Origin of the sequence: Ralstonia sp. AU12-08, assembly GCF_000442475.1 — a bacterium.
In the GTDB taxonomy this organism is placed as follows: Bacteria; Pseudomonadota; Gammaproteobacteria; order Burkholderiales; family Burkholderiaceae; genus Ralstonia; species Ralstonia insidiosa.
The window spans coordinates 1-94433 of record NZ_ASZV01000051.1 but is presented as its reverse complement, the minus strand read 5'-3'; the positions used below and the strand labels follow the sequence as shown (position 1 = coordinate 94433).

Genomic DNA, 94433 nt, shown 5'->3' with positions numbered 1-94433 from the left:
AGATGCCAGCGTCGAATGATGCTCAGTATGGCCACGTCGATCACTCCAATCTCCCGCTCGTTGCCGAGCGGGACAGTGTTCTATACGTGGGTCAACATTCGATGCAAAAACCTACCTCGGGTGGGTCAGGATTCGGTGCAAATCAACAGCCCCGGGATTTGAGGAGGCTCCAACTCTTGAGAGAATGGAGCCATGAACAAGACGAACACGTTCTCACCCGAGGTGCGCGAGCACGCCGTGCGCATGGTGCAGGAGCACAAAGGGTTCTCTCATGAGCAGCCTTCTGGATTGGATCGAAAAGCACCCCGCGTTGGCGGCGTGGGTACAGGCGGTCGCCATTATTGTCGCGATTGCGGGAACATGGCTGGCAGGCTGGCTCCTTCAGCGCACGGAAAGGCGCATGGAGAGGCGCACGTTGGCGAAAGCGGTGAGCGAAATTGCCATAGCAGCGGAGGAGCTGGTACGACGCGTTATCGGCGAGCTGCCTGATAGGCAAGCGGTCAGCGCAATCGCCACAGGAGAAAAGCCATTCGACATTCGCGCGATTGATGAGCTTGAAGCTGCGATCGCCGCAATTCAGTTGCACAACCTCAGTACCCCTGAACTGGTGCGTGATGTCATCGCATTACTCGCAAACATTCGTCAGCTTAGAGAACAACTGGCCAATGCAATCACGACGCATCATCGTATGGACGCCGCGCATTTCGGCGAGTTTTTAGAGACACTGACGAAGGTCCACGCGGCGGTCACCAGAATCAGTGTAAGCATCGCGAAGCACGTGAGCCAAATCTAACGATCGGGGCTCGCTTTGCTACAACCCCGACAGGGAGGATCGTCATGCTCGGATTTGACCCACGTGCTGGCAAGGTTGTCTGGACAGTTTTCTTATTCGCGCTCGCCGCACTGATCGTCTACAAGATCGCCTCCGTGCTGTTGGTCACGGTATTCGCTGTGTTCTTCAGCTACTTACTGTACCCGCTAGTGGAGCGACTGGAGCGACGCATGCCGCGTAAGGTTCCGCGTAGCGTATCGATCGGTATCGTCTTCTTGCTGGTCGTTGTCGTCGCGATCGTCGCTGGCTCGGTGTTTGGTGTAACGGTTCAGGACGAAGCGGGCAGGCTCGCCGATCAACTCCCAAAGTTGCTTGATACCGCCACCATGGCGGATCGTCTTTCGCTGCCGAGCTTCCTGGAGCCGTTGCGTGCGCGCATCCTGGAATTCATACGTGAGCAACTCTCGACCAGTTCAGACCAAGCCATGCCGCTGGTTCGCAACGTTGGATTGGGTGTCATGCACGCGGCAAGCAATCTCGTCTATCTCGTGCTCATCCCAATCATGAGCTTTCTGATGATCAACGAAGCGCCGTCGATTCATGCCGCACTGCTCTCGTGGATACGGTCTTCCGAGAAGCGCATGTGGGCGAATATCATTGAGGATCTGGACACGCTCCTGTCTCGCTATGTCCGGGCACTCTTGCTGTTGTCGCTGGCCACACTGATTGTCTACAGCATCGCGTTTTACTTGCTGGGCGTGCCCTATGCGCTGCTGCTGGCAACTACGGCTGCAGTGCTGGAGTTCATTCCGTTCGCCGGGCCATTGGCTGCGGCGGCGGCTGCGGTTACGGTCGCCGGCTTTAGCGGGTATCCGCACTTGTTCTGGCTGATCGGATTCATCGTCGCGTACCGCCTGTTCCAAGACTACGTGCTGAACCCCTATCTGGTGAGCGAAGGGGTGAAGGTCAGTCCACTGCTCGTCATTGTGGGGCTGCTTGCAGGGGAACAGCTCGGTGGGGTTGCGGGTATTTTTTTGTCCGTACCGGTGATCGCCGCGCTTAAAATTGTGCTGTCACGAGCGTGGGCCGTTCAAAGCCTAGGCAACGATGCGCGCTGACCCACGGCAGCCATCGAGATGCGAATTCACAGCGAGTGGAAAGGAGACTGCCATGGTGGCGCAACCGAACCCGAAGCTGAATCATCTGCTGTCCGTGCTTCCTCCCGATGAATGGTCGAGAATTGCGCCAGAGCTTGTCTTGGTTGATATGCCACTCGGGCACGTTGTCTACGAATCGGGTGATCGGCCTGAGTACGTCTACTTTCCCATCACGGCCATCGTGTCCCTGCTGTATGTCATGGAGAACGGTTCGTCGGGCGAGATCGCGATTGTTGGAAACGAGGGGTTGATCGGCATTGCCATTTTCATGGGCGGCGAAACCACGCCCAGCCGCGCCGTGGTCCAAAGCGCGGGAGCCGCGTACCGCCTGCGCTCCCGCTTTCTCAAACAGGAGTTCAGTCGCGCCGGTGCCATGCAGCGTCTGTTGTTGCGCTACACCCAGGCACTCATTACGCAAATGGCGCAAACGGCCGTCTGCAATCGTCACCACTCGATCGACCAGCAGTTGTGTCGTTGGCTGCTGCTCAGCCTGGACCGCCTGCCGTCCAACCAGCTTCGCATGACGCAGGAACTCATCGCCAATATGTTGGGGGTACGTCGATCCGGTGTCACCGAGGCGGCGTTGAAACTGCAAACCGCCGGGTTGATCCGCTATAGCCACGGCAATATCGAAGTGCTGGACCGGCCAGGCCTCGAAGGCCGCGTCTGTGAATGCTACGCCGTGGTCAAGCGGGAGTTTGACCGTCTGCTCCCAGATCTTCAGGCGCTCTGATCACCGGTCCGTCTGCCCTTCAGGTGTGATCGGCTTATCGGTGGCGACCGCGCTGCTCGCTCAGGGCTTGCGCTGCTTCTTGAGCGCTTCCTTTGCGTCGCCGTATGCGGCTCGCGCTTTTCCTGCAATCTGCTCGATCTTTCCTTTCGCTGCAGTCGCGTCTTTTCCGGTGGCCTTGCCGACGGCTTCTGTCACCTTTCCCTTCGCATCCTCAACGCGGCCCTTCACTTGATCCTTGTTCATGGCAATGCTCCTTGCAAATTCGGCACCCACGTTGGTCGCCGGGTACGTCGTGTCCCAACCGTGCACCGCGTAGCGCTCCAAACTCCCACGTGACCGGCGTAGATAAAGCCCCCGTCCAACGAATTATCATTCTCGCTCTAGCGTCGCAGTGCCGTCTGTACGGAAGCGCACGATGGCGACGTGCTGGTGCGATCACCAGCTTCGTTGCACCGCCTTGTCTGCAACGCTGGAGCGAAACCGCTGACATGTAACGCACTACGTCCCTTACAAATTCTGCTCGCGTCGTGCTTCTCGGTACGCTGTCGTACCGTCACCGCCTCCACCGTGACATACGCTGAACATACCTTGAAACATGTTGGAGGTAGCGATGCGAAAAGAACGTTTGGCAGCAATGACGACGATGGCTGTCGCTACGGCAATCGGTCTCATGACTCCAGGCTGCACCACTGCCGGAACGACGGAAGCCGCCGCACACCAACCCGACAAGCGACACACAATCGATACGGCCGTCGACTCGACGCTTGTGCGTCTGTATACCGCTGCCAATGGATCACGGGAACTGGTTGGCAAAGCCAGAGGCGTACTGGTATTCCCATCGGTCATTGCCGCCGGTTTCGGCATCGGTGGCCAGCATGGTGAAGGATCACTGCGCGCCGGCGGTGGCACAACGGGGTACTACAGCACGACAACAGCTTCGATTGGATGGCAGGTCGGTGCGCAATCGAAAGCCATCATCTTTCTCTTCATGACCGAGGATTCGCTTGACCGATTTCGCAATAGCGAAGGTTGGTCTGTGGGTGGTGACGCGTCGGTTGCCCTGCTTAAGGTCGGTGCAAACGGCAACATTGATAGCGCGACCGCGACCGCGCCAATCCAGGCATTTGTGCTCACAAACAGTGGGTTGATGGCAGGCGTGACGCTCGAGGGAACGAAGATCACGAAACTCAAATCGCTGTAGCGCAAAAGTGAGGCTGCGGGCCGTCTATGCGGCTTGTGTCATCGCCACGTTGTCAGTAGGACATCATGCGCGCGGTTATGGTTATCTATACGGTCATGGGCATGTGGATCGCCGCGTTGGCCGGTTGTTTGTGGGTTCCTGATGGCGGCTACCACGACGCTCGGCAGGGTGGCTATGAACATGACCAACGTGGCGGATACGAGGGTAACCACCGCGGCGGCTACGAAGGTAACCGCGAGGAGTCAAGAGATCATGAGCATCGCTAGGGGAGCCATAACTCGACGCCCCGGCTGGCTACCGGGCGATCATCGCTTTTCGACGACACAACGTACGCAATCTGGTCCGCCAGCGCGTACGCTACCGGACCGTTTTCAAGCCCATTCCCATCTATCCTTCAAGGAGATGAGGCGCGCTCAGCCCCCGCGCACAGCTATGAAGAAGAGGCGGGCGTCAACCTCATGATGAAATGACCGTGGAGTGCTTTTCGCCCAGCGTTGGGCACACGGGTGGGCGGATCTACTCAACGAGGAGGACATCATGTCTCTCGGAATCCTGCTGCTAATCGTCTTGACAGTTTTGCTGGTTGGGGCGTTCCCAAGGTGGTCCTACAGCAATGGTTGGGGCTACGCACCAAGCGGTGCGCTCGGCTTGGGTCTGCTCATCGTTCTCGTGCTATTGCTCATGGGGCGACTCTAAAGCGCATGCTTCGGTACGCCCCAAGGGGCCCGAAGCATAGGCGGCACAGCGCAAGAATGAGGAGAACGTGATGCTCGATCAAACCATTCACCAATTCCCGGAGGTGGAGCGCGATGCATTTCGTGAGGTCTGCTTGCGCAACGGTCTGGCGCCCGATGGCTTCGACGTGTCCTCCGTCGAGCATTTTTCGAGCGCCGCGCCTGCCGAGGCGCTAGACCGCAGCGTCACCGTACGCATGGGCAAGACTGTTCGCGAGTACGACGGGGCATCGGGACCTGAATGGACCATCGATTTTGAGGACGATATCCGGTCACGTGTCTTCGGATAGATAGGGGCTCAGGTATATCGAATCCCAGGCCCCAAAGAGCGTGATCCTTGGGCCATCGGTTGCAGCTTCACCCTCTTGTGAGGCCCTATATGAATCCCATCACCGCATTCCTCGTTGTTCTTCTCCTGTTCCTCGGTGCAGCCACGGGCATGTTCGTCTCTGTTCTGCTGGCACCTCTGTTTGCCATCGCCGCAATCCTGCTCGCAGCGACGCTCAAGATGGCCAACGCCTGGCAGAAGTTCGTCATCTTGCGCGCGGGCAAGCTGCAAAGCGTCAAGGGGCCTGGGCTATTCATGATCCTGCCGATTGTCGATAGCGTGACGGCGGTCATTGACGAACGCATCCAGACCACCGGATTCAATGCGGAGCAGGCATTGACCAAAGACACCGTGCCCGTCAACGTTGACGCGATCATCTTCTGGCACGTCCACGACGCGCAGAAGGCCGCATTGGCCATTACCGACTATCGCCAGGCGATCGACCGCGTCGCGCAGACGTCGTTGCGTGAAATGATCGGTGCCTCGATGCTGTCGGCACTGCTGTCCGATCGCAAAGCGGCAGATGAGCAGTTGCGCGCTGAGATCGGCGAGAAGACCGCAGCATGGGGCGTAACCGTATCGTCGGTGGAGGTGCGCGACGTGGCCATCCCTGTCGCTCTCCAGGACGCGATGTCCAGGCAAGCGCAGGCGGAGCGTGAGAAGCAAGCCCGCGTCATCCTGGGCTCGGCAGAAGCGGCCATTGCGGCCAAGTTTGTCGAAGCTGCCGGCATGTACGAAGGGCATCCACAAGCGCTGCAGTTGCGCGCCATGAACATCATCTACGAGACCACAAAGGAGCGTGGCGCTACGATCTTGATGCCAACGTCGATGGTGGACAGCATGAATCCCGTTGCGGTTGCATTCGGGGTCTCCAGCAGCACAGAGCCCGCGGGCGCTGTCCTGCCGCTCAAGACGGCGGTAGCTGCAGCGTAGCGATACGAACACGGCATTCCCGCAGATGTGGGAATGCCGTGTTTCGTTTCCATGGTCGCGCTTAGGCTATTTGCCAACCTGGTTGCCCACCACCCCGCCAACAACGGCACCGCCCACTGTCCCCACGGCACTCCCACCTGTCAGCACTGCGCCAGCTACACCGCCGACACCGGCACCGATTGCCGTATCCGCGCCTCGCCGAGACATCCCGGCACACCCAGCCGCAAGCGTCGCAATCAACAACATCGCGCCGCACAGTCCTGCTATTCGATCGTTACGCATTTTGTGCACCTCCGTCTCGATCGCACCCCAAGCATCTTGTTGCAGAGAGCGCTGAAGCGAGACTTGAATTTTCTGTACAGACCATGAACGGCGTACAGCCCATCAGGTCACCGTTGCGGCCATCGCCATCGGTATGTGTCGCGCGGATGCCTCAAGGACCAAGATCCTCGTGCACTGCAAGGGTGTCGGTACGGCGCCAGACGCATTGATACGCGGCTTGATGTCTTCGCGCATGTTGGCGGTGGTGTAGCGGGTTCAACTCGGGAATAGCGAACCAAGTTCTGTACGGTACCGAGCCGACAGCAACTCACTGTCACGTCATGCTGCAGCCACACATAACAGTGAACCGGCACATCCCGGCATACCGAGGTAACCGCAACGAGGATCTCTATGATCAGTTCGCTTGACCTGCCAAACGGAACGCTTGAAGTACGCACGGCGCGGCGTAATGACCGGCGATGGTTTTCCGAATATCGCTTCACGCCCAACAATGGACGTGCCACCGGCTGGGCGGAGGCCGCCATCCCGGAAGGATTCGTTTCCTCTGGCATCGCGTTCAGCGCTAGGGTACTACTGGGGCAACAGTGCGCTGAGCTCGCGCGCTAAAGCAGGCAGAGCCATCGAGGGAGGCACGGCACCAATCCGTTGCAAGCAGTCAGCGTCGACACGCGCACCATGTGTTTGCGTGTCGATGCCTACAACAGGAACATCGCCATGGCGGCAGCGCCCATGATCGCCGTGGCAGTCCAGCCCAGGACGATCATGGGCCGGCTTGCGGTGTAAGTCCCCATGACAGAGGGTTTCGAGACCAGTAGGATGATGACCACCATCAGAGGTACCGCCACCACGCCATTGATGACGGCGCTCCAAAAAAGCGCTTTCATCGGGCTGATCGGGGAGTACTGAATTGCAAGCCCTGCAAGTACGCTGACCGCAATGATGCTGTAGAACCCGCGTGCATCGCTCACCTTGCGTTCCAGCCCCTCTTTCCAACCCATGGTTTCGGAAAGCGCATAGGCTCCCGAGCCGGCCAGCACGGGTACGCCGATCAGGCCGACGCCCAGAATGCCGATGGTGAACAGCAGGTACGCAAAGTCTCCTGCAAGCGGCCGCAACGCACTGGCGGCCTGTGCCGCTGTAGTGATGTCGGTGACGCCGGACACGTGAAGGGTCACGCCTGTGGCCAGGATGATGAAATACGCGGTCACGTTCGAATAAAGCATGCCGCTCCACGTGTCCCACCGGATGCGCCGGAGTTCTGTGCCAGCCTTGGCGCCATCGCGTTTCAGCGATGGGTGCGCGTGCATGTCCTCAACCTCTTCGGAAGCCTGCCAAAAGAAGAGATAGGGGCTGATGGTTGTACCGAAGACCGCGACGACCATGGATGCGGCGCTTGCGTTGAGCCTGAAGCTGGGCCACACCGTATGCAGCGCGACTTGGCCCCACGGCACATGCACGGCAAACAGGACGGCCGCGTAGGCCAGCAAGGAAGCCGTCAGCCACTTCAGAAAAAAGACGTAACGATGGTAAGGAACGAATATCTGCAGCGCCAGCGTGCCAAACACAACGAATGCCGTCATGAGGTGCCGGTCGACACCGGAAATAAGCTCCGCAACCTCGCCCATCGCAGCGACGTCAGCAGCGATATTCAGGGTGTTCGCAACAAGCAAGAGCAGCACCACGCCGCGTAGCACGATCGGCGGGAAGACATCCTTGATGTTGGCGGCGAGCCCTTTCCCGGTGACGCGACCCATGTTTGCGCACATGGATTGAATCGCGGCCATCAAGGGGAATGCGAGCGGCATCGTCCAGAGCATGTCCAGCCCGAACTGTGCGCCAGCCTGCGAATAGGTCGCAATCCCGCTCGGATCGTCATCGGCCACTCCAGTGATGAGGCCAGGGCCAACGTGGGACAAGGGATGATTTCTCAAGCGCGCCCGCAAGGCGCGATACAGATTGACTCGGGGGCGTCCGCTGGCATCCATTTTTTTTGCGTCCTCTCGCCCGGGCTTGGCTGGAGATGATCATAGCGCCTTACCACGAACCAAAAGCATAGTTGGGTGCGCAAATCTGCCCTGCAAATCGGTGCGCATTGATTTACGTATATGCCGTCGCATACGAAGGCAACGCGTCCAACGCGCCTGAAACCAGACTTCGCTGCGATATCGGAATAAATCAGTGCATCGCTGCAACGCCCAGCTTTGTTGAAGAGCGGTAGGCGACGCGTGTCGGAGGCACCATAGGAAATATTGGCGTCCTACCGACAGTAGGCCTCGATCGAGGGGAGGAGACTGTACACGGTGGAAGAAAGCAGTTCAGACCGCCTGAAGGTCTGACAGGAGGCAGGAGCCTACTGGGCGCGCCGAACTGCAATATCCACTCTAGTTCGCAGCATCAGATCTGCACGGGCGTTGCAATAACGGCCATCGTTCCCGGTTTGATGCACTACGCTTGCAGAGGCGGCTGCAAAGAATGGAGGAGCAGTATGACCCGCATAACTGAGTACCGTGGCTTCGAAATTCATCTGCAGTTGGTCGGGGCTCAAAAGGACATGTTCGATCTGTGGTTCAGTATTGACGGCCCCATGAAGCCGCCTGGTGTCGCAGCGATAGGCAAGCGCATCAAAGTCCACGGTGGCCCTTTCTCTCGACGCTGGGCTCACCTGATTGGCGAATTGGCAGGCCGCGCCGCAGTAGACGTGATTCTCGGCCCTGAAAAAGAGCCTCCTGCGACGGACGAAAGATAAGTCGTAATTTCAGCACCTCACCATGTGCTGATTCCCTGGGCGGTGTCGATTGGCATGCTGGTTTTCAGATCCGCGTTTGACAGGGCCTGAACTTCCACGACCGGCCGCGACAGTTTGACGTTACCAAACACCAGGGCAATGGGCACGTCTGCCGCATCGCGACCGGTGCCGATTCGTAGAAGCCCCATGGGCACCGCCGCTTGCGAGGGGTCTACCAGATACCATTGGTTTCCTAGAAAGACCTCCACGAAGGCGTGGAAGTCTGGCGACCCCAGCAATGGATCGGCACCATAGTCGAGACTAGTTGCGAAGCGCGCCGGTATGCTCAGAGCACGGCACAATGCAATCATTAAGTGTGCATAGTCGCGGCAAACGCCCCTTCGCTCCACGAGTGTGCCGACCGCAGACGTTCGCTCGCTCGTCGATTGCGGTACAAATCGTACGTAGCCACAGACCCAGTCCCGAATCCTGATAACTAGCGGATAGCCGCGTTGGCAGCCGCCGAATTCCTGCTGCGCAAACTCCATGAGCCGGTCCGATTCGCAATAGCGACTAGGGGTCAAGAATGGGACGACGTACAGCGGCAAATCCGCAATAGGGACTTCGTGCAGAAATTCGGCGGGCGTCAATAGGTGTTCTATGTCCACCGTCGCCTCATAGGTCAACGTGAAGTCGCCCCGAGGCGCCCGTACACGCAAACGGCGATTGAGTAAGGTCGGTTCGGTATGAGGCACGACCGACATCGCCGGCGCCAGATGCAGTGACTCGGCGACGATCGTCTGGCGAGACGTCCTCGCGGCGTGAACATTAAAAATGAAATCCGCAGTGGGATCACGTATCTCATAGGCCAGGCGGACTGAGTAGCGCATGCGAACCATACGACCCTCCTGTAGCCCCCCCGGAGCCACATGGTTGTTGGCAAACCAAGTTACGGGTGAAAGCAGCGTCGGGGAGCCCGACCGTTGCCCAAAAACTGATGGGCGATCACGCGAAGGCCACGGACTGACCGGGAACGAAGCCGTCGATGATGTCTTCGGCGCCCTCCATGGCGGCACGCTTGGCCGTACCGATGCTCTCCCATGGTTCACCGCTCAGGCGAAAAATACGGGAGTGCCCCGCATCCGGAGATGAGCCTTCGAGGCAGATCATCACAGAGGCGCTGTATGACCGGTCTGGACGGCGCTCATGCCATTCCCGAGGCGGGTCAAACAGGTAGATCAGGGGATAGACATCGTACCCCTTGTAACGGCAAGTCGGATAGGCATCCATGGCGATCTCCGTTGAAAGGAGGCCCCGTGCGGTCATCGGTATGTTTCGCACGAATGCCCCAAGAACCAAATTCCTCGTTCGCGGGGACGGTGTCGGTACGGTGGCAGACGCAGTGATCGGGTGGTCTGGTGCTCCAATGCATGCGCGCATGCCGGTGGCGGCGCAACAGCTTCGATCTAAGGCGCCAACAACATACCGACTTCTGTACGGTACCGAGCCGACAGGTTCTCACTGGCAGACTACGCTGGGATCACAAACAACAATGAACCGGCACGTTCCGTGCGTACTGGGGTAATCACAACGAGGATCGCCATGGCGGCAGCGCCCATGATCGACGTGGCAGCCCAGCCCCGGACAATCATGGGCCGGCTTGCGGTTTAGGCTCCCATCTTAGCGAGGCAAGAATATGGGTTCTTATGACAGACTTGACGCGGCAATGGATGCATTCGACAAGCGCAAGGCCGAAGAGAGGGAAGAAGCTACCGACAAACAGATCGCAATGGAAAGATTTCGAACCGATTTCGCAGCGTTCCGAATGAAGACAACGCATCCCGTCTTTGAAGACATCGGCGCCCACCTGCAGAAACGCGGCCATGGCTTCAAAGTCGAAATGACGGCCCTGAGCACGACGCTCCTTGTTTTCCCCGCCGGCAGGGAGGCGCAGGAATATGACTCAGGGCACGCCAACCAATATCCGAAAATCACCTTGATAGGCGACGCGCTCGACCAAAAAATTCACGTGCACATGGTGGTTTCCAACCGTGGCGGAACATCGTCAACCTCCGAGGTCGTTTTTGATCTGAGCGAGCTGACGGCGGATTCTTTGCGCGATCTGATCGTGGAATGCCTCGCGAAATCCTTTGCGTGTTGATTTGCACGGAATCCTGGCCGGTGGCGGCCATGGTCAACCTCCCCCTCACGACGGTACATTTGCGGTGCATTGGTCAGCTTCAGAGGACTTCGCTCCCTTACGCTAAGTTACTGAATATAAAGTACTTTGGTTTTTTGGCGTTTACGGTCATTTTCCCTTGATTATCAATAACTTATTGATTTACAAGGAAATTTGTAATCATCAGGTGGCGGGTTCGAGTCCTGCAGCCGGCACCAAATGCAAAAGCGGCTTCCGAAAGGAAGCCGCTTTTTCTTTGCGCCTACAAAACGTCGAGTTTTCTACAAATTCTTCGGAGGGAGCATGGCGAGTCGATCGCGCAAGGCTGTAGAGCCGTATGCCCCTGCCGCGTGCGTAGATCGTGCTCAGTCATGTCGCGGCTTTGATGCCCCTGCAGTGGCCTGGGCATGACCCAGGTTGCCCGTTTCGGTTGTCCAACGCGGCTATCGCTCTCACCATCGCCCCATAAACTGACAGAACCCGGTGCCTCCAACTTGCATGGCGAATCCAGGAGGGGTAGAGGTCGAGAGTCAACTGTGTTTCGGATGGTCTCTCCGGTTTCTCATAATCAAGGTAGAGCCTTGCGTTTGTCGAAGCTCAGGGCGATTGAGTGGCGACAGGCGTTTTTGCCCGTAGCCGGCCGCTCAAGCGCAGCCCGTCGCGGACGTTGAGGCCGATCAGCGTGAGATTCGTTGCGCCGGCCAGCAGCTCGATCGTCTGGACCAGGTAGAAGGTGGGGTCGAAGGCTCCCGCCGAAGCCCAGCGGTTCAACGCGATGGCGCAGGGCACGAGCACCAGCAGACCCACAGCCGCGATGATCGGCATGCGCTTCTTTTTGGCGTCGACAAGCCGTCCGCGTCGCGACTTTGCAAGGAACATTCCGCTCGCTCCTGTCGCTGCAAGCGCAGGAATCAGGATCCACAATCCTGGCGTGACGATCAGAGACTTCAACTGGGCCACCACCGTGCGGGTGGCAAACAACTCACACAGCAGGGTCGAGAGGAAGAAGGTCGCAATGCATAGCGGCGCGATCGTGCTGCCGATGCGATGAATGAGTTTGGGCATGGTTGTCTTTTCGACTTTGCAGGCTCAAGCCGTGCAGAGGTTGGGGACCGACACCTTCGAGAAGAGGTGCGGCTGCGCAATGGCGCTGGAGGGGTATGCAGCCAGTGCGTTGGCGAACTCGGGATGGGTGAACGCAGCACGGAAATGGTCGACCGACTCCCAGACTGCATAGTTCATGAACATAGCGCTTGCGCCGACAGCCCTGTGCAGTTGGGTCGAGATGTACCCGGGCTGGAGTTTCATCCAGTTGGCGTCGTGCTCCCAGGCAACTATCAGGGCAGGGATATCTGCTTCGGCCACAGTGAAGAGATTCACCAGGACGACTGGGGTTGATGCGCAGTGGAGCTGTTGCTCAATAGGAGCGACGGGATCAAGGGGGCGCAACGAAAGCATGGCAAGGTCCTTCGGTGGTTGCACGACACCGAATTGACATCATGCATCCTTAATGTAGCAATTTGGCATTATGGTGTCAAGATGGTATGATTACGTCATGATCCTGGAAAAGCACACACTTGCCGGTGAGGCATTGACGAATCTTGTTCTGGAGCTGTTCAGGCTGAACAACCGCATGCTGACGGCCGGCGATCGCTTGGTGGCCGACATTGGCCTGACCAGCGCCAGGTGGCAGGTGTTGGGAACGATCGCGGCGGCTGAGCGTCCTCAGCCTGTGGCCTGGTTGGCCCGCGACATGGGAGCCAACCGCCAGAATATCCAACGCATCGTCAATGACTTGGTAAGAGACGGGTTGCTCGAATTCCAACCCAATCCCCACCATCGGCGCGCTCAACTTGTCGTCTTGACGAGCGCAGGGCGTGAGGCGTTTGCCAACGCCATGCGCGTTGAAGTGCCGTGGGCCAATGCGCTCGCGGACGGGCTCGAACCGTCGGATCTTCAGACCACGCATCAAGTGCTAACCGCCCTACGCAGGCGGCTTGAGGGTGCCACCGAGTCTGAGTCGCTGGAATAGCATTGTTCCCGGTGCGAGGCATCCAGGGGGCGCGGGGACGCGTTCTTTGCATCGAATAGCCTGTCGAGTCGAGTGATGGCAGAGGTAGCCAATGCTTGTGGTGATGCGCTGCACGGCCTCGCGGATTTCGAGTGTGCTGTGGACTAGCAAGAGTGCCGCTTGATCGCGGATGCCTCGGCCCCGCCAGCACCGTATAGCTCGCCCACTGTGGCCGTGAGGTGGGCGAGTTGCAGCGGTTTCGACGCCGGGAAAGCAGCGCACTCGGTCGCACGGCTGCCAACTCGCATGGACTCGTTAAGGCCGACATTGCTCCAGCGAGTTTCCCGCGCGAAGGGCGTTTGGGTTTGCGGTCGTAGTCGCCATTTCGTTAAGCGCTAGAGCATTGGCAACGCCGGCAGCTCCAGGTGCGAAGACGCTTGCGGCTTCTGCCATGACGCTCCGGCGGCCATGCCGGTTGATTCCCCCTCACCGATCTCCCTGTTCGCGCTCAAACCAAGGCAAGTGGTCTGCGAGCCTGTTCGTATTCCCGGTTTGTGGGGGTATCCAAATGAATGGGCAGACCGATGGCCACTCCAGGGTAAACGGCTGACGCCCGAGCAGGGGCGTATTCGTGAGCCGCTCGGGCTGCCACGCGCGTCAACATGCCAAGCCAAGCCAAGCAAAGCTCGGAAGGCACGTGTTGGCATCCCACCAGTTGGGTCAATTCCGCTCGCGCGTCAACAACCTCCAATTTCCACCAGAAAAAGTTCCGGTTCCGGCTCGCCGCAGCGAATAGGGGATACGGACCTGCTGTGGCGTGGCGATCAGCCATCCAGCAGGCGCCGGTCAACTTGGAGAAACCCATGAGCAATCGCGCCCCTTCTCGCCCCGAGATGCGTCCAGACCAAACCAGATAAGCCAAATCGGTCCGCCGGCGTGTCTGTCGTGCCTTCCCGCCGGGTGGAAATGCTTCCCCTCCAGAGGAGGGTGCTCGCAACTGTTTGGTTGCCGTATCAATCACCTATCTCCGTGCGCACCACGGAACCCATTTACGATGAAAAAAAACACGAATAAGTTGCGCTTCACGTGTCTGGCTTTCTGCACGGCCCTTTCCGCATGCGGCGGGGGCAACGACGGTTCCAACAACCTCAATCCGAGTACGCCCCAAACCGCGCAGGGGGTGTTTGTGGATGCGCCCGTTGCGGGGCTCCACTACGTTTCGGGCAGCGTGAGCGGCACAACGGACGCCGCCGGCCACTTTAACTACGTGCCCGGCCAAAGCGTGACCTTCTCTGTGGGCGGCGTCAGCATCGGCTCGGCCACCGGGCAAGCCGTGGTGACTCCTCTGGCACTCGTGCCCAACGCCGCCGGTGTGACGGACGACACCGTGACCAACATCGGGGCGTTCCTGCAATCGCTCGACTCAGGCGGCAACCCGGTCAGCCGTATCCAGATCTCCGCGGCGTCTGTTGCTGCACTGTCCAGCACGCAGTTGAACTTCGCGCAGACGCCTGCCGCGTTTGCTGCGGACCCGGCCGTCATCGCCGCCATTCAGGCGGCTTCACCCCAGAAGGCGCTGGTGTCGCCTGCCGCTGCGCAGGCGCATATGCAAAGCCAAAACATGTGCCTGTTTGCCGGTCAGTGGCAGTTCAACCATGCCGACCGCTCCGACGACACCTTTGTGGCGACCATCAATGAGGTGGACGGCAGCTTCAGCTCCACCGTCACGCACGCTGACGGCACCCAGGCTCACCTGGACGGTTCGGTGCTCTACGTTCCGGCCATGCAGAAATGGGTGTTCACGGCATCGTCCGCGCAGCAAGTCCTGAATTCGACGATCGGCAATATTGACTTCCTCACGGGATCGTTCTCTGGGCCGGACTGGAGCGCTGCGGTGGGGACGTACACCAAAGACGATCCCACGTCGGTCTTCGGGGCCCCCTGGACGGCCACGCGACTGAGCCCCGCGCCGGCATGCGACCCCACCGCCAGCACGCCGGTCGTTCCGCAAGGCGCGGTGGGTTACGCGGACTATCACTACAACGCCCTGGGCATGGCTCCGAGCATTGCCACCATCGTGGATCGTGGCGTGGGCGCGGCCGGAACACTGAACCTCGGCTCGCAGGCCATCACGGTGACACCGCAACCGGATGGCGGCTTCCTGTGGGGGAGCCCCGTTCAGTACGGCATGAACTTTTCCAGCCTGGCCAGCGATCCGAACCTGCCCGCAGCCTCGATGGTCTGCATGGCGGCGAATGTGGGCGACGGTACCGACGGGCTCAAGTCGACCGATGTGCTGGTGGCGCAGACCGCATCCAAGGTGACGTCGGCGACCGATCTGGCGGGCATCACGTTCTCGCAGTACTGGGAAGACTGCCGCCGCGATGGCCTGCCTGCTGCAACGCCCGCTTCGGTGCATTCGAGCATTGCGGTGGACACTTCGGGCAACGCCACCCTCACCATTGAGGGCCAAACGCCGGTGACACTGACGGCAGGCAAGCTTACGGCGCTGCTGTCCGGAGTGCCGGCGTCTGCAGTGGGCTTGCCGGGCAACGCTTGGTTCCAGGCGGTTCGCTTCGTGTCGGCGGGCCGCACGCGGTTTGCGATCGTCGAGCACGGCGCCAACCCCGGCAACACAAACCGCGGTTATGTTGGCGTCTGGGTGCAATAAGCCAGTGCACGCCAAGGCGGTACAACGCCGCCTTGGCGTGGTTTGCAGAAGCATCTGTACCGGGTGTGTACCGATGGCCGGTGCCAGGACCGACGGTTTAAGAAGGACGTTTGATGTACGAAGACAACGGGCAGATGTATCAATGGCAGGCACTCGTGGCCGCGCCGCAGGTTGATCAGGAAGACTTGCGCTTTAACCCGGATGCGGAAGAAGTCCACAGCGACACGCCGGGGCTCACGCTGCTCGCACCACAATCCGATGGCGAGGTGACGCGCTGGATCCGCCAGGGTCCAGACGGAAGTCGCGAGGTGGTCGATGACGTTCACGCGCGTTTCTCGGTGCCGGTTTTTCGCAATCAACGCACCATCCGTGTGTTTATGTCGTCGACGTTTCGCGACATGCAGGTCGAGCGCAACTACTTGGTGACGGTCGTGTTTCCGCGCTTGAAGCGGCTGGCGCAGTCCCGCGGGGTGCTGCTGCAGGAGATCGATCTGCGTTGGGGCATTACGGCGGAGGAGGCATATCGCGGCGAAACCGTAGCGATTTGCCTGGATGAGATCGACCGGTGCCGCGCCTGCCCGCCGTTCTTCATCGGCCTGCTCGGAGAACGCTACGGCTGGATTCCCGACACAGCGGCACTCGATGCGCTCGACCACGCCATGGGCAGCCGTGCCAACGGCGACGCGAGCCTGGAAATGCGTGGCCGCGCCCGTCGGGATGCCTACAGCGTCACGGAAATGGAGATCCGCTACGGCGTGCTTGATACGCCAGAGATGACGGGCCATGCTTTCTTCTACAACCGTGCGCCCGAGCTGACACGCATGTTCGCGCAGCACACGGGCGAACTCGACGCAGCACCGATTTACTACGAGGCCGATGCTGCAGGCGCCGCTCGCCAGGAGGCACTCAAGCATGCGCTGCGTGAGCGGGGCCTCGTACGCATGGATGGCTATCGCTCCGTGCAGGAACTGGGGGATGACATCGAGCACGCCATCACTGCGGCGATCATGCGTGTTGCGCGAAGCGTTGCAGCAGTTCAGCAGCAAACGGCAGCACCATTGCCGCTCGGCTGGCAGGCCAACCAGACGCTGAACGACGTCATGGATGCCGAGCGCGTCATCTTTGAGCAACGTGACCCGCAGGCCGATGCCGTGACGCGCGCTTGGGCCGACAAGGACCACCCGGGCAACATCCGGCTGATGTTGGTCGGCCCGCCCGGCATCGGCAAGGCCCACGAAGCCATGGGCCTCGCGACGCTTACGCGGTTCTGGGAACTTGGCGCGCCGGTGATCGCTCTGCACTGCCGCACGGGTATCGTCACCAACGTGGACGGCGCGTTCGGTTTCATTCGCAGTGCGATGGCAGCGTTCAGCGCGATTCCGGCATCGCAGCCGTCCGGGCGCACCGGCCTGCGCGAAGTGCTCCAGGCGATCGAACGCCCCGTCATCCTGCAGATCACCGATATTGACCTGCTGGGCGGTGCCACTGACTTGGTGGATCTGCTGGGACTGGTGCAAAACCCCCGCCTTGCGATCATCCTGACGACAACGGACGCCGCCCTTGGTCAACGCGCGACGGGGGCGTTCAATGTCCGCCCCGTGGAGGATCTGAGGCCCGAAGAGCGCGAGACCTTTGCGCGTGAATACCTGGCCCGGTATCGCAAATCGCTCGACACGCAGGCCATGCACAAGCTCGTCAGCATGCCGCTCGCGGGGTCGCCGTTCTTTCTGACGCTGGTGCTCGACGAGCTTCGCCACAGCGCTCTGTTCGAGACGTTGGATGCCACGCTGGACGTCTATGCCGGCATGTCGACCATCGAGCAGGCATTCCTGCATTCGCTGCAAGCGTGGCTGGGATATGTTGGCGCCGGGCACCGGGACAGCGACCGGTGGCGCGGCATGCTGGAGGTCTTGTGCCTGGCACGTCAGGGCGTGCCGGACGATTTTTTCACGGCGAGCGCGGGGTTGGGGCTGAGCACGCTGCAATGGATGACGTGGCAGGGCCTGGCGGAACCTGCTCTGGTCGACGTTGGCGGCAGTTGGCGGCTGCGTAACCCGCACCTGCGCGACATCGTTTTCAAGCATTGCTTTGGTGACGACCCGGATGCGCCTGCGCAGGCGGACACGCGCCGTCGTTTGGCCGCTTACATCGGTGCGGTGCCCGAGCCCTGGGATGTCACCGGGCTGATCGAACGCACGCAGCAAATGATCTGGCTCGCCACACATGCGGGTGGCCCGGACGACGTGCAAGGCCTGTATGAAACGTTAAGCGTCCGGAACAACATCGGCGCGCTGTATGTCTCCAACAGCGGACTCCTGTTCGAGGGCTGGCGCGTGCTGGTCAGTAAGGGCTTCTCGCTGACGCCACTGATTGACATGACCGTCGAGAGTACGGATTCAACGTGGCCTTATCTGCTCGGACGTTTGCTGACGCAATTTGAATGCTGGGCCGACCTGGAGCGACTTGCACGAGGCGTGATTGCCGGACAGCGTATTTCCCACGCTGGGGATTTTGACTACCAACTTGCTGCCGCCCTGGTCAACCAGGGTCGCGTACCGGAAGCACTCGACGTGATCGCTCCTCGCATCCGCGCGTGGGCGGACGCGCCGCAGGCCGCCTTGCCACCAACAAGCCTTGGCATCCTGATGGGCTTGATCGTCGATGGCGAGATCGACGGCACCCCGTGGAGCGCAACGCTCGACGCGGCGCTGCAGGCGTTGATCGAGATGACACCGTCAACCGACCCGGAACTGCAACTGGTGCTCATCAGTTGCGCCATGCCACTACTGCTGGGAACGCCTCACTTCACGCTCACGGAAGCACTGGCGCGTCGCGCGATGCTGATGAGCTACGACTTCCCGGGGGGCGAGGGTGGCCGCGTGCGGCTGTTGATGGGCTTCCCGCTCATCAACGCCCTGCGTTCGCAATCGCGGTTCGAAGAGGCAGTCACTGCCGGCTTTGCCATGCTCGCAACACAGACGTCGTCTTTCCCACAAGAGGCTGTGCTGCGTGCGCGCTGTGCCCGGGCGACCGGGCAGTCGCTGCTTGGTCTCGCACGTTGGGATGAGGCGGCTGAACTACTCGAATATGCACTGGCCCACGAACCGGTGGACAACACCGATTTCATTCCGTTGCTCCTCAACACGGCGTTTCTGGCAATCTGCGTGATCGAATTGAAGCAGTGGCCGCGTGTGCGCCCATTGCTGGAGGCGTTCGTTGCCTACGGCGCAAGCCTGCCTGACATGCGCGACGAACTGAAGGGGTGGCTCCTGCAGCATTTGCGTAATGCGGACCAGTTGGACGAAGCGCGGTGGCTGGAATCCGCGTGCCGTCCTTCGGCTTGAATAGGTGGCGCTCAGCGCACTGTGTTTTCTTTGCTTTTGCTCTTCAACTCATGACTGCACTGTCGACCCTGCCCGATCGCATCTTCGCGTGGATCTTTCTAACCTTCCGCAACAGGATGGGTGGCAAAGCGCATGCCGGCCCAAGCGTCACGCCCTTGTACGTGCCGTCGCTGCTCCAACCGGACACAGATTACGAAGCGGAATCGACGCGTTATGGCAATCGCTACCGCGCGGCGTTCCTGATCAATTTCTCGCTGGGTTTTGTTGCCGTGGTGCTGGCCTTGATCCCTTTGAGCGGGTTGATCCCCGAGCACGAGCTGCACGCCTATGCGGGGCTGCTGACGCTATCCGAACTGGTGTGCATTTCGATCATCCTGCTGATCCACTGGTACGGGCGCGAGTCCGAGCGCGATGCGTCCTTCGCCAGCCGCTTGCTCAAGCGAATCGGCCTGCGCAGGATCAACCAAGGGTGGCGCGGCCAGTGGGCAACCATGCGGCTTGCTGCCGAACAAGTCCGATATGCGGATCTCATGTTGGGCTTTCCTGGTGGCAAGCTGACTGTCAACGCCCCTCTGGGTGAAGCCGGGCAGGAAAACCTCAAGATTGCCAAGCACCTGGCTGAACTTTCTGCCAAGTGCCCGGATGCACCGAAAGACGCGAGCTACAACACACGCTACCGCCGGTATTTCGCAGAACTGATTGCCAGCCAGCGCGCCTATCACAAGGGCAATGCACAGCGCTACCACCACATCCACCATCGCCTGCACCGTATTGCGGACACCTGCTTCTATCTGACGCTGCTCGCTTGCTTGGGGCATTTCGTCTGGCATCACCCATTTCTGTCGGTGCTGGCGGCGGGCTTGCCGGCGCTTGCAGCGGCGTGTCACGGTATCCTGGCCTCGGGCGAATTCGCCAAGCTCGCGGAGCAGTCCGAAGAGATGAGCGAATCGCTCAAGGCGTTGGAGCGGCAAGTTGATTCGCGTGCGCCAGATGCCGGTGATGGACTGCGACAGCAGGTCACCACGTTCTACGATCTCGTCATTCGCGAGGCGCTCGGCTGGCACATCACCCTGAGTGACAAGGACGTACAGGTGGCCTAGCATGCAATGGCTGTCCACGTACGCTTTCGTATGAAACAACACGCATGACTATGCCTTCGCTGATCAACGTGGATTTGCGCAACGACCCTGCGGCGGCATTGTTTCGCACCCGCCAGGTTGTGCTTACCGTGCGCTTTGCCAAAAGCGACGGCGTTGTCCAGACGCTGGAGGGGCCCGTGCGCTACCAGGCTGGCGACGCGCTGATGACGGGCCCCAAGGGGGAACACTGGCCGATTGCCCGTGCGCGCTTCGATGCCACCTACGTATCCACCATTGAGGGGCACACCGCTGGCACCGATGGTCCTTTTGCCAAGCGCGTGCGTGAAGTCCTGGCACGGCGCTGGGATGCTGCTTTCCAGGTCACCATCGCGAGCGGGCAAAGGCTGTCAGGCCGCCCCGGTGACTGGCTGGTCCAATACTGCCCGGGTGATCAGGCTGTCGTGGCGGCAGATGTGTTCGATGTTTTGTACGAACCGGTTCTGAACCGCTGATTCGCTCAAAAAATTTCCGGTTTTTGCTTTCCTCACCGAATAAGGGGACACCACCTGCCACGCCGTGCACACGTGCATCGTTTGCCGGCCTGGGTAACGTCAGCCTGACCTAGAGGAAGCCATGAACCATCACGTCCAGCACCTGCTTGATTACCTGCGCACAGAAGGCTATCCGGCCGAACTCGATGAAGACGGCGATATCCGCTTCAAAAGTGAAGGGATGAACTACGCGCTGTGCTTTGACAACGATGACCCGGACTTTGCCAAGCTGATCCTGCCCAGCGTCTGGAGCATCGACTCCGAGCTGGAGATGCAACAGGCGCTGGTGGCGCTCGACGAGGTCAATCGCCGCATGAAGCTCGTCAAAGCGCATACACAGGCTGGTTCGGTGTGGTTCACCATCGAGCTGTTGTTTGACGACCAGATTGCGTGGGAGCGCCGCTTGTCTCGCGCCGTACGGACCATCATGCGTTCAGTCGCGATGTTCGCAGACACCATGCAGTGCCCACGCGCCTCCGGTGAGGCCCGTATTACCTTGAACTGAACAAGAGCCCATGTACCTCCGTGCAGAACCGGATGCGCATGCATGGCCTGAGCCTTCATCGGCGAGTTGAGTTTGGATGGACACCACGCGAGAAACCTAGGGAATGATTCGCGACGACCTCGAAAACCAGCAGTTGGCGTATCTGCTGCGCAAATTTGCCGAACCCGGCGCCAATGGCCGGGCGGTGGAACAGGCGCAGCGGGAGTTCTATCACCGGGTCTTCAAGACCATCGATCTGTGCGCCCTGCAAACGGCAAAGTTCAACCAGGAAATCGCTGTCGTGGCGGTGCAGGAGACGTGGCTACAGATCTTGAACACCGCGCACAAGTACGACCCGGAGCGCGGCTCGGTCAAGACCTGGGTGCAAGGCATTACCCGGTATTGCACGCTCACCGAACTGCGCAAGCACTACAAGGAAGTCCGCGTGAGCAATGCGCTGCGCAACGGCGGCGCCACCGTTGATACCAGCGATGCCTCGGCCGATGAAGACAGCCCTGGCGACATACTCGGCAGCCTGTTGTGCCCAGTGCTCTGGCATGACGAGGTGCTCGACGCTGTATATCAGCAGCAGGTCGTTGCAGCCGCCCGGGCATGCCTGGAAACGCTGCCGGCCGGCAACGACCCGAACTACCGGTTGGCGATGGAGCTGGCGCTTGATGAAGACCTGACCTACGAGGGCATGACGACAGTGCTGCAGGCTCATATGCCCGACGGTAAGCTGCTCAACGGTGAGCGGGTGCGCAAATGGGTGAGCAAGGCAGCTGAGCGTATGCGTGGATGCCTGGGCCGCAAACTGGGCATGCGCAAGGAGACCCCCCAATGAACAGCGAAGACCTGGCGCGCTTTGAGGCGCAATCGTTTCTGTTCGCTTGCGGCAAGCTTGACGCCGCAGAGCAGGCCTGGATGATCAGCATGATCGCCGCACACCCAGAGTTGGCCGAAGCCGCTCATGCCGATCGTGTGCTCGTCGAGCACACGCGTGCAGCTATCGATGAACGTGCGGCCGCACATACGCAACCGCTGGTGCCGTTTGAGGCACTGCCCAAGGCGGGGGCAGCGAAACAGGGGCCGCGCCCGTCCATGCAGTCATGGCGGCAACGCTTGATGGCGTGGTGGCAACGACCGGCGGCCGGCGCCTGGGCGTTTGCGTCGATTGCGGCGCTGGCTTTGCTGGCCGGTGTGCAAACCTTGCGCCTCGAGCAGTTGGACGCCGGCGCCAATGCGCCGGTCTTCCGGGGCTCGGAAGGAAGCTCGGCCACGACCGGCCCACTCATCCAAGCGGTGTTTGCCGATGGTGTAACGCTGGGTGAGCTGCGCAAGACGCTGACGGCGCTCAAACTTGAAATCGTGCGTGGCCCCGATGACCAAGGCATGGTTTGGATCACCGTGCGCGAGGGTGATACGCAACAGGCGCTCGATAGACTCAGGGCAACGAGCATCGTGCTCGACGCGCGCATCATCAGGCCGCGACCATGAGTGGACCGCACGCACGTCTGGGCAACGGCATACGGCTTGCGGTCATGACCATCGCGGTGTGGCTGCTGTGTTCCGGCGCCGCACCAGCGGCGGCCGGCACACCTGTGCCGGCCGTATCTGCATCCACGCGGGCTGAATCGATCGACTATCGCACCGCACCCAAATTTGCGGTGGTGATCGGCAACACGCGCTATTCCGGTCGGTACGCACTGCACAACGCCGAGAACGACGCGCGGCTGATTGCAGCAAGCCTGAAGCAGGCCGGCTACGCTACCGAACTGATTGTCGATGCCGACCGAAACGCGCTGTACCAGGCACTCGGCCGTTTGGCGGAGCAGATGAGTGCCGGTGGCGCTGCCGCGTTTTACTACGCCGGTCATGGCATGCAGATCCGCGGGCGCAACTATCTGATACCGGTTGGTGCACCACTGGATCGCCCCGATGCGCTGTCGCAAACAGCCATGCCGGTCGATTACCTGATCACGCGGCTCAAAGACAGCGGCGCGCATCTTTCGCTGGTGATGCTGGATGCCTGCCGCAACGACCCGGACGAGGGGGGCTTCAGTGGTGCCTATCGCGGTGCCGGTGCGCCGGCCGGCTTTGTCGCGCAGAAGCCCGCCAACGGCATGCTGGTGGCCTACGCCACGCAACCTGGCGAACGTGCACTGGACGGGCGCGGCACCAATGGGCCGTTCGCGCAGGCACTGTCGAACTGGCTCCCGCGCCCCGGCATGCCGATCGAAGATGTCATGAAGCACGTCATGACCGACGTGCGTGCCAGCACGCGCGACGAGCAGCGGCCATGGATCGCCACCTCGCTGGTGGGCGACTTCGCGCTCGTGCCGGCCCCGAAGGCCCAGGCCCGCTTGATGCTGGCGCGGCCCGGGCGCAATGTGGATGGCACACCTGCGCGTGGCGCGGCGTCAGTATCCAGCGATGCAACGGCTATCAGTACTGCCGACGGCAAGCCACTGCTGCAATGGTTCCAGACTGCGGGACAGGATGAGCAGATGATGATCGCGCAACAGATCGAGCGCGAGGCCAAGGGCGTCAACCGCGACGACCTGCCCCGGCTGGAGCGCCAGGCACGCGGCGGCAATGTGGTAGCGGCCTCGGTATTGGGCACGGCCTACCGCCGTGGCTTTGGCGCTGGCACGCAGGTCACCCGGAGCAACACGGTCGCAATGCGCTGGTTCCTCCTTGCTGCTGCACAGGACATGCCCTATGCGCTCAATGAACTGGGCGAAATGTTCTACCTCGGGCACGGCACCACGCGCGACGTGGCAAAAGCGCGCCGCTATTACGAAGCCGCCGCCGCGCAGGGTTACATGCCAGCGCGACTCAACCTCTTCCAGGTGCAGGCGGAGACCGGGCAAGTCACGGCCGAATCGCTGATGGACATGTTCAGCAGCGCCACCCGCAAGGGCCAATAGCCGCCTCTCAGCCATGTTTTATCCGGCCCGTAACCCCGGGGTCGGTGCCTGCTTGCGCCGAAGGTTTTCATATGCGCTTGCATGCTCGGTTGCCCAAAAAAATTCTTCCGGCTTCGCTTCGTCGCTGCGAATAGAGGGTATCCACAGCACGCCGTCTGTGGAAACACCACTCCACGGCGACCTTCAACAGGAAGAACACACCATGCAGCAACGCGGAAGGATCTTGCGCGACACGCGCACCGGGCCTGGCCTGATCATCGTGAACGGCCGTCAGTATCCATTCACGCTTGAGGGCGTCTGGCGATCAAATGAGGCGCCTGCCGTAAACATGACGGTCGATGCGCTGTTTGACGACACCGGTGAACTCACTGCGCTCGTTGCAGTGCCCGATACCCAACTTGCGCGAGAGAAAGCCGACGATGCTGTGGCAGTGCTCAAAGCGCGTGGCGGCCAGCTGGCGGCACGGGTGGGCACGGGCACATTGGTGGGGACCGGTCTGCTGGCGATGGCCTGGTTCGCACTGAACACCGTATCGGTGCAACTGACGCCGGGCATGAAGATGGGCATGAGCCTGTGGAAACTGCTGGGCGTGCTCAATGCTTCCGGCGATGCCATGGCAGCGCTCAGCGGCAACGGTGGCAGCTCCGGCATGTACGGCGTGCTGGCCATCGTGGCATTGGCGGGCCCCGTTGCTTCGTACTTCGTGCGCGACGCACGCGCGCAGCTTGCCAACTGTCTGCCATTGCTGTTTCTGCTCGGCATTGCCCTGGCCTTCTACTTGAGCATCAGCAACAGCTTGTCGCAAGCGCAGGGTGCGGCCATGGCGTTTGGCGGCAGCGGCGCAGCCGACGTCGTCGGCGCCATGACGCGCCAGGTCATGCGTGCGATCTCGATTGGCGCGGGCGGCTATCTCAGTTGCTTGGTCAGCCTGTATTTCGCGACCACCGGCGTGTTGAAATTTTTCGCCAAGCGCACCTGACCCCGGTCTGGTGCTTGAGTCATCCCTGCTACCGATTGCGAGAAATCACCATGCTGACCATCCGTTCTACACGCCACGCTGCCCGCGCCTGTGTACTGTTGTTTGTACTCTCTGGCACCGTAACCATGACCGCCTGTGGCGACAAGGCAACCAATTCAACCAAGCCCCAGACTGCCGCACCGACCCCACCCAATCTGGCGCAAGCCACCGCGCCGCAGGCCGTGCATGATGCGCAAATTGCCGCTGCACTCGAAGCGCTGCCGAAGGCCGACAAGGCCACACCCGACAGCGCTTACATTCCCCTCGATAGCGGCAATCAGCTCATGTACGCATACCTTGCGCTCACAGGCATGCCACCCGACTATGCACAAGTCGCCAGCAGTATCTCCAAGGACTATGCCCGCGCGACCGACGAATTTCGCAAGCACGACCTGCTTGTGGCACTCACGCCCAAGATCGATGCCGACATCGCTGCCGCCAAGTCGCGCCGCTATTTCAAGATGACGATCCCGAACTCCATCGGGAAGTACAGCTTTGAACAGAAGGGCTTCCCGCTGGATAACTCGCTGTGGGAGGCCGGTGCCTATCGCTACTTCTTCGATAACGGTGAGTACAAGCTCGGCTTCAGCAACGGCGATGCCTTTCGTTATCTGGGCGTTGACAGCGAAGCCGCTGCGCGGTCGATCGAGGCCCAGCGCGCCCGCTACGATGCAGTCAAGCTGACGGTGTACGGCTATTACCAGAAAGCCGATACCGCACAGAAGATCGTCACCGCGCAGATCGTCAAGGTCACTCTGGTTGACAAGCAGGGCAGTGTGCTGGCCGAGCAGTAATGCCCCGTGCCAACGAATATCGAGATTCGGCTGCTAACCGCTTCCCTGTACGCGGGCTGATGCTTTGTGGAGCACGGCCCGAAGTGAACGAAGTTCAGGCGCGGCGCGATACGCCATCGTTGGCCGCGATATTTGGGAGTGACGACTTTATCGGCTGGTATGGCGTACTCGAATAGCCGTTTGAACATGCTGCGCGTAGACGGTGCGGGTATGCGCGCAGTTGACGGTGTCCACAGGGATTGAGGCAAACTACAGACATCAAATTTCCTCACAAGCCCGGCCGATACAGCCCCGTTTATTTTTTTGGGTTCATTCCAATGCAGCCAATCAAGCAGGATAGGTTCGACCGTTTGCGATGGTGGTATCGGCGCAATGCCTGGCTGTTGTTTGCCGGGGGAATGCTGATCGGCGTGCTGATGGCCGTATGGGGCTTCAACGTCGGCAAGGGCTTCTATTTTGGAGCGGACACCAGGCTTCAGTGGGCGGATGCGGCGTATTACATCCTGCAAATGATCTCGCTCAATGGGTTTGGCCCGCTCAACCCGGAGATTCCTTGGCAGCTCAATGTCGCGCGCTTTTGGCTGCCGACGGTGTTTTTCTTCACCGCATTGAGCGGGGTATTGCGCGTTGTCGGTCGTAACGGTGTCGGCTTGTCCAGGTACTTTCTGGATCGGCACATCATTGTCTGCGGCCATGGAGCCCAAGCGATCGAACTGGTGAGGCAGTACCGCAGCCGAGCCACTCCGGCCGAGGTGTTGCTGGTCAGCAGTGTCAACGAGTTCAGTGGAGCGGCCGATCTGCGCAGCTTGGGCGCCATGCTGCATATGGACGACATTGGCACGGTGAGCAGCTGGCGCACGATGCGTGCCGAACGCGCCAAGGCGATCTACTTTCTGGAGGAGGGGGAGCACCGCAACCTCAATGGCTTTGAGGCGTTGTGCCGCAGTGAGGCTGGTCGCAGCCGTTCTGACGGCAAGCGCATCTGCAAGTGTTTCATCCACGTGGGCGATTCCGCACTGCGCCGCTGGGTGGTGGAAAGCCTCGAAAACATGCAGCAGGCGCGCATTCCTCACCGCCTGCAATGGTTTGTATTCAGCGCCTGGGAACAGTGTGCACGTGATCTGTTCCTGCTCCACGGCCCCCATCTCACCCAATCCGCATTGGGGCCGCATGCGCCGCCTTCCATGTTGATTCTGGGCGCCAGCCCGTTGGCGGAGCAGCTCTTGATGCAAGCTGCGAAGCTTGGGCATTACCCAGGAGCAGGCAAGTTGCAGGTGACCTTGGTGGCGCCGGATGCCGCAGCCTTTGAGCAGTCACTCAAGGCGCGCTTCCCCGCACTGGACGGCCGCATTCCCGAGCGCTGGGACCCTGAAGAGCGCGCGTTGATTCCCTTGCTGGATTTGACATGCGTGAGCGCTGCGGCCGAAGCTCCGCCGCTCGATTTATTGGGGGTGGGGCAAAGAGAAGGTGCCCCCTTTCAGGTTTGCTTTGTCTGCGTGGACGATGCACATACGGCGGTCCGCGCGGTGGATATGCTGCGCGCGCAGTACCGCGACGCGGGCGGGCGACAGCCTGGGTTGCGAACTGTGGTGTGCCTGCCGCAGGGCAGTGGCGTGCTGGAGCGCTTGGCGCATGCACCGTCGAACGCGCTGTCTGCCGGACTGACGTTGTTTGATCCGCTGGCATACAGCTGCCGTATGGAAACCCATGAGTCTGTGCTGGTGGAGCAGTCCGAGCGGGATGCTCAGGACATTTACCGTTTTTTCGTCAATGGCCAGGCCTTCGATTGGTGGGGGTTGTCAGAGTTGGAGCGGGATTCCAATCGTCAGGCGGCCGATCACCTGAAGGTAAAGCGCCATTTCCTGGCGCATGGCGATGAAGCGCAGATGCAAGCCGAGCATACCCGCTGGTGTGCGGAGCGACTCCTGGCAGGCTGGCGGTTTGGGCCGGTCAAGGATCTAAAGAAGCGCATCAGCCCTAACCTCAGGCCGTATGAGGCGTTGCCGAGCGTGGAGCAAGAGAAGAACCGCCCGATCATCCAATACGCCAGAAGGCCCGTGCCAGCGCGCGTGCCCTAGCGCCCATAACGCTTGGACACGTAACGCTGCGGGGCTTGCCTTTGCGGCCAGTCCTTTCCAGGCGAGCAACGGCCTGGCCGTTGCCATCTTGAGCTTCCTCGTGCGCCACCCAGCGCAAAAGGCGACACACCATGTCAGACGCCAACCCATTTCACAAACAGAAAATTTTCCTGTCTTACGCTCACAAAGTGGACGACAACCCGGACCACACGGCGGATCTGGTGGAGGCCATTCAACAGCGCCTGGAAGCAGCTGGACACGAGGCCTGGATTGATAGGCAGCAACTGCATCCCGGCAAGGACTGGCGGGAGGGCATTACGCGTGGCATTGATGAGTCGGACCGGGTGCTCTCATTCTTGAGCCCGCGTTCGGTTCGCGATCCGGGCGTCTGCCTTGACGAGATCGGTATTGCGATGAGCCACAAGCATGGCGCCATCGCAACGCTGCTGGCAGACAAACGGGTAGAAAACAAGATACCGGCCAGCGTTGCGCATATCCAGTATCTGGACGTGAGCGACTGGTCCTCCCAGCGTGAGAGGGGGCCGGTAGCCTGGGGTGCCTGGCTTGACACGACGGTAAAGAAGATTCTTGCCATCATCGCCGCAAATGAGGGGTTTGCCGGCGAGATTCAGGCATTGCAGCAGATACTCAGTCCGATGCCGGAGAGTGCCAAGCTCGGCAAGCTCATTGAAGATGGCCTGGTCGGGCGTCAGTGGGTGAAGGCGGCAATCGCCCAGTGGCGCACGGGCAAACTCGAACAGCGCATGTTCTGGCTGGTGGGTGAGCCGGGCATGGGCAAAAGCGCTTTGGCGGCCGAACTGGTGCACAAGGCCAAGCTAGAGGTCGTGGCCTATCACTTCTGTGACTACCAGGTGCCGGAATCCCGCACGGCGCACACCTTTGTCTGCAACCTGGCATTTTTGCTGGCCACGCGGTTGCCGGACTACCGGCGCTTGCTGCGCGGCAATCTCTCGTCTCTGCCCCGACCCGTGCCTGAGATGGCGGCCACTGAGTTGATGGAGCGGCTTCTCATCCATCCTCTGCGCAACAGGATCGACGGCGGCGTGAGCAGCGACCGGCTGGTGGTGCTCATCGATGCGCTGGATGAGGCCGAGCCTGAGCTGGTGAACCTGCTGGCCAGGTATCTCGATGCCATGCCGCGCTGGCTGGGCCTGGTGGTCACCAGCCGCCCGGATGTGAAGATGGCGCTGGCCCGCTACCCAGCATTTGAGATGACGATGCGAGATCCGCGCAACGAGGCGGATCTGCAAGCGTATCTGAACGACTGGCAGCAAAGCGACCCCGACGCACCACTGGATGCGCAGACAAGGTCGACGTTGATCGCGGCGTCACAGGGCAACATGCTATATCTGGCACTGGCACGGGAGGGCTACGCAAACGGCTTGTTCTCACTGTGCAATCCGGCTCAGTTGCCCCAGGGGCTGGGGGCCGTGTATCTGGAATGGATGCGAAGGCAGTTTGGCGCCGACCCCCACGGTGATCCTGCGTGGTCAGCGCATTGCTACCCCTTGCTTGCGCTGCTGTGTGCCACCCCGGAGCCTCTGCCCCTGAGCCTGGCGGGCACCCTGCTGCAATGGAAGGGACAGGACCGTGTACTGGCCGTGCGCCCGCTGGGCAGCTTGGTGAAACAGGAGGGCGATGCATGGCGTTTGTGCCACCGCAGTCTTGGGGAGTGGCTGAGCGATGCGGATCAGTTCCATGAGTGCTGGGTGAACCTCTCGGAGGCTCGTCTGGCGTTGGTGCAAGGTCTGCTACCGATGATTCCCGATGCGCTCAAAGCAGACACCCCACAGTATCTCCACCGGGCGTTTCCCATCTTGCTGCAGGGTCTGGAGCCGGACCAATCCGCGTCTTTGCTGGGGGCGTCGGCGCAGATAACTTTGGGGCTGCTGGAGCAACTCAGCGATTTCTGGGAGCGTTATCCGCACACCCAGGCTTGGCGTCTGCAGGTCCAGCTGCTGTCGTGGGTCATCGAGCAGCGCGATCGCCTGGACGGACATGGCGGCCTGGAACGCAGCATCAGCCGCTACAAGCTTGGTAACGTGTTGTTCAGCCAGGGCGCCTATGCGCAGTCAGTTGAACAGCTACGGCAGGCCTATTCGCTTTGCGTGGAAGCGCTGGGTACCCACCACGCCCAAACATTGGCTGCGCAACGCAGCTTGGCTCGCGCCCTGTACGGGCAGGGGCGCTATGCCGATGCTGCTGCGTTGCAGGAGCAGGAGCTCAGGCTGAGGGCGTCGGAGCCGGTCGTCGACGCACTTGAAGTGCTCTCTACCAAATCCAATTTGGCGCGCAGTCTCTATGCGTCGGGTCGCTATGCACAGGCCAAAGCGCTACATCAGCAGGTGTTTGACGAGCAATGCCGGGCGCTCGGACCGCAGGATCCTCGAACGGTTTCCAGCATGAGCGCATTGGCCAGTGCGCTGTTTGCGCTGGGCGATAACGAAGAAGCCGAGACCCTCAATACGCAGGTGCTGGACTTCTTCACCCGTTTCTGTGGCGCCGAACATCCCAGGACATTGACCAGTGCCAGCTATCTCGCGAGCACGCTTTTCACCCAAGGCCAATTCGAAAGGGCCGAGGCGTTGCAAGAGACGGTGCTTGCGAGCCGACAACGCATTCTGGGCGAGGCGCACCCCGACACGCTATTGGCCACAGGCCAACTGGCGCTGACCCGCCGCGCGCTGGGACATCTGCTGCCGGCACAACAGATGCAGCAAGACCTCGTGCAAGTCATGAGCGAGGTGCTGGGTGCGAACCACCCGTCGACGCTTTTTCAGCAATGCTTTCTGGCCGATACCTGCTTCGATCTCGGCGAAGACGAACTCGCAATGGAGATTCAGAAGCGGGTTGTGGCCCAGCGTATGCAGGTGTTGGGGGCCGTGCATCCGGACACCCTGGTGGCAGAGGCGGGTTTGGCCCTGACTTTGGCTAGGACAGGTTTGCTTGAGCCTGCCCAGTCCATGCTGGCTCGCGTGGCGGACACGATGCGCCAGAGTTTGGGCGGCGCTCACCCTGATACGGTGTTCAGCTTGAGGCTCCTACTAAAAGTTCTCACCCTTCGCGAAGATGAGGCTGGAGGCCGTGCCATCCTCCAGCAACTGGACGCGCTGGAGCCGGCGCAGAAGGTAAAAAGGCCAGTCCACTTCACCAATACCTGGCTGATGGCGGGATGGCTAGGATAGCTACCGCCGGCGACATCCTCGAAAAGATCGCTGGGTTATGCACTACATATTTCTCCGGAAGCAAAACCGGCCAAGCTGGCCGACAAGATTTGCAACTTGAGGGGCATCTGGGTATCGCCGCCGGCTGACTGGTCTGCTGATCGCAGGAGAGCGCACTTCGACTGGGCTGCCCAGCTGGTGGCTGGCCAAATGCAAAAGCGGCTTCCAAAAGGAAGCCGCTTTTTCTTTGTCCGTTCGCAACACGTGACGGCGCAGGGGAAACCTCAGCCCCGCCGCACCCAAATCACCTTGCCGTTCTGGATACCGAGATTACGGCGTTCTTCCCGATAGTCCATCGTGCCCGGCAACGCCTTGCCGTCGCGTTCACTGACGCGCCACAGGCAGCCGTTCAGCAGTGTCGTTGCATCTTGCTCGGATTTGCCGATGAGTGTGTCGTCCGGAACCGAGGCGGCCTGGCATGCGCCTGCCGGTTGCGTGTGTTCAGCCATGGGCGCCTCGCCTGCGTTCTTGGTTTGCTCTGTGCCGGCCGTGGAGCATCCGGCCATGCTTGCTATGGCGGCAACTGCCATGAGCATTGTTGCTAAGCGCGTCATACAACCTCTCGTTTGATGTCGAATGGGATCTGCGACCGAGTGCGATGCGTGGGTGGCGCAGTGCGCTCGGGTTCGTGGCGGTAGTGTATCCACAGGGTCAGTTAAGCAGGCGCGGCAGCGGGATGCGAATGCTCGCGGCGCGTGGTCGGTGCGTCGCAAATAGGCGCGTGATTTGTGTGGTTACGCATGTACTTGGGGGGAGTATTTTCTATTGTGACTCAGTTGCCCGCAAATGGCGCAGGCAAGCCAATTCCGCACCAGTCATGGGTTTGCGGGGGATGCCCATGTTGTCGGCGTGCAAAGCGCCTTCCACCCCCTCCAAAAAACGCTTGCCGAGCCCAAGAACACTTTGTTACTCTGCGCCCCGTCATCACTACGGAGATGTTCTCCATGGACAGTTGTTCTAGTCGATCTTCGATCGCACTCTGAACGGCTAGACAGTCTCGGCGCATCGCTTTCGCTTTGCGCCCATCCACTGCCTAGCCGTATGCACGGCGGGTAGTGGCACTTGTGCGGGTTCTCCGTACAAGCCCATTCCCACAATTCGATTGTTTTACCGACACGGCCATGTGGCTGCGTGCGCGCTCGCGTTCGTAGTCTCCTGGGAGGACCGTGGTCGGCTCATGCCTACGTTCGTCATAGAAACGAACGGGGGAGGTCTCATGCTGTTTCTCTCGATGCTGCAATACGTTTGGGTCGCGGTGCGTCCGCTCGTTCTGGTGCGTGCTGCTGCCGCATTCCGCCCGTTTGGTCCCTTCCGTCGTCCGGCCTTGCTGGCCGCGATGGCTTCGTTCTCTGTTTTCACCCACGCGGCTCAAGCCCAAGAAGCCCAGGCTTCCGCACCGGCTGCGGATGCACTGCCGATCGCTGGCGGTGAACTCGATGACCGCTTCGGTTTCCACGGTCAATCGACCTGGGTTTGGCAAGCCAAGCCTGCGTTCAAGTCACCGTACAGCGGTGATAACAGCCTGACCGGCGGCCGCGCCATCAGCTACTCGTTCAGCACCACGCTGGACCTGGGCATGCGGTTGTGGAAGGGCGCCGAGTTCCACTTCAACCCGGAAGTCATCATGGGCAAGGCGTTCTCGGATCTGCATGGTCTGGGTGGCCCGACCAACGGCGAGCTGGCGAAGGTGACGGGCACCGACCCGACGCTGTACCGCGCCCGCGCTTTCCTGCGCCAGACCTGGGGCCTGGGCGGCGATACAGAAAAGATCGACGCCGACTTCAACCAGTTTGCAGACGTGGTCGACAAGCGCCGCGTGGTGCTGACCGTGGGCAACATGCCGGTGTTGGATGTGTTTGACGGCGTGGAGTACTCGCACGATCCGCGCACGCAATTCTTGAACTGGTCGTTCATGGCGAGCCCATCGTTCGACTACCCCGCCGATGCGCGCGGCTACAACTGGGGCATCGCGCTGGAGTACATCGACAGCGAACTCGGCTGGGCCGCGCGCGCTGGCCGCTTCCTGCAGCCGATCGAGTCGAACGGGTTGGCACTGGATTCCGCCTTCATGCAGCACTACGGTGACATGGTGGAACTGGAAAAGAGCTACACGCTGTTCGGCCAGGACGGCAAGGTACGGTTGATGGGCTGGCGCAACAAGACGCGCATGGGCCGCTTTGATGACGCCATCGCACTCGGCCAGGCCACGGGCAGCGCGCCGGATCTGAGCCAGGTGCGTAAGGAGCACGCCAAGGTGGGCGTGGGCCTGTCGTTCGAGCAGAAGGCTGGCGAGAACCTGGGTCTGTTTGCGCGGGTGAACTGGTCGGATGACAAGACCGAGACGTACGCCTTTACTGAAGTGGGCCGCAATGTGTCGTTCGGCGGTCTGCTCAAGGGCACGTCGTGGGGTCGCCCCAATGATGTGGTGGGTGCGGCATTTTCGCTGAACATGTTGGGCCCGGATCACAAGGCCTACCTGGCGGCCGGCGGTAGCGGCGCGTTCCTGGGCGATGGCGCGTTGAACTATGGCCACGAACGCGTACTCGAATTGTTTTACAGCTTTCAACCGGTGAAGGGCCTCATGCTCAGCCCCGATTTTCAATTGATCCAGAACCCTGGCTACAACCGGGACCGCGGCCCTGCCAAGTTTTACGGCATGCGCGTCCACGCCGAGTTCTAAGACCTACGGAGGACCCATATGGACAGTCCGAGTCGACCTTACCCGACATTTCTTTCCTACTAGGCGAGTCCGCCGCACGGTTGTTCCCTGCTGCTGACTTGCCGCCCCGGCAAGGCAGCGGTGTCTGCATCGCTCCTTGATTGTTTGAATCTGCCGCCTTGGGTACGACAACCCGAGCGCGGCGATTGCCGCATGCCGTGCACGCGTCGTGCCCATGCGGCCAGGAGTTGTTATGCGCAAATTCAACATTCCCGCCCGTCGTTTCTCGGCCATCGCTCTGCCGTTCAGCTCGCCGTTCGTGCAGGCCCGTGCTGGTGCGCCCGAGCGCGCCAACGCCGTGTCGACCACGTCCAACCGCCGCGCTGACGACGGGGGCCAATCGCTCTCCAACCACGGCTACGCCGCCGCCGCCATCCGGCTGTCGCGCACCTATTGGTAACCGGCGGGTAATCCAACGACGGGTACATCCCTCACCCAATAACAAATCGGAGGTCGATATGACCCAAATTGCTTCTGGCATCGACGCACCACCACGTCATGCCGCGCTTGATGAGGCCCATGTGGGCGACATTCGTGGCGCGCTCGGCACCATTGCGCACCACGATACTGGCGCGCGTGACGGCTGGCGTGCACGCTTGCGCACGCTACTGGCCATCCTCGGCCCCGGCCTGATCGTGATGGTCGGCGACAACGATGCCGGCGCCTTCGGCACGTACACGCAAGCCGGGCAGAACTACGGCACCACGCTGTTGTGGACGCTGATGCTGCTCATCCCCGTGCTGTATGTGAACCAGGAGATGGTGCTGCGCCTGGGCGCCGTCACGCGGGTTGGTCACGCGCGGCTGATCTTTGCGCGCTTCGGCAAGTTCTGGGGCAGCTTCTCTGTCATCGACCTATTCCTCGTCAATGCGTTGACGCTGGTGACGGAGTTCATCGGTATCAGCCTTGCGCTGGAATATCTCGGCATTCCGCGCCACTGGGGTGTGTGCGCTGCAGCGGCGCTGGTGATGTTGGCCGCGTCCACGGGTGACTTCCGACGGTTCGAGCGCTTTGCACTTGCGCTGGTGGCGGGCAGTCTCACGCTCATTCCGATCTTTCTGGTGGTGCATCCGCCGATGGGGCAGGTGGCACGCGATTTCTTCGTGCCTGCTCTACCGGCCGGTGCACCGCTGGCGGAAGTGATGCTGCTGATCATCGCCATTGTCGGGACGACCGTGGCGCCGTGGCAGTTGTTCTTCCAGCAAAGCTACGTGATCGACAAGCGCATCACTGCGCGCTTCATCCGCTATGAGCGTGCAGACCTGTGGCTGGGCATCGTGCTCGTGATTGCCGGCGCGGTGGCGATGATCGCCTTCAGCGCGCAGGCCTTCCACGGTACGCCTGAGTTCGGCAACTACACCGATGCGCTGGGTACGGCGAAGGGGCTGGAGGCCTACTCGGGTCGCTGGGCGGGCATTCTGTTTGCCATTGCGCTGCTCGACGCCAGCATCATCGGCGCGTGCGCGGTGTCGCTGTCGACCGCCTATGCGATTGGCGATGTGTTTGCCGTGCGGCATTCGCTGCATCGCAAGCCGACCGAGGCCAAGGGCTTCTACGCCGTCTACTTCGGCTTGACGCTGCTGGCCGCAGGCCTGGTGCTGACGCCGGGTGTGCCGCTGGGCCTGCTGACCAATGCCGTGCAATCGCTGGCGGGCGTGCTGCTGCCGAGCGCCACGGTGTTCCTGCTGCTGTTGTGCAACGACAAGGCCGTGCTCGGCCCGTGGACGAACGGCCGCGCGATGAACATCTTCACCGGCGGCGTGGTGGCAGTGCTGGTGATGCTGTCGGTCATCCTCACGGCTGCGGTGCTGTTCCCGGGCATCGGCGAGTTCGAGATCGGCGCGATCCTGATCGGCGGTTCGGTCATCGCCGTGGTGATGTCGCTGGTGCTGTGGCGCATCGAGCAACGCAACCATCGGACGCATCATCCGCAACGTGTGAGCGTGCTGGACCGCAATCACTGGACCATGCCACCGCTGGAGCAGCTCACGCCGGCACGCTGGACGCCGCTCAAGCGGACATGGATGTTCGTGCTGCGCGGCTACCTAGTCGTGGCCGCAGGGTTGGTGCTGGTGCGCATTGCCGGATTGGTCGTGCAGTAAAGAGAACGGGCCACGATGTGGCCCGTTTTTCTTTGGCGATGTCGCAGCGTGTTACCAGGCGTATTTGGCTGTTGCCAGCACAGTCCGCCCGTTGTTGTAGATGCAGCGCGTGGCGTCGTAGCAGCCGGAGATGACTTCGCGGTTGCCCAGGTTCGTGCCGTTGAGCGCAAAGCGCCAGTGGCCGACGGTGTAGAAGATGGACGCATCAAACAGCGTGTAGCCCGGCACCTTGAGCGAGTTATCCGGCGCACCGGCCGTCGGGCTGGTGTAACGCACACCGGCACCGATGCCCACACCTTGCAGCACACCCGAGCGGATGCGGTAGTCCGTCCACAGCGATGCCATCTGACGCGGAATCGGAATCGCGATCGGCCACTTGTTGAGTGTGACGTCGTTGGCCTTGGTGTTGCGCACGTCCTGATACGTGTAGCTGGCAATCACGTTCCAGCCCGGCAGCAGCTGCGTCGTGCCTTCCAGCTCGATGCCCTGCGAGCGGATCTCGCCCGACTGCGCGTTGTGCATGCCGGTCGGGTCGTTCAGGTCCGGCGTGAGCACATTGGTCTGGTGGATCTGGAACACCGCCGCCGTGATCGACGTCTTGCTGCTCGGCGCAAACTTGATGCCGGCCTCGATCTGCTTGCCCTTGGTCGGCTTGAACGGCTGATTGTTGCGGTCGGTGCCGATGGTCGGGTTGAACGACGTCGAATAGCTCACGTACGGCGACAGCCCGTACGGCCCGAGGTACACCACGCCCACGCGGCCCGTGAAGGCGGAATCGCGCTGGCTGCTGTTGGTGCCGGCGAGCAGGTCGTCGGTGCGCAGGTCGCTCCAGTCGTGGCGGCCGCCGAGCGTAAAGACCCAGCGTTCGCCCAGCTTGATCTGGTCCTGCAGGTACACACCCAGCTGCGTCTGCTTCTGATGGATGTCCTGCGGCGATGCGCCTGAGCCATTGAAGATCGACCAGTCGAACGGGGCATACACCGGGTTGTACAGATCCAGCGACGAGGTGAGGGCGTAGTTCTCAGGGTCCTTGGTGGTCTGGCGCTGATAGTCCACGCCCGCCAGGAAGGTGTGCCGCGCGATGCCGGTGGCGAACTTCGCCTGCACCTGCGTATCGACGTCGAATCGCCCGTAGCTCGGCTTGGCGATGCCGGCGTAGCGCCACATCATGCGCTGCGTCGGGTCGCTCGGGTCCAGGCCCACGCCGTAGGTCATGCGGTCGTCCAGCTTCAGGTGCATGTAGCGCGTGTTTTGCCGCACCGTCCACGTGTCGTTGAGCTCGTGCTCGAACTGGTAGCCCAGCGAGTACTGCGTCTTCTCGTACGCATCAAAGTCCGGCGAGCCCGTGAACAGCGTGGCGGGAATCTTGCCGTTCGGGTTCGGCAGGATGGTGCCGCTCGCGGGCAGGAAGTTGTCGGACGAGTTGGTCTTGTCGCGCAGGTAGGTTGCCAGCAGCGTGAGCGTGGTATCGGCCGATGGCTTCCACGTGAGCGAGGGCGCCACCATCAGGCGTTGGTCCTTGAACGGGCCGAAGGGCAGGTTGCCGTCGCGGGCAACGGCCGTCAGGCGATACGACAGCTTGCCGTCGGCGTCGAGCGCGCCGGCAAAGTCGCCGGCCACCTGCTTGCGCGCGTGGCTACCGTATTGCACTTCAATTTCGCGGATCGGCTCGGTGGTCGGCTGCTTGGTGACGATGTTCACCGTGCCGCCCGGGTCGCCCTGGCCATACAGCACGGACGACGGCCCGCGCAGCAATTCGACGCGCTCGATCTGCCACGGGTCCACACGCCAGCTCGCCAGGTTGATGGTGTTGGGCAACTGCAGCCCGTCGAGGTACGTGGCCGGCACGAAGCCGCGCACGGCGGTGTACCAATCCGAGCGCGTGCCCGCGCCGTACGACGAGACGGACGCCGAGTAGCGCAGCGCCTCGTTCACGCTCTGCGCACCCTGCGCCTCGAAGCGGTCGCGCGAGACCACGCTGATCGATTGCGGAATCTCCGAGAGTGGTACATCGGTTTTGGTGCCAGTGGCGCTGCGCTGGGCGATGTAGCCACGCACAGGCCCAGTCGCCGATTCCTGTTGCGCACTGGCGGTCGCCACCGTGGCCGGCAGCGTGACTTGCGCGCTACCGCCCGTCGGTTCGATGGTGAACGTGTTGCCGCCTTGCTTGCGTGCCACCAGCCCGGATTGGGCGAGCAGCCGGTCGAGTGCATCTTCCACGCGCATCTGCCCCTGAACGCGCGGCGCCGTCTTGCCCGCCGTCAGCGCGCTGGCAAAGATGAGCTGCGCACCCGCCTGCCGTGCCAGCGCATTGAGCGCAGCGTCGAGCGGCTCGGCAGGAATGTCGATGGTCATGTGGGCCTGTGCGAAGGCAGCGCTGGCCAGCAGCGTAGCCGCGGCCAGCGCGATCATGCGCGGCACGCGTCGTTGTGTGCGAATCACTGTGAAGCTCCCCGTGTTGAATCTGTGGATCTGCGGATCCGTTGGTCTAGGTCACAGGGGAGTAGACGAACCGCGCACCGGGCATCCCTACCTTGGCGTGCGATTTTTTTTTATCGCGTGATGCTGCGGGCGAGAATGCGCACGGTGTCGTTGGCCTCACGGCGGACGGCCACCGGCAGGATGGACGGCAGCAGATCGAGCAGCGCATCGGTGCGCGCGCTGTCGAACACGCCCGAGATCTGCAGGCGGCCCAGTGCCGGATCGGTCAGCACAGCGGGCGTTGCGCGATAGCGGTTGATGTCGGCCACAGCCTGGGCCAGCGGTGTGCGGTCGAACATCAGCTTGCCGTCTTTCCAGGCGATGGCAGCGCTGAGGTCGGGCGCGGCGCGCGCGGTAAGCGTGCCGTTGAACGACTCGGCTGCCTGGCGGGCCGTCAGCAGCACGGCATCGCCCGAAGCCTCTTCCACAACATGTACGCGGCCGCGTAGCACGGTCACCGTGACATACGGATCGGCGCGTCGCACGTTGAAGGCGGTGCCAACCACGCGCACGGTCGTTTCGCCTGCATGCACGACGAAAGGTCGCCACGCCGAATGCGTCACGTCGAACAGCGCCTCACCGTCGATGAGACGAACTTGCCGCGATCGCAGGTGCCATTCCACCTCAGCGACGGTGCGCGTGTTGAGGGTGAGATCGCTGCCGTCCGGCAGGGTGAGGTGCTGGTGTTCGCCTGCGGCCGTGACATAGCGCTGCGTATGCCAGGCCGGATCCGCCCACAGCACCGCACCGAGCAACGCAACGATCCCGGCCGCCACCATCGGTGCTCGCCGACGCGGCGCCTGTGCCGGCAATTCCGGCATGGCAAAGCGCGCCTGCAGCGTGCTGCGGTGGCGCGCCAGGCTGTCGTCCTCGCGGGAGAAGTCGTCGGGTGGGTGGGGCATCAAGAGCCTGTGCGTGTTCAACGCGGCGGTGCGGCTGCCGGGCGGTCCAGCGCCGTACGGCAGGCCATCATGCCTAGCCGGATGTGCTTTTCGACCGCCTTGCGTGAAATCCCCAATCTTATCGCCACCTCGGCCTGCGGCATCTCGTGGATCTTATGCAGCACAAACACCTGCTGGCAGCGCGGCGGCAACAGGGCAATGGCTTCCGATAGGCGATCCAGTTCACGGCCGGCGTCGACGTGGCGGTCGTGGCCTGGGGAGTCGTCGGCGGGTTCGGGCAGTTCGGTGGCCGACTCGACCCACGCGCCGCGGGCCGTTTCCACGCGATGCCGGTCGATCGCCAGGTTGACCGTCGCGCGCCGCAGATAGGCCACGGGGGCCGTGACCGGCTGGCGCGGCGGCTCCGAGAGCAGGCTCACGCACACGTCATGGACGACATCTCGCGCAAAACCGCGGTCCGCGCCAAAGCGCCGGCGCAGCAGATCGACCAGTTCGTCGTAATGACGGACCAGTGCGGCAAGCAAGGGCGGGGCGGAGGAATCGCAGGACACCGGGCGGTGATGCGGAGCAAGAAAGTGCTGAATTGTAAATGAGAAGTATTCTTATTTTCAATTCAACATTTGGGCGCAGATTTGGGGGCTGCGTCGGGTGCGCACCACTGTGGCTGATTGTCGCAGTGCAACAACAGGCACTTTCGATTTGCTTACCCGCAAAACCGCGTAAACCCTAGCCGGGCGGGGAGGGCGCCACTTGTCAATCGGCCCCGATTTCTATTTGCCTGAGCATCTATCGCAATCCGAAGCGCTGTCTGGCGGTAAGATCGCGCCCGCATTCCACTCCAAACCGCGCTCCCCAATGAGCGCTTGACGTAGTGCCTGCATCGAATCCTGCCGCCCCCGATCTGTCGTCCGCTGCCTTGTGCAGTGCGGCGGCGCTCAGCTTCGTCCATGCCCATCATGGCCGAAGTCCGCCTCTGTGGCGGGGTGCGCTGGGTTCAGCTTCTCCCTGACCGGCGCCTGATGTGATCGAAGCCCCGCTATTGCACCCAGTGTTTTCGGGGTGTCGGTAGCACGGTCTTTTCTCATTTCCCGCGTTTTTCTGCCTGTGGCCGCTGTCTGGGCTGCTTGGCTCCCGTGATGTTGGTAAGCATTGCCGGCGCAACTGTGCAAGACATGAAGAACACACTCGTTCCACATATGAAGCGGTTTTTGACCGCAACTCTGGCCGCAAGCCTCCCGCTCTTGCTGGCGGGCTGCAACCTGACGGTCCTGGACCCGAAGGGGATGATTGCGGCGGAAGAAAAGACGCTGATCCTGGTGGCGACCGGCCTGATGTTGCTGGTGGTCATTCCCGTGATCATCATGACGCTGGTATTTGCGTGGAAGTACCGCTCCACCAATACCAAGGCGCGTTATGAGCCGGACTGGTCGCACTCCAACGCCATTGAGGCGGTGGTGTGGCTGATCCCCTGCCTGATCATCGTTGTGCTGGGCTGGATCACCTACAAGTCCACGCACGCGCTCGATCCGTACAAGCCCATCGAATCGGATGTGAAGCCGATCACCGTCGAGGCCGTCTCGCTCGACTGGAAGTGGCTGTTCATCTACCCGGAACTGAAGATCGCGACGGTCAACCAGCTCGCGATCCCGGCCAACACCCCGATCAACTTCAAGATCACGTCCGACACGGTGATGAACGCGTTCTTCATCCCGCAACTGGGCAGCCAGGTGTACGCCATGGCGGGCATGCAGACCAAGCTGCACCTGATCGCCAACGAGACCGGCGTGTTTGACGGTATGTCGTCGAACTACAGCGGCTCGGGCTTCACGGGCATGAAGTTCAAGGCCACGGCCATGACCAGCGAAGAGTTCGACGCCTGGGTCAAGCAGGTCCGCAGCGCCCCGCAAGTGCTGACCAAGGAAGGCTACGCCGAGCTGGCCAAGCCGAGCGAGAAGGTGCCGCCGGCGGTGTACGCCAACGTGGACCCGGCGCTGTATCACAGCATCCTGCACAAATACATGGGCGACGGCGACAAGGTCCTGACGCTCGACGAGGCGCTCCAAGGCGCCAACTGCACGGTGGAAACGGCGGACGCGGCAACGCGCCCGCTGCCGGTGCAGTCCGCCCTGCCGGCGCCCAAGAGCGCGGCCAAGAATTCCTAGGAGTTGACGATGTTTGGCAAGTTGAGTCTGGAGGCCATTCCGCTGCACGAGCCCATCGTGGTCGTGACGGTCTCGGCCATTCTGCTGGGTGGTGCGGGCGTATTTGGCCTGATCACCTATCTGAAGAAGTGGTCGTACCTGTGGAATGAGTGGATCACCTCGGTCGATCACAAGAAGATCGGCGTGATGTACTGCATTCTGGCCATCGTGATGCTGCTGCGCGGCTTTGCCGACGCCATCATGATGCGCTCGCAACTGGCGGTTGCCTCGGGCGGCGGTGCCGGCTATCTGCCGCCTGAGCACTACGACCAGATCTTTACCGCGCACGGCGTGATCATGATCTTCTTCATGGCCATGCCGCTGATGACGGGCCTGATCAACCTGATCGTGCCGCTGCAGATTGGCGCGCGCGACGTGGCCTTCCCGTTCCTGAACACGCTGTCGTTCTGGCTGGCCGCTGCCGGCGTGGTGCTGATCAACGTGTCGCTGGGCGTGGGTGAATTCGCGCGTACCGGCTGGCTGGCGTACCCGCCGCTGTCGGAGCTGGCGTACAGCCCGGGCGTGGGGGTCGACTACTACATCTGGGCCTTGCAGATATCCGGGTTGGGCACGTTGCTGACCGGGGTGAACTTCGTCGCGACCATCTTCAAGATGCGCGCGCCGGGCATGACCCTGATGCGCATGCCGATCTTCACCTGGACGTCGCTGTGCTCGATGATCCTGGTCGTGGCTGCCTTCCCGGTGCTGACCGTGGCGCTGGCACTGCTGGGTGCTGACCGCTATCTGGACATGCACTTCTTCACGAACGAGCTGGGCGGCAACGCCATGCTGTACGTGAACCTGATCTGGATCTGGGGCCACCCCGAGGTGTACATCCTGATCCTGCCGGCCTTCGGCATGTTCTCGGAAATCGTCGCCACGTTCTCGCGCAAGAAGCTGTTCGGCTACACGTCAATGGTGTACGCAACGGCCGGTATTACCGTGCTGTCGTTCCTGGTGTGGCTGCACCACTTCTTCACCATGGGCTCGGGTGCGAACGTCAACGCGTTCTTCGGCATCGCCACGATGATCATCTCGATCCCGACCGGCGTGAAGATCTTCAACTGGCTGTTCACGATGTACCGCGGCCGCGTTGAGATCAACTCGATGATGCTGTGGACGATCGGCTTCATGATCACGTTCACCATCGGTGGCATGACCGGCGTGCTGCTGGCCGTGCCGGGCGCTGACTTCCTGCTGCACAACAGCCTGTTCCTGATCGCTCACTTCCACAACACCATCATCGGTGGCGTGGTGTTCGGTTACCTGGCCGGTATCACGTACTGGTTCCCGAAGGCCTTCGGCTTCAAGCTGGACGAGAAGTGGGGCAAGCGCGCCTTCTGGTGCTGGTTCGTGGGCTTCTACACCGCGTTCATGCCGCTGTACGTGCTGGGCTTCATGGGCATGACGCGTCGTCTGAACCACACCGACAATCCGGCATGGCAGCCGTGGCTGTACGTTGCCGTGGTTGGCGCTGCGATCATCGCCTGCGGTATCGCTTCGCAGCTGATCCAGATTTTCGTCTCCATCCGCAATCGTCATGCGCTGGCTGACCTGACGGGTGACCCGTGGGGCGGCCGTACGCTGGAATGGGCGACCTCGTCGCCGCCGGCGCACTACAACTTCCCGGTCCTGCCGGTGGTGCGCGACATCGACGCCTTTGCCGACATGAAGGCGCGCGGTGAAGTGCCGACGCAAGTGGCGGCCAGCTACGAGAAGATCCACATGCCGAAGAACACCGGCGCCGGCTTCTTCATCGGCATGTTCTCGATCGTGATGGGCTTCGCTTTGATCTGGCACATCTGGTGGATGGCCGTGCTGGGTCTGGTCGGCATGATCGGCAGCTTCATCCTCCGCAGTAACGACGATGACGTCGATTACTACGTGCCCGCTCACGAGGTCCACGAGACCGAGTCGGCCTACTTCCAACGTATCGGTTCGCAGGCTTAAACCATGGCTTCCAATGTTCTAGACGGTCACGCTGCGCACGGTCACGCGCACGGCCACGACCACGCGCATGACCATGCGCACCACCACGACGTCGCAGACACCAAGGTCTTCGGCTTCTGGGTGTACCTGATGAGCGACTTGATCATCTTCGCGTCGCTGTTCGCTACGTTCTGCGTGCTGCGCGGCGCGACGGCGGGCGGCCCGACGGGCAAGGAGCTCTTCGACCTGTCGTACGTGGCCATCGAAACCGGCATCCTGCTGGTGTCGTCCATCACGTACGGCATGGTGATGATCAGCGTGCAGAATGGCCGCAAGGATCACGTGATGCTGTGGTTGGGCATTACCTTGCTGCTGGGCGCCGCGTTCGTCGGGATGGAAATCAACGAGTTCCATCACCTGATTGCTGAAGGTGCCGGCCCCAACCGCAGCGCGTTCCTGTCGTCGTTCTTCCTGCTGGTCGGCACGCACGGCCTGCACGTGGCCAGCGGCATGCTGTGGATCATCGTCATGATGTGGCAGATCGGTGCCAAGGGCCTGACCCCGACCCAAACGACCCGCCTGTCGTGCCTGAGCCTGTTCTGGCACTTCTTGGACGTGGTGTGGATCGGCGTGTTTACCGTCGTGTATCTGCTGGGAGCGATGTAAATGGAACAGACCAATGTTTCGACGGGTATCGCCCACGGCGACGCCCACGGTCATGCAGCCGGCGGCGCCGGTCATGCCACCATCAAGGGCTACCTGATCGGCTTCGTGCTGGCGGTGATCCTGACGGCCATCCCGTTCAAGATGGTGATGGACGGCGGTTACTCGCACCAGACGGTGCTGGTGACGGTGATGGCGCTGGCGGTTGTGCAGATCGTTGTGCACCTGATCTACTTCCTGCACTTGGACGGTTCGTCCGCCCAGCGCTGGAACGTGATGGCTTTCCTGTTCACGCTGCTGATCCTGGCGATCGTCGTTGTCGGCTCGCTGTGGGTCATGCACAACATGAACGCCAACATGATGACGATGTAACGAGGGTTGCTTCTCGCTGCATCGGAAGGGCGCCCCTGGTGGGCGCCTTTTTTATTGTGCGAAGCGGATGACGTGTGCGGAGCAATCAGCCGCGGCAAAGGCCAGCAGTTGCGTGCCTTCTGCCTCCAATGCCTTCGTGTCGGGCTTGGCCAGCTTTGCAAAAGGCCGCAGCGTGAGCGTAGCCTGCTCGCGGGCCATGTCCAGCTTCCAGGTGCCGGCAACAAAACCGTCGATCAGCAGCGTCGGCGGCAGGATGCCGTTCTTCGTGTAGATCGCCTTGCGATGACCATCGTCGAGAATGCGCGCGCGGTCGGCATGTGCCAGCAGCGCGCAGTCCAGCTCGGGTAGAAAGCGTACCGGAGCCGGCGTGTCGGCATCGGGCCGTGGGGCGCGCGGCAGGTCAAACAGCTCGACGCCGTGCTCGTCGGTGAAGGTCTTCAGCCGGGGGCGTAACGCCTCGAACGCCGCCGACAACCGCGTGAGTCCTGACCATGCCTGCGCATCCGCCACCGAGGCGGGGCCGTAGCCGGCGAGGTAGCGCAACACCAAAGCCTCGGTCGTGGCAGCCGGTTCGACGGCTTCGCCGAGCCAGTCGGCGACGGTGGCCAGCGTGGCTTGCCCGGCGCCGCGCCATAGGCCGCGCGGCGGTACTTGCACGAGCGGCTCCAGAAACGGAATGGCGCGCGCGAGCGCGGTTGCATCGTGCTTCGGCCATAGCGGCTGCAGGTGTTCGCCAAGCTGGACGGCGGTGAGCGGACCACCGGCCAACGCCGCTCGGGCCGCCGCACGCAGCGCTGCGGGATCGATGTCGGCGATGCTCTTGCCGGCGTTGCTGAAGGCCAGGCGCAACATCTGCGCATCCAGCAGCGGGCGCAGCGCAAGACAGTCGTGTGCGCTGGTCAGGTGTAACGTGCCGCGCATCATCGCGCCGCGTATGACACGGCGGGTGGTCAACAGCTTGTCGAGCGCCTCGGTGCGAAACCCTTCCAGCCGCGACCACAGCCCGTAGTGCGGCGCCTGCGGAATCTGCGATTGCATCGCCACCAGACGCTCGATCGCCGCCAGCGGCGTCATGCGAGTGCGGCGCAGAAGCAGCTGGCGATCGAGCAGCGCGCGGTTGAGTGCGCGGCGGGTCAACAGCGGGGCGGGGAGCGATGAGCGAGGCATGGCGTTGTTCTGAGCCAGATTGTGCCGACTGCGCCGATTGTGCCGCAAACGCCGCGCGTTCGCGTCCGCTGCGGGTCGTGCCTTTGCTACACTCCGCGGGTTCCCAATTTCACGCGCTTTCCCCCGCTTTTACGCCATGTCACAGTACGTTTTCACCATGAACCGCGTGGGCAAGATCGTCCCGCCCAAGCGCCAGATTCTCAAGGACATCTCGCTGTCCTTCTTCCCCGGCGCCAAGATCGGTGTGCTGGGCCTGAACGGCTCGGGCAAGTCGACCGTGCTCAAGATCATGGCCGGCCTCGACAAGGACATCGAGGGCGAAGCCACGCCGATGCCCAACCTGAACATCGGCTACCTGCCGCAGGAGCCGCAACTCGATCCCACCAAGACCGTGCGTGAGGAAGTCGAGAGCGGCCTGGGTGAGGTGGTGGACGCACAGAAGCAACTTGAAGCCGTCTACGTCGCCTACGCCGAGCCCGATGCCGACTTCGACAAGCTGGCCGAAGAACAGGCGCGCCTGGAAGCCATCATCGCCGCCGGCTCCGGGGACAACGTCGAGCTGCAACTCGAAATCGCCGCCGACGCGCTGCGTCTGCCGCCGTGGGACGCCAAGATCGAGCACCTCTCGGGCGGTGAAAAGCGCCGCGTGGCGCTGTGCAAGCTGCTGCTCTCGCGCCCCGACATGCTGCTGCTCGACGAGCCGACCAACCACCTGGATGCGGAATCGGTGGATTGGCTGGAGCAGTTCCTCACGCGCTTCCCGGGCACCGTGGTGGCCGTCACCCACGACCGCTACTTCCTCGACAACGCCGCCGAGTGGATTCTCGAACTCGACCGCGGCCACGGCATCCCCTGGAAGGGCAATTACAGCTCGTGGCTCGATCAGAAAGAGACGCGCCTGAAGCAGGAAGAGTCGAGCGAATCGGCGCGCCAGAAGGCACTGAAGAAGGAACTGGAGTGGGTGCGCCAGAACCCGAAGGGCCGCCAGGCCAAATCGAAGGCGCGTCTGGCCCGTTTTGACGAGCTGAACAGCCAGGAATATCAAAAGCGCAACGAGACGCAGGAAATCTTCATCCCGGCCGGTGAGCGTCTGGGCAATGAAGTCATCGAATTCGAGAACGTCAGCAAGAGCTACGGCGACCGTCTGCTGATCGACAATCTCAGCTTCACGATTCCGCCGGGCGCGATCGTCGGCATCATCGGCCCGAACGGTGCGGGTAAGTCGACGCTGTTCCGCATGCTGACGGGCAAGGAACAGCCGGACTCGGGCACCATCAAGATCGGCCCGACGGTCAAGCTGGCCTACGTGGACCAGAGCCGCGATGCGCTGTCCGCCGACAAGACCGTGTTCGAAGAAATTTCCGGCGGCTCCGACATCCTGACGGTGGGCCGTTACGAGACGCCGTCGCGCGCCTACATTGGCCGCTTCAACTTCAAGGGCGGTGATCAGCAGAAGCATGTTGGCACGCTGTCGGGCGGTGAGCGCGGGCGTCTGCACCTGGCCAAGACGCTGATCTCGGGCGGCAACGTGCTGCTGCTGGACGAACCGTCAAACGACCTCGACGTGGAAACGCTGCGTGCGCTGGAAGACGCGCTGCTGGAGTTTGCCGGCAGCGTGATGGTGATCTCGCACGATCGCTGGTTCCTCGACCGGATCGCCACGCACATCATCGCCTTCGAAGGCGACTCGCACGTCGAGTTCTTCCCGGGCAACTACCAGGAATACGAGGCCGACAAGAAGAAGCGTCTGGGCGAAGAGGGTGCCAAGCCCAAGCGCATCCGCTACAAGCCGGTCGTGCGTTAAGCGGGACGCGGGTGGCTTTGTTCCCGCATGCCCGCACCCAGGCCTACGGCGAGCGATCCGCCTCGACCGTGGGCGGCGCGTCGAGATCGCTATCGAACTCGGCGCGCTTGTGCGAGCCGTCGCAGAACGGCTTGTTCAACGAGTGCCCACAGCGGCACAGCCATACCTGATCGCCCTCGATCGCCAACTCGCGCCCACCCTGGGTGACGATGCGAAAGCTTCCCTTGATGTGATACGGCCCGTTGTTGCGGGCCGTGATGACAACATCGTCGGCCATGGCGGCCTCCTTCGCAGACAAAGGCAGTGCGCTCAGAAGAGGATGCCCTGCATGCGGTAAGCGAAGTGCGCGGTCTTCGCGTCGCGCATCAGCGCCATGAACTGATCCATGTCCATGTGCACGACATTCTCGTGGTCGCCGGCTTCAAAGTAGACGTCGCGATGGGTCATCAGGCTGCTGTCGAGATACGTCGGCATGCCGTAAGCCATGCCCACTGGCGGCACGGCGCCGGCGTCGCAGTCCTTGAAGACTTCGCGCAGTTCGGACTCATCAGCCAGCGTCAGGTCATCGCGGCCCGATGCCTTCTGTAATTCCGATAGATGCAGGTGATAGGTGGATGGCAGCACAGCCGCCACGTAGCCGAGCTTGTCCTCAAGCAACAGCGTCTTGGCCAGACGGTCCCCCGGGACATGCGCGGACTGCGCGGTTTCGGTGCTGGTGTGAGTATGCGGATGGCGAATCACCTCGTACAGGCAGCCCTTGCTGCGCAGGCAGCCGTCGAGGGTGGTGGAGATCGACATGGCGTCCTCCCGTGTGCTGTGCGGCCAGCGGCGGGATTGCAGTGGTCGCTACGTCAGCATAGGTCGGTTTGCAGTTTGCGCAGGCGTTGGCAAGTACAAAAGCAACGGGCCGCTCGTGTGAGCGGCCCGTTTGCCAAGTTCCGTTGATCAGCGGGTCTTAGCGATCCCAGCCGCGGTGCCAGCCGTGGTCGTGACGCCATTCACGTTCGCGCCACTCGTGGCGGCGCCATTCGCGCTCACGCCAATCGTCGCGGTCACGCCAGTAGTCACCGCCGTAGACCACCGGAGCCGGTGCATAGTAGACCGGCGCCGGGCGATAGACCGGGGGCGGTGCATAGACCGGTGCCGGGGCCACATAGACCGGCGCAGGTACGCCGATCGCCACGCCGACATCCACATGCGCCAGCGCCGCCGTCGAGGCGCACAGCGCGGCGCCACCCAGAACGAATGCGAGCAGTGTGCGTTTCATGATGCTTCTCCTTGGCGAGTTGCGAGGCCGGGGGGCAGGGTTGCCGTCGACTTCGTGTATCAGGTTGTTGAGGTCATTCTATGAACCGCAAGCCGTATCAGGTGATACGCAATTCCTACGGATGTAACGGAAAGTAAAACGCCCCACCGGCAAAAGCCTTGTGGGGCGTGGGTTTCAGGCGGCGCCTGTTTGGGGTGCTCAGGCTTGCCAGGCGGCGCGGTGTTCCGGTGATGACCACACCGCCAAGTGCAGGGCCGACAGCGAGAACGGGTCCGACAGCAACACCAGCTTCTGTTTGCCCGTGAGCTTGTCAGGGCCGACCTCCAGCGCGTGACGCACGGTGGCTTCACGCACGGCGAGCAGACGGCGGTCGTGAGGGAACCGCGTGGTGCCGATCGCGCACATCAACGCATTGGTGACCGGGTCGACCACGGCCTGACGGAAATCGGGCGTGGGAGGCGCATTGCGCAGATGCTTGCGCGTGGCGCGCAGTTCGCGCGGTGGGCGCACTTCCTCGGGGATCATGAACAAGTGCAGACGACGCATGCGTCGGCCCAGACTCACGCGGCTCGAGAACACCGACAGCGGAATCGACACGATCAGCGCGCCCACCACCGGCGACAGCCACCACAGGAAGCTCGGGTTCAGCCAATACACGATCGCGGCCCAGACGATGCCGATCACGGTGTGCAAGCCGTGGCGGCGCACGGCGTCGCCCCAATGCGTCTGCGCGTCTTCACGCGGGGGCGATTTCCAGTGCACCTTCCAGCCGAGGAAAGCGGCCGTCACGAAGCGCGTGTGGAACAGCATGCGCACCGGCGCGGCCAGCACCGAAAACGCCGCCTCGATCGCCATCGACAGCGCTAGATGGAGGGCACCGCCGAAGCGCTTCGGCCCTTGCGCCCACAGCACCAGCACGCTCAGGATCTTCGGCAGGAACAGCACGGTGGCGGTGGCCGAGAACAGCGCGGCGGCCTTTTCCGGGTGCCATTCCGGCCAGATTGGGAAGAGCTGGCGCGGCTGCGTGAAGTACTCCGGCGCGATCAGCGTGTGCTTGGCCAGCAACGCCGTCGACAGGATCAGGAACAGGAACCACAGCGGCGCCGACAGATACGCCATCACACCCGTGATGAACACCGCGCGGTGCACACGGTGGAAGCCTGGCGCACCGAACAGGCGGAAGTTCATCAGGTTGCCGTGGCACCAGCGGCGGTCGCGGCCCAGCTCGTCGAGCAGGTTGGGCGGCATCTCTTCGTAGCTGCCATCCAGGTCATAGGCGATCCACACGGCCCAGCCGGCGCGACGCATCAGCGCGGCTTCGACAAAGTCGTGCGACATGATCTCGCCCGAGAGCGAGCCCTTGCCCGGAATCGGCGCCAGCGCACAGTGCTTGATGAACGGGTCGAGCCGGATGATGGCGTTGTGGCCCCAGTAGTGCGATTCCCCAAGCTGCCAGTAGTGCAGGCCCGCCGTGAACAGCGGCCCGTACACGCGCGTGGCGAACTGCTGGATGCGCGCGTACAGCGTGTCACGGCCGGCGGCGCGCGGCGCGGTCTGGATGATGCCGGCGGACGGTGCGCCTTCCATCAACTGCACCAGACGCGTCAGGCAATCGCCGCTCATCACGCTGTCGGCGTCGAGCACGATCATGTAACGGTACTTGCCGCCCCAGCGCCGGCAGAAATCGTCGATGTTGCCGCTCTTGCGCTTCACGCGATGACGGCGCCAGCGGTAGAAGATGCGGCCAAAGCCATCGAGCGCGCGGCACAAGTGGAGCCACGCATCGGCTTCTGCGGTGCGCAGGTCCGGATCGCCGGAGTCCGACAGCACGAAGAAGTCGAAGTGCTCCAGATGTCCGGTGCGCTCCAGGGATTCATACGTCGCGCGCAGCCCTGCGAACACGCGCTGCACATCTTCGTTGCAGATCGGCATGACGATGGCGGTGCGCGCATCGTCGGGAATCACGGCATCCGGCGCGGCGCGGCGCGAGATGACGAAGCGGTCGCCATGGAAGGCCAGCAGCAGGAAGCCAGTGATGGCCGTCCAGAAGCCTGCCGACACCCAGCAGAACAGCACCGCAAACAGCACGATGATGATGGCTTCGAGCCAGTCGGCGCCGTGGTACGGCAGCACCGTGCTCATCGCCCACGTGGCGGCGACGGTCTGCGCAATCATCAGCGTGAGCAGCGTCAGGCGGCGGCGTGCGCCGACAAAGCGCCAGATGCCTTTGGGATCGGGCGAGTCGGGCTTTTCGTAGGGCGTGGGCGCCTTGCCGCCGTGCTGCCAGCGGTGGATGGCATTGCGCATGCGCCAGATCGGCCCGAGCACCCACGGCCACGGCACCATCGAACGACGGGCAGGTGTGGGGCCGGTGTCCAGGTGGATGCGGCCTGCGCTGTCGTGCGCAAGCGGCGGCGCAGGCTCGGCTGCGGGTTCCGTGGATGCGGCATCAGCGCGCGTGGCGCCGTAGGCTGCATCCAGGCGCGACCCCACTGATGCGTAAGCCGGGGCTGTTGCTTCGAGCGAGGTCGTCTGCGCCGGGTCGAGCTTGGCCAGCGCGCGGTGCAGTTTGGCCAGCGCCGTCGCATCGTCGTCACCCGCCGCAATGGCTGCATTGCGTACGAGCGCAGCGCGTGCCTCGGCAGCCAGCGGAAGCGCTTCAAGATAGCGCTCGGCCACCGACTCGGGAGAGGGCATCGTGGTTGGGCTGGCGGAGGCGGCAGCGCCGCCATTCTGGGCCGTCGTCACGTTCAGCCCGGAGGTAGCAGGTAGCTCCACGTCTCAGAAATTCCGGTACCGCCGCTGCGCAGGTAACCACGCAGCTCGATGGGTTTGTCGTCGTCGACCCGCTTGAGGCGCACAGTCACGCGCCAGCCGCCGGTCGCGGTGTTGGGTTGGCCGAAGATCGATTCGATCTTGCCATTCGCGTCTGCCGAGAACACCGGCTCGACTGGTGCGTTGGGCGCCAGCTTGGCCAGCGCCGGGCCTTCAAAGTCGACCACGAAGGCGATCGTGTCATCGGGTTTGCGCTCATCCGGGCGCTTGGTGGTCCAGCCGTGCGAGCGGCGCGTCTGCGTGACCCACGACAGGGCCGGCTTCTTGTCGCCTTCCTTCTGCCACAGCAGACGGTATTCCAGGTTGAACGGCTGCTGCGGCTTGGGCGGGTTGTCCGGCACCCAGTAGGCGACCACGTTGTCATTGGTCTCATCCGGCGTCGGAATCTGCACCAGTTCCACGCGGCCGGCGCCCCACTTGCCCACGGGCTCGACCCAGGTGCTCGGACGCAGCTCGTAGCGATCGCCGATCTCTTCGTAGCTGGAGAACGCGCGGTCACGCTGCATCAGGCCGAAGCCGCCCGGGTTGGTGGTCGAGAATGAGCTGACCAGCAGGCGCTTTGGGTTGGTCAGCGGGCGCCAGATCCATTCGCCCGTGCCGGAGAGCACCGACAGGCCGTCGGAGTCATGCACCTCGGGGCGGAAGTCCAGATTGGCGGCCGGTTGGTTCTCGCCAAAGAAGAACATGCTGGTGAGCGGGGCGATGGCCAGCTTGCTGACGTTCTCGCGCATGTAGACCTGCGCCTTCACGTCGACCACCGTATCGGTGCCCGGCTTGATGACGAAGCGGTACGCACCCGTGGCGCGGCGCGAGTTCAGCAGCGCGTAGACCGTCAGCTCCTTGGCGTTGGCCGCCGGGCGTTCGATCCAGAAATCGGTGAAGCGGGGGAATTCCTCGCCCGAGTTGAGTGCGGTGTCGATGGCCAGGCCACGTGCAGAGAGGCCGTAGACCTGGTTTTTGCCGATCGCGCGGAAGTACGACGCGCCCAGGAAGACGATCACTTCGTCCTTGTACTTGGGCGTGTTCATTGCGTAGTGCACGCGGAAGCCGGCAAAGCCCAGGTGCTGCAATTGCTTGGCGTCGAGCTTGACGGGGCCGTAGTCGAACAGGCGCGGGTCGAAGCGGATCTCCCGCACGCCGGCCGGCGAGACCTCGTTGATCTTCACCGGCTGGTCGTAATACGAGCCCTCATGAAAGAAGCCGAGTTCGAACGGCAGCTTATCTTTGCGCCAATAGGCTTGATCCGACTTGAAGCGGATTTCGCGGTACTGGTCGTAGCGGAGTTCGCGCAACTGGCGCGGCAGCGTCTCGGCGGGCGCCTGGTACGGCTTGGCTGCCAGTTGCTTGGCGCGCACGGCCACGTCATTGAGGCCGAAGGCCAGTGCCGCATGTGCCGAAGCCAGTGCCAGCAGGCCCACAGCCAGCCGTGCATGGCCGGCAAGCGAGCGGGCCGGGCGGGATGGGCTGGAATGGAAGGGAACAGCGTCGGGAGTGTTCAAAATGAGATCGCGTACTGTGCGGCAGGTTGGAGGAAAGTGACGCTTGGGCCTGCCGATCATTCGTCTGTGCCCCCGGGATTTTACCCGCCGGACCTTTATGAGATCAAAACCGGCAACATTTTGATAACGTTTCCGCCGGTATTCCGCCCATAACCGCGTCAAGTTGCGTGTAAACCTCGTCTTTTCGTTGGGCCAGCCTTTCGGGCGGGGGAACGCGACCCCGCTCGTTGGGTCAGATCCGCGTTCGCCATTGTGCATCCTGCGCGCGTGGCACACTCTCGGCTCTTTCCTTCATGGAGTTCGCATGACTTGCTGGACGCACGGCGCGGTAGCGCTCGTTTTCTCGACCTCGCTGCTGGCGCCGGTGGCGTTTGCTGCACCTGCAGCCAAGGCGGCTCCGAAGGCGGAGGCACAGGCCAAGGCGGTGCGCGACCCGGGCGATGTGGCCGTGCTGCTTGATGCCTTCCCGCTCGGCAAGCCGCTGCGCAAGCTGCCTTCGTGTGAGGACGTGCGTAGTGCAGGCGGCAAGGACGTCTCCGAATACTGTTCCGACACGCTGGAATCGCATGGCCGCACGCGTTCGCTGGGCGTGCCGTCGGGCAAGCGGCCTGAGTTGATGGATGGCCCGCAGGCGGTGCTGCTGATTGACCAGGATGGCAACATCGCCGGCATGTTCGTGCCCACGCGCGGCGTGGATACCGAGCGGCGCGTGTTCCAGGCGCTGTCCGATCGCTACGGCAAGCCTGCGCAGGAAGGCAAGGCGCCGCTCAAGCTGAAGTCGGGCAAGACGGTCGATTCGCTGCGCGCGCGCTGGGCAGGGCATCAGACTGTCGTGACGATGTATGCGATTCCCGAAGAGCCGCAGAACGGCACGGTGGAATTCCTCTGGTCACCGCGCGCGGGTGCGGTGATGGACCAGATGCGTGCGGACGTGGACCCGGATGCCGCCAAGCCGGCTTCCGGCGTGGCGGCTTCTGCGCCTGCCGCGGCAGCTAAGCCCGCCGCAGGGAAGCCGACGCCACAGAAGTGACCTCGCGGTGATGACGAACACACGTTCGTAGTCTCCGGTTACAACCCTTACACCCGCATGACCCCGGCGTCGCGTGGCGGCGCTTATAACGTCCGCATGGCCTCATTGGAGGGGCCAAAGGACGCTAATCATGAAAATCGTGGCTCTGGCCTCGCTTCTTGCACTGTCGGCCGCGACGCTTGGGGGGTGTGCGGTGTATCCGGCACCGGTGGCAGTTGCGCCTGCACCGGTCTATGCGGCGCCGGCCTATCCGGCCTACTACGGCGGGTACGGCTATTGGGGACCGTCGGTGTACTTCAACTATCACCACCGCTGATCGGCGGCGCGCAGGTGAGCTAGCCCGCTGAATGCAGCCCGGGCCAGCCCGGCGCCAGCGTCTGCGGCAGGCCCAGCAAATCGAGCACGCGCCCGACCGTGTGGTCGACCAGGTCGTCGATGGTCTTGGGGCGCTGGTAGAAGCCCGGCACGGGCGGGAAGACGATGCCGCCCATCTCGGTGACGGCCGTCATGTTGCGCAGGTGCGCTAGGTTCAGCGGCGTTTCGCGCACCATCAGGATCAGGCGGCGGCGCTCCTTGAGCGTGACATCTGCCGCGCGGGCGATGAGGTTGTCCGACAGGCCGTGCGCGACAGCCGCCAGCGTCCGCATCGAACACGGCGCCACCACCATTGCCTCGGCAGAAAACGAACCGCTCGCGATGGTCGCGCCGATGTCGCGCACGTTGTGCACCACGTGCGCAAGTGCTTCCACTTCTTCGCGCGCCATGTGCAGCTCGTGCTGCACGTTCATCAGCCCTGCGGGCGACATCAGCAGGTGCGATTCCACCCCCGCCGATTCACGCATGCCCTGCAGGACCTGCAGTAGTCGCACGCCATAAATTGCCCCCGACGCGCCCGTGATCGCCACGATGATGCGGCACGTACGTGGCGTTTCGGTCGAGGCGGTTGCCGGCAAGGTCACGCTGAAATGAGGACGCGGATGGCGATCGGCGATCAGGCCGCCAGCAGCGGCTGAAGTTCACCGCTCTGGTACATCTCCATCATGATGTCCGAACCGCCGATGAATTCGCCCTTGACGTAGAGCTGCGGAATGGTCGGCCAGTTGGCGTAGTCCTTGATGCCCTGGCGGATTTCGTCGTCTTCCAGCACGTTGACGGTGTGCGGCTTGTCCACGCCGCAGGCCTTCAGGATCTGGATGGCGCGGCCCGAGAAGCCGCACATCGGAAATTGCGCCGTGCCCTTCATGAAGAGGACGACGGGGTGACCTTTGACGATCTGGTCGATTTTTTCGTGCGTGGTGCTCATGGGGAGACTCGATTCGATTTGGGGTGCGATTGGGGAGCAGCAGGACGCCGCGTCCGCATTGGAAAACTTTTCTATTTTAGCGAGATTCGGTCTGCGCCGTTTTAAGCCGCTGGGCGGCGCCCGCCGCTGCAGCGGTCGTGACCGGCCAAGTCCTGCGCGGTGAAGACGTCGGCAAAGCCCGCCTCCGTCAGCAATGTGCGCACGGCCTCGCCCTGATCGTAGCCGTGTTCGAGCAGCAGCCAGCCGTCGGCCGCCAAGCGCGCCGGGGCACCGGTGACGATGGCGCGCAGGTGGCGCAGGCCGTCGTCGTGATCGGTGAGGGCGCTGGCGGGTTCGAAGCGCAGATCGCCCTGGCCGAGGTGTTCATTGGTCGCGGCGATGTACGGCGGGTTGCTGACGATCAGATCGAACACGTGTGGCGCGTCGGCTTCAGCCAGCGCGCCGTACCAGTCGCCCAGCGCGGCATGCAGGTTCGTGGCGCCGAGCGCTTGCGCGTTGCCCATCGCCACGGCCAGTGCATCGGCGGATGCATCGGTGGCCCATACGCGTGCATCGCGCCGCGCGAGGGCAATGGTGATGGCGATGATGCCGCTACCGGTGCCCATGTCCAGCACATCGGGGGCGTCGCGTTCTTCAATGCGATCGAGTGCCTGTTCGACCAGCAGTTCCGTATCGGGACGCGGGATCAGCACGGCCGGCGTCACCTTGAACGTGCGGCCGAAGAATTCGCGCTCGCCCAGCAGATAGGCCATCGGCTCACCGGCCAGGCGGCGTGTGGCGAGGTCGCTGATCTGTTGGCGCACGGCTTCGTCGATGCCATAGGTGTCTTGCGTGATGAGCTGCACGCGCGATAGTCCCGTCGCGTGCGAGACCAGCATGCGTGCTTCCAGCGCAGGCAGGCCGGCGCGCGTGAGGGCGGCGAGCGCATCGGCCACGCGGGCCAGGGTTTCGGGCGGAATCACGGAGACGGGCGACACGATGAGAGGCTGCGGCAAAGATCGGGCGCACAAAATAACACGGGCCCGAGAATCCGGGCCCGTCAGACAAGCACAGCAAAGCGTGCGGCTTACTGCTTGGTGGCGTCCTTGACCTTGTCGGCGCCTTCCTTGGCGGCGTCCGCAGCCTTGTTGGCCGCGTCCTTGGCAGCATCCTTGGCTTGGTTCATGGCGCCCTTGGCCTGATCCATCGCGCCGGAGGCCGCATCCTTGGCTTGTGCGACGGCACCCGAGGCAGCATCCACGGCGGCTTGTGCGCCGGAAGCAGCTTGGCCGGCGGCATTGCTTGCGCTGTCGACGGCGCTCTTGGCGGCATCGGCCGATTGTTGGATCGCATTCTTGGCGGCGTCAGCCGGGGCTTCGTCCTTCTTGCCGCAGGCGGCCAGGCCGAGGGCGAGGGTGGTGGCAACGGTGATGGCCAGCAGTTGGGTACGCATGGAGATTCTCCTAATCGTCGTGGTGGTTGCCGCGCCTGTCAGGGGAAGATGACCGCCGGGTGCGACCGGCGGCGCACTCGGCGCGATCGAAGTCGATTATAGGAACGGGCGGTCGACACGCCACCGCGCAAAGCTGTATCAAACGCAAGCGAATGTTACGAGGCGGCCGCTTTTTAACAATCGGGCGCCTTAGATATCCTCGCCCAGGGCAGCAAGCTGCTCGGCTTGGTGCTCGGCGGCCAGTGCGCCTACCAGTTCATCCAAGTCGCCGTCCATGATCGCGTCGATCTTGTACAGCGTCAGGTTGATGCGGTGGTCGGTCACACGGCCCTGCGGGAAGTTGTACGTGCGGATGCGGTCGGAGCGGTCACCCGAGCCGATCAGGCTCTTGCGTGCGCTGGCCTCCTTGGCCTGCGCCTCGCGCTCCTGGCGGTCTTTCAGGCGGGCGGCCAGGACTTGCATGGCGCGGTCCTTGTTGCGGTGCTGGCTGCGGTCGTCCTGGCACTCCACCACCAAGCCCGTCGGCAAGTGGGTGATGCGCACGGCAGAGTCCGTCTTGTTGATGTGCTGACCGCCCGCGCCGGATGCGCGGAACGTGTCGATGCGCAGGTCCGCCGGGTTGATCTGGATGTCAGCCAGCGCATCGGCCTCGGGCATCACGGCCACGGTGCAGGCGGAGGTATGGATGCGCCCCTGCGCCTCGGTGGCGGGCACGCGCTGCACGCGGTGGCCGCCCGATTCGAACTTCAGCCGCGAATACGCGCCTTCGCCTACCAGCCGCGCGATCACTTCCTTGTAGCCGCCCAGGTCCGACGGCGATTCGCTGACAATCTCCACCTGCCAGCGCTGGCGCTCGGCAAAGCGCGTGTACATGCGCAGCAGGTCGCCCGCGAAGAGCGCGGATTCATCGCCGCCCGTGCCCGCGCGGATTTCCACGAAGATGTTGCGGTGGTCGTTCGGGTCTTTGGGCAGCAGCAGGCGCTGCAGTTCGCCTTCGAGTGCCTCAAGCCGTTCGCGCGCGGCACGGAGTTCGTCTTCGGCAAACGCCTTCATGTCCGGATCGGCCAGCAGCTCCTGCGCGGTGGCGATGTCGTCCTCAGCCTGCTTCCACGCCGCGAACTGTGCGACCACGGGTTCCAGCTCGGCGTGTTCACGCGTGAGCTTGCGGTATTGGTCGAGGTTGGCGGTGGCGTCTTCGCGTGCGAGCAGCGCGTTGATTTCGATGATGCGCTCGGCCAGTTGGTCGAGCTTGGACAGCATGCTGGGCTTCATTCGGGCAGTCGCTGGTGGAAACGCTAAGGCGAGGGCGGCGCAGGATACCGCGCCGGAACATGCGCCTCGGATGGGCGCGTGCGGACGAGGCGCCGCTAGCGCTCGGAGTGGCTGGACTGGCGGAACAGTGCCGGCAGCAGGTCGATGAGCTGTTCGCGGCCCTCGCCCTGCGCGTGGTTGAGCGCATGCGTTGGGCCGTGGAGGAATTTCTTGGTGAGCGCCTGCGACAGCGCTTCGAGCACGAGCGCCGGATCATCGCCGCGCGCGAGCATGCGCTGCGCGCGTTCCAGCTCGCCCTGACGCAGCGTTTCGGCCTGCGCGTGCAAGTCGCGGATGACAGGCACTACGCTGCGCGCATCGAGCCAGTGCATGAAATTCTGCACACGCGTCTCGATGATGGCCTCGGCCTGCGCGACGGCGGCCTGCCGCAGTGCGTTGCCCTCGCGCACGATGGCGCCGAGGTCGTCCACGGTGTAGAGGAAGATGTCCGACAGGCGCGCGACTTCGGGTTCGATGTCGCGCGGCACGGCCAGGTCGACCATGAACATCGGGCGGTGGCGGCGCTGCTTGATGGCGCGCTCCACCGCACCCAGGCCGATGATGGGCAGCGTGCTGGCCGTGCATGAGACGACGATGTCGAACTCGGCCAGCTTGGTCGGCAGTTCGGCCAGCCGCACGGCGCGGGCGTTCAGGCCCTGATTCGACAGCGCTTCGGCCAGCTTCTCGCCGCGCTCCAGCGTCCGGTTGGCGATCACCAGCTCGCGCGGTTTTTGCGCGGCGAAGTGGGTGGCGCACAGCTCGATCATCTCGCCGGCGCCGATGAACAGCACGCGCTGCTCGGCAATCGATTCGAAGATGCGCTGCGCCAGGCGCACGGCGGCAGCGGCCATCGACACGGAATGCGCGCCGATCTCCGTCGTGCCGCGCACTTCCTTGGCCACCGCGAAGGTGCGCTGGAATAGCTGATTCAGGTACGTGCCCAGCGCGCCAGCCTCAGTCGCGGTGCGCACGGCATCTTTCATCTGACCGAGGATCTGCGTCTCGCCCAACACCATCGAGTCGAGCCCGCTGGCCACGCGAAATGCGTGGCGCACAGCCAACGATTGGCCCAGCGAATACACGTGGGGCGCGAGTTCGCTGGCGTCGACGTTGTGGTGCTGCGCCAGCCAACGAATGGCGTGCTCATGCGCGGTCTCTTCAGGCAGGTTGCCGTCGGTCGCGAAGTAGAGCTCGGTGCGGTTGCAGGTGGAGAGGATGGCGGCTTCGGCCGTGCTCTTGAGGTGCGGCAGGTGCTGACGCAGCGTGCCCAGCGCGGGCTTGAGCTGTTCGAGCGGAAACGCCACCTTCTCGCGCAGGGAAAGCGGCGCAGTGTGGTGGTTGATTCCGAGCGTCAGCAACTGCATGTGGGGCGGCCGGTTAAGAAGGAACGGCACGATTTTTGAGCACTCATGATTATAACGCCGGCCCCGACGCTCGACAGGACACAGGGCAATCTGACCAATGATCGGTGTTGAAATGTTGGTTATGCATCACCTGATGGCGGGTACGCTGGGGTTGCCTTCTGTGTGGTTTTCCGCCCGGCCTTGCGCTAAGGTACGCGTCCAATTGAATCGCGACGCATCGCGAAATCGCGCACGGCAACACGGAGAACAGGCAAATGGGGTGGATCGCGCCGCTATGGATCGGGCTGGCAGTGGGCGCTGCGGCGCGTTGGCTGTATCCGGGCGGCAAACGCCTCGGCTGGCTGGCTGCGTTGTTGGCTGGCGTGATCGGCGCGTTGGTTGGCTACTACGGCGGCCAGTTCGCGCACCTGTATGCCGACGGGCAGATCATGGCGTGGACGGCGGCGGTGATCGGCGCGATGGTGGTGCCGGCCGCGTGGGGTTTGCTGCGGGGCGGCCGCTGATGCGGCGTGCATGGCGGGCCGGTCTGCTCGCCATCGGCGCGATGTTGCTGGGGCTGCCGGTGGCCGGACTGGCCTATACGGTGCGCAGTTGTACCGAGTATTGGTATCCGCCCGCCAAGCCTGGGCAATCCATCTCCGATCTGCGGCCAGAGCGCACCAACGCTTGCCGCAAGCATGCGATCGAGATGCGCAGCGACCGTTTTGGCGTGATCGATGGCCAGGGCTACTTCATTACCACCGATGTGAACACGTCACGTGCGTGCGCCGGCGGCGGGCCGGCGTTCAACCCGTCATGCCTGATTCCCGGGCCGCTCCAGCGCAACGCGGTGTCGGAGGCCCGCAACTACTACCGGCTGACACCGAACGGCACGAGCCTGCGCCCGCTCGGTCAGGGCTATGCGACCGATGGTCGCACGGTGTTCTCCTACACCTCGCCGATTGCCGGTGCGGATGCAGCCAGCTTCCAGGTCTTCACGCCGGAGGGCGCGGCTGCTGATGCCGCCTGGGCCCGGGACCACACGCGCATCTACCACGACGAGACGCCCGTGCCGGGCATGGTGCCGGGGCCGGTGACGGTGTTTGACGAGACCTTCGCCGTCAACGGTGGCCGGGTCTATGAGATCGATGCACTGGACGGCATCAAGCCGCGTCCCGACGTGCGCCCCAACCTGATCGTCCTGGCTTTTGCGCAGCCGCTGTACTCCAACGTGATCAGCGACGGCCAGCACATCTTTGTGAAGGGCAAGCCGCTGGACGGGGTGCGTGCGGCTTCGTTCCAGATGCTGCCGTCGACCTGCCCGGTGCCGGGGCTGCCCGAGCTGAAATGTCGCAATGAACTCGTGCGCAACACCACGGCATCGAACTTCCGCATCGCGCGCAGCGGCAATGACATCGTGTATTTCGGCGAGATCTACAAGGTCATGCACATCCGCAACGCGCCGGACTTCGCCTACTTCCAGCTCGCCGACAGTGACGAACTGCTGGGCATCGGCGGCCATCGCGTGTTCCAGCTCGAGAAAATGGGTTCGGCCGTGGGCGATGCCGTGGTCGACCTCCGCTACACGGGCCGCCTGAGCGGGCCCGTCGCCGGTTACCTCGTCGACGAGACCGGCTTTATCTCGCTGCATGATCTGGAGCGCGGCAGTGGCCCGCTGTGCGGTCAGGTGTCCGATCTCGCCACGCCTGAGCGCGATGGTGTGTCACGTTTCGGTCCGATGAAACGCCTGCCAGATGCCCAGGTGCCTGCTGGCTTCAAGATCGCATTCGAGAACACGCGCTACCGCTACCTATTTGCCAACCCGCGGCAGTCGACCGAGTTCGACACGGTGATCGACCTGCGCGATGGCCGCCGCATGCGGGCCAACTGGTGCGGAGAGGGCATTCAGCCACAGGTGGTGCGACGTTAGAGGGCCGAGCGTGGTTAACCGCCGTTAACATGGCTTTGCTATCGTGGCGCGCTTTGCACAAGGCGCGCCAACCATGCTCCGCTCCCGTTTCTCCAACAAGACGTTGCGCCGCGTCGGGCTCGTCATCCTGCTGGCTGCGCCGGCTTGGTACATGGGCAAGATCACCATGGCCAAGTTCGAGATCGGCGGCGCCAGCCCCAACCAGCGTACGCTGGGCGCCGTCGCCTTTGTCGAGCAGCGCGGCATGGAGCAGATGTGCACCGGCGTGACCGTCACGCCGCAGTCGACCTGGCTGCTCGGCAGCTATGAGGGCTCGCGCGATGTGGTGCCCGGCGATACCCACCCTGTCAGCATCGATGCACTGCTGCACGACAAGGCCACCACCGACGCCAACGGCGATGAGCCGATGGGCACGCGCGGCACGCGCGAGCGGACAACCTCCTTTCTCTCGCACCTGAACGCGCAGGGCCAGTTCGAACTGGTGGCCACCGTCAGCGGCACCACCTGCCTGCAGACCACTCCCGACGGGCGCACGCTCTATCTGCTCACGAGCCAGGACCGCCCGGCCTCTGCCAGCGGCGACGGCATCCAGCAGACCGCCGTGTTCCGCAGCGACGACCAGGGCAAGACCTGGACCTGGCAACGCGCGGGGTTCATGGACACCACCAATGTTTCTGCCTGGGCGCTCAAGCTGAGCGGGTTCGGCGCGCAGGAGCTGTGGAGCGTGGGTTCGGGTGATGGTCTGGCCTTCGATGCAGAGGCCCCGGCAGCGGCTGGCGCAGACAATCCCGCGCCGGACGCAGGCCGCGCTGTGGCGCTGTTCTACTCCAGCGACAGCGGCAAGACCGCGCAGCGCGTGCCGGTTCCCCAGTCGATGCTGGTCAGCGTGGATCACGTGCGCGGCAAGGCGCCGTCGGGCGTGGAGTGGGGCTCCGGCGCCGAGGCGGTCGAGGGTGAGGTGCATGCACAGGTCGTGCAGCTCGATGCCCAGCGTGCCGTGCTCTGGGTCTCGCAGCGCTTCCGCTATAGCCGGCCCGACAGCGCGTACTACGCCGGCGCCATGCTGGTGACCAGCCGCGCTGAACTGCGTCGTGTCGACGGCCACTGGCAGGTGGGTGCGCCTCAACGCCTGGAAGACACCTGGGTTGATACGGTCTACCGCAACCCCGCAGGCCGTGTGATCGGCCTGATCGACCATGCCGGCGACAAGCGCACGCAGGTGGCGCTGCTCGATACCGCCACCCTGGCCTGGAACGAGCAGGGCAGCCTGCCCACATCGTTCGATCCGCTATCGGCCAGCGTGTACACGCGCGGCTTCTGGGCGGGGCAGGAGACGCTGGTGGCCAATGTGAGCGGCACCCACCATGTGCCGAAGTGGATCTACCCCTGGTCTGCAGACGGCGCCCAGATCTCGGGCGATGCGGTGTTTTACTCGCGCGACTGGGGGCGCTCCTGGCATCGTCTGGCGATCCCGGGCTACCTGGGCGTGGCCGGCTTCGACGCGGCACGCGACGAGGTGTTCTGGTCCAAGGGCAACTGGTACGAGAGTTCGGACAAGCGCGTCTACGGCTACGGCCTGCGCTAGTCGCCGTCGCCCCGATCGCCGGACATGAAAACAGCCCCGCCGCAACGCGGGGCTGTTTTCGTTGCGCCTGCCGGATCAGACCTTGAAAAAGACGTGCAGCATGTCGCCGAAGCTGCCGTATCGGCCCGCATTGCCTGTAAAAAAGTGATGCTTAATCACCTCAATGTCGCCATGCCCGCTGGATGCCGTTTGACTTGCGCCAGCACGTGGCGGTAACGCAGACGCCGGCTCCCGCCCCATCTGCGGCACCTTCCCGGCGCGCCAACTATGGCCGACCCGCATGTTTGCGCGGCAGACGGAGGAGTATCATCAGCGCCCTGTTCACCACACCCGCCGGGAAGATTCAACATGTTGATCAAGCGCTTCGTCATGGCCGCCGCTGTTCTGACCACCCTCGCCATGGCACCGCACGGCGCATCGGCGGAGCCCACCTACATCGTTGGCGCAGGCGGCACCTACCGCCCGTTCGAGTTCGAAACCCCGCAGAAGGAATTGACCGGTTTCGACATCGACCTTATCAAGGCGATTGGCAAGGCTGGCGGCTTCAACGTCAAGCTGGTCAACTCACCGTTTGAGGGTATTTTTGCCGCGCTCAACCAGGGCGACCGCGACATCATCATTTCGGGCCTCACCATTACCGACCAGCGCAAGCAGATGGTCGATTTTTCCGCGCCGTACTTTCCGGCCAGCCAGGTGATCATCACCGCGCCGAACGCCAAGATCGCCGGTCTGGCAGACCTGAAGAAGCGCCAGGTTGGCGTGGTGGCATCGAGCGCCGGTGACACGGCCGTCTCCGAAGAACTGGGCCGCACCAGCTCGGCCATCAAGCGCTTCGACAACACGCCGCTGATGCTCGAAGAGCTGTACCGTGGCGGTGTCGATGCGGCGGTGGGCGATGTGGGCGTGATCAAGTTCTACATCAAGAGCCACCCGGAAAAGCCATTCAGCCTGGTTTCCGACGCGAAGTTCAAGCCGCAGTATTTCGGCATCGCGGTCAAGAAGGGCAACAAGGTGGTGCTCGACCAGATCAACACCGGCCTGAAGAAGGTCGTTGCCGACGGCACCTACGCCAAAATCTACAAGCACTGGTTTGACGACAACGTGCCGATGCTGCCGCAGCAATAAGCGCGATTGCGCACCACGCGTTTTTTCCCGGAGCCGGCATTGCCGGCTCGTTTCATTCTGTTGCTCCAATAAAAAAGGTGGTCTCCATGGGTGGGTTCCAGTGGAACATCATCGGCGAATATCTGCCGCTCTTCGTCGAGGGCACGCTGATGACGCTCAAGTGCACGGTGATCTGCGTGATCGCCGGCACGTTGCTCGGGCTGGTGCTCGGCGTTGGCCGGCTGGCCGAGGCGCGCCATGGCTTCTACAAGTATTTCCTGCGCTACGCGGTGCAATATCCGGTGCGCTTCTATGTCAGCTTCTTTCGCGGCACGCCGCTGTTCGTGCAGATCCTGCTGATCCACTTTGCGCTGATGCCGTTGCTCATCAACCCGGCAGATGGCTGGCTCATCAGCGGTGAGCTGGCGCGCGATGTGCGGCAGCAATACGGCGCGTTCACGTCGGCGGTGCTCGCCATCTCGCTCAACGCGGGCGCGTATGTGTCGGAAATCTTCCGCGCCGGCATCCAGTCGATCGATCGCGGCCAGGCCGAGGCGGCGCGCTCGCTGGGCATGACGTACATGGAGACGCTGCGCCGCGTGGTGCTGCCGCAGGCGTTTCGCCGCATGCTGCCGCCGCTGGGCAACAACGCCATCGCCATCGTCAAGGATTCGTCGCTGGCCTCGGCGATCGGCCTGGCGGAACTGGCCTATGCCGCACGCACCGTGTCGGGCGCGTATGCGCGCTACTGGGAGCCGTATCTGACGATCTCGCTCATCTACTGGGCAATCACGCTGGTCTTGTCGGCCGGGGTTCAACATCTGGAAGCGAGGTACGGCAAGAATGATCGTCGTTAACAACCTGCAGAAGCAGTACGGCAATACGCACGTGCTGCGCGGCATCACCTGCCGCATCGAAGAGCGCGAAGTGGTGTGCGTGATCGGCCCGTCGGGCTCGGGCAAGAGCACCTTCCTGCGCTGCCTGAACGGGCTGGAAACCGTCTCGGGCGGCGAGGTGCTGGTCAACGGTTTCCACGTGGAAGACCCGAAGACCGACCTGAACAAGATGCGCGCCAGCGTGGGCATGGTGTTCCAGCGCTTCAACCTGTTTGCGCACATGTCGGTGCTCGACAACCTCGTGCTCGCACCCATGCAGGTGCGCCGCATGAAGCGCGACGAGGCCGTCATCGTGGCCGAGCAACTGCTGCGCAAGGTCGGCCTGCTCGACAAGATCGATGCGCACCCGAGCCAGCTCTCGGGCGGCCAGCAGCAGCGCGTGGCCATCGCCCGCGCGCTGGCGATGTCGCCCACCGTGATGCTGTTCGACGAACCCACGTCTGCGCTGGACCCGGAACTCGTCGGCGAGGTGCTGGAGGTGATGAAGTCGCTGGCCGAGGAGGGCATGACGATGGTGGTCGTCACGCACGAAATGGCCTTCGCGCGGGAAGTATCGGACCGCGTGTTCTTCATCGACCAGGGCGTGATCATGGAAGAGGGGGCGCCGGAGCAGATTTTCACGGCGCCCAAGCACGAGCGCACGCGCGAATTCCTGCGCAAGGTGTTGTAGGAGCGACCTGATGGACGCGAACGCAAGCGCATCGCCCGCTGGCGCCGGTACCGCGGCGTCGCATCCCACGCAGACCTCGGCCTACGCCTGGAAAGCGTTGGCCGGTTCGACCATCGGTTATGCGATGGACGGTTTTGATCTGCTGATTCTGGGCTTCATGCTGCCCGCCATCAGCGCGGCGCTGGCCCTGACGCCGAGCCAGTCCGGCGCTCTGGTGACCTGGACGCTGATCGGCGCGGTGGCCGGCGGCATCGTGTTCGGCGCGTTGAGCGACGTCTACGGCCGCGTGCGCGTGCTCACCTGGACCATCGTGCTGTTTGCCGTGTTCACGGGCCTGTGTGCCTTTGCCCAAGGCTTCAGCGATCTGCTGGTCTATCGCACCATCGCCGGGATCGGCCTGGGCGGCGAATTCGGGATCGGCATGGCACTGGCGGCCGAAGCGTGGCCCGCGCACAAGCGGGCGCGGGTGTCTTCGTATGTGGCGCTGGGCTGGCAGTCGGGCGTGCTATTGGCGGCGTTGCTCACGCCGATGCTGCTGCCGGTTATCGGCTGGCGTGGCATGTTCGTGCTGGGGATGGCGCCTGCGCTGGTGGCCTGGCTGGTCCGCAAGACGCTGCATGAGCCGGTCGTCTTCGTCCGCCACGTGGATGCCGCGCGCCCGAAGCCCAATGCCTTCCGGCTGCTGGTGGTCGATGCCCGCACCACACGCACCAGCCTGGGCATCGTCATCCTCTGCGCCGTCCAGAACTTCGGCTACTACGGCATCATGATCTGGCTGCCCACCTACCTGGGCAAGACGCTGGGTTTCTCGCTCACCAAGTCTGCGGTGTGGACCTCCGTCACGATCCTCGGAATGATGGCCGGCATCGTGGTGTTCGGTCATCTGGCCGACCGCATCGGGCGCAAGCCGACGTTCCTGATCTTCCAGGCGGGTGCCGTGGCGATGGTGCTGACCTATGCGCAGCTGACCGATCCGGTGACGATGCTCTGGGCCGGCGCGCTCATGGGCATGTTCGTCAACGGCATGATCGGCGGCTACGGCGCGCTCATCTCCGAGGCGTATCCGACGGCGGCCCGAGCCACTGCGCAGAACGTGCTGTTCAACATTGGCCGTGCCATCGGTGGGTTTGGCCCGGTGGCGATCGGCAGCCTGGCGGCGGCGTATTCGTTTCAGGTGGCGATTGCGCTGCTGGCCGGCATCTATGTGCTGGACATGCTGGCGACGTTCTTCCTCATCCCTGAGCTGAAGGGTGCGGAGTTGGGCTGACAGCAAACCATGAGTGCGTGCGTTGCCCATGAAAAAAGCCCCGCATTGCGGGGCTTTTTCGTTGCGTTTGCCTGGTCAGACGTTGAACAGGAAGTGCAACACATCGCCATCCTTGACGATGTATTCCTTGCCTTCGGCGCGCATCTTGCCGGCTTCCTTGGCGCCTTGTTCACCCTTGAACTGGATGAAGTCGTCGTAGGAAATCGTCTGGGCGCGGATGAAGCCGCGTTCGAAGTCCGTGTGGATGGCGGCAGCGGCGCGCGGGGCGGTGTCGCCAATGTGGATCGTCCAGGCGCGCACTTCCTTCACACCAGCCGTGAAGTACGTCTGCAGGCCCAGCAGCTTGAACGCCGCGCGGATCACGCGGTTCAGGCCCGGCTCGTCCATGCCGATGTCGGCCAGGAATTCGGCCTTGTCAGCGTCGTCCAGGTCGGCGATTTCGGCTTCGATGGCGGCGCACACGGCCACCACCGGTGAATTCGTCTGCGCGGCGTAGTTGCGCACGGCATCCAGGTGCGGGTTGTTTTCGAAGCCGTCTTCGCGCACGTTGGCCACGTACATGGTCGGCTTGGCCGTGATCAGGCACAGCGGCTTAATCGTCGCCCATTCCTCATCGGTCAGGCTCAGGCCGCGCACCGGCTTGGCTTCGTCCAGCACCTTTTGCGCTTTTTCCAGCACGGCGACCAGCTTGGCTGCTTCCTTGTCGTTGCCCGATTTGGCGGCCTTGGTGTAGCGCTGCAGCGCCTTTTCCACCGTAGCCAGGTCAGCGAGGGCCAGTTCGGTGTTGATGACTTCGATGTCGGCGATCGGGTCAACCTTGCCGGCCACGTGGATCACGTTGTCATCTTCGAAGCAGCGCACCACGTGGGTGATGGCGTCGGTTTCGCGGATGTTGGCGAGGAACTGGTTGCCCAGGCCTTCCCCCTTGGATGCGCCCGCCACCAGGCCTGCAATGTCGACGAACTCGACCACCGCCGGCAGCACGCGCTCGGGCTTGACGATCTCGGCCAGCGCGGCCAAACGCGCGTCCGGCACTTCCACCACGCCCACGTTGGGTTCGATCGTGCAGAACGGGTAGTTCTCGGCGGCGATGCCGGCTTTGGTCAGGGCATTGAACAGGGTCGACTTGCCGACGTTCGGCAGACCGACGATGCCGCATTGGAGGCTCATGGTGAAAAAGGCTCTAAATCAAGGGGTTACGTGACGCGGGGGAAGGCGGCAGCACAGCGGAAACAGAGCTGGGCGCGTCGTTCACGGAAAGGCGTGATTGTAACCGCTCCGGATGGGGTCTAGCCCTGCGACGCCGCCTCGTTCCGCTTGCGCTGTGTACGGCTCGCCAGCACCAGGGCGATCCCGCCCAGGATGGCGGCGGAGGCCGTTGCCAGCCTTGGCGTGAGCGGCTCGGCCAGGAACAGCACCGCGCCGAATGCTGCAATGGGCGGCACCGACAGTTGCACCGCCGCCGCGCGGATCGCCGACAGCCCCTTCAGAGCGGCATACCAGATCACATAGCCGATGCCCGACGTGAGTGCGCCGGAGGCCAGCGCCAGCGCGATCCCAGCCGGGCTGGCATGCGCGCGGGCGACCAGCACGACACTCAAGGCGACGGCCATGGGTGCGGCCCGCAGAAAGTTGCCGGCGGTGGCGCCCAGCGGATTGTCGAGCCCGCGCCCACGCAGCGAATACACGCCCCAGGCCACACCGGCCACGGTCATCAGTGCGGCGCCCAGCGGCGTCGGTGCCGTCACACCGGGCGATACCAGATAGACGAGGCCGCCCAGCGCCAGCGCAAAACCCAGCCAGCCGAGCGGCTCGAACCGCTCGCCCGCAGTCAGGCCTGCGCCCAGCATGGTGAGCTGCACCGCGCCGAACAGGATCAGCGCGCCCGTGCCCGCGCTGAGGGTGAGATACGCGAACGAGAAGAGGGCGACGTAAGCGAACAGCATGGCCGCGGCGGTCCAATCCGTGCGGGCTTCTGGTGCCCGGCCGGCGTTGAACCGCGCGAGGATGGCCAGCGTGATCGCCCCCGACACCAGCCGGATGCAGGAGAAGCTCGCCGCATCAATGGCCGCATGCTGCAACGCCAGCCGGCACAGCAGCGAGTTGGCGGCAAACGCCACCATGGCGATGCTGGTGAGCACCACCGTGCGCAGGGCGAACTGGCCGTCGTTGGTGGTATCCATGGCATCCATGGTGGCCATCACGCGATGGGCGCTGCGCCCCAGAGGTGCGTTGCCGCAAGCACGGCGGCGCCCGCCAGCAGCGCCACGCCCAACGGCGCAGACAACCGCCGCCCCCACGCAACGTTCTTCTCGATGGCCATGGCGGCGGCCAGCACCAGCATCCAGCCGAGGCTGCCCGCGCCCACCACGAACATCAGCAGCATCAGCGCCCAGCAGCACCCCACGCAGAACAGCCCGTGGCGCAGGCCCAGCAGGAACGCCTGCCGTTGCGGCGCGGGGCCGTGCCAACGGCTGATGACGAAGCTCAGCGGCGAGCGGCACTGGTCGAGGCATCGAGTCTTCAGCGTGCTGAACTGGAAGGCACCGGCACCCGCCAGCGTGGCCGCGCCGATCAGCCAGCCATACCAGCCCAGCAGCGGTACCCGCGCCACCCCGGCGAGCAATACCGCATGCAGCCCATGCGCCAGCAGGCCGAACGCGCTCCAGGCAGCCAGATAGCCCACGCCCAGCAGCACCAGCAGGCCGAACGCGCTCCAGGCAGCCAGATAGCCCACGCCCAGCAGCACCAGCAGGCGCTGGCGATCCACCCGCCCCGCAACGACGCGGTCAAACGCCTGGAACAGCGGCAACGTGGTCGGCAGCATCATCGCCAGGATCATCAGCGTCCAGGCCAATGCGTAGAGCGCTGCCGGCACGACGAGCGAACCGGCCGGCACCACCCGGCACAGCCACGCCGCCGGGCCGGAGGCCGTCCAGTCGCCGTGATCCAGATAGCGGCCATACGGGCTGCGCGCCCACAGCCACAGCGTGAGCCACGCAAGCGTCACCAGGCCGGCCAGCACCGGCAGGAAGACGCGTTGGTGGCGCGATGCGGCAACGCGCATGGTCGCCACCGCTCAAGCGTCAAACAGGAACGTACTCTGCAGCGCGTTGTGGTTCTGGAGGTCGACGTTGATGCCGATGTCCGGGTTTTTCGAGCGGTAGACCGGCGCCTTGCCCACGAATACCGGCGCGCCGGGCACGGTCGAGAACACCGTGTCCGACAGTGTGGTCTGCCTGCCGGTCGGGCTCACGTACGGTTCGAGTTCGGCGTAGTAGTCGGCGCCGATCTTGAGCGTGCCCTTGGCGCCCATGATGTCGAACGTGATCGGTGCGCGCTCGACCGAGACGACCTTGCCGATCAGCTTGGCGAGTTCGGCAATCGGCCCGCCGGCCTGGCCGGTGTAGACCTTGAGCAGCGCCTTCTCCTGCGCATCCGAGGCGGAGTCGTTGAGGAAGATCGCCGCCGTCCAGTTGCCTTCCAGGATGTTGCCCGGGACATGAGCGACGGCGGCGACGGTGCAGCCGGACACGTCGACACCGTCGATCGCGCCCTTGTCCATGTGCCACGCGATGATGGTGTCGCAGGTGCCGAAATCGGGGTCTTCGCCGATCCAGCACGGGCATAGAACGCGGCAATTGCAGACTTCGAGCAGCCTGCCTTCCAGGTGATAGGACATGGTTTCCTCCATCCGACGTGGTTGACGAATGCGCGCACGGCCACGGCAATCGGTCGGGGCAGACGTTGTCAGGGCTTGGCCCGGATGGAGGGTCGGAAACGGGCAGGCAGGCAGCCGGCCGTATCGAAGACAAGCGGACGAAAGCGGCCCCGCAATCCGTCTGCGGCGCGCCACTGTCAAATTCTAGGAAGCCACATCGGGTACGCAAGACGATTCCCGGCGGGCCTGGGGCGTGGGCTGAAAACGCGTTACGGGGCCGTTACGCGTGACGTTCCAGAAACGTAACAACTTTGCGCAAAACCCCATCCAGGGTGGGGGACGGCAAGGGGGTAGGGAAGTCCCCAGCCGGCCCGTCAACCCAGGCTGGATAAGGCTTTTGGCCAATTTTCGCCCAGCAAAAACCGGTGCCACCCGGACCGGGCATGCCTATTGCAATGTCGTGCCCCAAACAACAAATCTGAATGGGGAGCACAGCATGTCCTGGACCGTTACCACCGCCGCCCGCCCGACCCACGTGGTCGCCAGCAACGACAGCCTGTTCGCCAGCTATGAGGCGATCGCCACCCTGTCCGCGGAGATGGTCGTGGCGGCCGAGATGGGCGATTGGGACGGCGTGAGCGCGCTGGAGCGCGAATGCGCGGTCTACATGGAACGCCTGGGCCACGCCCAGCGCCCGGCCTTGTCGCGCGAAGAGCTGCAACGCAAGCGCGACCTGATGATGCGCATTCTGGCCAACGACGCCCGCGTGCGTGCGCTGGTCTGCCCGCGCCAGGATGAACTGATGCGCCTGGTCAGCGGTGAACGCCGCTCGATCGGCGCACGTCAGGCGTACGCCACCGTCTCTTACTACTGAGAAGAAAGACGATCGGCAGCTAGCCGATCAGCGGGGCTGCAACTCCCCCCACGACACCAGCACACGCTGGATGCTGCGCGCGTAGGAATCGCGTTGCGCCGGTGTTTCGGAGTGGTACGCCCCGATCGCGCGCCACGTGTTTCCGTGGCGAACCATCTTTTGCTTGAGCAGCCAGGCCGCCACAAACACGTTGACGCAGGCATCGGTCAGCGCGTGGCGCGGCACCCCGTAGCGCGCCAACGTACTGAAATGAATCGAGTTGATCTGCGCCTGGCCGATGTCGACCGAGCCGTCGGCGTTGCGGTGCACGGCATTCGCATCGCCCTTCGATTCAAACCACACGATCGCGCGCAGCACCGTCGGGTTGACGCCCTGGTAGGCGCCGGCCTGCTCGAAGCAATCGCTCGCGGCATGTGCGGCAAAGCTGCACAGCGCCAGCAGCAGCGCCGCGCCAAGTTGTCCCCAGATCAAGCGAAGGGTGTGGGTGGCATGCATGGCGGCTCCGGCGTGCGATCGTTGGGTGGTTACTTCTGCAGGGCCGCTTCGAGCTGGTGCTCGATGCCGGCCAGATACGTGTGCGTCGCCTCCGACACCACCATGCGCGGCACCGGCTCGGCTGCCTTGCGCACCTGGACCAAGGTGGCCTTGCGCTTGCTGCCACGCGTGCGCGCAGCGGGCGCTGGCTCGATTTCGCTACCACCACCGCCTGGCGGCAGCATCGCCAGCGAGGGCAGGGGCGGATAGACCTTGTCAGCCGCCGCGGCCGCCGCCGTTGCCGGCATCAGAGAATCGGGCGGTGCGGCGAATGCAGATGCCGGCACGGCCAGCAGGCCGACGGTCAGTGGAAAGAGTAGATGGGTCATACGCATGACATTCCTCTTAATCCTGCGTGCGGATCGTTACGCCATACGGCTGGCTGGCGTTGACGGTCAGGTTTTCCAGGTGGACGTAACTGGCACGCTGCGCAGGCACACCATTCCACAGCGCCTGGTTCAGGTAGCGGAAATCCTGCGCCAGCGCAGCAACCTGGATCGTCGCCGGGCGCTTCTGCGCGGCAGCCAGCGCGCCGGCCTTGGTCAGCACGGCGGTCAGTTGCGGGTCATGCGCACCCAGTGCATCGGGCGGGATGGTGAAGCTCATGACCTCGCCTGCCGGTGCGGTGCGGGCGTTGGGCGTGGCCGTTGTGTGCGTCTGCGTCTGCAACTGTGCGCAGCCAACCAGCGCCAGTAATGCGGCACCGGCAATCAGCCTGGGCAACGGTGTCATATGGGAGAGAGTCCACATGGCGATCAGGAATCCATGGATCGGACCCGCACTCTATCGGCGGGTCGCGCACGTCAAAACGTCGAACTGCCCGGCTTTTATCGTCCATCCCGGGCGATGACTTGAGCGCTGTTTTTCAGGTGGAAATGGCGTCACATTGCGGATTGGCGGACATGCCAAGACGTGACCACTTTTGGGGTGCTGGGGGCACTTCGTGTGGCAGAAAAAATGCACCCCGCGTCGCAATCCTCATAAGTGATTCAGACGCACCTCGGCACGTGCTTAGGCGTAAACACCGACCGACCCCATTTCAGCGTTGCGTGCCTGCCGTGACACATTTGCGCGGCGGCAAAGTCGCGTCGGCCCCCGCCGCTATAATCGGCGCACCATGAATACACCCGCGTTTTCCTCTCCCAAGGCGGCTTCCAAGGAGGCACCGGCCTACCATCTGGCGGTGGTTGGCGGCGGTATCGTCGGGCGCGCGTGCGCGCTGCGGCTTGCGCAGATCGGCTTGCGTGTGGCGCTCGTTGCGCCGCCCGCGCCGTCGCCCGCTTCCACCGGCCCCGATGCCTGGGACGCCCGCGTCTACGCGTTCTCGTCCAGTTCGCAGGCGTTGCTGGAACAGTTGCGCATCTGGCCCGCGCTCGACATGACGCGCGTGCAGCCGGTGCACGACATGCGTATCTTCGGCGACGCCGCCGCCGCGCGTGGCGAGCACAGCCATTCCGATCTGCATTTCTCTGCCTATGCGGCCGGCGCGCCACAACTGGCGTGGATTGCCGAATCGTCGCTGGTCGAGCGCGCACTGGAAACCGCGCTGCGCTTCGCCCACACCGTGCAGACCTTCCCGCATGCCGCCACCGGCTTTGAAATGGAAGCCGACGCTGTGCGCCTCACGCTGGCCGATGGGCAGGTGATCCGCGCGGAATGCGTGATCGGTGCCGACGGCAAGCATTCGTGGGTGCGCGAGCAGGCCGGCATCCAGGCCGAAGCGAAGCCGTATCGCCAGCTGGGAGTGGTCGCCAACTTCCAGGCCGAGCACTGGCATCAGGACACCGCGTGGCAGTGGTTTCTCGGCACCTCCGCCGAGCAGGCTGCCGCAGCCGACGACGCCACCCCCGCACGCGGCGAGATCCTCGCGATGCTGCCGTTGCCTGATCGCCGCGTCTCGATGGTGTGGTCCGCCGATGAAGCGCACGCGCGTGAACTGCTCGCCCTGTCGCCCGACTCGCTCTGCCGCGCTGTGGAGGCCGCCGCAGGTGGCGCCATCGCCGCTCGCTTCGGGCGTTTGTCGAACATCACCCCCGCGCAGGGCTTTCCGCTGATCCTGCAGCACGCTAGCCGGGTGGTTGCGCCGCGCGTGGCGCTGGTGGGCGATGCGGCCCATGTGATCCATCCGCTGGCCGGGCAGGGCATGAACCTGGGTCTGCGCGATGTCGCAGAAATTGGCAAGGTGATGGCGGAACGTGAAACCATGCGCGATCATGGCGATCTGAGGTTGTTGCGCCGTTACGAGCGTGCCCGCCGCGAAGACCTGCTTTCGCTCACGGCCGCCACGGATGGTCTGCACAAGCTGTTCGCCCTGCCGGGCGCGCTGCCCCGCACGGTACGCAATGCGGGCTTGGCGCTGGTGGGGATGACGCCATTTATCAAACGCTTATTGATCAAGCACGCGCTGGGCTGAGGCAGTATCAGCGCGAGTTTGCGTTTTTCTCGGGGTTTCTGGAGCTTTTATGTCGTTTCGTATTCGGGTGGCGGCCATCGCCTCGGCGGTCACTGTGGCTGCCATTGGCGCGGGTTACCTGCTGACGACAGGGGCTGCGGGCGCCGCCGAGCCCGCACTGGACAAGGTCAAGGCCACCGTGCAGAAGGCCCTGGGCTCCAATGTGGAGATCAAGAGCGTTGCGAAGTCGCCGCTGGCCGGCCTGTACGAGATCAACCTCGGCAGCCAGGTCGTCTATACCGATGCCACCGGCCGCTACGTCCTGAATGGCGACCTGCTCGACACGCAGACCGCCACCAACCTCACGCAAGAGCGCCTGGCCGAGCTGAACCGCATCAAGTGGTCCGACCTGCCGCTGGACCGCGCCGTGAAGTGGGTCAAGGGCAACGGCGCACGCAAGATCGCCGTGTTCTCCGACCCGAACTGCCCGTACTGCCACAAGCTGGAGCAGATGCTCACGCAGGTCGACAACATCACCGTCTACACCTTCCTGTTCCCGATCCTGTCGGAAGACTCGAACACCAAGTCCAAGCAGATCTGGTGCTCGGCTGACCGGGCCAAGGCCTGGCGCGACTGGATGACCGCCAAGACCGCCCCGTCCGGCGCCGGCACCTGCGATACGCCGCTGGAAGCCAACCTGAAGCTCGGCCAGTCGCTCAACGTGACCGGCACGCCGGCCATCATCTTCCCGGACGGCTCGCGGGCCCCGGGCCTGATCGATGCGGCCACGCTGGAGCGCAAGTTCGCCGCGCTCAAGAAGTCGTAAGCCACCCCATGAAAGCGCCGGTTCTTCCGGCGCTTTTTCTTTGGGCACTCACATCACAACAATCACAACCCGATCGGAGACCTTCATGTCGTTTCGCGCGCTGATGCTGGAAAAGCAGGATGGCGGGCCGCTGGCCCATATCGTTGACCTGGAGGACGCGGCATTGTCTACGCCCGAAGCGCTGGCCAGCGACGTGACCGCGGGTGACGTGCTGATCCGCGTGGACTGGTCGACGATCAATTACAAGGACGGCCTGGCCATCACCGGTCGTGGCCCCGTCGTGCGCAAGTGGCCGATGGTGGCTGGCATTGACGGCGCGGGCGTGGTGCTCGATTCCTCGCACCCGGATTGGAAGGCGGGCGATGCCGTCATCCTCAACGGCTGGGGTGTCGGCGAGGCGCACTGGGGCTGCCTCGCGCAGCGCGCACGCCTGTCGGGTGACTGGCTGGTCGCACTGCCCGCGGGGCTCGATGCGCGGCAGGCCATGGCGATCGGCACGGCGGGTTACACGGCGATGCTGTCGGTGCTGGCGCTGGAGCGCGCCGGCGTGAAACCGGGCGACGGCGAGGTGCTGGTGACGGGCGCGTCGGGCGGGGTGGGCTCGATCGCCATCGCGCTGCTGGGCAAGCTGGGCTACCGCGTGGTGGCCTCCACCGGTAAGACGAGCGAGGCCGATTTCCTGCAGGCGCTGGGCGCGACGGATGTGATCGACCGCGCCGAGCTGTCCGCGCCCGGCAAGCCGCTGCAGAAGGAGCGCTGGGCTGCGGTGGTCGATTCGGTGGGGTCGCACACGCTGGTCAATGCCTGCGCGCAGGTGCGTTACGGTGGCGTGGTTACCGCCTGCGGGCTGGCGCAGGGGATGGATTTCCCGGCCACCGTCGCCCCATTCATCCTGCGCGGTGTGACGCTGTGCGGCATCGACAGCGTGATGGCGCCGCGTGCGCTGCGCCAGACGGCATGGCAGCGCCTGGCCACTGACCTGCTGCCCGATCGCCTGGCCGCCATCACGCGCGAGGTGACGCTCTCGGAGGCCATTGATGCGGCGCACGACATCATGGCCGGCAAGATGCGCGGGCGCGTGGTTGTGGACGTCAACCGTTAGGCTGACAGACTGGTTTCCGGACGATTTCGGCATCGGCAGCAAGGGACGGCAACGCTACAATGTCCGCCATGAAGCCGATCCGCTACACCATCGCCCCCGCCGCGCCCGAGGCGCATGTTTTCACCGTCACCGTCACGGTCGATTCGCCGGATCCACAGGGGCAGCGTTTCTCGCTGCCGGCGTGGATTCCGGGCAGCTACATGATCCGGGAGTTTGCGCGCAACATCGTGCGCATTGAGGCGTCGTCGGGCGATCGCCCTGTACGCCTGACCAAGGTCGACAAGGACACCTGGTGGGCCACGCCGTGCAGCGGGCCGCTGACGGTGTCGTACGACGTCTACGCGTGGGACCTGTCGGTGCGCGCCGCGCATCTGGACACCACGCACGGCTTCTTCAACGGCACGTCGGTGTTCCTGAGGGTGGAAGGTGCAGACGATCAGCGTTGCCAGGTCGACATCCAGCCGCCCGCCGGCGACGCCTACCGTAGCTGGCGCGTCGCCACCGCGCTGCGTGAAGCCACCGGCCGCATCCAGGGCAAGGCTGGCGCCAAGCGCTACGGGTTCGGCTGGTACGAAGCCGCCAACTACGACGAGCTGATCGACCACCCCGTCGAGATGGGCACGTTCGAGCTGGTCTCGTTCGAGGCCTGCGGCGCGCAGCATGACGCCGTCTTCACCGGCCGCGTGCCGAACCTCGATCTGGAACGCATCGCCCGCGACTTCAAGCGCATCTGCGAAGCGCAGATCCGCCTGTTCGAGCCGCAGACGGCCACCGCGCCATTCCTGGATAGCAACCGCCGCTACGTCTTCATGACGATGGTGACGACCGACGGCTACGGCGGCCTAGAGCACCGCGCCAGTACCGCGCTGATGTGCGCGCGCGGCGATCTGCCCGTGACCGGCCGCGACGAGACCACCGAGGGCTACCGCACCTTCCTCGGCCTCGTCAGCCACGAGTATTTCCACACCTGGAACGTCAAGCGCATCAAGCCGGCCACCTTCGTGCCGTACGCGCTCGACCGCGAGGTGCACACGCCGCTGCTGTGGCTGTTCGAAGGCTTCACCAGCTACTACGACGACCTGATGCTGGTGCGCTCGGGTTTGATCTCCGAAGCGCAGTATCTGGAGATGCTCGCCAAGACGTGGAATGGCGTGCTGCGCGGCAGCGGGCGCCTGAAGCAGAGCGTGGCCGAAAGCTCGTTCGACGCCTGGACCAAGTACTACCGCCAGGACGAGAACGCCCCCAACGCCATCGTCAGCTACTACACCAAGGGCTCGCTCGTGGCGCTGGCGCTGGACCTGACGATTCGCACGCAGACCGACGGCGCCACGTCACTCGACGATGTGATGCGTGCCCTGTGGGTCACCTACGGCCGCGACTTCTACGCCGCCGACCACACGCAGCGCGGCGTGACCGAAGCGGGGCTGATCGCTCTGATGGAAGAAGTCACTGGCCTGCGCCTGCGCACGCTGGTGCGCCAGCTGACCGAAGGCCGCGATGATCCGCCGCTGCCCGCGTTGTTCAAGGCGATGGGCGTGAGCGCGACGCGCAAGGCGACCGAGACGGCGCTCGCCCTGGGCGTCAAGTCGGGCGCCGAGAACGGCTTCGTCAAGTTGCAGCAGGTGTTCGACGGCAGCCCTGCGCAGCGTGCCGGCTTGTCCGCTGGTGACCTGATCGTTGCCGTGGACGGCCTGCGCGTGCCGGCCGGCCAGCTCGACAAGACCCTGGCGCGTCATCGCGCTGGCGATACGGTGTCCGTGCACGTGTTCCGCCGTGACGAGCTGATGGCGCTGGACGTGACGCTCGCCACCGACACCACACCGCAGTTCACGCTGGCGCTGGCGTCCGACCCGTCGCCGCTGCGCTCGGCATGGCTGGGCAAGCGCGCCGCCGGCCGCAAGGTTGTGCGTGATACGCGCGCCGTACGCGGCAAGTCGGCCGCCTGATCCGCGCAGCCGATGGACTACGCCCACGATCCACGCACCTTCCTCTACAGCCACTACGTATCGCGCGGCATCCGTACCGCCACCGGCGTGATCGGCCTGACGCTGCTCGCGCTGCTGGTGATGGACCTGCAGGGCGCGATGGTGGTGTCGATCGGCGCGCTGTGTACCAGCCTCATGGACTTGCCCAGCCCGCTGCGGCACAAGTTCAACGAGATGATGGCGTGCGTGCTGCTCACCACGGCCATCACCTTCATCGTGGCGGTGGCCACGCCGTATTCGATCTTGCCGGTGGTGATCGTGCTGGTCACCTTCCTGGCCGGCATGATGGTGGCGTACGGCAACAAGACGATGCCGCTGCAGTTTGCGGCGCTGTTCGTCATGACGCTCACCTTTACCGAGGAGTTCGCCTTTCGCGAGGCGGTGGAGCACACCGCGCAGTTCTTCCTTGGCGCCATGGGCTACATGGCCTTTGCGATGGCGGTGGCGTGGGGGCAGCGGCGCCGCATCAAGGAACAGGTGCTGGCCGAGTGCCTGTATGAGCTGGCCGTGTACGTCGAACGCAAGGCCGGCTTCTACGATGCCTCCAAGGATTTCGACGAGCAGTTCAACTTGCTCGTGCGCCAGCAGATTTCGGTGGCCGACAAGCAGCAGGTGGCGCGCGACTTCGTCTTCCGCGACAACCGCACGGCCAGCGACGGGCGCCTCGTGCAGATCCACATGCGGATGCTCGACATCTACGAGTACCTGCTGTCGTCCAACACCGATTACCCGTTGCTGCGCCAGTATCTGGCCGACGCCGAGATCCTGCGCCTGCTGCACGGGATCATCGAGCGCCTGCGCCAGGACATCGAAGGTGTTGCCTACGCCGTGGGCCGCGACCGGCCATCGCCCACGCCGATGTCGTACGAGCAGGAGATGGCTGCCATCGATGCCGCGTTCGACGACGTGCAGCACGGTCACCACGGCATCCCAATCGAGGCGATCGCCGCGCTGGAAGAGTCGATTGCCACCGTGCGCGGCGCGATCCGCCTGATGGCGCAGTTGCACGCCGCCACGGCCACGCCGGTGGAGTTGTCCAAGGTGCTGCTGCGCCCGGACATGACCCCGTTCCTGACGCGCCAGAAGTACGAGCTGCGGCTGGTGCAGGAAGAGCTGACGTGGCGCTCGCCGGTGCTGCGCTTTGCGCTGCGCATTTCGATGGCGGTGGCCGCCGGGTTGTGGATTGCCGACCACCTGCCGTATTCGTCGCACGGCTACTGGGTCTTGCTGACCATCGTCGTGATCCTCAAGCCGACCTTCAGCATGACGCGCCAGCGCAATTTCGACCGGGTGCTGGGCACACTCATCGGCTGTGTGATTGCAGCGGTGATTCTGCGGTTCACGCATTCGACGTGGATCCTGATGGGCGTGCTGTACCTGTCCACCGCCGCCAGCGCCGCGTTCGTCACCATCAAATACCGCTACACGGCCATTGCCGCGTGCGTGCAGGTGCTCATCCAGATCAACCTGCTGCTGCCCGGCAGCAAGGGCGCCATCGGTGAGCGGCTGGTCGACACGCTGATCGGCGCGGCCATCGCCACCGCCTTCAGCTACGTGCTGCCCGCCTGGGAATACCGCAACCTGCCCAAGCTGGTGGACGACGTGCTGCGTACCAACCGGCGCTTTATCGAAGCCGCGCGCGACCTGCTGCTCGGCACACTCAAAGACGATTTCGCCTATCGCGTGCAGCGCAAGCAGTACATGGAAGCGCTCACCGGGTTGATCTCCGCCTTTGCGCGGATGCTCGATGAACCCAAGAGCCGCCACCGTGCTGTGGATAACTTGAACCGCTTCATCGTGCAGAACTACCTGGTGGCCGCGCACGTGGCGGCGGTGCGCATTCTGGTCCGCCAGCGTACGCAGGAGTTGGACGAAGCCGAGACGCGGGCGCTGGTCGAGCAGACCGTCGAATCCGCGCTCGAAAGCCTCACGCGCGCCAAGGAGCGTTTCGATCAGGCGGTGCACGAAGGCGGCTGGGGCGTGCGCCCACGTGATACGCAGGAGTTGGGCGCGGCGGATTTTGCCGATCAGGCCGCGCGCGCGCGCATGGTCGAGGCGGCCACGGAGTCGGATTCGCTCTCCGCCATGCACCTGCTGGAGCGGCGCCTGCAAGCGCTGCGGGCGGATACGGCGAAGATCGCGCTGCGGTGTGGGGCGTTGGGGCGGGCGCTGCGGGTGTCGCGGGACTAGAGCCTGACTTAGAAAACCAGCGCTGTATCTCGGAGAGCCAGCGTTGCGTCTAGGAGACTTAGCGCTGGGACTGGGAGAGCCACATGTCGGGACTCGGAGAACCAGCGTCGGGACTTAGAGACTCGATGCCGGGACTCGGAGAGCCACATGTCGGGATTCAGAGAACCAGCGGCGGGACCAAGAGAGTCAGCGCTGGGACTCGGAGAGCCAGCATCGACTCTCGAAGCATGGAGGTTGAGGCTTAGAGACCGGCGAGCGAATCTTTGGTCGCCTGTGGCTTCAACCAGTCGATCGCCGGCTGGCTCTGCGCCGCGAGCCACGCATTGGCCGTCTTGAAATGCCCGCACCCCAAGAACCCGCGATGCGCCGATAGCGGCGACGGGTGCGGCGCCTCCAGCACGAGATGCCCCTCGGGCAACAGCGCCCGCTTGGCCTGTGCGTGGCTACCCCACAGCATGAACACACGCTTGTGACCAACGCGTGCCAGATGCTCCAGCAGGCAATCGGTGATGCGTTCCCAGCCGCGCTTGGCATGGCTGGCGGCTTGGCCCTGCTCGACGGTGAGCACCGTGTTGAGCAGCAGCACACCTTGCTGCGACCAGCCCTCAAGGTTGCCCGACGTGCCTGGCAGCTTCTGGCCGAATTCGGCTTCGATTTCCTTGTAGATATTGCGCAGGCTCGGCGGCACGCGCACGCCGGCCGGCACCGAGAACGCCAGCCCATGCGCCTGCGGAATCTCGCGGCCATCCACGGTGCCCGTGCCGTGATACGGGTCCTGGCCGAGGATCACCACGCGCACATCGTCAACTGACGTCAGGTGCAGCGCACGGAATACATCGGTCGGGAAGATCGGCTTGCCCGCCGCGCGTTCGCCATCGACGAAGGCGCACAACTCTGGCCAATTGGTCTGCGCGATGCAGGGCGTGAGGAGTGTCTTCCAGTCAGCCGGTAGTGCATCGAATTGTTCGGCCAGCGGGATGAAATTGCCGCTCGGCGCCTCTGCAGCCGGTTCGTCGAAGAGGGCGCTTTGGGCAGGATCGGCGCGGCGCTTCATGCTTGGCCTCCGGCGGCGCTCGCGCGCAGTTGGTAGCCGCGCTGTGCCTTGCTGATGTCGAGCGGCGCCAGGCCGGGTACGGCGGCGCGCAGCGTCTGCGTCCAGCCGTGCAGGCGCTCGGCAATCGCGTCTTCGCTGAGTGTGCTGCCGGTGGCCGGCTTCCATTCCAGTTCCAGCTCGTCGATCGGCTCGCGTGCATCGGTGCCGGGAATGAGGATGGCCCCAGCATCCAGCGCGATCTCGATCTCGCCGTCGTCGGCCCCATCAACGGTCGCGTGCCAGAGGCGGCGCGTGAAGTCGGTGCGGAACAGCGGGGTGAGGGCACTGGCATGCGGCCGGACATAGTCGGCGGCCTCGGTGGCGTTGTGGGCGGCGAAGGCGTTAACCGACAGTGCATCGCTTTGCAGCGGCACTTCCCACTCGTGGCGCGCGCTCAAACCGGCCGTACTCACTGCTGCGGTTTTGAGCGTCTGCAGCCACTGATTGCCATGTCGACGCACGCGTAGCGCGGCACGATTGCGTGCCAGGGCTTGATCGGGCGTGTCGTAGTAAACGTTGGCCAATTCCACCGAGCCGGCGGCTTGGGCGTGCGCATCCAGCCAGCCGACCAGCGCGTCGTGCACACCGGCCGGTACGGCCAGCTTCAATTCAATTTCACGGGCCATCGGTCAAGCAAAGAGGCGGGCCAGTTCGGCGCCCGGATCATCGGCACGCATGAAGGCTTCGCCGACGAGGAAGGCGTTGACGGCCGCCGCGCGCATCTTGCGCACGTCGTCCTGCACGAGGATGCCCGATTCGGTGACGACGATGCGGTCGTCCGGCATGTGCTTGAGCAGGCCGATCGTGGTGTCGAGCGAGGTCTCGAACGTGCGCAGGTTGCGGTTGTTCACGCCCACCAGTGGCGTTTGCAGGCGCAGCGCGCGGTCCAGTTCGTGGCCGTCGTGCACTTCCACCAGCACGTCCAGGCCGAGTTCGAGCGCGCAGGCTTCGAGTTCGACCATCAGGCCCTGGTCCAGCGCGGCGACGATCAGCAGGATGCAGTCCGCGCCCCACGAGCGCGCTTCGTACACCTGGTACAGGTCGACCATGAAGTCTTTGCGCAGCACGGGCAGCGTGCAGGCGGAGCGGGCTTCGCGCAGGTAATCGGCGTGGCCCTGGAAGAACTGCTCGTCGGTCAGGACGGACAGGCACGCGGCGCCATGCTCCGCATAGCTGCGGGCGATGTCGGCGGGTTTGAAGTTGGGGCGCAGCACGCCCTTGGATGGCGAGGCCTTCTTTACCTCGGCGATGACGGCGGCGTGGCCGGCGGCGATCTTGTCGCGCACGGCCTGGGCAAAGCCGCGGGGGCCGAGGGTGCTGTCAGTGCGGTTGGCTTCGGCTTCAGCGCGCACGCTGGCGAGATCGCGGTGCTTGCGCGCGGCGGCCACTTCTTCGGCCTTCACGGCCAGGATTTTCTGCAGGATGTCTGACATGACTTGAACGAGCTTAGGCTTTGAACTGGTTGGTGACGCGCACGAGTTCATCGAGCTTGGCGCGCGCTGCGCCCGAAGCGATGGCTTCGCGAGCCAGCTTCATGCCGTCCTCAATGGAGCCGGCGATGTTGGCCGCATACAGCGCTGCACCCGCATTCAGCGAGACGATCTCGCGCGGCGTGCCCGGCTTGTTTTCCAGCGCTTCGATCAGCATCGTTTTGGACTCTTCCGCGTCGGCCACCTTCAGGCTGCGGTTGGAGACCATCTGCATGCCGAAGTCTTCCGGGTGGATTTCGTACTCGCGTACCACGCCGTCCTTCAACTCGCCGACCAGCGTGGCGGCGCCCAGCGACACCTCGTCCATGCCGTCTTTGCCGTAGACCACCACGGCGTGCTTTGCGCCCAGGCGCTGCATCACGCGCACCTGAATGCCGACCAGGTCCGGGTGGAACACGCCCATCAGGATATTTGGCGCGCCGGCCGGGTTAGTGAGCGGCCCGAGGATGTTGAAGATCGTGCGCACACCCAGCTCCTTGCGGATCGGTGCGACGTTCTTCATGGCCGGGTGGTGGTTGGGCGCAAACATGAAGCCGATGCCCGCCGTCTCGATCGATTCGGCCACTTGCTCGGGCGTGAGCATGATGTTTACGCCCAGCGCTTCGAGCACGTCAGCGCTGCCCGACTTGGAGCTGACGCCGCGCCCGCCGTGCTTGGCGATACGCGCGCCCGCCGCTGCGGCCACGAACATCGACGCCGTCGAGATGTTGAACGTGTTGGCACCGTCGCCGCCCGTGCCGACGATATCGACAAAGTGATTCGACACCTCCGCCGGCACCTCAACCTTGGTGGCGAACTCGCGCATGACGGTGGCAGCGGCGGCGATTTCGCCGATGGTCTCTTTCTTGACGCGTAGCCCCATGGTGAGCGCGGCTGCCATCACGGGCGACATCTCGCCGCGCATGATCATCCGCATCAGGTGCAGCATTTCGTCGTGGAAAATTTCGCGGTGCTCGATACAGCGGATGAGCGCTTCTTGCGGAGTGATGGGCATGGTTGTTCCGTATTCAGTTGGGTGCCGCCGGGGCCGGGGTCGCTGGCCCCGCTTCACGCAGGGCGCCGATACGCTCGCGCAAGAGATCGGCCTCGCACGCGCCTTCAGCCAGGTCGGCATCGGGCGTGTTGCGGGCCAGGCGGCGGCGCAGGTCACATTCGGCCTGCCGATAGAGTTGGTGTGCGCGCACGGTGCGGTCGAAGGCCATGGCGGCGCCCTTGTCCGTTCCCGCGTTGGCGGTGATGCGGGCACGCAATGCGTTGCGGCGCGTTGACTCCGCCCAGGCTAGTTCAGCCTGCGCCGCCTTGCGCGCGGTCTGCACGCATTGGGCGACATTGCCGGCTTCGGGTTGGGCGGCACGACAGGCCTCCAGCGTACCGGCCATCGCCGGCAGGCTTGCCATCATCGCTGCCATCACCACCAACGCGACCGCGCACGCGCGGCGCATCAGACGCGTTCCTTCAGGAAGTTGCCGAGCAGCGCGTGGCCGTGTTCCGAGAGGATCGATTCCGGGTGGAACTGCACGCCTTCCACCGGCAGCGTCTTGTGGCGCACGCCCATGATTTCGCCGTCTTCCGTCCAGGCGGTCACTTCCAGGCAGTCGGGCAGCGTTTCGCGCTCGATGGCCAGCGAGTGATAGCGCGTTACCTTGAAGTGGCGCGGCAGGTTGGCGAACACGCCCACGCCGGTGTTTTCGATGGTGCTGACCTTGCCGTGCATCACCTTCTGGGCGCGGATCACGCGGCCGCCAAATGCATCGGCAATCGCCTGGTGGCCCAGGCACACGCCCAGGATGGGCACGCGCCCTGCAAAGTGCTGGAGCGCCGGAACCAGAATGCCCGCTTCCTTGGGCGTGCACGGCCCGGGCGACAGGCAGATGCGTTCCGGGTTCAGCTTCTCGATCTCTTCGATCGTGATCTCGTCGTTGCGAACAGTGCGGACATCCTGACCCAGCTCGCCGAAGTATTGGACGATGTTGTAGGTGAAGGAGTCGTAGTTATCGAGCATCAACAGCATGGTGGTCTCCTTCCCTCTCAGAAATCGGCGTCGAGGCCGTCTTGCACTTGCTCGGCGGCGCGCAGCACGGCGCGGGCCTTGTGTTCGGTTTCCCTCCATTCGGCATCCGGGTCCGAATCGGCGACGACACCGGCCGCAGCCTGCACGTAGAGATTGCCGTCCTTGATGATGCCGGTGCGGATGGCGATCGCCAGGTCCATCTCACCCGAGAAGGAGAGGTAGCCCACCGCGCCGCCATAGATGCCGCGCTTCACAGGCTCCAGCTCGTCGATGATCTCCATCGCGCGCACCTTGGGCGCGCCCGACAGCGTGCCGGCGGGGAAGGTCGCGCGCAGCACGTCCATGTTGGTCATGCCGGGCTTCAGACGTCCCTCGACCGAGCTGACGATGTGCTGCACGTGCGAATACTTCTCGATGACCATCTGGTCCGTCACCTTGACCGAGCCGATCTCGGCAATGCGGCCGATGTCGTTGCGCGCCAGGTCGATCAGCATGACGTGCTCGGCGATTTCCTTCGGATCGTTGAGCAGCTCGGTCGCCAGCTCAGCGTCGCGTTCAGGCGTGCTGCCGCGCGGGCGGGTGCCGGCCAGCGGGCGGATCGTCACGATGCGGGCGGATTCGTCGGTACCGTTGCCTTCCCCATTCGCGCTGGCGGGCACGCGACGCTCTTCCTGGCGCACCAGGATTTCCGGCGACGCCCCAACGATCTGCATGTCGCCGAAGTTGTAGAAGTACATGTACGGCGACGGGTTCAGCGAACGCAGCGCGCGGTATAGCGAGAGCGGCGCATCGCGGAACGGCTTGACTAGGCGTTGGCCGACCTGCACCTGCATCATGTCGCCGGCGGCGATGTACTCCTTGGCCTTGAGCACGGCGCTGATGTAATCGGCCTTGTCGAACTCGCGGATGGTGTCTGTGCGCACCGAGGCGGACGTCACCGGCACATCCACCGGCTGGTGCAGCTTGGTGCGCAGCGCACGCAGGCGCTGCTTGGCGCGCGAGTAGGCCTCGGGCTTGGACGGATCGGCGTAGACGATCAGGTAGAGCTTGCCCGACAGGTTGTCGATCACGGCCAGCTCTTCGCACAGCATGAGCTGGATGTCGGGCAGTTGCAGGTCGTCGGGCGGGGCGGTTTCCGCCAGGCGCGGCTCGATGAAGCGCACGGCGTCGTAGCCGAAATAGCCGGCCAGGCCGCCACAGAAGCGCGGCAGGCCCGGGCGCAGCGCCACTTTCTGGCGGCGCTCGAAGGCGGCGATGAAGTCCAGCGGGTTGCCCTCGTGCGTCTCGACGACCTTGCCGTCGGTCACGACTTCGGTGTGGTTGCCCCTCACGCGCAGCAGCGTGTGTGCATGCAGGCCAATGAAGGAGTAACGCCCGAAACGCTCGCCGCCCACCACCGATTCCAGCAGGAAGGTGTTCGTGCCACGGTCGTGCGATTGCGCCAGCTTCAGGTACAGCGAAAGCGGCGTCTCCAGATCGGCCAGTGCCTCGGCAATCAGCGGGATGCGGTTGTAGCCCTGGTCGGCCAGCGATTTGAATTCGAGTTCGGTCATGAGCGGTCAGGTCGATTCGCCGGCAGGCGGGGGTGCGCTTACCGGCATGCGTTCGCTCCACGGCAAACGTGATTGCGCCGTCGGAACGTTAGCAGAACATCAGGGATGGGAACGCGAAAAACCGTGCGGTCCCGCAGAGGTCATCCGCAAGCTAAGGGCCACGGAAGACCGGCGGGCGGTCAGCGTTTGGGGCAGGAGATACAGAGGTGGTTTAGGCAGAACGCGCCGAAACCAGGGGAAGAACGATCAGCAGCCGTGCAAACGCTTACGCCCGAGCGAGGGCGTGCCAGGGTCGCCAGGGCCAGGCCCCCCGGTCACCACGAGCGAAGATGCGTTTGCGATTCAGGAACATGGATCGTCAGTTGGAAGCGGCAGATGTTGCGTTGTGGGGCTCAGCATAGGGCCGGATCCACTCGGCTGCCGCAAAAAGTGTGTCGACTATAGCATCGGCTCCGGCGTGCTGTATAGGCTGGCCGTGGTTGTAGCCATACGGCACCGCCAGTACGCGCATGCCGGCGGCGCGGGCCGCGCGGGCATCGTTTTCCGAGTCGCCGATCGCTACAACTTCGGCCGGATTTACGCCAAACGCTTCCGCCACGCGCAGCATGGGGTACGGATCGGGCTTGCGGTATGGGAAGGCGTCGCCGGGGTAGACGAGGTCGAAATACGTGTCCAAACCAAGCTGCGCCAGCAGCGGTTGCGTGAAATCGTGTGGCTTGTTCGTCACGCATGCCAGGGCGAGGCCCATGTCGCGCAACGCCGCCAACCCTTCGCGCACGCCGTCATAGACGGTCACATACTGGCCGTTGATGGCGATGTAGGCGCGCTGGTAGGCGTCCAGCGCTTCGGCGAAGCGGCTGTTGGCCTGGGCGGGTGGTAGGCGCGCATCGAGCACGCGCCGCACGAGGTTCTCCGAGCCCTTGCCGACGTAGCTGACGACTTCGTCGATCGGCATGTCCGGCGCGGCGCCGAGCGCTTCCAGCATCGCGTTGATGGCGGTGTGGAAATCGCCCGCCGTGTCGACCATCGTCCCGTCCAGGTCGATGATGACGGCGCGGACGGGGCCCCCCGGCAGGGTGCTGGTCATCACGACAGGCTAGCCAGCGCCTGGCGCAGCGCGCCAACGGTGCCGCGGTAGCCGCCATCCGCATCCGGCTTGCCGAACACGGCCGAGCCGGCCACGAAGGTGTCCGCGCCTGCCTTGGCAATTTCAGCGATGTTGTCGGCCTTCACGCCGCCGTCGATCTCCAGCAGGATCTTGCGGCCGGTTTTTTCCTGATACGCGTCCAGCTTCTGGCGCACGGCGCGCAGCTTGTTCAGCGCTTCCGGAATGAACGACTGGCCGCCAAAGCCCGGGTTGACCGACATGATCAGCACCATGTCCAGGCGATCCATCACATGGTCCAGGTAGTGCAGCGGCGTGGCCGGGTTGAACACGAGGCCGGCCTTGCAGCCGTTGTCGCGGATCAGCGCCAGCGAGCGGTCGATGTGCTCGGAGGCTTCCGGGTGGAAGGTGATCAGATCGGCGCCGGCCTTGGCGAAGTCGGGAATGATGCGATCGACCGGGCTGACCATCAGGTGCACGTCGATCGGCACCGGCTTGCCGTCCTTCACCGCGTGCGGGCGGATGGCCTCGCACACCAGCGGGCCGACGGTCAGGTTCGGCACATAGTGGTTGTCCATTACATCGAAGTGGATCCAGTCGGCGCCCGATTCGAGCACGCGGCGCACTTCTTCGCCCAGGCGGGCAAAGTCGGCGGACAGGATGGAGGGAGCGATGCGGAAACCGGACGGATCGATGGCTGCGGACATGATGGGAGACGGGTAAGACGCACGGATGCGCGAAGAAGACCGCTATTTTAGCCGGATCAGCCACCTGATCGACGGACTCGCCGCGCCTTGCCGCTGCCACAGCCATGCCGCACAATGGGCGCCATTCTTATAGTGGATCGTCATGCCGAGCTACGAACTCACCGTCCAGGTCCGGGCGCGCTATCTGTCGGAGCAATCCGAGCCGGAACAAGGCAACTACGCGTTTGCCTACACCATCACCATCCGCAATACCGGCGATGTGCCGAGCCAACTGATCTCGCGTCATTGGGTGATTACGGATGCCGATGATCAGGTACAGGAAGTCAGCGGCCTGGGCGTGGTCGGCCATCAGCCGCTGCTGCCGCCGGGCGAATCCTTCGAATACACGAGTTGGGCGACCATCAAGACGCCCGTGGGTACGATGCGCGGCGAATACTTCTGCGTGGCCGAAGACGGTCACCGCTTTGAGGCGCCGATCCCCGAGTTTGCGCTTGTGATGCCGCGCATGCTGCACTGATCCGCGATCAGGAAGCGTCAGGCTTGGCCGGCTGCGAATCTTTGGGCGCGGCGTTGGTCGATTCTGAGGCTTTGGCGGCGTAGCCTTGGCGCGACGGGTGATCGGACGGTGCGCGCAGCGGGCGCGGGTGCTTCTTGGCACCCGACATGGTCCAGATCACGATGAAGATCAGCAGGAACAGTGCCACGCCGGCTTCCAGGCCGAACAGCATCATCGGATGGTTTTCAAAGAATTCGCTCATGGTCGAGGCAGAAAGCGTGGGTGCCGGCATTGTAGCCAAGCCCTCCACCTCGCCGGACAGGATGAAACAGGCATGACAGCAGCAACCTTGGATGCATTGACGCCGGTCCGCACGGCACCCCGACGCGGATGGGCCGGGCTGGCCGCTGCGCTGGTCGCCGTTTTGCTCGCAGCGTGCACCAGCGGTCCGCCGCCGCGCGTCGAAACGCCGCAGCCGCCTACCGGCACCCTCGGCGGTCATCTGGACCAGGCCAACTGGGCCGACGTGACGGGCTGGACGACGGACGATCTCGCCTCTGCCTGGCCTGCATTGCAATCGAATTGCCAGGCCATGAAGCGCCGTGCCGAGTGGGCGCGCGTGTGTACCGCCGGCCTGATGGTCGACGCCGGCGATCCGATCGCCATGCGCGTCTTCTTTGAAGAAAACTTCACGCCGTATCGCGTGGTGAAGGACGACGGCACCGACAGTGGCCTGGTCACCGGCTATTACGAGCCACTGCTGCGCGGCTCGCGCACCCGCCACGGCATCTATCAGACACCGCTGTACCGCATGCCCGCCGCGTGGCGCGGCAAGACGCTGCCGGCGCGTGCGCAGTTGATTCGCAGCCCCGCGCTGCAGGGGCAGGAAGTCGTGTGGGTGGATGACCCGGTCGAGGCGGCCTTCCTGCAGATTCAGGGTTCGGGCCAGGTCCAGCTGGAAGAGGGCGGCATCATGCGTCTGGGCGTGGGCGGCACCAACAACCAGCCGTTCCGCTCGTTTGCGCGCTGGCTGCTCGATCAGGGCGAGATCACGCCTGTGCAGGCGACCATGCAGGGCATCAAGGCGTGGGCGCGCGCCAACCCGGGCCGCGTTGAAGAGATGCTCAACATCAACCCGCGCTACGTCTTCTTTGCGGAAACCCCGGGCAACACGGGCGGCCCCATCGGCAAGCTGGGCGTGCCGCTCACGGACGAGCGCTCGATTGCTGTGGATCCGACGTTCATCCCGCTCGGTTCGCCGGTGTTCCTGTCGACCACCAAGCCGCTGTCGACCGAGCCGATCCAGAAGCTGGTGTTCGCGCAGGACGTGGGTTCGGCCATCCGTGGTGCCGTGCGTGCCGACTATTACTTTGGCCACGGCGATGCCGCCGGCGATCTGGCCGGGCGCATGAAGCAAGCCGGCCGGCTGTGGGTGCTGGTGCCGAAGGGCGGTAGCGTCGGCGTCGCCACCCGCTAATCGCGAGCGTTATCCGCGCCGCAGGTCCACCACGCGGCGCGCCTTGCCGACCGAGCGCTCGATCCCGCCGGTCGCCAGAATCTCAATCGTGGCTGTCACGCCGATCAGCGACTTGATGTCGTGCGCCAACTGGCAGCTTGCCGATTTGGCAACGTCCGCCGAGGCGCCCAGCGCAGCTTCCACTCGTACCGTCAACGTATCCAGCGGCCCTTCCTTGGCGAGCACGCATTGATAGTGCGGTGACAGCGCTGCGTGTTTCAGGATCAACTCTTCGATTTGCGAGGGGAACACGTTCACGCCGCGCACGATCATCATGTCGTCGCAGCGACCGGTGATTTTTTCCATGCGACGGAAGCCCGGGCGCGCGGTGCCCGGCAGCAGGCGCGTCAGGTCGCGCGTGCGGTAGCGCACCACCGGCATCGCTTCCTTGGTCAGCGACGTGAACACCAGTTCGCCAAATTCGCCGTCGGGCAGCACTTCACCGGTGTTCGGGTCGATGATCTCGGGGTAGAAATGGTCTTCCCAGATGGTCGGGCCGTCTTTGGTTTCGGCGCATTCGCTGGCGACGCCGGGGCCCATCACTTCCGATAGGCCATAGATATCCACAGCCGACAGCCCCATGCGCGCCTCAATGGCCGCACGCATCTCGGGTGTCCACGGTTCCGCGCCGAAGATGCCGATCTGCAGGCTCGACGCGGCCGGGTCCATGCCTTGCCGTTCGAACTCGTCCGCTATCGCCAGCATGTAGCTGGGCGTCACCATGATGATCTGCGGCTGGAAATCGCGGATGAGCTGCACCTGCCGCTCGGTTTGCCCGCCGCCGAAGGGGATGGCGGTGAGCCCGGCGCGCTCGACGCCGTAGTGCGCGCCCAGGCCACCTGTGAAGAGGCCATAGCCGTAGCTCACGTGGACCTTGTCGCCGCGCCGCGCACCCGCCGCGCGAATGGAGCGCGCTACCAGCCCGGCCCAGGTGTCGATATCTGCCAGTGTGTAGCCGACCACGGTGGGTTTGCCAGTCGTGCCGGACGAGGCGTGGATGCGCGCAACGCGATCCTGCGGCACCGCAAACATCCCGAACGGGTAGTTGTCGCGCAAATCCGCCTTGGTCGTGAAGGGAAACTTCGCCAGGTCGGCCAGCGACTGCACCTCCGATGGATGCACGCCCGCCGCATCAAACTTGGCCCGGTACGCCGGCACGTTCTCGTACGCGTGGGCCAGGCTGTGCTTTAGCCGGTCGAGCTGCAGCGCCTGGATGGCGTCACGGCTGGCGGTCTCGATCGGGTCGAGCGGCAGGTCGGTTGAGCGAGGGCGCATGCGGGTCTCCTTGGGGCGCCGTCGTGCGGCGTCCTCTTGTGGTGGCGCAATCAGGGGGCTTTATATAGAGGGCAATCAGTGCTTACTGTTCGGTGCTATCTGGGACGGGAATGACGTGGCCGCGAATCTGCGCAGATTTGCCGCGGAACATGGCGACCACCTCACCGGCTTGGTTGGACACGCGCACGTCATACACACCGTGCCGGCCGGACAGGACCTGCTCGGTCGCCTCAGCGGTCAGCACATCGCCGCCGTGCGCCGGGCGCAGGAATTCGACGCTGCAGCCAGCCGCCACCGTGTTGTGGTTGTGGCTGTTGCAGGCAAACGCAAAGGCCGAATCGGCCAGCGTAAAGATCAGCCCGCCATGACACGTGCGGTGCCCGTTGAGGAATTCGGGCCGCACGGTCATGGACAGGCGCGCGTAGCCGGGGCCGACCGCCTCGATGCGCATGCCGAGCCAGCGAGTGCAGGCGTCGGCGTCGTACATGTTCTTGCAGGCGGCTTCGGCCAGCGCCTGCGCATCCTGGAGGGCAATCTCGGTCACGCTGATCCCTTTGTCCTTTATTCGCCAGTGAAGTGGGCAGGGCGTTTGTGGAGGAAGGCATTCACGCCTTCGGCGTAGTCGTGGGAGTTGCCCAGCTCGCGCTGCAGGTCGCGCTCCAGATCCAGTTGAGCGTCGAGCGATTGCGTGGGCGCCGCGTGCATCGCGCGCTTGATGGCGGCCAGCGCCCGAGTCGGCTGCCTGGACAAGTGATCGGCCATCGCCGACACCTCGGTCATCAGAATCTTGGCATCGTGATAGACGCCCCAGATCAGTCCCCAGGACAGCGCGGTCTTCGCGTCGAGCTTCTCGCCGAGCATCGCCAGCCCCATCGCCCGCGCCACGCCGATGCGCTGCGGCAGGAACCACGTGCCGCCCGAATCCGGCAGCAGGCCAATCTTCACAAACGCCTGCAGGAAGCAGGCGCTCTCCGCAGCCATCACGATGTCGCACGCCAGCGCCAGGTTCGCACCCGCACCAGCCGCCACGCCATTCACCGCGGCAATCACCGGCAGGGGGAGAGCACGCAGCCGGCGCACCAGCGGGTTGAACTGCTCGTCGATGAGCGCGCCCAGATCGGTCATCTGCCCCGGCGTGACATTGAGTTCGGCTAGATCCTGCCCCGCGCAGAAGCCGCGTCCGGCGCCGGTCAGGATCAGCGCCCGCGCGTGCTGGCGCTCTACCTTGTCCAGCGCCTCGCGCAATTCCCGGTGCATGCCGGCCGTGAAGCTGTTGAGCTGGTCGGGCCGGTTCAGCGTGATGGTGGCCACGCGGTCATGCCAGTCGAGCAGAATGGTGGGGCTCGTCATCTTGTCTCCTCCTCGGTCATCGGTTCATTGATTAACCGACCGGTTGGTCGGCTAATATTACATCCATTCCAACTGGAGCTTCCATGTCCTACGAAAACATTCTGGTCGAAACGCGCGGTCGTGTCGGTCTTGTTACGTTGAACCGCCCCAAGGCGCTGAACGCGCTCAACGATGCACTCATGGATGAGCTGGGCGCTGCGCTGCTCGCCTTCGATGCCGACGCCAACATTGGCGCCATCGTCATCACCGGCAGCGAGAAGGCGTTCGCCGCCGGGGCCGACATCGGCGCCATGGCCGACTACGACTTCGCCACCGTCTATAAGAACGAATACATCACCCGCAACTGGGAGACCATCCGCCGCATCCGCAAGCCGGTGATCGCCGCCGTGGCGGGCTACGCGCTGGGTGGCGGCTGCGAACTGGCCATGATGTGCGACATCATCCTCGCCGCAGATACCGCCAAGTTCGGCCAGCCCGAAGTCAAGCTCGGCACCATGCCCGGCGCCGGCGGCACCCAGCGCCTGCCGCGCGCCGTCTCCAAGGCCAAGGCCATGGACCTCTGCCTGACCGCCCGCATGATGGGCGCCGAAGAAGCCGAGCGCGCGGGCTTGGTCTCGCGGGTCATCCCCGCCGACAAGCTGCTCGACGAAGCCATCCAGGCCGCGGAAACCATCGCCGGCTTCTCCCTGCCTGCCGTCATGATGATCAAGGAGTCGATCAACGCCGCTTACGAAACTTCGCTCGCCGAGGGCGTTCACCTAGAGCGGCGCCTCTTCCACGCCACTTTTGCCACTGAAGACCAGAAAGAAGGCATGCGCGCCTTCCTAGAGAAGCGTGCGCCGGCGTTCAAGCACCAATAAGAGGGTGCTGACGGAGTGATTCAGGGAATACCCGAGTAATCATCTCGGGTATCCTTCGAGTCATTTTGCAGCTGCTTTTGACCGGCAATCGTAGGCGCAGACTGGGCTGACGGCGATTCTTCACCGGTTCGTCATCAACCCGTCACGACAAAGGTGTTGCCAACCTTCAGGAACCCGCCTATAGTTCGCCCCTCGCTGCAAACGACAGCGCCGAAACGAAAGGGACGGCGGGGTGGTTAAGGCGGTGGAGAAGTAGGTGTGGTGCGGGTTTGCGGGTTGTCGGGTGGTTAGCGACGGTCTGCGGTTGCGGTGAAGTTAGCAGCGCGTTGAACGATAAAAATTCTTCAGCAGG

The 94433-nt window shown here is 63.6% G+C and carries 92 protein-coding genes; 49 read left to right on the top strand and 43 right to left on the bottom strand.

Going from position 1 to position 94433, the window contains the following annotated elements; translation table 11 throughout:
* Window positions 1-271: 271 nt before the first annotated feature.
* From C404_RS56325 to C404_RS56315, 3 genes are read left to right on the top strand one after another with little or no spacing between them, the layout of a single operon-like run.
* Window positions 272-793, top strand: coding sequence for a hypothetical protein (locus C404_RS56325; RefSeq protein ID WP_021197490.1), 522 nt, complete (start codon window positions 272-274; stop codon window positions 791-793).
* A 44-nt stretch (window positions 794-837) separates the two neighbouring features.
* Window positions 838-1890 (top strand): AI-2E family transporter, encoded by a 1053-nt coding sequence (locus C404_RS56320; protein ID WP_021197489.1) that lies wholly within the window; start codon window positions 838-840, stop codon window positions 1888-1890.
* Between the two features lie 52 nt (window positions 1891-1942).
* Window positions 1943-2662 carry a Crp/Fnr family transcriptional regulator gene (locus tag C404_RS56315; protein WP_021197488.1) on the top strand — a complete coding sequence of 240 codons (720 nt, stop codon included), beginning with the start codon at window positions 1943-1945 and terminating at the stop codon, window positions 2660-2662.
* 60 nt (window positions 2663-2722) lie between these two features.
* Here C404_RS56315 and C404_RS0130530 read toward each other — a convergent pair whose 3' ends face one another.
* Entirely contained in the window at window positions 2723-2905 is a 183-nt protein-coding gene (locus tag C404_RS0130530; protein WP_031330184.1) for a CsbD family protein, read from the bottom strand.
* A gap of 367 nt (window positions 2906-3272) precedes the next feature.
* On the opposite strand from C404_RS0130530, the gene C404_RS56310 reads away from it, so the two are divergent.
* From C404_RS56310 to C404_RS56295, 4 genes are all read left to right on the top strand, one after another.
* Window positions 3273-3863: a BPSL1445 family SYLF domain-containing lipoprotein gene (locus tag C404_RS56310; RefSeq protein WP_037012729.1), complete on the top strand. Its 591-nt coding sequence runs from the start codon at window positions 3273-3275 to the stop codon at window positions 3861-3863.
* A 537-nt stretch (window positions 3864-4400) separates the two neighbouring features.
* Window positions 4401-4559, top strand: a complete 159-nt coding sequence (locus C404_RS56305; RefSeq protein ID WP_064496274.1) for a DUF3309 family protein — start codon at window positions 4401-4403, stop codon at window positions 4557-4559.
* A 70-nt stretch (window positions 4560-4629) separates the two neighbouring features.
* Window positions 4630-4887, top strand: coding sequence for a hypothetical protein (locus tag C404_RS56300; protein ID WP_021197483.1), 258 nt, complete (start codon window positions 4630-4632; stop codon window positions 4885-4887).
* An 89-nt stretch (window positions 4888-4976) separates the two neighbouring features.
* The gene (locus C404_RS56295; RefSeq protein WP_021197482.1) at window positions 4977-5858 is read left to right on the top strand and encodes a slipin family protein; all 882 of its coding nucleotides are present in this window, start codon (window positions 4977-4979) and stop codon (window positions 5856-5858) included.
* Between the two features lie 66 nt (window positions 5859-5924).
* Here C404_RS56295 and C404_RS59710 read toward each other — a convergent pair whose 3' ends face one another.
* Together C404_RS59710 and C404_RS56285 are read right to left on the bottom strand one after the other, a co-directional pair.
* A complete protein-coding gene (locus C404_RS59710; RefSeq protein WP_232317419.1) occupies window positions 5925-6065 on the bottom strand; it encodes a glycine zipper 2TM domain-containing protein in 141 nt (46 codons plus the stop codon).
* A gap of 770 nt (window positions 6066-6835) precedes the next feature.
* Window positions 6836-8125: an NRAMP family divalent metal transporter gene (locus C404_RS56285; RefSeq protein ID WP_031330183.1), complete on the bottom strand. Its 1290-nt coding sequence runs from the start codon at window positions 8123-8125 to the stop codon at window positions 6836-6838.
* A gap of 500 nt (window positions 8126-8625) precedes the next feature.
* Here C404_RS56285 and C404_RS56280 point away from each other — a divergent pair, with 500 nt between their 5' ends.
* Window positions 8626-8886: a hypothetical protein gene (locus C404_RS56280; protein WP_021197480.1), complete on the top strand. Its 261-nt coding sequence runs from the start codon at window positions 8626-8628 to the stop codon at window positions 8884-8886.
* 17 nt (window positions 8887-8903) lie between these two features.
* Here the strand turns inward: C404_RS56280 and C404_RS56275 are convergent, their stop codons facing one another.
* Window positions 8904-9764 (bottom strand): transglutaminase-like domain-containing protein, encoded by an 861-nt coding sequence (locus C404_RS56275; RefSeq protein WP_021197479.1) that lies wholly within the window; start codon window positions 9762-9764, stop codon window positions 8904-8906.
* Between the two features lie 106 nt (window positions 9765-9870).
* Window positions 9871-10155 carry a hypothetical protein gene (locus C404_RS56270; RefSeq protein WP_021197478.1) on the bottom strand — a complete coding sequence of 95 codons (285 nt, stop codon included), beginning with the start codon at window positions 10153-10155 and terminating at the stop codon, window positions 9871-9873.
* Between the two features lie 436 nt (window positions 10156-10591).
* On the opposite strand from C404_RS56270, the gene C404_RS56265 reads away from it, so the two are divergent.
* Window positions 10592-11026, top strand: coding sequence for a hypothetical protein (locus tag C404_RS56265; RefSeq protein ID WP_152524501.1), 435 nt, complete (start codon window positions 10592-10594; stop codon window positions 11024-11026).
* Between the two features lie 615 nt (window positions 11027-11641).
* Here C404_RS56265 and C404_RS56260 read toward each other — a convergent pair.
* Entirely contained in the window at window positions 11642-12109 is a 468-nt protein-coding gene (locus C404_RS56260; protein ID WP_021197476.1) for a hypothetical protein, read from the bottom strand.
* A gap of 24 nt (window positions 12110-12133) precedes the next feature.
* Window positions 12134-12502: an antibiotic biosynthesis monooxygenase family protein gene (locus C404_RS56255; protein ID WP_021197475.1), complete on the bottom strand. Its 369-nt coding sequence runs from the start codon at window positions 12500-12502 to the stop codon at window positions 12134-12136.
* A gap of 97 nt (window positions 12503-12599) precedes the next feature.
* On the opposite strand from C404_RS56255, the gene C404_RS56250 reads away from it, so the two are divergent.
* The 13 genes from C404_RS56250 (at window position 12600) to C404_RS56200 (ending at window position 31210) form a co-directional block, all read left to right on the top strand.
* Window positions 12600-13076, top strand: a complete 477-nt coding sequence (locus C404_RS56250) for a MarR family winged helix-turn-helix transcriptional regulator (protein WP_021197474.1) — start codon at window positions 12600-12602, stop codon at window positions 13074-13076.
* Window positions 13077-14241: 1165 nt separating this feature from the next.
* Window positions 14242-15726, top strand: coding sequence for a hypothetical protein (locus C404_RS58970; protein WP_152524500.1), 1485 nt, complete (start codon window positions 14242-14244; stop codon window positions 15724-15726).
* A 113-nt stretch (window positions 15727-15839) separates the two neighbouring features.
* On the top strand, window positions 15840-19070 hold the full coding sequence (locus C404_RS56240) for a DUF4062 domain-containing protein (RefSeq protein WP_021197472.1): 3231 nt from the start codon (window positions 15840-15842) through the stop codon (window positions 19068-19070).
* A gap of 50 nt (window positions 19071-19120) precedes the next feature.
* On the top strand, window positions 19121-20170 hold the full coding sequence (locus C404_RS56235) for a hypothetical protein (RefSeq protein ID WP_021197471.1): 1050 nt from the start codon (window positions 19121-19123) through the stop codon (window positions 20168-20170).
* A gap of 44 nt (window positions 20171-20214) precedes the next feature.
* Window positions 20215-20661 (top strand): PGDYG domain-containing protein, encoded by a 447-nt coding sequence (locus C404_RS56230; RefSeq protein ID WP_080981146.1) that lies wholly within the window; start codon window positions 20215-20217, stop codon window positions 20659-20661.
* Window positions 20662-20782: 121 nt separating this feature from the next.
* Window positions 20783-21205, top strand: a complete 423-nt coding sequence (locus C404_RS58965) for a T3SS (YopN, CesT) and YbjN peptide-binding chaperone 1 (protein WP_021197469.1) — start codon at window positions 20783-20785, stop codon at window positions 21203-21205.
* 103 nt (window positions 21206-21308) lie between these two features.
* Entirely contained in the window at window positions 21309-22028 is a 720-nt protein-coding gene (locus tag C404_RS56225) for an RNA polymerase sigma factor (protein WP_021197468.1), read from the top strand.
* Window positions 22025-22681: a hypothetical protein gene (locus C404_RS58960; RefSeq protein ID WP_021197467.1), complete on the top strand. Its 657-nt coding sequence runs from the start codon at window positions 22025-22027 to the stop codon at window positions 22679-22681. Before C404_RS56225 ends, C404_RS58960 begins: the two co-directional genes overlap by 4 nt.
* Entirely contained in the window at window positions 22678-24114 is a 1437-nt protein-coding gene (locus C404_RS58955; protein ID WP_080981145.1) for a caspase family protein, read from the top strand. The genes C404_RS58960 and C404_RS58955 overlap by 4 nt, the downstream gene beginning before the upstream one ends.
* A gap of 202 nt (window positions 24115-24316) precedes the next feature.
* A complete protein-coding gene (locus tag C404_RS56215) occupies window positions 24317-25093 on the top strand; it encodes a hypothetical protein (RefSeq protein ID WP_021197465.1) in 777 nt (258 codons plus the stop codon).
* A 50-nt stretch (window positions 25094-25143) separates the two neighbouring features.
* Entirely contained in the window at window positions 25144-25926 is a 783-nt protein-coding gene (locus tag C404_RS56210) for a DUF4852 domain-containing protein (protein ID WP_152524499.1), read from the top strand.
* Between the two features lie 317 nt (window positions 25927-26243).
* Window positions 26244-28004 carry a RyR domain-containing protein gene (locus C404_RS56205; RefSeq protein WP_064496248.1) on the top strand — a complete coding sequence of 587 codons (1761 nt, stop codon included), beginning with the start codon at window positions 26244-26246 and terminating at the stop codon, window positions 28002-28004.
* A gap of 131 nt (window positions 28005-28135) precedes the next feature.
* Entirely contained in the window at window positions 28136-31210 is a 3075-nt protein-coding gene (locus C404_RS56200; protein ID WP_021197462.1) for a tetratricopeptide repeat protein, read from the top strand.
* 263 nt (window positions 31211-31473) lie between these two features.
* Here the strand turns inward: C404_RS56200 and C404_RS56195 are convergent, their stop codons facing one another.
* Window positions 31474-31803: a hypothetical protein gene (locus C404_RS56195; protein ID WP_031330179.1), complete on the bottom strand. Its 330-nt coding sequence runs from the start codon at window positions 31801-31803 to the stop codon at window positions 31474-31476.
* Window positions 31804-32465: 662 nt separating this feature from the next.
* Between C404_RS56195 and C404_RS56190 the strand changes: the two genes are divergently transcribed.
* The 3 genes from C404_RS56190 to C404_RS56180 all read left to right on the top strand — a co-directional run bounded on the left by C404_RS56190 (window position 32466) and on the right by C404_RS56180 (window position 36070).
* Complete coding sequence (locus C404_RS56190) at window positions 32466-33929, top strand: carbohydrate porin (RefSeq protein ID WP_021197460.1); 1464 nt, start codon at window positions 32466-32468, stop codon at window positions 33927-33929.
* Window positions 33930-34161: 232 nt separating this feature from the next.
* Window positions 34162-34368, top strand: coding sequence for a hypothetical protein (locus C404_RS56185; protein ID WP_021197459.1), 207 nt, complete (start codon window positions 34162-34164; stop codon window positions 34366-34368).
* Between the two features lie 58 nt (window positions 34369-34426).
* On the top strand, window positions 34427-36070 hold the full coding sequence (locus C404_RS56180) for an NRAMP family divalent metal transporter (RefSeq protein ID WP_021197458.1): 1644 nt from the start codon (window positions 34427-34429) through the stop codon (window positions 36068-36070).
* 51 nt (window positions 36071-36121) lie between these two features.
* On the opposite strand, the gene C404_RS56175 is transcribed toward C404_RS56180, so the two are convergent.
* The 3 genes from C404_RS56175 to C404_RS56165 all read right to left on the bottom strand — a co-directional run bounded on the left by C404_RS56175 (window position 36122) and on the right by C404_RS56165 (window position 40004).
* A complete protein-coding gene (locus C404_RS56175) occupies window positions 36122-38482 on the bottom strand; it encodes a TonB-dependent siderophore receptor (protein ID WP_021197457.1) in 2361 nt (786 codons plus the stop codon).
* Between the two features lie 140 nt (window positions 38483-38622).
* Window positions 38623-39453: a FecR family protein gene (locus tag C404_RS56170; protein ID WP_021197456.1), complete on the bottom strand. Its 831-nt coding sequence runs from the start codon at window positions 39451-39453 to the stop codon at window positions 38623-38625.
* Window positions 39454-39470: 17 nt separating this feature from the next.
* Window positions 39471-40004, bottom strand: coding sequence for an RNA polymerase sigma factor (locus C404_RS56165; protein WP_031330176.1), 534 nt, complete (start codon window positions 40002-40004; stop codon window positions 39471-39473).
* A gap of 621 nt (window positions 40005-40625) precedes the next feature.
* Here C404_RS56165 and cyoA point away from each other — a divergent pair.
* From cyoA to C404_RS56145, 4 genes are read left to right on the top strand one after another with little or no spacing between them, the layout of a single operon-like run.
* Entirely contained in the window at window positions 40626-41615 is a 990-nt protein-coding gene (gene cyoA, locus C404_RS56160) for a ubiquinol oxidase subunit II (RefSeq protein ID WP_374754720.1), read from the top strand.
* 9 nt (window positions 41616-41624) lie between these two features.
* The gene (cyoB, locus tag C404_RS56155) at window positions 41625-43604 is read left to right on the top strand and encodes a cytochrome o ubiquinol oxidase subunit I (RefSeq protein ID WP_021197453.1); all 1980 of its coding nucleotides are present in this window, start codon (window positions 41625-41627) and stop codon (window positions 43602-43604) included.
* A gap of 3 nt (window positions 43605-43607) precedes the next feature.
* Window positions 43608-44249, top strand: coding sequence for a cytochrome o ubiquinol oxidase subunit III (cyoC, locus tag C404_RS56150; protein WP_021197452.1), 642 nt, complete (start codon window positions 43608-43610; stop codon window positions 44247-44249).
* Window positions 44250-44618: a cytochrome o ubiquinol oxidase subunit IV gene (locus tag C404_RS56145; RefSeq protein ID WP_021197451.1), complete on the top strand. Its 369-nt coding sequence runs from the start codon at window positions 44250-44252 to the stop codon at window positions 44616-44618.
* 51 nt (window positions 44619-44669) lie between these two features.
* Here the strand turns inward: C404_RS56145 and C404_RS56140 are convergent, their stop codons facing one another.
* Entirely contained in the window at window positions 44670-45785 is a 1116-nt protein-coding gene (locus C404_RS56140; protein WP_021197450.1) for a winged helix DNA-binding domain-containing protein, read from the bottom strand.
* A 136-nt stretch (window positions 45786-45921) separates the two neighbouring features.
* Between C404_RS56140 and ettA the strand changes: the two genes are divergently transcribed.
* Window positions 45922-47589, top strand: a complete 1668-nt coding sequence (gene ettA, locus C404_RS56135; protein WP_021197449.1) for an energy-dependent translational throttle protein EttA — start codon at window positions 45922-45924, stop codon at window positions 47587-47589.
* 43 nt (window positions 47590-47632) lie between these two features.
* On the opposite strand, the gene C404_RS56130 is transcribed toward ettA, so the two are convergent.
* The 5 genes from C404_RS56130 to C404_RS56110 all read right to left on the bottom strand — a co-directional run bounded on the left by C404_RS56130 (window position 47633) and on the right by C404_RS56110 (window position 53190).
* A complete protein-coding gene (locus C404_RS56130; RefSeq protein ID WP_021197448.1) occupies window positions 47633-47866 on the bottom strand; it encodes a CDGSH iron-sulfur domain-containing protein in 234 nt (77 codons plus the stop codon).
* Window positions 47867-47898: 32 nt separating this feature from the next.
* Entirely contained in the window at window positions 47899-48387 is a 489-nt protein-coding gene (locus C404_RS56125) for an aminoacyl-tRNA deacylase (protein WP_021197447.1), read from the bottom strand.
* A gap of 157 nt (window positions 48388-48544) precedes the next feature.
* Window positions 48545-48856, bottom strand: a complete 312-nt coding sequence (locus C404_RS56120) for a PXPV repeat protein (RefSeq protein WP_021197446.1) — start codon at window positions 48854-48856, stop codon at window positions 48545-48547.
* A 198-nt stretch (window positions 48857-49054) separates the two neighbouring features.
* Window positions 49055-51634, bottom strand: a complete 2580-nt coding sequence (gene mdoH, locus C404_RS56115; RefSeq protein ID WP_031330175.1) for a glucans biosynthesis glucosyltransferase MdoH — start codon at window positions 51632-51634, stop codon at window positions 49055-49057.
* On the bottom strand, window positions 51607-53190 hold the full coding sequence (locus C404_RS56110) for a glucan biosynthesis protein G (RefSeq protein ID WP_037012718.1): 1584 nt from the start codon (window positions 53188-53190) through the stop codon (window positions 51607-51609). The genes mdoH and C404_RS56110 overlap by 28 nt, the downstream gene beginning before the upstream one ends.
* Window positions 53191-53494: 304 nt before the next feature.
* Between C404_RS56110 and C404_RS56105 the strand changes: the two genes are divergently transcribed.
* Both C404_RS56105 and C404_RS56100 read left to right on the top strand, forming a co-directional pair.
* A complete protein-coding gene (locus C404_RS56105; protein ID WP_021197443.1) occupies window positions 53495-54220 on the top strand; it encodes a hypothetical protein in 726 nt (241 codons plus the stop codon).
* Window positions 54221-54350: 130 nt separating this feature from the next.
* Window positions 54351-54536 carry a hypothetical protein gene (locus tag C404_RS56100; protein WP_021197442.1) on the top strand — a complete coding sequence of 62 codons (186 nt, stop codon included), beginning with the start codon at window positions 54351-54353 and terminating at the stop codon, window positions 54534-54536.
* A gap of 19 nt (window positions 54537-54555) precedes the next feature.
* Here the strand turns inward: C404_RS56100 and C404_RS56095 are convergent, their stop codons facing one another.
* The 6 genes from C404_RS56095 to hemA all read right to left on the bottom strand — a co-directional run bounded on the left by C404_RS56095 (window position 54556) and on the right by hemA (window position 59630).
* Window positions 54556-55173 (bottom strand): UbiX family flavin prenyltransferase, encoded by a 618-nt coding sequence (locus tag C404_RS56095; protein ID WP_021197441.1) that lies wholly within the window; start codon window positions 55171-55173, stop codon window positions 54556-54558.
* 38 nt (window positions 55174-55211) lie between these two features.
* Window positions 55212-55523 (bottom strand): Grx4 family monothiol glutaredoxin, encoded by a 312-nt coding sequence (grxD, locus tag C404_RS56090; protein ID WP_021197440.1) that lies wholly within the window; start codon window positions 55521-55523, stop codon window positions 55212-55214.
* 101 nt (window positions 55524-55624) lie between these two features.
* A complete protein-coding gene (gene prmC / locus C404_RS56085) occupies window positions 55625-56500 on the bottom strand; it encodes a peptide chain release factor N(5)-glutamine methyltransferase (RefSeq protein ID WP_031330172.1) in 876 nt (291 codons plus the stop codon).
* 89 nt (window positions 56501-56589) lie between these two features.
* The gene (locus tag C404_RS56080) at window positions 56590-56955 is read right to left on the bottom strand and encodes a hypothetical protein (RefSeq protein ID WP_021197438.1); all 366 of its coding nucleotides are present in this window, start codon (window positions 56953-56955) and stop codon (window positions 56590-56592) included.
* Between the two features lie 189 nt (window positions 56956-57144).
* Complete coding sequence (prfA, locus tag C404_RS56075) at window positions 57145-58227, bottom strand: peptide chain release factor 1 (RefSeq protein WP_031330171.1); 1083 nt, start codon at window positions 58225-58227, stop codon at window positions 57145-57147.
* 95 nt (window positions 58228-58322) lie between these two features.
* On the bottom strand, window positions 58323-59630 hold the full coding sequence (hemA, locus tag C404_RS56070) for a glutamyl-tRNA reductase (protein ID WP_021197436.1): 1308 nt from the start codon (window positions 59628-59630) through the stop codon (window positions 58323-58325).
* 254 nt (window positions 59631-59884) lie between these two features.
* Between hemA and C404_RS56065 the strand changes: the two genes are divergently transcribed.
* The 8 genes from C404_RS56065 to C404_RS56035 all read left to right on the top strand — a co-directional run bounded on the left by C404_RS56065 (window position 59885) and on the right by C404_RS56035 (window position 67061).
* Window positions 59885-60133 (top strand): GlsB/YeaQ/YmgE family stress response membrane protein, encoded by a 249-nt coding sequence (locus C404_RS56065; protein ID WP_021197435.1) that lies wholly within the window; start codon window positions 59885-59887, stop codon window positions 60131-60133.
* Complete coding sequence (locus C404_RS56060) at window positions 60133-61539, top strand: hypothetical protein (protein WP_021197434.1); 1407 nt, start codon at window positions 60133-60135, stop codon at window positions 61537-61539. The genes C404_RS56065 and C404_RS56060 overlap by 1 nt, the downstream gene beginning before the upstream one ends.
* Window positions 61540-61612: 73 nt before the next feature.
* Complete coding sequence (locus tag C404_RS56055; protein WP_021197433.1) at window positions 61613-63124, top strand: hypothetical protein; 1512 nt, start codon at window positions 61613-61615, stop codon at window positions 63122-63124.
* 24 nt (window positions 63125-63148) lie between these two features.
* Window positions 63149-63340, top strand: coding sequence for a hypothetical protein (locus C404_RS60165; protein ID WP_152524498.1), 192 nt, complete (start codon window positions 63149-63151; stop codon window positions 63338-63340).
* A gap of 132 nt (window positions 63341-63472) precedes the next feature.
* Window positions 63473-64249, top strand: a complete 777-nt coding sequence (locus C404_RS56050; RefSeq protein ID WP_021197432.1) for a basic amino acid ABC transporter substrate-binding protein — start codon at window positions 63473-63475, stop codon at window positions 64247-64249.
* Window positions 64250-64335: 86 nt separating this feature from the next.
* Window positions 64336-65085, top strand: a complete 750-nt coding sequence (locus C404_RS56045) for an amino acid ABC transporter permease (RefSeq protein ID WP_021197431.1) — start codon at window positions 64336-64338, stop codon at window positions 65083-65085.
* Window positions 65072-65794 carry an amino acid ABC transporter ATP-binding protein gene (locus C404_RS56040; RefSeq protein ID WP_021197430.1) on the top strand — a complete coding sequence of 241 codons (723 nt, stop codon included), beginning with the start codon at window positions 65072-65074 and terminating at the stop codon, window positions 65792-65794. The genes C404_RS56045 and C404_RS56040 overlap by 14 nt, the downstream gene beginning before the upstream one ends.
* 10 nt (window positions 65795-65804) lie before the next feature.
* Window positions 65805-67061 (top strand): MFS transporter, encoded by a 1257-nt coding sequence (locus C404_RS56035; protein ID WP_021197429.1) that lies wholly within the window; start codon window positions 65805-65807, stop codon window positions 67059-67061.
* Window positions 67062-67136: 75 nt separating this feature from the next.
* Here the strand turns inward: C404_RS56035 and ychF are convergent, their stop codons facing one another.
* The 4 genes from ychF to C404_RS56015 all read right to left on the bottom strand — a co-directional run bounded on the left by ychF (window position 67137) and on the right by C404_RS56015 (window position 70743).
* Complete coding sequence (ychF, locus tag C404_RS56030) at window positions 67137-68231, bottom strand: redox-regulated ATPase YchF (RefSeq protein ID WP_021197428.1); 1095 nt, start codon at window positions 68229-68231, stop codon at window positions 67137-67139.
* Between the two features lie 119 nt (window positions 68232-68350).
* Window positions 68351-69244, bottom strand: coding sequence for a DMT family transporter (locus tag C404_RS56025; protein WP_031330167.1), 894 nt, complete (start codon window positions 69242-69244; stop codon window positions 68351-68353).
* 17 nt (window positions 69245-69261) lie between these two features.
* Window positions 69262-70128: a DUF2182 domain-containing protein gene (locus C404_RS56020; RefSeq protein WP_021197426.1), complete on the bottom strand. Its 867-nt coding sequence runs from the start codon at window positions 70126-70128 to the stop codon at window positions 69262-69264.
* 12 nt (window positions 70129-70140) lie between these two features.
* Window positions 70141-70743 (bottom strand): DUF1326 domain-containing protein, encoded by a 603-nt coding sequence (locus tag C404_RS56015; RefSeq protein ID WP_021197425.1) that lies wholly within the window; start codon window positions 70741-70743, stop codon window positions 70141-70143.
* A gap of 475 nt (window positions 70744-71218) precedes the next feature.
* On the opposite strand from C404_RS56015, the gene C404_RS56010 reads away from it, so the two are divergent.
* Complete coding sequence (locus C404_RS56010; protein ID WP_021197424.1) at window positions 71219-71596, top strand: flagellar protein FliT; 378 nt, start codon at window positions 71219-71221, stop codon at window positions 71594-71596.
* A gap of 27 nt (window positions 71597-71623) precedes the next feature.
* Here the strand turns inward: C404_RS56010 and C404_RS56005 are convergent, their stop codons facing one another.
* From C404_RS56005 to C404_RS55995, 3 genes are read right to left on the bottom strand one after another with little or no spacing between them, the layout of a single operon-like run.
* The gene (locus C404_RS56005) at window positions 71624-72091 is read right to left on the bottom strand and encodes a lytic transglycosylase domain-containing protein (RefSeq protein WP_021197423.1); all 468 of its coding nucleotides are present in this window, start codon (window positions 72089-72091) and stop codon (window positions 71624-71626) included.
* 29 nt (window positions 72092-72120) lie between these two features.
* On the bottom strand, window positions 72121-72465 hold the full coding sequence (locus C404_RS56000) for a hypothetical protein (protein WP_031330166.1): 345 nt from the start codon (window positions 72463-72465) through the stop codon (window positions 72121-72123).
* A gap of 10 nt (window positions 72466-72475) precedes the next feature.
* Window positions 72476-72880 carry a hypothetical protein gene (locus C404_RS55995; protein WP_031330165.1) on the bottom strand — a complete coding sequence of 135 codons (405 nt, stop codon included), beginning with the start codon at window positions 72878-72880 and terminating at the stop codon, window positions 72476-72478.
* A gap of 367 nt (window positions 72881-73247) precedes the next feature.
* Between C404_RS55995 and C404_RS55990 the strand changes: the two genes are divergently transcribed.
* The 5 genes from C404_RS55990 (at window position 73248) to C404_RS55970 (ending at window position 80625) form a co-directional block, all read left to right on the top strand.
* Window positions 73248-74543 (top strand): UbiH/UbiF family hydroxylase, encoded by a 1296-nt coding sequence (locus tag C404_RS55990; protein ID WP_021197420.1) that lies wholly within the window; start codon window positions 73248-73250, stop codon window positions 74541-74543.
* A gap of 49 nt (window positions 74544-74592) precedes the next feature.
* On the top strand, window positions 74593-75348 hold the full coding sequence (locus C404_RS55985) for a DsbC family protein (RefSeq protein WP_021197419.1): 756 nt from the start codon (window positions 74593-74595) through the stop codon (window positions 75346-75348).
* A gap of 85 nt (window positions 75349-75433) precedes the next feature.
* On the top strand, window positions 75434-76450 hold the full coding sequence (gene acuI, locus C404_RS55980) for an acrylyl-CoA reductase (NADPH) (protein WP_021197418.1): 1017 nt from the start codon (window positions 75434-75436) through the stop codon (window positions 76448-76450).
* A gap of 68 nt (window positions 76451-76518) precedes the next feature.
* On the top strand, window positions 76519-78396 hold the full coding sequence (locus tag C404_RS55975) for a M61 family metallopeptidase (RefSeq protein ID WP_031330164.1): 1878 nt from the start codon (window positions 76519-76521) through the stop codon (window positions 78394-78396).
* Window positions 78397-78408: 12 nt separating this feature from the next.
* Window positions 78409-80625, top strand: coding sequence for an FUSC family protein (locus C404_RS55970; RefSeq protein WP_021197416.1), 2217 nt, complete (start codon window positions 78409-78411; stop codon window positions 80623-80625).
* A gap of 241 nt (window positions 80626-80866) precedes the next feature.
* Here the strand turns inward: C404_RS55970 and C404_RS55965 are convergent, their stop codons facing one another.
* The 9 genes from C404_RS55965 to rpe form a co-directional block, all read right to left on the bottom strand.
* Window positions 80867-81679, bottom strand: coding sequence for a uracil-DNA glycosylase (locus C404_RS55965; protein ID WP_021197415.1), 813 nt, complete (start codon window positions 81677-81679; stop codon window positions 80867-80869).
* Window positions 81676-82344, bottom strand: coding sequence for a CYTH domain-containing protein (locus C404_RS55960; protein WP_021197414.1), 669 nt, complete (start codon window positions 82342-82344; stop codon window positions 81676-81678). The genes C404_RS55965 and C404_RS55960 overlap by 4 nt, the downstream gene beginning before the upstream one ends.
* A gap of 3 nt (window positions 82345-82347) precedes the next feature.
* Window positions 82348-83151 (bottom strand): indole-3-glycerol phosphate synthase TrpC, encoded by an 804-nt coding sequence (gene trpC / locus C404_RS55955; protein WP_021197413.1) that lies wholly within the window; start codon window positions 83149-83151, stop codon window positions 82348-82350.
* Window positions 83152-83164: 13 nt separating this feature from the next.
* Window positions 83165-84202 (bottom strand): anthranilate phosphoribosyltransferase, encoded by a 1038-nt coding sequence (gene trpD, locus C404_RS55950; protein WP_021197412.1) that lies wholly within the window; start codon window positions 84200-84202, stop codon window positions 83165-83167.
* A gap of 13 nt (window positions 84203-84215) precedes the next feature.
* Window positions 84216-84653 (bottom strand): lysozyme inhibitor LprI family protein, encoded by a 438-nt coding sequence (locus tag C404_RS55945; protein WP_192840351.1) that lies wholly within the window; start codon window positions 84651-84653, stop codon window positions 84216-84218.
* On the bottom strand, window positions 84650-85219 hold the full coding sequence (locus tag C404_RS55940; protein WP_021197410.1) for an aminodeoxychorismate/anthranilate synthase component II: 570 nt from the start codon (window positions 85217-85219) through the stop codon (window positions 84650-84652). The genes C404_RS55945 and C404_RS55940 overlap by 4 nt, the downstream gene beginning before the upstream one ends.
* A gap of 17 nt (window positions 85220-85236) precedes the next feature.
* Window positions 85237-86772: an anthranilate synthase component I gene (trpE, locus tag C404_RS55935; protein WP_021197409.1), complete on the bottom strand. Its 1536-nt coding sequence runs from the start codon at window positions 86770-86772 to the stop codon at window positions 85237-85239.
* 358 nt (window positions 86773-87130) lie between these two features.
* Window positions 87131-87859, bottom strand: coding sequence for a phosphoglycolate phosphatase (locus tag C404_RS55930; protein ID WP_021197408.1), 729 nt, complete (start codon window positions 87857-87859; stop codon window positions 87131-87133).
* The gene (gene rpe / locus C404_RS55925; protein ID WP_021197407.1) at window positions 87859-88584 is read right to left on the bottom strand and encodes a ribulose-phosphate 3-epimerase; all 726 of its coding nucleotides are present in this window, start codon (window positions 88582-88584) and stop codon (window positions 87859-87861) included. The genes C404_RS55930 and rpe overlap by 1 nt, the downstream gene beginning before the upstream one ends.
* A 142-nt stretch (window positions 88585-88726) precedes the next feature.
* On the opposite strand from rpe, the gene apaG reads away from it, so the two are divergent.
* Complete coding sequence (gene apaG / locus C404_RS55920; RefSeq protein ID WP_021197406.1) at window positions 88727-89101, top strand: Co2+/Mg2+ efflux protein ApaG; 375 nt, start codon at window positions 88727-88729, stop codon at window positions 89099-89101.
* A gap of 7 nt (window positions 89102-89108) precedes the next feature.
* Here the strand turns inward: apaG and C404_RS55915 are convergent, their stop codons facing one another.
* The gene (locus tag C404_RS55915) at window positions 89109-89342 is read right to left on the bottom strand and encodes a hypothetical protein (RefSeq protein ID WP_031330163.1); all 234 of its coding nucleotides are present in this window, start codon (window positions 89340-89342) and stop codon (window positions 89109-89111) included.
* A 72-nt stretch (window positions 89343-89414) separates the two neighbouring features.
* Between C404_RS55915 and mltA the strand changes: the two genes are divergently transcribed.
* On the top strand, window positions 89415-90557 hold the full coding sequence (gene mltA, locus C404_RS55910) for a murein transglycosylase A (protein WP_021197404.1): 1143 nt from the start codon (window positions 89415-89417) through the stop codon (window positions 90555-90557).
* A gap of 9 nt (window positions 90558-90566) precedes the next feature.
* Here the strand turns inward: mltA and paaK are convergent, their stop codons facing one another.
* The 3 genes from paaK to paaG form a co-directional block, all read right to left on the bottom strand.
* Window positions 90567-91871 carry a phenylacetate--CoA ligase PaaK gene (gene paaK, locus C404_RS55905; protein WP_021197403.1) on the bottom strand — a complete coding sequence of 435 codons (1305 nt, stop codon included), beginning with the start codon at window positions 91869-91871 and terminating at the stop codon, window positions 90567-90569.
* Between the two features lie 82 nt (window positions 91872-91953).
* Window positions 91954-92421, bottom strand: coding sequence for a hydroxyphenylacetyl-CoA thioesterase PaaI (paaI, locus tag C404_RS55900; protein WP_031330185.1), 468 nt, complete (start codon window positions 92419-92421; stop codon window positions 91954-91956).
* Between the two features lie 11 nt (window positions 92422-92432).
* On the bottom strand, window positions 92433-93221 hold the full coding sequence (paaG, locus tag C404_RS55895; protein ID WP_021197401.1) for a 2-(1,2-epoxy-1,2-dihydrophenyl)acetyl-CoA isomerase PaaG: 789 nt from the start codon (window positions 93219-93221) through the stop codon (window positions 92433-92435).
* 83 nt (window positions 93222-93304) lie between these two features.
* Between paaG and C404_RS55890 the strand changes: the two genes are divergently transcribed.
* Entirely contained in the window at window positions 93305-94081 is a 777-nt protein-coding gene (locus C404_RS55890; RefSeq protein ID WP_021197400.1) for an enoyl-CoA hydratase, read from the top strand.
* Window positions 94082-94433 lie beyond the last annotated feature (352 nt).

Excerpts from the sequence above, each read along its gene's own strand:
- cyoA (WP_374754720.1), top strand. The coding sequence starts at position 40,626 with ATGAAGAACACACTCGTTCCACATATGAAGCGGTTTTTGACCGCAACT.
- C404_RS55965 (WP_021197415.1), bottom strand. The coding sequence starts at position 81,679 with ATGAAGCGCCGCGCCGATCCTGCCCAAAGCGCCCTCTTCGACGAACCG.
- C404_RS56265 (WP_152524501.1), top strand. The coding sequence starts at position 10,592 with ATGGATGCATTCGACAAGCGCAAGGCCGAAGAGAGGGAAGAAGCTACC.
- C404_RS56080 (WP_021197438.1), bottom strand. The coding sequence starts at position 56,955 with ATGCGTACCCAACTGCTGGCCATCACCGTTGCCACCACCCTCGCCCTC.
- C404_RS56225 (WP_021197468.1), top strand. The coding sequence starts at position 21,309 with ATGATTCGCGACGACCTCGAAAACCAGCAGTTGGCGTATCTGCTGCGC.
- C404_RS59710 (WP_232317419.1), bottom strand. The coding sequence starts at position 6,065 with ATGTCTCGGCGAGGCGCGGATACGGCAATCGGTGCCGGTGTCGGCGGT.
- C404_RS56035 (WP_021197429.1), top strand. The coding sequence starts at position 65,805 with ATGGACGCGAACGCAAGCGCATCGCCCGCTGGCGCCGGTACCGCGGCG.
- C404_RS56255 (WP_021197475.1), bottom strand. The coding sequence starts at position 12,502 with ATGCTTTCGTTGCGCCCCCTTGATCCCGTCGCTCCTATTGAGCAACAG.
- C404_RS56315 (WP_021197488.1), top strand. The coding sequence starts at position 1,943 with ATGGTGGCGCAACCGAACCCGAAGCTGAATCATCTGCTGTCCGTGCTT.
- C404_RS55960 (WP_021197414.1), bottom strand. The coding sequence starts at position 82,344 with ATGGCCCGTGAAATTGAATTGAAGCTGGCCGTACCGGCCGGTGTGCAC.
- ettA (WP_021197449.1), top strand. The coding sequence starts at position 45,922 with ATGTCACAGTACGTTTTCACCATGAACCGCGTGGGCAAGATCGTCCCG.
- trpE (WP_021197409.1), bottom strand. The coding sequence starts at position 86,772 with ATGACCGAACTCGAATTCAAATCGCTGGCCGACCAGGGCTACAACCGC.
- C404_RS56060 (WP_021197434.1), top strand. The coding sequence starts at position 60,133 with ATGCGGCGTGCATGGCGGGCCGGTCTGCTCGCCATCGGCGCGATGTTG.
- C404_RS56240 (WP_021197472.1), top strand. The coding sequence starts at position 15,840 with ATGTACGAAGACAACGGGCAGATGTATCAATGGCAGGCACTCGTGGCC.
- C404_RS56175 (WP_021197457.1), bottom strand. The coding sequence starts at position 38,482 with ATGATCGCGCTGGCCGCGGCTACGCTGCTGGCCAGCGCTGCCTTCGCA.
- C404_RS56065 (WP_021197435.1), top strand. The coding sequence starts at position 59,885 with ATGGGGTGGATCGCGCCGCTATGGATCGGGCTGGCAGTGGGCGCTGCG.
- ychF (WP_021197428.1), bottom strand. The coding sequence starts at position 68,231 with ATGAGCCTCCAATGCGGCATCGTCGGTCTGCCGAACGTCGGCAAGTCG.
- mltA (WP_021197404.1), top strand. The coding sequence starts at position 89,415 with ATGACAGCAGCAACCTTGGATGCATTGACGCCGGTCCGCACGGCACCC.
- C404_RS60165 (WP_152524498.1), top strand. The coding sequence starts at position 63,149 with ATGAAAACAGCCCCGCCGCAACGCGGGGCTGTTTTCGTTGCGCCTGCC.
- C404_RS56275 (WP_021197479.1), bottom strand. The coding sequence starts at position 9,764 with ATGGTTCGCATGCGCTACTCAGTCCGCCTGGCCTATGAGATACGTGAT.
- C404_RS55940 (WP_021197410.1), bottom strand. The coding sequence starts at position 85,219 with ATGCTGTTGATGCTCGATAACTACGACTCCTTCACCTACAACATCGTC.
- C404_RS55985 (WP_021197419.1), top strand. The coding sequence starts at position 74,593 with ATGTCGTTTCGTATTCGGGTGGCGGCCATCGCCTCGGCGGTCACTGTG.
- rpe (WP_021197407.1), bottom strand. The coding sequence starts at position 88,584 with ATGTCCGCAGCCATCGATCCGTCCGGTTTCCGCATCGCTCCCTCCATC.
- acuI (WP_021197418.1), top strand. The coding sequence starts at position 75,434 with ATGTCGTTTCGCGCGCTGATGCTGGAAAAGCAGGATGGCGGGCCGCTG.
- cyoB (WP_021197453.1), top strand. The coding sequence starts at position 41,625 with ATGTTTGGCAAGTTGAGTCTGGAGGCCATTCCGCTGCACGAGCCCATC.
- C404_RS56130 (WP_021197448.1), bottom strand. The coding sequence starts at position 47,866 with ATGGCCGACGATGTTGTCATCACGGCCCGCAACAACGGGCCGTATCAC.
- C404_RS55930 (WP_021197408.1), bottom strand. The coding sequence starts at position 87,859 with ATGACCAGCACCCTGCCGGGGGGCCCCGTCCGCGCCGTCATCATCGAC.
- trpD (WP_021197412.1), bottom strand. The coding sequence starts at position 84,202 with ATGCCCATCACTCCGCAAGAAGCGCTCATCCGCTGTATCGAGCACCGC.
- C404_RS56210 (WP_152524499.1), top strand. The coding sequence starts at position 25,144 with ATGCTGACCATCCGTTCTACACGCCACGCTGCCCGCGCCTGTGTACTG.
- C404_RS56260 (WP_021197476.1), bottom strand. The coding sequence starts at position 12,109 with ATGCCCAAACTCATTCATCGCATCGGCAGCACGATCGCGCCGCTATGC.
- C404_RS56215 (WP_021197465.1), top strand. The coding sequence starts at position 24,317 with ATGCAGCAACGCGGAAGGATCTTGCGCGACACGCGCACCGGGCCTGGC.
- C404_RS56285 (WP_031330183.1), bottom strand. The coding sequence starts at position 8,125 with ATGGATGCCAGCGGACGCCCCCGAGTCAATCTGTATCGCGCCTTGCGG.
- paaG (WP_021197401.1), bottom strand. The coding sequence starts at position 93,221 with ATGACGAGCCCCACCATTCTGCTCGACTGGCATGACCGCGTGGCCACC.
- C404_RS55890 (WP_021197400.1), top strand. The coding sequence starts at position 93,305 with ATGTCCTACGAAAACATTCTGGTCGAAACGCGCGGTCGTGTCGGTCTT.
- C404_RS56185 (WP_021197459.1), top strand. The coding sequence starts at position 34,162 with ATGCGCAAATTCAACATTCCCGCCCGTCGTTTCTCGGCCATCGCTCTG.
- C404_RS55915 (WP_031330163.1), bottom strand. The coding sequence starts at position 89,342 with ATGAGCGAATTCTTTGAAAACCATCCGATGATGCTGTTCGGCCTGGAA.
- C404_RS58965 (WP_021197469.1), top strand. The coding sequence starts at position 20,783 with ATGAACCATCACGTCCAGCACCTGCTTGATTACCTGCGCACAGAAGGC.
- C404_RS56195 (WP_031330179.1), bottom strand. The coding sequence starts at position 31,803 with ATGACGCGCTTAGCAACAATGCTCATGGCAGTTGCCGCCATAGCAAGC.
- C404_RS56295 (WP_021197482.1), top strand. The coding sequence starts at position 4,977 with ATGAATCCCATCACCGCATTCCTCGTTGTTCTTCTCCTGTTCCTCGGT.
- C404_RS56305 (WP_064496274.1), top strand. The coding sequence starts at position 4,401 with ATGTCTCTCGGAATCCTGCTGCTAATCGTCTTGACAGTTTTGCTGGTT.
- C404_RS56205 (WP_064496248.1), top strand. The coding sequence starts at position 26,244 with ATGCAGCCAATCAAGCAGGATAGGTTCGACCGTTTGCGATGGTGGTAT.
- C404_RS58955 (WP_080981145.1), top strand. The coding sequence starts at position 22,678 with ATGAGTGGACCGCACGCACGTCTGGGCAACGGCATACGGCTTGCGGTC.
- grxD (WP_021197440.1), bottom strand. The coding sequence starts at position 55,523 with ATGAGCACCACGCACGAAAAAATCGACCAGATCGTCAAAGGTCACCCC.
- C404_RS56005 (WP_021197423.1), bottom strand. The coding sequence starts at position 72,091 with ATGCATGCCACCCACACCCTTCGCTTGATCTGGGGACAACTTGGCGCG.
- C404_RS56145 (WP_021197451.1), top strand. The coding sequence starts at position 44,250 with ATGGAACAGACCAATGTTTCGACGGGTATCGCCCACGGCGACGCCCAC.
- C404_RS55990 (WP_021197420.1), top strand. The coding sequence starts at position 73,248 with ATGAATACACCCGCGTTTTCCTCTCCCAAGGCGGCTTCCAAGGAGGCA.
- C404_RS56280 (WP_021197480.1), top strand. The coding sequence starts at position 8,626 with ATGACCCGCATAACTGAGTACCGTGGCTTCGAAATTCATCTGCAGTTG.
- C404_RS56120 (WP_021197446.1), bottom strand. The coding sequence starts at position 48,856 with ATGAAACGCACACTGCTCGCATTCGTTCTGGGTGGCGCCGCGCTGTGC.
- prfA (WP_031330171.1), bottom strand. The coding sequence starts at position 58,227 with ATGAAGCCCAGCATGCTGTCCAAGCTCGACCAACTGGCCGAGCGCATC.
- C404_RS56325 (WP_021197490.1), top strand. The coding sequence starts at position 272 with ATGAGCAGCCTTCTGGATTGGATCGAAAAGCACCCCGCGTTGGCGGCG.
- C404_RS56125 (WP_021197447.1), bottom strand. The coding sequence starts at position 48,387 with ATGTCGATCTCCACCACCCTCGACGGCTGCCTGCGCAGCAAGGGCTGC.
- cyoC (WP_021197452.1), top strand. The coding sequence starts at position 43,608 with ATGGCTTCCAATGTTCTAGACGGTCACGCTGCGCACGGTCACGCGCAC.
- C404_RS56015 (WP_021197425.1), bottom strand. The coding sequence starts at position 70,743 with ATGTCCTATCACCTGGAAGGCAGGCTGCTCGAAGTCTGCAATTGCCGC.
- C404_RS56055 (WP_021197433.1), top strand. The coding sequence starts at position 61,613 with ATGCTCCGCTCCCGTTTCTCCAACAAGACGTTGCGCCGCGTCGGGCTC.
- C404_RS56180 (WP_021197458.1), top strand. The coding sequence starts at position 34,427 with ATGACCCAAATTGCTTCTGGCATCGACGCACCACCACGTCATGCCGCG.
- apaG (WP_021197406.1), top strand. The coding sequence starts at position 88,727 with ATGCCGAGCTACGAACTCACCGTCCAGGTCCGGGCGCGCTATCTGTCG.
- C404_RS56190 (WP_021197460.1), top strand. The coding sequence starts at position 32,466 with ATGCTGTTTCTCTCGATGCTGCAATACGTTTGGGTCGCGGTGCGTCCG.
- C404_RS56235 (WP_021197471.1), top strand. The coding sequence starts at position 19,121 with ATGACTGCACTGTCGACCCTGCCCGATCGCATCTTCGCGTGGATCTTT.
- hemA (WP_021197436.1), bottom strand. The coding sequence starts at position 59,630 with ATGCAGTTGCTGACGCTCGGAATCAACCACCACACTGCGCCGCTTTCC.
- C404_RS56050 (WP_021197432.1), top strand. The coding sequence starts at position 63,473 with ATGTTGATCAAGCGCTTCGTCATGGCCGCCGCTGTTCTGACCACCCTC.
- C404_RS56200 (WP_021197462.1), top strand. The coding sequence starts at position 28,136 with ATGTCAGACGCCAACCCATTTCACAAACAGAAAATTTTCCTGTCTTAC.
- trpC (WP_021197413.1), bottom strand. The coding sequence starts at position 83,151 with ATGTCAGACATCCTGCAGAAAATCCTGGCCGTGAAGGCCGAAGAAGTG.
- C404_RS56025 (WP_031330167.1), bottom strand. The coding sequence starts at position 69,244 with ATGGATACCACCAACGACGGCCAGTTCGCCCTGCGCACGGTGGTGCTC.
- C404_RS56045 (WP_021197431.1), top strand. The coding sequence starts at position 64,336 with ATGGGTGGGTTCCAGTGGAACATCATCGGCGAATATCTGCCGCTCTTC.
- paaK (WP_021197403.1), bottom strand. The coding sequence starts at position 91,871 with ATGCGCCCTCGCTCAACCGACCTGCCGCTCGACCCGATCGAGACCGCC.
- C404_RS56310 (WP_037012729.1), top strand. The coding sequence starts at position 3,273 with ATGCGAAAAGAACGTTTGGCAGCAATGACGACGATGGCTGTCGCTACG.
- C404_RS56230 (WP_080981146.1), top strand. The coding sequence starts at position 20,215 with ATGACTATGCCTTCGCTGATCAACGTGGATTTGCGCAACGACCCTGCG.
- C404_RS56140 (WP_021197450.1), bottom strand. The coding sequence starts at position 45,785 with ATGCCTCGCTCATCGCTCCCCGCCCCGCTGTTGACCCGCCGCGCACTC.
- C404_RS56010 (WP_021197424.1), top strand. The coding sequence starts at position 71,219 with ATGTCCTGGACCGTTACCACCGCCGCCCGCCCGACCCACGTGGTCGCC.
- C404_RS56100 (WP_021197442.1), top strand. The coding sequence starts at position 54,351 with ATGAAAATCGTGGCTCTGGCCTCGCTTCTTGCACTGTCGGCCGCGACG.
- C404_RS56300 (WP_021197483.1), top strand. The coding sequence starts at position 4,630 with ATGCTCGATCAAACCATTCACCAATTCCCGGAGGTGGAGCGCGATGCA.
- C404_RS56000 (WP_031330166.1), bottom strand. The coding sequence starts at position 72,465 with ATGCGTATGACCCATCTACTCTTTCCACTGACCGTCGGCCTGCTGGCC.
- C404_RS56250 (WP_021197474.1), top strand. The coding sequence starts at position 12,600 with ATGATCCTGGAAAAGCACACACTTGCCGGTGAGGCATTGACGAATCTT.
- C404_RS55975 (WP_031330164.1), top strand. The coding sequence starts at position 76,519 with ATGAAGCCGATCCGCTACACCATCGCCCCCGCCGCGCCCGAGGCGCAT.
- C404_RS56320 (WP_021197489.1), top strand. The coding sequence starts at position 838 with ATGCTCGGATTTGACCCACGTGCTGGCAAGGTTGTCTGGACAGTTTTC.
- C404_RS56270 (WP_021197478.1), bottom strand. The coding sequence starts at position 10,155 with ATGGATGCCTATCCGACTTGCCGTTACAAGGGGTACGATGTCTATCCC.
- C404_RS56020 (WP_021197426.1), bottom strand. The coding sequence starts at position 70,128 with ATGCGCGTTGCCGCATCGCGCCACCAACGCGTCTTCCTGCCGGTGCTG.
- C404_RS58960 (WP_021197467.1), top strand. The coding sequence starts at position 22,025 with ATGAACAGCGAAGACCTGGCGCGCTTTGAGGCGCAATCGTTTCTGTTC.
- C404_RS56170 (WP_021197456.1), bottom strand. The coding sequence starts at position 39,453 with ATGCCCCACCCACCCGACGACTTCTCCCGCGAGGACGACAGCCTGGCG.
- C404_RS56105 (WP_021197443.1), top strand. The coding sequence starts at position 53,495 with ATGACTTGCTGGACGCACGGCGCGGTAGCGCTCGTTTTCTCGACCTCG.
- C404_RS55970 (WP_021197416.1), top strand. The coding sequence starts at position 78,409 with ATGGACTACGCCCACGATCCACGCACCTTCCTCTACAGCCACTACGTA.
- C404_RS56040 (WP_021197430.1), top strand. The coding sequence starts at position 65,072 with ATGATCGTCGTTAACAACCTGCAGAAGCAGTACGGCAATACGCACGTG.
- C404_RS0130530 (WP_031330184.1), bottom strand. The coding sequence starts at position 2,905 with ATGAACAAGGATCAAGTGAAGGGCCGCGTTGAGGATGCGAAGGGAAAG.
- C404_RS55995 (WP_031330165.1), bottom strand. The coding sequence starts at position 72,880 with ATGTGGACTCTCTCCCATATGACACCGTTGCCCAGGCTGATTGCCGGT.